The 115,343-nt window shown below is 46.3% G+C and carries 100 protein-coding genes, 1 tRNA gene and 3 pseudogenes (1 of these 104 only partly in view); 15 read left to right on the forward strand and 89 right to left on the reverse strand.

The window, feature by feature from the left end:
- The 26 genes from ACFQZR_RS22200 to lpdA all read right to left on the reverse strand — a co-directional run.
- Positions 1 to 588 (reverse strand): carbohydrate ABC transporter permease (locus tag ACFQZR_RS22200; RefSeq protein ID WP_379349979.1); only part of this gene is annotated, 588 nt, incomplete at its 3' end.
- 4 nt (positions 589 to 592) lie between these two features.
- A complete protein-coding gene (locus ACFQZR_RS22205) occupies positions 593 to 1,534 on the reverse strand; it encodes an ABC transporter permease (RefSeq protein ID WP_379349981.1) in 942 nt (313 codons plus the stop codon).
- A 9-nt stretch (positions 1,535 to 1,543) separates the two neighbouring features.
- Entirely contained in the window at positions 1,544 to 1,684 is a 141-nt protein-coding gene (locus tag ACFQZR_RS22210; protein WP_018755945.1) for a hypothetical protein, read from the reverse strand.
- Between the two features lie 400 nt (positions 1,685 to 2,084).
- Entirely contained in the window at positions 2,085 to 3,803 is a 1,719-nt protein-coding gene (locus ACFQZR_RS22215; RefSeq protein WP_379349984.1) for a sensor histidine kinase, read from the reverse strand.
- Between the two features lie 26 nt (positions 3,804 to 3,829).
- Positions 3,830 to 5,404 (reverse strand): response regulator, encoded by a 1,575-nt coding sequence (locus tag ACFQZR_RS22220; RefSeq protein WP_379349986.1) that lies wholly within the window; start codon positions 5,402 to 5,404, stop codon positions 3,830 to 3,832.
- Positions 5,405 to 5,540: 136 nt separating this feature from the next.
- A complete protein-coding gene (locus ACFQZR_RS22225; protein WP_379349988.1) occupies positions 5,541 to 7,874 on the reverse strand; it encodes a family 43 glycosylhydrolase in 2,334 nt (777 codons plus the stop codon).
- A gap of 115 nt (positions 7,875 to 7,989) precedes the next feature.
- Positions 7,990 to 9,618, reverse strand: a complete 1,629-nt coding sequence (locus ACFQZR_RS22230; protein ID WP_379349990.1) for an extracellular solute-binding protein — start codon at positions 9,616 to 9,618, stop codon at positions 7,990 to 7,992.
- 65 nt (positions 9,619 to 9,683) lie between these two features.
- A complete protein-coding gene (locus ACFQZR_RS22235; protein ID WP_379349992.1) occupies positions 9,684 to 10,577 on the reverse strand; it encodes a carbohydrate ABC transporter permease in 894 nt (297 codons plus the stop codon).
- A gap of 25 nt (positions 10,578 to 10,602) precedes the next feature.
- Entirely contained in the window at positions 10,603 to 11,478 is an 876-nt protein-coding gene (locus ACFQZR_RS22240) for an ABC transporter permease (protein ID WP_379350953.1), read from the reverse strand.
- A gap of 87 nt (positions 11,479 to 11,565) precedes the next feature.
- Positions 11,566 to 14,016, reverse strand: a complete 2,451-nt coding sequence (locus ACFQZR_RS22245) for a glycoside hydrolase family 2 protein (RefSeq protein WP_379349994.1) — start codon at positions 14,014 to 14,016, stop codon at positions 11,566 to 11,568.
- A 160-nt stretch (positions 14,017 to 14,176) separates the two neighbouring features.
- A complete protein-coding gene (locus ACFQZR_RS22250; RefSeq protein WP_379349996.1) occupies positions 14,177 to 15,166 on the reverse strand; it encodes a serine hydrolase domain-containing protein in 990 nt (329 codons plus the stop codon).
- 19 nt (positions 15,167 to 15,185) lie between these two features.
- Positions 15,186 to 16,181: a ComEC/Rec2 family competence protein gene (locus tag ACFQZR_RS22255; RefSeq protein WP_379349999.1), complete on the reverse strand. Its 996-nt coding sequence runs from the start codon at positions 16,179 to 16,181 to the stop codon at positions 15,186 to 15,188.
- Between the two features lie 20 nt (positions 16,182 to 16,201).
- On the reverse strand, positions 16,202 to 17,035 hold the full coding sequence (locus ACFQZR_RS22260; RefSeq protein ID WP_018755956.1) for a carbohydrate ABC transporter permease: 834 nt from the start codon (positions 17,033 to 17,035) through the stop codon (positions 16,202 to 16,204).
- An 11-nt stretch (positions 17,036 to 17,046) separates the two neighbouring features.
- Positions 17,047 to 17,961 carry a carbohydrate ABC transporter permease gene (locus ACFQZR_RS22265; protein WP_379350002.1) on the reverse strand — a complete coding sequence of 305 codons (915 nt, stop codon included), beginning with the start codon at positions 17,959 to 17,961 and terminating at the stop codon, positions 17,047 to 17,049.
- Between the two features lie 129 nt (positions 17,962 to 18,090).
- On the reverse strand, positions 18,091 to 19,407 hold the full coding sequence (locus ACFQZR_RS22270; protein ID WP_379350955.1) for an ABC transporter substrate-binding protein: 1,317 nt from the start codon (positions 19,405 to 19,407) through the stop codon (positions 18,091 to 18,093).
- Positions 19,408 to 19,842: 435 nt separating this feature from the next.
- The gene (locus tag ACFQZR_RS22275; RefSeq protein ID WP_379350004.1) at positions 19,843 to 20,592 is read right to left on the reverse strand and encodes a glycerophosphodiester phosphodiesterase; all 750 of its coding nucleotides are present in this window, start codon (positions 20,590 to 20,592) and stop codon (positions 19,843 to 19,845) included.
- Positions 20,593 to 20,735: 143 nt separating this feature from the next.
- On the reverse strand, positions 20,736 to 21,290 hold the full coding sequence (locus ACFQZR_RS22280; RefSeq protein ID WP_379350006.1) for a glycerol-3-phosphate responsive antiterminator: 555 nt from the start codon (positions 21,288 to 21,290) through the stop codon (positions 20,736 to 20,738).
- An 83-nt stretch (positions 21,291 to 21,373) separates the two neighbouring features.
- Positions 21,374 to 24,274 (reverse strand): excinuclease ABC subunit UvrA, encoded by a 2,901-nt coding sequence (gene uvrA, locus ACFQZR_RS22285; protein WP_379350008.1) that lies wholly within the window; start codon positions 24,272 to 24,274, stop codon positions 21,374 to 21,376.
- A complete protein-coding gene (locus ACFQZR_RS22290; protein ID WP_379350010.1) occupies positions 24,271 to 25,236 on the reverse strand; it encodes a hypothetical protein in 966 nt (321 codons plus the stop codon). The genes uvrA and ACFQZR_RS22290 overlap by 4 nt, the downstream gene beginning before the upstream one ends.
- Before the next feature lie 119 nt (positions 25,237 to 25,355).
- Complete coding sequence (locus ACFQZR_RS22295; protein WP_379350012.1) at positions 25,356 to 25,835, reverse strand: GyrI-like domain-containing protein; 480 nt, start codon at positions 25,833 to 25,835, stop codon at positions 25,356 to 25,358.
- Positions 25,836 to 25,914: 79 nt separating this feature from the next.
- Positions 25,915 to 26,916, reverse strand: a complete 1,002-nt coding sequence (locus ACFQZR_RS22300) for a hypothetical protein (protein WP_379350014.1) — start codon at positions 26,914 to 26,916, stop codon at positions 25,915 to 25,917.
- 47 nt (positions 26,917 to 26,963) lie between these two features.
- A complete protein-coding gene (locus ACFQZR_RS22305; protein ID WP_379350016.1) occupies positions 26,964 to 27,305 on the reverse strand; it encodes an RNA polymerase sigma factor in 342 nt (113 codons plus the stop codon).
- On the reverse strand, positions 27,256 to 27,735 hold the full coding sequence (locus ACFQZR_RS22310) for an RNA polymerase sigma factor (RefSeq protein ID WP_379350018.1): 480 nt from the start codon (positions 27,733 to 27,735) through the stop codon (positions 27,256 to 27,258). Before ACFQZR_RS22310 ends, ACFQZR_RS22305 begins: the two co-directional genes overlap by 50 nt.
- 186 nt (positions 27,736 to 27,921) lie before the next feature.
- Positions 27,922 to 29,094 carry an ABC transporter permease gene (locus ACFQZR_RS22315; RefSeq protein WP_379350020.1) on the reverse strand — a complete coding sequence of 391 codons (1,173 nt, stop codon included), beginning with the start codon at positions 29,092 to 29,094 and terminating at the stop codon, positions 27,922 to 27,924.
- On the reverse strand, positions 29,078 to 29,710 hold the full coding sequence (locus tag ACFQZR_RS22320) for a biotin/lipoyl-containing protein (protein WP_379350022.1): 633 nt from the start codon (positions 29,708 to 29,710) through the stop codon (positions 29,078 to 29,080). The genes ACFQZR_RS22315 and ACFQZR_RS22320 overlap by 17 nt, the downstream gene beginning before the upstream one ends.
- The gene (gene lpdA, locus ACFQZR_RS22325) at positions 29,707 to 31,122 is read right to left on the reverse strand and encodes a dihydrolipoyl dehydrogenase (RefSeq protein WP_379350024.1); all 1,416 of its coding nucleotides are present in this window, start codon (positions 31,120 to 31,122) and stop codon (positions 29,707 to 29,709) included. The genes ACFQZR_RS22320 and lpdA overlap by 4 nt, the downstream gene beginning before the upstream one ends.
- Before the next feature lie 155 nt (positions 31,123 to 31,277).
- Between lpdA and ACFQZR_RS22330 the strand changes: the two genes are divergently transcribed.
- Positions 31,278 to 31,844, forward strand: coding sequence for a TetR/AcrR family transcriptional regulator (locus ACFQZR_RS22330; protein ID WP_379350957.1), 567 nt, complete (start codon positions 31,278 to 31,280; stop codon positions 31,842 to 31,844).
- Between the two features lie 220 nt (positions 31,845 to 32,064).
- Here ACFQZR_RS22330 and ACFQZR_RS22335 read toward each other — a convergent pair whose 3' ends face one another.
- Positions 32,065 to 32,274 carry a hypothetical protein gene (locus tag ACFQZR_RS22335; protein WP_379350026.1) on the reverse strand — a complete coding sequence of 70 codons (210 nt, stop codon included), beginning with the start codon at positions 32,272 to 32,274 and terminating at the stop codon, positions 32,065 to 32,067.
- A gap of 111 nt (positions 32,275 to 32,385) precedes the next feature.
- Between ACFQZR_RS22335 and ACFQZR_RS22340 the strand changes: the two genes are divergently transcribed.
- From ACFQZR_RS22340 to ACFQZR_RS22355, 4 genes and pseudogenes are all read left to right on the forward strand, one after another.
- On the forward strand, positions 32,386 to 32,979 hold the full coding sequence (locus ACFQZR_RS22340) for a TetR/AcrR family transcriptional regulator (RefSeq protein ID WP_018755970.1): 594 nt from the start codon (positions 32,386 to 32,388) through the stop codon (positions 32,977 to 32,979).
- Between the two features lie 39 nt (positions 32,980 to 33,018).
- Positions 33,019 to 36,018, forward strand: coding sequence for a YhgE/Pip family protein (locus ACFQZR_RS22345; RefSeq protein ID WP_379350029.1), 3,000 nt, complete (start codon positions 33,019 to 33,021; stop codon positions 36,016 to 36,018).
- 342 nt (positions 36,019 to 36,360) lie between these two features.
- A pseudogene (locus ACFQZR_RS22350) lies at positions 36,361 to 36,468 on the forward strand (transposase); the annotation flags it as partial.
- 13 nt (positions 36,469 to 36,481) lie between these two features.
- Positions 36,482 to 37,291, forward strand: a pseudogene (locus tag ACFQZR_RS22355) (LysR substrate-binding domain-containing protein); the annotation flags it as partial.
- An 89-nt stretch (positions 37,292 to 37,380) separates the two neighbouring features.
- Here the strand turns inward: ACFQZR_RS22355 and ACFQZR_RS22360 are convergent.
- The 23 genes from ACFQZR_RS22360 to ACFQZR_RS22470 all read right to left on the reverse strand — a co-directional run bounded on the left by ACFQZR_RS22360 (position 37,381) and on the right by ACFQZR_RS22470 (position 60,563).
- On the reverse strand, positions 37,381 to 38,217 hold the full coding sequence (locus ACFQZR_RS22360; RefSeq protein ID WP_379350031.1) for a YitT family protein: 837 nt from the start codon (positions 38,215 to 38,217) through the stop codon (positions 37,381 to 37,383).
- A 158-nt stretch (positions 38,218 to 38,375) separates the two neighbouring features.
- Positions 38,376 to 38,621, reverse strand: coding sequence for a hypothetical protein (locus tag ACFQZR_RS22365; RefSeq protein WP_379350033.1), 246 nt, complete (start codon positions 38,619 to 38,621; stop codon positions 38,376 to 38,378).
- Between the two features lie 147 nt (positions 38,622 to 38,768).
- Positions 38,769 to 39,398 (reverse strand): hypothetical protein, encoded by a 630-nt coding sequence (locus ACFQZR_RS22370; RefSeq protein ID WP_379350035.1) that lies wholly within the window; start codon positions 39,396 to 39,398, stop codon positions 38,769 to 38,771.
- A gap of 80 nt (positions 39,399 to 39,478) precedes the next feature.
- The gene (locus ACFQZR_RS22375; RefSeq protein WP_379350037.1) at positions 39,479 to 41,047 is read right to left on the reverse strand and encodes an extracellular solute-binding protein; all 1,569 of its coding nucleotides are present in this window, start codon (positions 41,045 to 41,047) and stop codon (positions 39,479 to 39,481) included.
- A gap of 30 nt (positions 41,048 to 41,077) precedes the next feature.
- Entirely contained in the window at positions 41,078 to 41,944 is an 867-nt protein-coding gene (locus tag ACFQZR_RS22380) for a carbohydrate ABC transporter permease (RefSeq protein WP_379350039.1), read from the reverse strand.
- 12 nt (positions 41,945 to 41,956) lie between these two features.
- Positions 41,957 to 42,892, reverse strand: coding sequence for an ABC transporter permease (locus ACFQZR_RS22385; RefSeq protein ID WP_379350041.1), 936 nt, complete (start codon positions 42,890 to 42,892; stop codon positions 41,957 to 41,959).
- Positions 42,893 to 43,063: 171 nt separating this feature from the next.
- A complete protein-coding gene (locus ACFQZR_RS22390; protein ID WP_379350043.1) occupies positions 43,064 to 45,424 on the reverse strand; it encodes an AraC family transcriptional regulator in 2,361 nt (786 codons plus the stop codon).
- Positions 45,425 to 45,451: 27 nt separating this feature from the next.
- Positions 45,452 to 46,363: an NAD(P)-dependent alcohol dehydrogenase gene (locus tag ACFQZR_RS22395; RefSeq protein WP_379350045.1), complete on the reverse strand. Its 912-nt coding sequence runs from the start codon at positions 46,361 to 46,363 to the stop codon at positions 45,452 to 45,454.
- 76 nt (positions 46,364 to 46,439) lie between these two features.
- On the reverse strand, positions 46,440 to 49,115 hold the full coding sequence (locus tag ACFQZR_RS22400) for a winged helix-turn-helix domain-containing protein (RefSeq protein WP_379350047.1): 2,676 nt from the start codon (positions 49,113 to 49,115) through the stop codon (positions 46,440 to 46,442).
- A 154-nt stretch (positions 49,116 to 49,269) separates the two neighbouring features.
- The gene (locus ACFQZR_RS22405) at positions 49,270 to 49,692 is read right to left on the reverse strand and encodes a VOC family protein (protein WP_026263818.1); all 423 of its coding nucleotides are present in this window, start codon (positions 49,690 to 49,692) and stop codon (positions 49,270 to 49,272) included.
- A gap of 93 nt (positions 49,693 to 49,785) precedes the next feature.
- Positions 49,786 to 50,619, reverse strand: coding sequence for a DUF6597 domain-containing transcriptional factor (locus ACFQZR_RS22410; RefSeq protein ID WP_379350049.1), 834 nt, complete (start codon positions 50,617 to 50,619; stop codon positions 49,786 to 49,788).
- 110 nt (positions 50,620 to 50,729) lie between these two features.
- On the reverse strand, positions 50,730 to 51,545 hold the full coding sequence (locus ACFQZR_RS22415; RefSeq protein ID WP_379350051.1) for an ABC transporter permease: 816 nt from the start codon (positions 51,543 to 51,545) through the stop codon (positions 50,730 to 50,732).
- On the reverse strand, positions 51,542 to 52,564 hold the full coding sequence (locus ACFQZR_RS22420) for an ATP-binding cassette domain-containing protein (RefSeq protein WP_379350053.1): 1,023 nt from the start codon (positions 52,562 to 52,564) through the stop codon (positions 51,542 to 51,544). Before ACFQZR_RS22420 ends, ACFQZR_RS22415 begins: the two co-directional genes overlap by 4 nt.
- A gap of 150 nt (positions 52,565 to 52,714) precedes the next feature.
- Positions 52,715 to 53,326, reverse strand: a complete 612-nt coding sequence (locus ACFQZR_RS22425; protein ID WP_379350055.1) for a VanZ family protein — start codon at positions 53,324 to 53,326, stop codon at positions 52,715 to 52,717.
- Between the two features lie 245 nt (positions 53,327 to 53,571).
- The gene (locus tag ACFQZR_RS22430) at positions 53,572 to 54,822 is read right to left on the reverse strand and encodes an MFS transporter (protein ID WP_379350057.1); all 1,251 of its coding nucleotides are present in this window, start codon (positions 54,820 to 54,822) and stop codon (positions 53,572 to 53,574) included.
- Between the two features lie 124 nt (positions 54,823 to 54,946).
- Complete coding sequence (locus ACFQZR_RS22435; protein ID WP_379350059.1) at positions 54,947 to 55,483, reverse strand: PadR family transcriptional regulator; 537 nt, start codon at positions 55,481 to 55,483, stop codon at positions 54,947 to 54,949.
- A 149-nt stretch (positions 55,484 to 55,632) separates the two neighbouring features.
- Complete coding sequence (locus ACFQZR_RS22440) at positions 55,633 to 56,334, reverse strand: formylglycine-generating enzyme family protein (RefSeq protein WP_379350061.1); 702 nt, start codon at positions 56,332 to 56,334, stop codon at positions 55,633 to 55,635.
- 27 nt (positions 56,335 to 56,361) lie between these two features.
- Complete coding sequence (locus ACFQZR_RS22445; RefSeq protein ID WP_379350960.1) at positions 56,362 to 57,015, reverse strand: TetR/AcrR family transcriptional regulator; 654 nt, start codon at positions 57,013 to 57,015, stop codon at positions 56,362 to 56,364.
- 192 nt (positions 57,016 to 57,207) lie between these two features.
- On the reverse strand, positions 57,208 to 57,909 hold the full coding sequence (locus ACFQZR_RS22450) for a DUF4386 domain-containing protein (RefSeq protein ID WP_379350063.1): 702 nt from the start codon (positions 57,907 to 57,909) through the stop codon (positions 57,208 to 57,210).
- Positions 57,906 to 58,823, reverse strand: coding sequence for an NAD(P)-dependent alcohol dehydrogenase (locus tag ACFQZR_RS22455; protein WP_379350065.1), 918 nt, complete (start codon positions 58,821 to 58,823; stop codon positions 57,906 to 57,908). Before ACFQZR_RS22455 ends, ACFQZR_RS22450 begins: the two co-directional genes overlap by 4 nt.
- A 22-nt stretch (positions 58,824 to 58,845) precedes the next feature.
- Positions 58,846 to 59,070: a helix-turn-helix transcriptional regulator gene (locus ACFQZR_RS22460; protein ID WP_018756004.1), complete on the reverse strand. Its 225-nt coding sequence runs from the start codon at positions 59,068 to 59,070 to the stop codon at positions 58,846 to 58,848.
- A 1-nt stretch (position 59,071) separates the two neighbouring features.
- Positions 59,072 to 59,518, reverse strand: coding sequence for a hypothetical protein (locus tag ACFQZR_RS22465; RefSeq protein ID WP_379350068.1), 447 nt, complete (start codon positions 59,516 to 59,518; stop codon positions 59,072 to 59,074).
- 400 nt (positions 59,519 to 59,918) lie between these two features.
- Positions 59,919 to 60,563, reverse strand: a complete 645-nt coding sequence (locus ACFQZR_RS22470; RefSeq protein WP_379350070.1) for a hypothetical protein — start codon at positions 60,561 to 60,563, stop codon at positions 59,919 to 59,921.
- A gap of 319 nt (positions 60,564 to 60,882) precedes the next feature.
- Between ACFQZR_RS22470 and ACFQZR_RS22475 the strand changes: the two genes are divergently transcribed.
- On the forward strand, positions 60,883 to 61,305 hold the full coding sequence (locus ACFQZR_RS22475; protein WP_379350072.1) for a hypothetical protein: 423 nt from the start codon (positions 60,883 to 60,885) through the stop codon (positions 61,303 to 61,305).
- Between the two features lie 110 nt (positions 61,306 to 61,415).
- Positions 61,416 to 61,694 (forward strand): hypothetical protein, encoded by a 279-nt coding sequence (locus ACFQZR_RS22480; protein WP_379350074.1) that lies wholly within the window; start codon positions 61,416 to 61,418, stop codon positions 61,692 to 61,694.
- Between the two features lie 167 nt (positions 61,695 to 61,861).
- Here the strand turns inward: ACFQZR_RS22480 and ACFQZR_RS22485 are convergent, their stop codons facing one another.
- From ACFQZR_RS22485 to ACFQZR_RS22510, 6 genes and pseudogenes are all read right to left on the reverse strand, one after another.
- The gene (locus ACFQZR_RS22485) at positions 61,862 to 62,014 is read right to left on the reverse strand and encodes a hypothetical protein (RefSeq protein WP_379350076.1); all 153 of its coding nucleotides are present in this window, start codon (positions 62,012 to 62,014) and stop codon (positions 61,862 to 61,864) included.
- Positions 62,007 to 62,615 (reverse strand): chorismate pyruvate-lyase family protein, encoded by a 609-nt coding sequence (locus ACFQZR_RS22490; RefSeq protein ID WP_379350078.1) that lies wholly within the window; start codon positions 62,613 to 62,615, stop codon positions 62,007 to 62,009. Before ACFQZR_RS22490 ends, ACFQZR_RS22485 begins: the two co-directional genes overlap by 8 nt.
- A 41-nt stretch (positions 62,616 to 62,656) precedes the next feature.
- The gene (locus tag ACFQZR_RS22495; protein WP_379350080.1) at positions 62,657 to 63,727 is read right to left on the reverse strand and encodes a bifunctional 3-deoxy-7-phosphoheptulonate synthase/chorismate mutase; all 1,071 of its coding nucleotides are present in this window, start codon (positions 63,725 to 63,727) and stop codon (positions 62,657 to 62,659) included.
- 108 nt (positions 63,728 to 63,835) lie between these two features.
- Complete coding sequence (locus tag ACFQZR_RS22500) at positions 63,836 to 65,065, reverse strand: phenylacetate--CoA ligase family protein (RefSeq protein WP_379350082.1); 1,230 nt, start codon at positions 65,063 to 65,065, stop codon at positions 63,836 to 63,838.
- 36 nt (positions 65,066 to 65,101) lie between these two features.
- Complete coding sequence (locus ACFQZR_RS22505) at positions 65,102 to 66,445, reverse strand: phenylacetate--CoA ligase family protein (RefSeq protein WP_379350084.1); 1,344 nt, start codon at positions 66,443 to 66,445, stop codon at positions 65,102 to 65,104.
- A 10-nt stretch (positions 66,446 to 66,455) separates the two neighbouring features.
- Positions 66,456 to 66,675, reverse strand: a pseudogene (locus ACFQZR_RS22510) (adenylyl-sulfate kinase); the annotation flags it as partial.
- 257 nt (positions 66,676 to 66,932) lie between these two features.
- On the opposite strand from ACFQZR_RS22510, the gene ACFQZR_RS22515 reads away from it, so the two are divergent.
- The 4 genes from ACFQZR_RS22515 (at position 66,933) to ACFQZR_RS22530 (ending at position 69,489) form a co-directional block, all read left to right on the forward strand.
- Positions 66,933 to 67,460 (forward strand): tetratricopeptide repeat protein, encoded by a 528-nt coding sequence (locus ACFQZR_RS22515; protein ID WP_379350086.1) that lies wholly within the window; start codon positions 66,933 to 66,935, stop codon positions 67,458 to 67,460.
- Positions 67,461 to 67,480: 20 nt separating this feature from the next.
- A complete protein-coding gene (locus ACFQZR_RS22520) occupies positions 67,481 to 68,143 on the forward strand; it encodes a hypothetical protein (RefSeq protein WP_379350088.1) in 663 nt (220 codons plus the stop codon).
- Positions 68,144 to 68,248: 105 nt separating this feature from the next.
- Positions 68,249 to 68,500 (forward strand): hypothetical protein, encoded by a 252-nt coding sequence (locus ACFQZR_RS22525; RefSeq protein ID WP_379350090.1) that lies wholly within the window; start codon positions 68,249 to 68,251, stop codon positions 68,498 to 68,500.
- 206 nt (positions 68,501 to 68,706) lie between these two features.
- A complete protein-coding gene (locus ACFQZR_RS22530) occupies positions 68,707 to 69,489 on the forward strand; it encodes an alpha/beta fold hydrolase (protein ID WP_379350092.1) in 783 nt (260 codons plus the stop codon).
- A 104-nt stretch (positions 69,490 to 69,593) separates the two neighbouring features.
- On the opposite strand, the gene mtnK is transcribed toward ACFQZR_RS22530, so the two are convergent.
- The 11 genes from mtnK to ACFQZR_RS22585 all read right to left on the reverse strand — a co-directional run bounded on the left by mtnK (position 69,594) and on the right by ACFQZR_RS22585 (position 80,375).
- Entirely contained in the window at positions 69,594 to 70,799 is a 1,206-nt protein-coding gene (mtnK, locus tag ACFQZR_RS22535) for an S-methyl-5-thioribose kinase (RefSeq protein WP_379350094.1), read from the reverse strand.
- Positions 70,800 to 71,249: 450 nt separating this feature from the next.
- The gene (locus ACFQZR_RS22540; protein WP_379350096.1) at positions 71,250 to 71,696 is read right to left on the reverse strand and encodes a hypothetical protein; all 447 of its coding nucleotides are present in this window, start codon (positions 71,694 to 71,696) and stop codon (positions 71,250 to 71,252) included.
- The gene (locus ACFQZR_RS22545) at positions 71,680 to 72,153 is read right to left on the reverse strand and encodes a MerR family transcriptional regulator (RefSeq protein WP_379350098.1); all 474 of its coding nucleotides are present in this window, start codon (positions 72,151 to 72,153) and stop codon (positions 71,680 to 71,682) included. Before ACFQZR_RS22545 ends, ACFQZR_RS22540 begins: the two co-directional genes overlap by 17 nt.
- Positions 72,154 to 72,249: 96 nt before the next feature.
- The gene (locus tag ACFQZR_RS22550) at positions 72,250 to 73,740 is read right to left on the reverse strand and encodes a serine hydrolase domain-containing protein (RefSeq protein ID WP_379350100.1); all 1,491 of its coding nucleotides are present in this window, start codon (positions 73,738 to 73,740) and stop codon (positions 72,250 to 72,252) included.
- A 273-nt stretch (positions 73,741 to 74,013) separates the two neighbouring features.
- Entirely contained in the window at positions 74,014 to 75,000 is a 987-nt protein-coding gene (locus ACFQZR_RS22555; protein WP_379350102.1) for a glycoside hydrolase family 130 protein, read from the reverse strand.
- 30 nt (positions 75,001 to 75,030) lie between these two features.
- Positions 75,031 to 75,798, reverse strand: a complete 768-nt coding sequence (locus tag ACFQZR_RS22560) for an SDR family oxidoreductase (protein WP_379350104.1) — start codon at positions 75,796 to 75,798, stop codon at positions 75,031 to 75,033.
- 31 nt (positions 75,799 to 75,829) lie between these two features.
- Positions 75,830 to 76,810, reverse strand: coding sequence for a DUF4432 family protein (locus ACFQZR_RS22565; protein WP_379350106.1), 981 nt, complete (start codon positions 76,808 to 76,810; stop codon positions 75,830 to 75,832).
- A 13-nt stretch (positions 76,811 to 76,823) separates the two neighbouring features.
- Positions 76,824 to 77,486 (reverse strand): RraA family protein, encoded by a 663-nt coding sequence (locus tag ACFQZR_RS22570; protein WP_379350108.1) that lies wholly within the window; start codon positions 77,484 to 77,486, stop codon positions 76,824 to 76,826.
- A 20-nt stretch (positions 77,487 to 77,506) separates the two neighbouring features.
- The gene (locus tag ACFQZR_RS22575; protein WP_379350110.1) at positions 77,507 to 78,586 is read right to left on the reverse strand and encodes a mannonate dehydratase; all 1,080 of its coding nucleotides are present in this window, start codon (positions 78,584 to 78,586) and stop codon (positions 77,507 to 77,509) included.
- Positions 78,587 to 78,725: 139 nt separating this feature from the next.
- A complete protein-coding gene (locus tag ACFQZR_RS22580; protein WP_379350112.1) occupies positions 78,726 to 79,400 on the reverse strand; it encodes a GntR family transcriptional regulator in 675 nt (224 codons plus the stop codon).
- 99 nt (positions 79,401 to 79,499) lie between these two features.
- Entirely contained in the window at positions 79,500 to 80,375 is an 876-nt protein-coding gene (locus ACFQZR_RS22585; RefSeq protein WP_379350114.1) for a helix-turn-helix domain-containing protein, read from the reverse strand.
- A gap of 118 nt (positions 80,376 to 80,493) precedes the next feature.
- Between ACFQZR_RS22585 and ACFQZR_RS22590 the strand changes: the two genes are divergently transcribed.
- Both ACFQZR_RS22590 and ACFQZR_RS22595 read left to right on the forward strand, forming a co-directional pair.
- Positions 80,494 to 82,611, forward strand: coding sequence for a DUF5054 domain-containing protein (locus tag ACFQZR_RS22590; protein WP_379350116.1), 2,118 nt, complete (start codon positions 80,494 to 80,496; stop codon positions 82,609 to 82,611).
- A gap of 53 nt (positions 82,612 to 82,664) precedes the next feature.
- The gene (locus tag ACFQZR_RS22595; protein ID WP_379350118.1) at positions 82,665 to 85,115 is read left to right on the forward strand and encodes a glycoside hydrolase family 38 N-terminal domain-containing protein; all 2,451 of its coding nucleotides are present in this window, start codon (positions 82,665 to 82,667) and stop codon (positions 85,113 to 85,115) included.
- A 144-nt stretch (positions 85,116 to 85,259) separates the two neighbouring features.
- Here ACFQZR_RS22595 and cysI read toward each other — a convergent pair whose 3' ends face one another.
- The 7 genes from cysI to kynU all read right to left on the reverse strand — a co-directional run bounded on the left by cysI (position 85,260) and on the right by kynU (position 96,458).
- Entirely contained in the window at positions 85,260 to 86,993 is a 1,734-nt protein-coding gene (gene cysI / locus ACFQZR_RS22600; protein WP_379350120.1) for an assimilatory sulfite reductase (NADPH) hemoprotein subunit, read from the reverse strand.
- A gap of 75 nt (positions 86,994 to 87,068) precedes the next feature.
- Positions 87,069 to 88,925 carry an assimilatory sulfite reductase (NADPH) flavoprotein subunit gene (locus ACFQZR_RS22605; protein ID WP_379350123.1) on the reverse strand — a complete coding sequence of 619 codons (1,857 nt, stop codon included), beginning with the start codon at positions 88,923 to 88,925 and terminating at the stop codon, positions 87,069 to 87,071.
- Positions 88,926 to 89,188: 263 nt separating this feature from the next.
- Positions 89,189 to 91,513: an ABC transporter permease gene (locus ACFQZR_RS22610; protein ID WP_379350125.1), complete on the reverse strand. Its 2,325-nt coding sequence runs from the start codon at positions 91,511 to 91,513 to the stop codon at positions 89,189 to 89,191.
- Between the two features lie 2 nt (positions 91,514 to 91,515).
- Positions 91,516 to 92,220, reverse strand: coding sequence for an ABC transporter ATP-binding protein (locus tag ACFQZR_RS22615; RefSeq protein WP_379350127.1), 705 nt, complete (start codon positions 92,218 to 92,220; stop codon positions 91,516 to 91,518).
- 338 nt (positions 92,221 to 92,558) lie between these two features.
- Positions 92,559 to 93,704 carry an alanine dehydrogenase gene (ald, locus tag ACFQZR_RS22620; RefSeq protein ID WP_379350130.1) on the reverse strand — a complete coding sequence of 382 codons (1,146 nt, stop codon included), beginning with the start codon at positions 93,702 to 93,704 and terminating at the stop codon, positions 92,559 to 92,561.
- 60 nt (positions 93,705 to 93,764) lie between these two features.
- Positions 93,765 to 95,123 carry an amino acid permease gene (locus ACFQZR_RS22625; protein WP_379350132.1) on the reverse strand — a complete coding sequence of 453 codons (1,359 nt, stop codon included), beginning with the start codon at positions 95,121 to 95,123 and terminating at the stop codon, positions 93,765 to 93,767.
- Positions 95,124 to 95,171: 48 nt separating this feature from the next.
- On the reverse strand, positions 95,172 to 96,458 hold the full coding sequence (gene kynU, locus ACFQZR_RS22630; RefSeq protein WP_379350962.1) for a kynureninase: 1,287 nt from the start codon (positions 96,456 to 96,458) through the stop codon (positions 95,172 to 95,174).
- A 205-nt stretch (positions 96,459 to 96,663) separates the two neighbouring features.
- Between kynU and ACFQZR_RS22635 the strand changes: the two genes are divergently transcribed.
- Positions 96,664 to 97,275, forward strand: a complete 612-nt coding sequence (locus tag ACFQZR_RS22635; RefSeq protein WP_379350134.1) for a TetR/AcrR family transcriptional regulator — start codon at positions 96,664 to 96,666, stop codon at positions 97,273 to 97,275.
- 1,225 nt (positions 97,276 to 98,500) lie between these two features.
- Here the strand turns inward: ACFQZR_RS22635 and ACFQZR_RS22640 are convergent.
- Both ACFQZR_RS22640 and nrdR read right to left on the reverse strand, forming a co-directional pair.
- Positions 98,501 to 98,576 (reverse strand) — tRNA-Ala (locus tag ACFQZR_RS22640).
- A 290-nt stretch (positions 98,577 to 98,866) separates the two neighbouring features.
- Positions 98,867 to 99,334: a transcriptional regulator NrdR gene (nrdR, locus tag ACFQZR_RS22645; RefSeq protein ID WP_018756034.1), complete on the reverse strand. Its 468-nt coding sequence runs from the start codon at positions 99,332 to 99,334 to the stop codon at positions 98,867 to 98,869.
- Between the two features lie 114 nt (positions 99,335 to 99,448).
- Between nrdR and ACFQZR_RS22650 the strand changes: the two genes are divergently transcribed.
- A complete protein-coding gene (locus tag ACFQZR_RS22650) occupies positions 99,449 to 99,667 on the forward strand; it encodes an alpha/beta-type small acid-soluble spore protein (RefSeq protein ID WP_018756035.1) in 219 nt (72 codons plus the stop codon).
- An 85-nt stretch (positions 99,668 to 99,752) separates the two neighbouring features.
- Here ACFQZR_RS22650 and ACFQZR_RS22655 read toward each other — a convergent pair whose 3' ends face one another.
- The 13 genes from ACFQZR_RS22655 to ACFQZR_RS22715 all read right to left on the reverse strand — a co-directional run.
- Positions 99,753 to 100,322 carry a lytic transglycosylase domain-containing protein gene (locus ACFQZR_RS22655; protein ID WP_379350137.1) on the reverse strand — a complete coding sequence of 190 codons (570 nt, stop codon included), beginning with the start codon at positions 100,320 to 100,322 and terminating at the stop codon, positions 99,753 to 99,755.
- Entirely contained in the window at positions 100,319 to 100,921 is a 603-nt protein-coding gene (coaE, locus tag ACFQZR_RS22660; RefSeq protein ID WP_379350964.1) for a dephospho-CoA kinase, read from the reverse strand. The genes ACFQZR_RS22655 and coaE overlap by 4 nt, the downstream gene beginning before the upstream one ends.
- Positions 100,922 to 100,962: 41 nt before the next feature.
- The gene (gene ytaF / locus ACFQZR_RS22665) at positions 100,963 to 101,658 is read right to left on the reverse strand and encodes a sporulation membrane protein YtaF (RefSeq protein WP_379350139.1); all 696 of its coding nucleotides are present in this window, start codon (positions 101,656 to 101,658) and stop codon (positions 100,963 to 100,965) included.
- A 111-nt stretch (positions 101,659 to 101,769) separates the two neighbouring features.
- Complete coding sequence (gene mutM, locus ACFQZR_RS22670; protein WP_379350141.1) at positions 101,770 to 102,600, reverse strand: DNA-formamidopyrimidine glycosylase; 831 nt, start codon at positions 102,598 to 102,600, stop codon at positions 101,770 to 101,772.
- A 54-nt stretch (positions 102,601 to 102,654) separates the two neighbouring features.
- Positions 102,655 to 105,318: a DNA polymerase I gene (gene polA, locus ACFQZR_RS22675; RefSeq protein WP_379350143.1), complete on the reverse strand. Its 2,664-nt coding sequence runs from the start codon at positions 105,316 to 105,318 to the stop codon at positions 102,655 to 102,657.
- 608 nt (positions 105,319 to 105,926) lie between these two features.
- Positions 105,927 to 106,808 (reverse strand): phosphate ABC transporter permease PstA, encoded by an 882-nt coding sequence (gene pstA / locus ACFQZR_RS22680; RefSeq protein WP_379350145.1) that lies wholly within the window; start codon positions 106,806 to 106,808, stop codon positions 105,927 to 105,929.
- On the reverse strand, positions 106,805 to 107,755 hold the full coding sequence (gene pstC / locus ACFQZR_RS22685) for a phosphate ABC transporter permease subunit PstC (RefSeq protein WP_379350147.1): 951 nt from the start codon (positions 107,753 to 107,755) through the stop codon (positions 106,805 to 106,807). Before pstC ends, pstA begins: the two co-directional genes overlap by 4 nt.
- A 72-nt stretch (positions 107,756 to 107,827) precedes the next feature.
- Positions 107,828 to 108,688: a phosphate ABC transporter substrate-binding protein gene (locus ACFQZR_RS22690; RefSeq protein ID WP_379350149.1), complete on the reverse strand. Its 861-nt coding sequence runs from the start codon at positions 108,686 to 108,688 to the stop codon at positions 107,828 to 107,830.
- 33 nt (positions 108,689 to 108,721) lie between these two features.
- On the reverse strand, positions 108,722 to 110,155 hold the full coding sequence (locus tag ACFQZR_RS22695) for a TolB family protein (RefSeq protein ID WP_379350151.1): 1,434 nt from the start codon (positions 110,153 to 110,155) through the stop codon (positions 108,722 to 108,724).
- A 316-nt stretch (positions 110,156 to 110,471) separates the two neighbouring features.
- On the reverse strand, positions 110,472 to 111,893 hold the full coding sequence (locus ACFQZR_RS22700) for an alpha-L-fucosidase (protein WP_379350153.1): 1,422 nt from the start codon (positions 111,891 to 111,893) through the stop codon (positions 110,472 to 110,474).
- 175 nt (positions 111,894 to 112,068) lie between these two features.
- Positions 112,069 to 113,574, reverse strand: coding sequence for a xylulokinase (locus ACFQZR_RS22705; RefSeq protein WP_379350155.1), 1,506 nt, complete (start codon positions 113,572 to 113,574; stop codon positions 112,069 to 112,071).
- 1 nt (position 113,575) lies between these two features.
- Entirely contained in the window at positions 113,576 to 114,400 is an 825-nt protein-coding gene (locus ACFQZR_RS22710) for a tryptophan synthase subunit alpha (RefSeq protein ID WP_379350158.1), read from the reverse strand.
- Positions 114,397 to 115,343 carry the 3' portion of an ABC transporter permease gene (locus ACFQZR_RS22715; protein WP_379350160.1) on the reverse strand. The gene runs 28 nt beyond the window's last position, so the window shows 947 of its 975 coding nt (coding positions 29–975); the start codon falls outside the window, past its right edge — the gene reads right to left on this strand; its stop codon occupies positions 114,397 to 114,399. Before ACFQZR_RS22715 ends, ACFQZR_RS22710 begins: the two co-directional genes overlap by 4 nt.

Genomic DNA, 115,343 nt, shown 5'->3' on the forward strand with positions numbered 1-115,343 from the left:
AAGTGGCAAAATGATCTTTACTAATATTTGTGGATCCGTGGCCCCATCAATGTAAGCAGATTCACTTAGGCTTTCCGGTATATTCCTAAAGAAGGATCTCATGAGAATAATGTTCCATGCGGACAACGCCCCCGGAAGAACCATAACCCAAATGGTGTCTAATATACCCAGAGACTTATAAGCCAGATAGGTTGGAATCATACCGCCACCAAAAAACATGGTTATAAGGTACACCTTGGAGAGAAATGAACGCATTTGAAACTTATCTTTGGAAAGTGGATATGCTGTTATAGCTGTGAAAAACAAGGTGAAAAACGTTCCAAGCGCAGTATACACAATCGTGTTTTTATATGCCGTGAAAAAAATAGGATGGTTGATCATGGTCTTGAATGCACCTAGATCAAAACCTTTTGGAAAAAAAGTAACTTTCCCCGCAATGACTTCTGCAGGATCGCTAATAGACACAGACACAACGTAAACAAAGGGATAGAGCATAGCTAGTACAACAAAAGCCAAAATGATGTACACTACGGAAAGAAAGACACGATCTCCCAGTGGTTCTTTGATTTTGTGAGGATTCTTTTTCATGACATCACCATAAACTTTCCTTTAGAAGTTTTCTGGAAAAATAGTTTGCTCCAAATACAAAAACAATGGAAACCAAACTGTTAAACAACCCAATCGCACTTGAAAATCCATAATCTTGGTCGATTATCCCTTTACGGTAAACATAAGTAGAAATAACATCGGCAACATCATATGTGGCAGGGCTATACATTAACAGAATTTTATCGAATCCAACGCTGACAATACCGCCAATGGATAAAATTAACAAAGTAATGATGGTTGGGCGGAGGCTGGGCAGGGTGATGTGAAAAATCTGTTTAAACTTAGAACAGCCATCCATCTTAGCCGCTTCATACATTTCTGAGTCAATCCCTGTAATAGCCGCCAAGTAGAGTATGCTGGAATAACCAATCTCCTGCCAAATACCTGAGCCAACATACAAGCTTCTAAAGTAACTGGATTCGTTAAAAAATTGGATCGGCTCAACACCGAAATTGGCTAACAATTCATTTACAATACCAGTACCACTAAACATGGATTTCATAATGCCCACGATGACAACAATCGAAATAAAATAAGGTAAATACGTAGCGGTTTGAATAAATCTCTTAATTTTTGGATGTATCACTTCGTTAATCAACAAAGCCAGAATAATAGGTGCGGGAAAAGACCAAAGCAAGTTAAAAAGACCTAGAACAAACGTGTTTTTTATAATTCTAAAAAAGTTTGGATCATTAAAAAACCGAACAAAGTTGTCAAATCCAATCCATTCAGAGCCTTTAATTCCTAAAAACAAACTGTAATTTTGAAAAGCAGTTACGATACCGACCATAGGATAATAAGCAAACAAGGCAATCATGATTAACCCTGGAAGCGACATCAGTAAGAGAAAGCGGTTACATTTCCAATCGTAATTTAACTTAGAAATAAATGACTTTTTAGATATTTTTTCGATAGTCGTCGACAAGAGTTCACCTCATCCCCTATTTTTGAATCGTTCGAACTGCTTGAGTCCCACCCATTCGCTGCACTCGATACCCTTGGTTGGAAGAACACCTTTCGCGTATGAAGGTCGGCAGCCGTACCAGGTCCTATCCCCGTTTTTAGTCAATTGCATGCCAAGACACCCCCCTTTCTTAGATGTAAGCGGATTCACGTCATGTCGTGAATATCAATGAATCCATGTCATGATTAACACTTAAATCTTACTCTCCCGCCAATGTGAAGTTAATGACATTAATTTAGATTTCTTGATTTATTTTACGAATTATTCCGTAACAATAAAATATGTCATTGCGCTTATCAGCCTCCTAATTAATCACATTTTATGGGTTTTTGATATAGAAAAATACTGCACTCAGCAACGATTTCTGCACTCTATCAACTAAGTTCATCGCAATGAGTGAAAAAAAAGAAAAAATAAAAGGTCAGCCAGAATTGGCTAACCTTTTAGCGCGATGTCCCCCTGAACTTGGGCTTCAATATGCAGTTGATAGAATGCAAAAATGGAGGGCTGATTAGATCAACTCTCCATCCTTGTCGCTGGTTAGAACAGGCAGCTCCCGGTATAAAGGGATAACAACGCGAACCGTCGTCCCTACACCCAATTCGCTCTCAATCGTGATACCGAACGATTCTCCGAATTGCAGCTTGATCCGTTCATTCACATTTCGGATTCCATAACCAATATTCTGACCTTCAAATCCAAATATTTTCCTCACCGTCTCCTCGCTCATCCCGACGCCGTTATCGATGACTTTCATGACGATGGTTCCTTCTTCCTGATAGGCGATGATTCGGATATGAAGGGGCTCTTCGGACATGGCATGCTCCAAGGCATTTTCAACGAACGGCTGTAAAATCAGCTTCACTGTATCGTATTCCAAGACAGAGAATTGAATGTCATAGCTGACATCCAGCCTGTCGACATGCTTTATCTTTTGAATGCCAATGTATGAACGGACCTGCTGAATTTCCTCGCGAATCGGGATGATCGATCTCCCTTGATTCAGGGTTAGACGATAGAACATGGCCAGCTCTGTGACCATTTGGTGGAGCTTCTCCGTTTCGCCTAAACGCGCAAGTCTGCTAATCGAAGATAATGTATTGTACAAAAAGTGCGGTTTAATTTGAGCCTGAAGTGCATCCAGCTCGGCTTCTTTCTTCTGCAAGTTGCTGATATAGACCTCCTGAATGAGGTCTTCTATATTCTCAGCCATTTCATTAAATGCTATGGCAATTTGCGCAAACTCATCCGAGCCAGAAGATTGGACCCGCTTCGCAAAGTTCCCTTCCTGAAAGGCTCGGAGTGAGCGAACAATCCTGGAGATTTGCTTCGAAAACGTATTCGATATTATCGCGCTGATCACCACGAGTACCAAAAAACTTGCTAAACAGACGAGTAGTGTAACATTCTTTACTTTCTGCGCAGCATGTTCCAATCCCTGAAGCGGAACAAGCGCCATAATACGCCATTTTGTTCCGTCGATGGGCTCATGAATTTGCATATAAGCTTCCGCCTCAGCTTGCCAATGCTGCGGGAGCGGATTGCTCCTATTCTCGTATACAGTTTCGTTCTGCTCGTTGATCACGGCGAAATACCCTGGGATGCCATCTCTGCTGTCGCTATAATTCAGGTTCCCGAATAAATCATCCATTTTGACGGTAATCCGCATCGTACCAATCGGCTTAATGGTCTGGAAATCCATCATCTTTCTAAGCCAAGAAACATTCCCAAACTTCGAATCCGAACCAACCTGCATCCATATGGAGTCTACAGGCATGTCATCAAAACTTCTCACCCAATCCAACTGCTCGATGCGATGATAATGAATCAGATTGTACCGTTTGCCATTCAAGAGCGGGTCTTCGCCGGTCTCTGTATCATAAATTTCCGGTAAGCTTTCATTATGCAATAACAAATCAATCACGACGTTATTCGGAGACAAGTTCAATGCCGATTCCAGCTTTGGGATGATCTTTTCCGTAACGGTCTGATAACTTTCCAAGGGCTCATAGCGTTTATTTAATGCCCGCTGCAGCGACTGGTCCAGATAAAGCTGATTATCGACCTGCTCTACCGTTTTCATTCTTCTCTCAACATTATCGTTAGCCTGCTTTAACGTGCTTTTCACATTTTGAACCGTCTGTTCTTTTACATATTGTACAGAGGTATTATAAGCGTAATAACCGATCGTAATAACTGGCACGATAACCAGGAGCATATAAGATGCCATTAATTTATATCTGAAAGTAAACCGTTTCATGGTTGACCACGGCCTTGTTTACGATAATCGACCGGCGGAAGACCGAAACTTTGCTTGAAATTTCTACTGAACATCGTCAGATTCTGGTAACCTACCAGGTGCGCCACTTCAAATATTTTCAATTTCGGGTCCTGAAGTAATTCCCGCGCTTTCTCCATCCGTTTCTTCGTGACAAAATCACTAAAATGTTCATCGGTTACCTCTTTGAACAAATAACCCAAATAGTTGGGTGAAAATCCGAATAGCTTGGCTACATTCCTGAGCTGCAGTGATTCTACCAGATTCGCTTCAACATATCTTTCAATTTCATCAATCAGCTGCCGGTTCGGATTTTTCTTCTTGTTATGCAAATGCTCAGAAACCTCATACAATTGCTTACGTAGCCACGACTTGATGTCGTCAATCGTCTCAAAATCGTACAGTATGTTCAAATTTTTCATTTCGATGCTTAATAGGTCATATAGACTGACGTTCAGTGATTGCAGGAAAAAATCCGTTTTGGAAACGACATACAACGCAAAATTATAAACTGATAACTTGTCCTTAAGGCGTTGCACCAATTCGAAAAGCTGTTCCAAGCTGTCATGAATGCGTACAAGGTCATAGTTCGCGGTGGCCTCAAACATCTTGTCCATGATCTGCTCCAGGTTAAGCGATGTTTGAACGATCTCGCCCGCCGTTTGCTCCTGCGTGATGACCCGACATTTGCCGATGAACATTTTCGTTGCAAGCGCCTCTCGGGCTTGTAGGTAGGACTCAGGGGCGTCTTGAAGGGAGGCGACCTCTGAGCCCAGTCCAACCGTAATGGTCAAATTGGAATGGTTACAGACATGTTCAACCAAAGACTGCATCGCTTCCGCAGCATTGAGCCTTGCAGCGTTAATGACGATGACAACTTTGTCATCACCTGTTTTACAATAAATCCCCAGCTGCCGGTCTTGAAGATAATCACTGATCAACCGAAATCCATGATCGATGGCGAATCTTCGCTGATCATCTGAAAACGCCTTCAATTTCCAGGCCATGTCATCCATTTCGATAATACCAACGCAGCATGGTCCGCTATGCCAATAGATTCCGCTTCTCTCATAAAGTCTGTACAGGGTGCTATAATCGATCGTCCGCCGAAGCCACTGATGCATCATTTCATTCTGCAACAGCGGAATCGATGAGTCCAGCTGCTCTTTCTTCTTCATTTGTTCCCGTTCGTACTTCAATTGCTCTCTGACAAGCTGCAGCGTGTTCAGCAGCTCTTGATCATCCACAGGTTTTAGAATGTAAGAACTGGCATTCATCGCAATCGCTCTTTTGGCATATTGGAAATCCTGATGTCCACTAATAAAAATGATTTTCAAATGGGGAAGCAAGCTTCTGGCCTGCTCGGCCAGCTCCAATCCAGACATAATCGGCATCTGGATATCGGTGATCAGAATATCAACTTGCTGTTCACGCAACAGGTTCAAGGCTGCCCCTCCCCCGTGTACAGCACCAACGATCGCCATGTCAAGCTGCTCCCAAGGGGTAAAACGCTGCAATACTTCCAAATCTAACTGTTCATCATCTACTAGCAATACGTTATATATGGCAATCAGTCCTTATAAAAATGAGAGTATACTATGATAGTATACTCTCCCATTCAACAAATCTGTAGGTATTTGTTTCTATTTGTTACTATTTGTTACTATTTGTCTTTTTAATCAGATCAGATTATCCTTCCACTTCTTCTGAACATGTTTCAGCTTTAACTTCATTACTCCATTCGCTATAACCAGCAACGTTTTTAGCCCTTACCTGTACCGTATGACTGGAGTGCGGTGAGAGACCCGTTTGTGAGAAATCACTAGTAACATTGCTAATAACACTGCCATCAAACATCATGTCGTATTGTAGCGCTCCCGGTGATTCATCCCATTTTATATTTAGAATGGATTCATTTTCACACACAACGGTCAAATGCTCTGGAATGGGAGGGATTTGAGGAAATTCTCCGGAACCAAACATAAACCAGTTCAGTTTGCACAGATCGTGACTCGCACCATGGAACACAAGATATACCTTTTGAATTCCAGTAACTTTTGTAGTAAGGTTACTCTTCACATTGACATACTGGTTGATATCACCTGTATTGGGAATAGGAAATGTACTTATTAAATGACCATCAATGCTGTCAAGTCTTACCTCTATCGTACCTCCAGTGAATGAACTTGCTACTCGTGCATTAAACCATGCTGCATCACCAGCACCGAAATCAACCTGATCATATTGCAACCAATCTCCGTCTTTCAGATTAGATATACTTAGATCATATTCACGGTTTGCATCATCACTTGTCCATTCTGTTTTGGCGTTGATTTGCAGTTCCTTATCGGATACAAACTTTTGATCATCATAGCGCTCCGCATCGATCTTTCTATTGATGCCAAAGAGGTTCCCCTGATTTTCTGTCGTTGTTAATTCAAAGGAATCTACATCTATATATCCGCCAAGCTTGATGGTTGCATAATTGAAAATACCGAACCTCATTCCGACATAGGTTCCATATTGCATATCGTATCTTCCACCAAGTCTTGTAAAGTGGATGCCGTCTATACTATAGGAAAACTCCATTCGATATTCATTTCTTGGCGTCTCAGCTCTAAACCATACTTCTTGAATACTTTTGGGTAAGGTCACGACTGCATGCTCAATCGAATTATCGTTAATCACGATCGACTGATGACCTTCATCATATTTCATTCCGATAAAAGTAAATTCTTTTTGCATCAAACATAGACCCGCTACATCACCATTCGCCATATGACTCACATCGAGCTTCACGGTCCCTACACAATCCGGCCCAACGACGCGTTGCGTGAGCGTATTTCTGGCATAGGATAAATTATCAGTCACGCTTGATGTATGTAGCCGCATAAATCCAGGTCTTTCTTCCAGGCTCCATTTCTTGTTATCCGGATTGTGATTCCATTGCCACTGCAGCCCTAACGTATTCGCACTAAAATCATCCGACGTTGGGAGTGCCTTAGGTTCAACATAACCTATATTCGGGATATTCGGCTTTCTATGCGTAACGACAGCTTTTTCCCCATCAACCTGCCCCATATACGGCCAGCTGTTCTTCCATTCGACAGGCTGCAGCGTAGGGACCCTGCCTAGCTTCGATCGGTCCTGGAAGATGATTGCCCACCATTCGGACGTGCCGTCTTTCTGAGGAACATCAACAATTCCCCCTTGATGAATGCCATTACCCCAGAAATTCATAAAGCTTGTCATAATATCTTCAACTTCATAAGGTCCATTTGCTAAATCCTTTGTTCGAATGGCAATTTCTTTTTTGGAGCCATGCTTCCAAATCGGCGTCGTTAGAATATAGTAAAAACCATTAATTTTATATACATGTGCGCCCTCATTATACCCATTGTAACGATGACCGGGAACTGGATAAGCATAAATCATCTTCCCGTTTCTTTTGGCATCAGGTTCTCTCTTAGATATGATAGATAATTGGCCTGTTACTTCATCTATGATCTCTAACTCACTCAGATAGAGTACTCCTTGTCCATGCACGACATAGATTTTCCCATCATCGTCAAACATCAATCCTGGATCATAAAGTTCGTCTTCCAGTTTATACAGTGTCCATGGACCTTTTGCGCTATCTGCAATACTTACATATGCAGCATCTCTATTGATATTAAACATAAGATAGAATTTACCGTTATGATATCTTAAACTCGTTGCCCATGGACCTTCATCATAGACATCACCATCGATAAGGTCGTATTCGTCGCCTTCCATTCGCTCAACAGCATAACTTTCATATTCCCAATTCACTAAGTCTTTAGAACTCATAATTGGACATCCCGGGAATAAATGCATACTGGTTGATGACATATAATAGGTGTCGCCAACTCTTATAATATCATTATCCGGATAGTCACCCCACATGATCGGATTTGTATAAGTACCATTCCCATTGTCAGCAAGCCATCCATTGGTAGGAATCATTGTAGGAGTTGCATGATCTGTAACTTCTCTTCTCATCGTTCGTAGTACCTCCATTTTTTTAGAATCACGATATTACGCAATAGGCAAAAATATATCAAAAAATATAAGAGTATACACCACTAGAATACTGTTATATTTGACAAACCTGTATTTATTTACCGTTTATTTTTTTCAGGTTATCCTGCCATTTCTTCTGTACGTAATCGAGTACTTTAGGGAAACCAAGCTTCTGCATTTCTTCATTCGTCTTGGTCAAGATCGACTCTACTTCCGCGTCATTCTTGGCATAAATCATGGTGGAGAACGCTTGATCAAACATATCCTTCACCGACTGTAGAATAATGCCTTCTTCAGAATCCCCTTGCGGGTCCGTATTCGCAAAGGCTGTAATATCCATAGACGTCTTCCAAGCGAAGTTCACCTGCTGCTGCGTTTGGAAATCCTGCTGCTCTTTAGGAAGAAGACTTTCTCTGGCTACTTTGGCTAGATCGACCCAAGTTGCATTTCCGGCCATCATGTTGTCGGAAATGTGCAGCTTGTCCAATTCTGCTTTGTCCATCGTTTTGTATTTGTCATTAGGGATTGGAATTCCGTTCTCGTCCCTCGTATCCCACAGGAATCCCGGAGGTCCAAACCAGAGAACTGACTGGCCCTCGTTGCTTGTCGCCCAATCCAGATAAGCGAAAATTCGTTCAGGATCTTTCGCATTCTTCGTAATGACGATTTTGCCGCCGCCTTCTCTACCTGTATAGTTAGGATAAATTTTGTTCTTGTCCAAACCTTCTTTGTGGATTGGCCAAATAAATTCATATCCACCATCCGGATCTTGTGCGCGGAGCGTAGAGTTCGGAACACGCGCTCTGCCCGATAAGTTCGTACTAATGGAAACAGCAACTTTCCCTTGGCTAAGCTTCTCTATCATTTGATCAGCCTTTTGAGTGAACACGTCCTGGGTCATCAGCTTGTCGCGATACAATCGGCTAGCGAACAGCATAAACTCTTTGAAAGCAGGGTCTTCCGTAATTGGCTTCAACGTGTTGCCTTCCGGATAGAACATTCTGCTCGCAAAATACGGCGTGCCGTTCTCTTTAAACGCGGAATACATCATCTTGATATCGTATGGAGCGCCGACTTCAAGCGGGATTACATTCGGATATTTTTCTTTCACTGCACGCAGATAGCTCTCTAGTTCAGTTAAAGTCTCCAGCTTTGGCGAGCCCATTTCTTTATAAATTTTCCGGTTGATGCCCCAACCGCCGTTCCCGTTCATATGATCGCCACCAACATACCATTCCGGAAAGACATACAGCTTGCCGTCTTCCGAACGGTTAATGTTGATAATCTGGTCGCCAGCAGCCTTCTTCAGGTTCGGATATTTGTCGAGATACGGATCAAGCTCCACCAATTGGCCTTCACTGATCAACCGATCCAGCTCGGGTCCGGGACTAAGCGAAATCACTTCAGGCAGCTCGCCGCTAGCATACATGGCGTTGAATCGTTGTTTGGCGTTGCCGTTCGTTGGAAGATAATTTATGGACACCTTCTTGTTTTCCCGAATCCACTTGGTCGTAACCGTCTCTCCCCAAGGAGCGGGCTGCCATCCGTCATCAAAATTGTACATCGAAAACTCTAGCGGTTGGTCTTGGCTTGCAGTTTCTCCGGCATTACCATTCTCTGTTGCAGCTTTGCTCTCGTCTTTGTCGCTTCCGCATCCAGATAACAGTGTACTGACTGATAGAATCGTAACCAATAAACAGGTCAGCCATTTTTTCTTGTTCATTGTTTCGATTACCCCTCTCGAACAATCTTCTTATATATTATCACCTATCGGCGTATAACATCTCCCTATTCTTTCAATGATCCGACAAGTACCCCTTTGACAAAATACTTCTGCACGAATGGATACACCATAACAATTGGAATGGTTGCTACCATCGTAGTCGCCATAACGATAGATTTATGCGTGACGCTCTGCGCGTTCTGCAGAAATTCCTGTTTGGTCGCACTGATCACCGTTGAGGATTCAAATGATAAAATCGATTGTATGGTTTGGTTCAGAATAACTTGTAATGGCAACAATTTCTGATTCGAGATATAAATTGAAGCATCAAACCATGAGTTCCAGTGACCGACCGCCGTGAACAGCGATAGCGTTGCGATGACCGGTCCTGATACCGGCAGAACAATTCGGAAAAACGTATTGATGTGATTGCATCCGTCGATTCTGGCCGATTCCTCCAGTCCGTCAGGGAGCCCTAGGAAAAAGGTGCGGAAAATGATCATATTCCAAACGCTGATGAGACCAGGTATAACCATTACCCAGAAGGTGTTCATCAATTGCAAATCCTTGATTAATAGATAACTCGGGATGAGACCTCCGCTGAAATACATCGTAATGACGCACAGGATCATATAGAACTTTTTGCCGATCAATCCACGCCTGGACATGGCGTAAGCAAACATGGCGGTAAACAGAATCGATAGGACGGTTCCCATAACGGTTCTTGCAACCGTGATCCAGAAAGCGTTAACTAATCGGGCGTCCTTGAAAACATATTTATAGTTCTCGAGTGTAAATTCTCTCGGCCAAATGGTAACGCCCCCAGCCGCCGTATCATTTCCTGCATTAAAGGAAATGACCAAAGAATTCCAGAACGGATACAAAGTGACAATGGCAAGCAACAACAAGATTGCGTATACCACAATATCGATTATATTATCTTCGAGTGAGCGTTTCACAAGCTTCCTCCTTTCTTGAAGCTCGTTACCATAAGCTTGAGTTCCCCAGTTTTCTAGTGATCCAGTTCGCGATTACAAGCAATCCGACGCTGATCACGCCCTTGAACAAACCAGCCGCCGTCGCATAGGAGAAGCGATAATTCTCGATTCCAACACGATAGACATACGTATCGATCGTCTCCGCCACAGGCCGCAATACGACGTTCTGCCCCTGATTGGTAAGCAGCAATATTTCTTCGAAGCCTGCATTTAAGATTTGTCCTACCTGCAAAATGAGGAATATGATAATCACGGGTGCGATGGACGGAATTGTAATGGATACTAACTGCCGCATCCGGCCAGCGCCGTCAATCGAAGCCGCCTCGTACATGTGGGGGGCAACTCCCGTAATTGCTGCCAAATAAACGATCGCACCGAAGCCGATATCTTTCCAGATTCCCGACGAGATCAGAATACTCCAGAAGTACTCGGGAATCGATAGCCAATGGACAGGCTCATCGATGATGTTAAGCTTCTGCAGCAGGATGTTCACACTGCCGTTATCAACCGACAATAAGGAGATGACGAATCCCGACACGATAACCCACGAAATAAAATGGGGCAAATAACTGACCGTCTGAACGAACCGCTTAAAGAACGCGTTTTTCACCTCATTCAGCATCAATGCCAGAAAGATCGGCGCAGGAAACGCTATGAACAGCTTCAGAAGACTGATCACAATCGTGTTCCGCATGATCTGCCAAAATTCTGGAGCGTTAAAAAACATCCTAAAATGTTTGAATCCTACCCAATCGCTTCCAAAAAAACCTTTCGCCGGACTATAGTCCTGAAACGCGGTAAGGACACCCCACATGGGGATATAAGAAAATATAATGATCATGATGATCGCAGGGATGGCCATAATTTGCAGGTCCCACTGCTGTATTAAACGTCTATTCAAACGACTCACCACCTGCTATTCTGTGAAGTACTGTTGAATCCAAATGTTCTATTTAATTGTGAATATGGTGACGGCTGAGGATAATCCTTTCGCATGGGCAGTCAAGATCACTTCGCCAGGTATCGGATGCGATTGCAGCAGTACTGTCGCGATGCCCGCTTCGGCCTGAACCGGATTCTCGCCAATAATGACAGCTGATCCTTCCACTTCAAAAGTCACTTCATGATTGGCAGAGGTTACGATTGTTCCGTTCGCATCCTGAATCTCCGCATAGACGAAGACAAAATCGGATCCGTCTGCCACAAGTTCCTTGCCGCTTGTGTCGATTCGAATGGAGATCGTTACAGGATCAAGCGGTGTACGCACGGTGAATTCGGCCTGATCCATGCCTTCGATTCGTCCAACTGCTGTCAGTTCTCCGGGTTCATAGGTCACGCCTTCAAACGTAAACGGCGCCCTAGCTAGATTGCGGCAATTCCCTCCATCATGTCTGTTTACCATCACAATGCCGGTGTCGTCTTTAGACTCCACACTGCCTTCTTTCCACTTATGCTGTTCCTCGTCGGTCAGCCAATAATCGACTTCATAGCCCGTTACACGTTCACCGTATTCCGTGTCGGGTCCTTGGTCAGGCTTCCGTACACCCACCGATTTTCCGTTAACAAACAGTTCGACCTCATCACAGTTGGAATACACGACAATCTTGGCCGGTGAGACACGTTCCGTCCATTCATTCGCAATGAACACCATCGGTCCGCTATCGATTTGATCGTGAATAACGTCCGGTCTTCTCTGACTCTGATAGAAATAATACACGTATTTAGGCAAACGGAAGGTATCTAACGCTCCGCATTCCGCCACCCGCGGATAGCAGCCTCGGTTATGATCAATACCCACCCAAGAAGCGTCTCCCAGCGACCAGCGGTTGCCACGGTTCCGATTCAGCGACCATTGATAATTCCACGCTTGCAGCAGCAGCTTCTGCTCTCCAGCGCCGCGCGGCACACGACTCGTACTCTCATGACCGCCAAATTCATAATCCCCGTACTCCCTATCAAATCCTCCCTTGTCAGGCAGGACATCCTCCAATGGACGGGATAAGTTGCTGTCTTCCCACATGGTATAAGGTACGTCGTAATTGACGTAGGCAGGGTCTAACCTACCGATTGTATCTCCCGATGTGTTCATTTGATCTCCCGGATATTCTTCATGAGCAATCAGATGGCATTCGCGGAAAAATTCGTCTGTCGCGCCTTGCCGTCTGTTATAGGTCTCATTCAGACTGACCTCCCACATGATCATGCATGGATGATTCCGATCGCGGCGAATCATATCCCGGATATTCTGCTTGACGATCTCCTGGAATTCTCCAACCTCGCAGTACTGCCAGCCAGGAACCGGTTCAACCGTCATCAGTCCGAGTTCATCACAAGCATCCAGGAAAGCAGGAGCCTGCGGATAATGTCCGAGCCGAACGAAATTGAATCCACCTTCCTTCAACTTCAACGCATCGCGGTATTGAGCGTTGTTCGAAGCCGCATTGCCGATATATGGATATTGCTGATGGCGGTTCGTCCCGCGGATGACCAATCTTTCCCCGTTGATCATAAAGCCATTCGACTTGCTGAACGAAATCGTGCGGATTCCGATTGGGGTGCGAAGTTCATCTGCCGTTCGACCGTCACCATCGATAATTTCTGTTAACAACGTGTACATATGAGGATGATCCGGTTGCCAAAGCTGAGGGTTCGTAAGCGTAATCATTTGTGCGAATATGTGATCCCCGTTAGCAGTAACGCTTACGATTAAGCTTTCTGTCGTCCCAACGATTCTGCCTTGCTTGTCCAAGATCGATGTCACGACTTTGACATCCTTGCCATTTTCGTGCTCATTCAGCACGTGAGTCTGTATTTCAACGGTAGCAGCTGCTTTCGAGACGTTCGAATATTTGACAAAGACCCCGCCTCCCGCCGGTTTCCCCGCATATACCGCATCAGTAACGTGGAGTTTGTCCATGATATGGAGCTTCACGTTGCGATACAGTCCGCCGAAGTACGAAAAGTCCAGACTCTCGAGCGGCTTGCCGGGTGGTATTGCACCGTTGTTGCGGTTATCGAGCCGGATGGCAATCACATTCTCCGCCCCGAATTCAACATCCTCGGTGATGTCGATCATAAACGGCAAGTAACCGCCTTTATGAACCAGCTTGAAAGTTCCGTTAATCCATACATGAGCTTCATGCATGGCCGCCTCGAATTCAATGTAAAGCTTCTTTCCTTTGTATGCTTCGTCTGCAAGAAATCGCTTACGATACCAGCAAAGACCTTGATAGTGCAGATCCACGTGAAGGGATTCAATTTTAGGTGTGTGCGGCAAACAAACGCTTTCCCATCCTTCGGTGGGAAATTGCTTCTGCTCAGCCCCCGATTTATCTTCAAGGATAAACATCCAGTCCCTGTTAAAATTTTGTGTGATTCTACTGAGATTCGAACATTGCATTGTGACTAGCCCCCTCCATTATGAATCATATTTTATAGCTTCTCGATATGTATAACTACTTTCCTCATCAACGATTTCTGTATTCTATCAACGAAGTCGAACAAAACAAAAAAACACGTGCTTCAATGAAATGAACTTTCATTTTAGCTCGTGCCTATTTTTACCCACTGAACACCAAGGCGCTCAATTGGTCCATTATGTCCTCTTCTTGCACAAAGTCATGATTTGCGAGCAATACGAGCAGGATTCGCTCTTCAGGATAACGTCTGATCTTGCACCAATACCCGGGAAGCCAACCTTTATGCTCATCGTATTTCGGATAGATGTTCCAGCCGTACCCATAATGACGCTGGCCGCTCACATGCGCGTGCGGGGTGAACATCAGCTGGAGGGATTCAGAAGAGACTAACTTTTCCGTGTACAAGCCTTGGTCCCACTTCAGCAGGTCACAGGCCGTAGAATAGAGATCCCCGGACGCCATGACGGTCCCGAGATCATAATACATCGCCGGAACGATGTCCCCGTGAGCCGTACTATAGCCGTCTGATCGATGCTTCACGAATTTCGTGTGCGAATCGCAGCCGGTATCGTTCATCCCTAGCGGCTCGAAAATATGCTGGCGCAGGTACCGCTCATACGACATACCGGAGATGGACTCAATGATATAGGCAAGCATCGTATACCCGCAATTCCCGTATTTCCACCCCTCCCCTGGGGCGAAAAAGGGCGCCAAATCCTTGTACAATCCAATAAAACCTGGTTTATCGTAAGACAACTTTTCCAAATGTCCCGTAAATTGAGGTGCGTCTTCAATATCACGAATACCGGACGTATGCGTTAGCAGGTGATGCAATGTGATACGTTCGTCCAACTCAGGGTATTCCGGCAAATACGTTCCTAATCTGTCCTGAAGCGATAGGGAGCCTTGCTCCGCTAACTGCAGTATCGCCAAGGCCGTGAACGCTTTGGTTAGCGAGGCGATCCGGTATTTGGATCCGATCCGGTTCGGAACCTCGTGCTCCCGGTTCGCGAGTCCGAAAGCTTCCTTGTAAAGGATATCTCCTTCTTTCGCTGCGAGTACCGTACCACTGAAATGATTTTCTTCCGCGAATCGATGCATCAGATCCGAGAACTTTTGCTGCAAATGCATGTTGTCCCCTCCCCTACTGTCATTTAACACTCCAATCTTTTTCCGTGATGACATTCATTTCTTTGCCGTCAGACGTAATCAAGATATTGCCATGCAGTCCCGTAACATATACCTTCGCATCATTATTCTCGTAACGCTTTACGATATCCGACGACTGAAGAATATTGCTGCTGATAATGGCGATTTGCGGAGATACCGCTTTAACAAAAGAAGGTGATGATGACGTCTTATTCCCATGATGCGGCACGTGCATCATATCCGCCTTCAAAGCCTGTGCCTTGCTATCGACCAATTGATATTCACGCTCCTTGTAAATATCACCTGTGAACAAGAATGTTTTTTCCTTGTAGGTTAATTTCAAGACCATCGCTTGATTGTTGACCTCAGCAAAACTGAACCGTTTAACTGCACCCGGCAGCGCGCCTTTCGGCGGATTCAGCACTTCAACCGAGACATCCTTGCCGAGATGGAACGTTGCGCCATCCTCCAAATATTCGATTTTGACCTTTTTCTCCTGCAGCGCTTGGACGGCATTGCGGTATGCGTTCGAATCATACGGCAAATTCTCCATCACCATGGTGGAGATCTCCTTGGACTGCAGCACCGCTGCGAACCCGCCGATATGATCGGCATGCGGATGCGTATTTACAGCCACGTCAATTTTCTCAATGTTAAGCTTATCCAAATACTTCACGACTTGCGAACCAACCTGAGGGATCCCCGCGTCGATCAGCATGGTTTTACCGTCCGGCGTCTCAATCAGAATGCTGTCTCCGGTGTCTTCCGCCGATTGCAAATCAAAGTAACGAATCGTCAGTTGATCTTTGTATTTGGCAGCATCGAATATGTCATTCGTTCTCGAAGCCTCCTGTTTAACTTGAACAACAGGCTCGACCTGCACTGGATTAGTAGAATCGGTATGGTTTGTTGAACATCCCGACAGAAGCAATAAAGCAGCCATACCCAGGACAGCAGCATTTTTCACCAGTCGCAGCCATTTATCTAAGCTGAACATCCATTTCACTCCTCTCGGCATTACTTAAAGGTAGAATGGGACATCGCAGAAACGATATATTTCTGCGCAAAAACGAACAGAATTACGATCGGAGCAATGACGATGACACTGCCTGCCATCAACAAATGCCAGTTCAGCATTTCCGAACCGCCAACCGAATTCTTGAGCATGGCGATCCCTACCGTCAGCACGCGCATATCATTCGTATTCGTCATGATGAGCGGCCAGAAATACGAGTTCCAGCTGCCAATGAACTTCAGAATAATGACCGTCACCACCGTCGGCATCGCCATCGGCACGAGGATGCGGTAGATGATATGTAACCGATTCGAACCATCCACCCTTGCCGCCTCCAGTACATCGTTGTTGAGTGACTTAAATGTTTGGCGTAGGAGGAAAATACTATAGGCCGAAACACCGTTCGGAATGATCAATGCTAGAAACGTATTTAACCATCCCAGCTTCGCCATCATCACATACACAGGCACGAACGTGACCTGATCCGGCACGATCAACGCTGCAATGACGAAGAAAAACCATTTATCCCTGCCCCAGAAGTTTCCTTTGGCGAAAGCATATGCTGCCAGCAAACTAATATTCAATTGCAGAAAAACAATACCGACCGTTTGAATCAGCGTATTAAGCGCATATCTCCCGAACGGTGCCGCGCGAAACGCATCTCGATAATTTTCCCAGGCCAGCCGCTCCGGCCAAAAGGTCGGGATCGCCGCCTTCAGTTCATCCGGGGATTTCAAGGAAGTAATCAGCAGCCAGTACATCGGAAAAAACATCAGCAGTGTTATCAGGATCGCCACCGTATATCTCGTCGTTATGAGTAGTCCTTTAGTCGACATCTGTTGATCTCCTATCCTTCATAATGTACCTTCCGCTTGGACAGCGAAAATTGAACGAACGTAAAGAAAATAATGATAAAGAAGAAAATAATAACAAGTGCGGACGCCTTGCCCGCTTTGAATTGCACGAACGCCATTTCGTAGATCCACATGACCATCACCTTCGTTGATCCTAACGGACCGCCACCCGTCATCACACTCACAGACTGGAAGACCTGCATCGAAGAAATAAAGGAGGTGATGATGAGAAATAGGGTTGTTGGCGAGAGAAGCGGAATTGTAATGTGAATAAGCTGTCTCCATTTACTAGCCCCATCGATGCTGGAAGCCTCGTAATATTCCGTCGGTATGCTGCGTAAGCCGGCAATAAAAATAATCATCACAAACCCGACGCCCTTCCACACCGACACACTCACGACAGACCATAACGCCGTGGACGGATCATTCAGCCAAAAGACCTTGTCGATGCCGAACACCTCGAGCGCCTTATTCAGCACACCGTATTCCGGATTCAGAATCCAGACGAACACCATCGATGCGATGACCATCGAAATGTAATAGGGCATAAATATAAGTAATCGCATGGCACCGAATGCCTTGGATCGATGGTTGAACAGCAAGGCTAACCCCAAGCCGATCAACAATGATAGTGCCACATCCAAAACCGTGTACGTAAACGTAATCTTGAGCACGCGATAAAATTGATCGTCTTTTAACAACCGCTCGTAGTTCAGTAAACCAACGAATTTTTTAATCGGCTTGATTAAGTCCCAATTGGTCAGACTGATATAAAATGATGATATGAGCGGGAAATATGTAAAAATCGCCAACAGCAGCAATGCCGGCAAAGCTAGAGAAAAATCCTTCCATTTCTCGAGCGTACTAAAGCTTAGCAATCTTTTCTTCGGCGTGAGTTGTCCACTCATTCTCATCCCTCCATCCCATGAAGTGTAGTTCGTTCAAACATCAGTCATATAAGCACAGGAGAGGAGAGACCGATGTCTCTCCTCCTGCCGAATGAACCGTCGATAAAAGCGATAACGCAGCAGGTAGGACTACTTTGTTGCGTATTCCGCCAATACATCATTCATCTGTTTGGCCGCTTCCTTGAAGGACGCTTCGACATCCGCGTTCTCAAGAACGACCTTGCCTAATGCTTGCACATAGAACTCGCTGACTTCGTCATATGCCGGGTGCTGATCACGAGGCATCACGTTGTCGAAGTTATCGAACACAGCTTTATATTGCGGATATTTTGAGAAGTACTGTTTGCCTTCCTCGGATTCGATCGCCGACTTGCGAGTTGGCAGGTAACCGGTAAACTCCGCCCACTTGATATTGTTCTCGGGTGCCGTCATAAACTGTACGAATTTCCATGCCGCTTCTTTTTCTTTCTCCGATGCCATATCCATCACGGCAATGCCGGCCCCACCAATTTGCGAGATACGCTTCTTATCACCTGGCAAGAAGGACACGCCAATTTCGAATTTCGCTTTTTCCATATACCATTTGATCAACGCAGATGTGTGCTCCACCATACCGATTTTACCGTCGAAGAACATCTGCCGCATTGTATCGGAAGCGCCTTTGCCGTAGCCGATATGCATGTAACCTTTGTCTTTCCACTCTTTGAACTTATTCATGAACTTCATGCTGTCCGGCTGATCGATGGCAGACATGTTATCCTGAGTCAATACCGATCCACCGCCATTCATAATCCACGGGTCATAATACCACGAGGACCAGCCCGGTACGGAAAATGCAAAGCGCGTTGTCTTATTGCCTTCTTTCTTTGTCAGCTTCTGCGCGAACGCCTCAATTTCGTCCCATGATTGCGGAGGGGTAACACCTTCTTTGTCAAACATCGTTTTGTTGTATACGAATACCGACGTACTGACGATAAGCGGCAAGCCGTATTGCTTGTCTTGATAGTTGTAAGCCTTCAACATCCCTGTGGAAAAGTCAGCCGTATCCATCTTATCGCGAGCGATGTAAGGCGATAAATCCGCCAACATGCCGCTTTCGGAGAAGTTCGGAACTTTCGCCACTTCAACGTTCGTCACGGCTGGAACTTGCTTAGCAGCAACGGCAGCCATCAGCTTCTGCTGCAGCTCGTCATAGTCGCCTTGGAATACCGGTTCAACCGTAATGTACGGGTATTTTTTATTAAACTCCTTGATCATGTAGTCGAGTCCCGCCGTTTGATCTTCATCATGACTATGCCAATATTGAATCTTAATCGGTGTCTTATCCTCTTGGGCCGGTGCCGGCGGAACCGTCGTTGCTTCATCCTTCGCCTGGCCCTTGGAACAACCAACGGCTGATGTGACAGTCATCATCAACAGAGTTACGAGCAACAACCACTGCTTCATTTTCACGGGTAAATCTCCTCTCAAAAATGGGGTTTATGTATGAGTAACGTCGAATTGACGTTCATCATTGGTATAGGGATACAAGGAAAACAGCAAAAAGAGACAACGAACAAAAGCCCTGAGCAATAATCTTTCCAACACCGAAGCGCAAAGAAGAAGATTATCGGCCCGTAGGGTTTTCTCATTGTCTCTGCCCTTATATCCCGATTGAATCATGTGGATTCACTATTCAATTCCATATTTCTACTATAACAACCATTTGTTAACTCTATCACAACCATTTGTAAATTCTACATTAATTCGTTGTAGAGGTTCTCCTAAAGTTAGGTTAGAACAGATCAAACATAGATGTAAATATGTTCCAATTATGAATATAATATTACTATAATATAGAAGATGTCAATTATTAATTACAAAATCCCCCATCGATAGGGTTTATGAAGATAAGAGCTGCTTCAACACACCCGGATAATCCGTTATGATGCCGGATACGCCTTTATCGATCGCCTGCTGCATCGCATCCTTGGTGTTGATCGTCCACGGATATACCTGCAGGCCGTGGCTTGTGGCACGGAGAATATCTTCTTGGTCAATCAGCTTGCCATACGGGTGAAGGGCGTAGACCGGTACCCCTATGAGATTAGCTAATTCATGATGATCCACGGCGTTCATTGTATAGAGCAATCCGATTTTCACTTCAGGTTCGATGTGCTTCAATCGACGAAGCGACTTATGGTCAAAGGAAGAAACGACAACTTGAGCCAGCCGATTGCTGTCCCGCAGCAATTGCAGCAGCCGCTCTTCGATTTGCCCCTCGTACGTTTCTTTGATTTCTACATTGATCATGATGTCTTGTGGTACGAGGTCAAATACCTCTTTAAGGAGAGGAATCCGTTCTCCTGCATACTTTTCATGAAACCATCGTCCAGCATCGAACTGTTTCAACTCGGTAACGGTCATTTCGCGTATAGCGCCGGAGCCGTCGGTTGTACGGTCGATTGTACGGTCGTGGCAGACGATCAGTTCGCCATCTTTGGACAGGTGAATATCAAGCTCGATCGCATCGCAGCCTTGCCGAAGGGCAAGCTCAAATGCCGCCATCGAGTTCTCAGGCGCTTCGCCTGCAGATCCCCGATGTGCGATAATCAAGGGGGTACGGGTATTCATGGAACTTGGTGATTTCATTAGCTATCATCCTCCTGGTTAAAATTCTATGTGATAAAAAACCCCCTTCGGGAAAAGGCATGCTTAAATAAAGCAATGCCTCTCCAAAGGGGGTTCTCTTCATCTCTGTCCGCTTTGAGAGTAACATGATATGAAATATGTAATTACCACAAGTCACTTCTACCGCACGATACGGCGAGTGCGCCCGCCTCCAGCGCATCCATGATTTCTTGCTGGGTTCCAATCAGACCGCCTGCGATGATCGGTAATGGCGTAAGATCCGTCATCCGCCGAATTACTTTAGGCAATAACCCAGGCATAACCTCCACGGCATCCGGCTGGCATTGCTCGACTGCCTTAATACCTTTGGTTACCGCATTATGATCGATCAGAAAGGTTCGTAGAATGGCCATCAGTTTCATTTCCTTAGCGAACCGGATCAAGTGGATCCGCGTCGAGATAATGCCAGTAGGCTTAATGTGCTGCGCCACGTAAGCGACGCCGCTGCGGTCCGCCGCAATACCCTCGATAAATTCCATGTGCAGAAAAACATGTTTGCCCGCATCTTTAATCCGGTCGACCATCGGTTTAACATTCATAATCGAACCGACCATCAAAAAAATGATGTTAACCTGGCTGTTTAAGGCAAGCTCCAGATCTGACTCATTCTGAATTGCAGCAATCGTTTGATGTTCTACCAAATCAACAATAGGATACATGCTGCCACCTCTGTTCTTCCATTCGTTTATCTATTGTAGCACGATACAATGCATATTTGACCTGATTTACAATTTTTATATATTTAGCACACATTGCCTTGTCTCTCCATCTTCAGCACTTCACGTAAATATTTGCCTGTCAACGACCCTTCCGTCCTTGCGACTTTTTCCGGCGTACCGAACGCAACGACCGTACCACCCTTGCTGCCGCCTTCCGGCCCCATATCGATCATATAATCAGCCACCTTAATAAGGTCCAGATGATGTTCAATGACAATGACTGAGTGGCCTGCATCTACGAGCTGCTCCAGACAATCAATCAGCTTCTGGATATCACTCAAATGCAGTCCGGTCGTCGGCTCATCAAGAATGTATAGGTTATGCGATCCCCTCTTAACCTTGCTCAGTTCCGTGGCTAGCTTAATCCGCTGTGCTTCACCACCGGATAATGTGGTCGATGATTGGCCGATACGCAAATAGCCTAGGCCAAGCTGATTCAGAATGTTGAGTTTGTGCGCAATGTAAGATTGATCGGCGAAAAACTCAACGGCTTCCTTGATGCTCATCTCCAATACCTGTGCGATATTCATCTCCCGGATACGGACTTCCAAAACGTCTTCATTGAATCTCGCTCCTTGACATACGGGGCAGACGGATTCAATATCCGGCATGAATTGGAGCTGCATCGTCACGCTTCCCTCGCCTTGGCAATTTTCACACCGCCCGCCATTTTTCTGATTGAAGCTGAAATCGTTCTTGGTCAGAGGCTTGCCCGACGCGGTTGCCGCAGAAGCGTAAAGCTCGCGGATTTTATCGAAAAATCCTACGTACGTCGCTGGATTGGAGCGCGAGCTTCTTCCGATCGGAGACTGGTCAATGTTAATGATTCCCGTCAAATGCTCGTGCCCGAGCAGTTCGTCATGTTCGCCAGGCATAATGCGCGCATCATGGAAATTTGCATACAGCTGCTTGCAGATGACTTCGTTGATGAGCGTGCTCTTGCCTGAGCCAGATACACCGGTGATGCATACCAAGACACCCAGCGGAATATCGAGATTCATGTTACGTAAGTTGTTCGCTCTCGCTCCTCGCAGTGACAGCATCGGACCGGCCGGCTGCCGGCGCTTGGTAGGAACTTCGATTTTTCGGGTACCTGCCAAGAACGAACCTGTAATGGAATCAGCGTTCAAGCGGAGCTGCTCTGCAGTTCCTTCCGCAATAATGCGTCCCCCCTGCGAACCCGGCTCCGGTCCGATCTCGATAATATAATCGGCGCTGTTGATCGTATCCATATCATGTTCGACCACAATAATCGTATTACCGATATCTCGCAGCTTCTTCAAAGTATCGATAATGCGAACACTGTCTCTCGCATGTAGCCCGATGCTTGGCTCGTCAAGCACATACAACATCCCCATAAGTCCCGAGCTGATTTGGGTGGAAAGACGGATTCGCTGCGCTTCGCCGCCCGAGATTGTATCCGAACGACGACCTAAACTTAAATAATCTAACCCGATATCCAGCAACAGCTTTAACCTTGATTGAATCTCGGCAATGATCTGTTGACCGACATTCGCACGTTCGGGCGCAAATACAATCGTATTCATAAAATCATACAGTTCGATGAGCGAACATGTAGAGAGATGATGCAGGTCAGCACCGCCGACTTTTACAAAAAAACGCTGCGGCCTCAGCTTCTTACCATCACAATCGGGGCATGTATTCTCGACCATGACTCGCTTGTAGAATTCATCCTCGCCGGATGATTGCGTATTACGCTTCAAATAGAGTTTATACCACCAGTTAATGACATGCACAAATCCTCCGAACCCCATCATTTTGCCAACGTGGCGTAACTGTGATTTGGAAGCTTCTTCGCTCGGAAGAAACGGGAATTTCTCGCCTTTTGTACCGTACATCAAGATATGTTTCACCGATTCGGGCAAATCTTTGTACGGTGTATCAAGACTGAATCCGTAATGAACTGCCAAGCTGCGCACGATCGTCCAATGATAGGTGCTGGTGCTTGAGCCTAACAGCTTCGGATCGAAGGCACCCTTATTTATGCTTTTATCCGCATTTTTTATCAGGAATTTGGCCTCGGCACGCATGAACGTCCCAATTCCGCCGCAAGTCCGACATGCGCTGTTAGGATCATTGAATGAGAAATAATTCGATTGCAGCTCGCCCATCGTAAGATGATGCTCAGGACAAGCAAACCCCCGATAAAATCGATCGATACCCACATGCTGTCCTTCCGGTTGGCTCTCAATTTCAAAGCGGATAAAGCCTTCTCCCACCAGTTTCAAGCTGTTCTCGATGGTCTTGGCTAGCACTTTGAACGTATCCGGCTGCACAATGACTTTGTCGACGACAACCTCAATCCGGTAATCCGCTTCCTCATCAAGCTCTATGGCATCGCCAAGGTTATGGCTTCTTCCGTCAATGCGTAGGGTCCGAAATCCTTTCGCGCGGATTTCATCAAACACGGTCTCATAATTCTCGCCATATATCTTATATACCGGTGCAAGCACCTCAAGTACCGTCCCCGGTGGAAGCAGCCGGAGATGATCGATCATTTGCCCTGCCGATCGGATCGGTACGATGCGCTCACAGAACGGACAACATGCTTCCCCAACTGATGAAAATAGAAGCCGCATAAAATCATAGATATCGGTCATCGTACCCACCGTTGATCTCGGGTTTACAATTCCTTTTTTCTGTTCAATCGCAATGACCGGCGATAGACCAAAAACAAAATCGACGTCCGGCTTTTTTAGTTGATTCATTCGGCTTTTAGCAAATGTCGAGAGCGATTCGAGAAACCTGCGCTGTCCTTCTCCATAGATCACCTCGAATGCAAGAGACGATTTACCCGAGCCACTGACACCGGTAATTACCGTCAATTTATCCCGTGGAATATCGACGTCAATATTTTTCAGATTGTTTTGCCTTGCTCCCCGTACTTCAATGAACTGTCTCACCAGGCTTCACCCATCTCCCATTCAAGCTCGTCATTTTCATACAAATACGCAGGCTCCAATAACATGATTCGGCTTTTGGGCGTCGCCTTCGTCTCTGAATCCATCTTGGCAAGCATTCCTAGCTCTGCCAGCCAATCGCACGCTGTAACCACACCCCCAGCATCTAATTCAATGACCATTCTAAATTTCATGATGATATCCGTCGCCGTACGAATGTCCGCCTCTTCTTTCAAATAGGCTAAAATCGGTTGGAACAGCTGATTTGCTCTCTCATTCAAGTAATGATTGATGAAGTCGATACCATCCCGCACTTTTGTCTCCGATACTTGACCGCACACCATCTCTGTATAGATGGCATGAAAAAAATCGGGGTTATAGGTCAAGGCCTGCTGAACCGATTCCCGCATGGGAATGTCTCCGTGAAGTAGCACTTCGATTTGCGAAAGAATGTCGACCATCTTGATTATCCAGAATGCGCTATACCCAACGTCATTTTTCACATACAACCACTTCTCCGCTTTGGCAAGCAAACTAAGCGTATGGCATCCAAGCCGCAGCAATTGAAGTCGCCTGTCGCGTTCGCCAACATAACGAATCTGTTCAAAGTATTCCGAAATTGAATCATCTTTCGTAAATAACAACGTACTGTTGGCAAGCATCGACTGATGAAACGAACCGCTTATCGAACGTTCTACCCAGCGTTTGAATTCATTACGAGTTTGAATGCTTGTATTGATAGGTACCTCATTCTCCACAAAACATACATAGCTCGCCGCCAGCTTCTGATCGTATACTATCAGCTTGAGATCAATGTCCGATTTCTCCCATACCTGATCATAAGACAGACTTCCGAAGAGAACAGCTGCGATTACCTGGTCATCCTTATGAATCTTATCGATGAACCGACGCAGCGCCTCCCGAAATTGAGCTGTCATCTCATCCTTATCTTTCAACGGCTTCATGGGTCCCCTCCCAGTATAAAGCTCTGATTTGCTAGATTAATAATTGCGTGATTGTTTCCATCGTCTAGATAAGTCATCTCCGCCCCTAGAAGGTGATGCCGCTTTGAGAAACCCGCAAATCATTCTTTCTTCTTTACTGGACAATATATTATTAATTCGTTCGCTTCATCGTCATGGCTTACGATCGTTCTTTCATCGTACCTTTCAAAATAGTGCTCCACCTCATCATATGTATATCCATTTTCCTTCAACCAATTTGAAGTATAATCATATGCTGTTTCAGTCTTACTGATCGGTCCTTTATAATAGGTCTTTGAATATGTCCGAGGCAATATATGAATGTGCATCATACCATGAGGTACATTTGCTATAGGACTAACTTCATAACAGCAATAAAAATCTACCCTGCCTTTATTTCCTTTATAATTAGGGGGACTGACGCCAAAAGTTACACTTGGATTAACAATGTTCTTTATTTCGTCTTGCCTATTTATTAACTCTTTAAATGAATAATTAATACTCTGACCTAAATTCGAAAAGTATTCTGAAGCCCTAATTCCTACATACGACGTAATTTTAGGGATATCTACAATTTCCACCTTCACTGAAATCACCTCTATTAAATAGTATTTTCTTCGCGGTTTCGCCCAACTCCCATTTCTCCGCAATACAACGACGTCAATTAACCCACTGTTCTGACCAATATGCTTTCATAAAATCAAGAAGCGTCTCAAGCACCTCAATCCCCTTCTCTTCAGCTTCTTTCGCAATACGCAGCAGCTCAGTCGCACGATCGGCCGCCGTTGGATCGTCTGGCTGCCCACCTTGCGGGAAGGGGAACATCTCTCGCATCTCGACCAAAGCTTCCGCCGTGTGCTCATAATGCGCTGTCGCTTGGGAGGCCAAACGGCGAACCGTTCGTTCCACAACGTTCTCGCCATCCCAACGGTTCGCCAGCTCGCGTAGAAATTGTACGGCAAACTCACGTGCGTCACTGACAACGGCAATATTATAAGCGTTACCGAACGGGTCGGCACCGCGCCGCTCCATACACGCGATCCACGCATCGTAACCCGCCAGACCAATCGCATATTGGCCTTGGAAAATATGCTGCCACTCTCTGCCTCTCGTATGGTCGACGATCATATCCAGCGCCATGCGAAGAATTTCGTATTTGGAATGCGGAAGGCTCTCGCTGATCGTCGTCACCCATAGCATGTTCCGCTTCTCCACAAAATCGGTATAGGTGATCGTGCCTTCCTTGGAGACATCCTTCGCATGAAATAGTTGTCTCTCATCATCATATCCGTATATCAATCCAAACTCGGGCATGAATAAATCAAATGTAATCGCTGGGTATCCCTTATCGATGGACTGCTGAATAAGCGCTAGTACCTTCTCTACCTTCTCCGGTGTGTAAGGCTTCATCGTATCGGACAAATTGCTGATAAATCCCAAATTGCATAGGTTTCGTCTAACTAAGAAGCCGCCAGGGAACATGGTTGGTCCTGCGACATCAATATGATCCGGATCAATATTGATTCGGAAGGCATGCCCTGTAATGCCCATAACATCCACCAACGAGTAGTGATGTTTGTCTGTATAAGCGATCGCGCCGTGAATCGCCATCGCGGCGGTCGTCCATGTTCTCGTCAAATCCTTGTTCTGCATCTCGCTCATTGCGAACCTCCAAAATATCGATAGATTTGAGGAAGGCTGGGGACGTCTTATATATGAGGCGCACGTAAAATATGAACTCGCTTCTGTCCTGTCTCGGCGCGTTGCTGCACATAATTGCGAATGCTGACGCGTATCCGTTCCTTTTGGACCTTGACGCGGGATCGAGAGAGCAGGTTGTAGACATTGGCCGTCGTCATGCCGAATAAAGTAGCAATTTCGCTGGGAGACAGCTCGCTAAAAAAATGCGCTTCGAAGATCTGCCGCTCCCGCATGCTCAGGCCATTCATCAGCATTCGAAGATTCTCCATCAACTCATGGCGAAGCAGCCCCTTCATCGGATCACTGCTTCGCTTGGCCTCCTCCGCTGCGGAACGGGATAGCCGGAACAAAATCTGGTCGATATCTCCCCAGTCTCGCCTGGTTGTCGCTGCCGAAGTCAACCGCTGCGCCGGCCCCGGCCGATCCAATCGTTGTAAAAGGCTGCTCTTTGCCGAACGGCCCACCGCGCCTAAGCTTCATATATGCCTGGTTGCGAATGATGCGCTGCAGCCAGGGCAGAAACCGGTTCGAGTCCACCAATGTGCCTAAGTGCAGAAATGCCCGGATTAATGCATCCTGCACAATATCCTCAGCTAGATGCGAATCCCGCGTGATCTTGTTCGCCCATCCGTAGGCTTGTGCACGATGTGCTCGGACGAGCTCACTAAATGCGTCTTGATCCCCTCTACGCGCGCGTTCGACCAGTGCTTGATCCGCCACTTTTTGATGCTCCTGCAGCAACGCTGGCAGTCGGTCTTCTGCGATCAGTTCATGGCCCACATCATCCCCTCCTTCCCCCTCTACATCACTTGATGCCAATCACTGCGAAAATCTATCATCTGTATCCTTAAATTTCTAATATTTTTGATCATACCATTATTTTCCTTTCGAATATAGAATACTTTATACGATTTGCTACAACAAAAAAACGCAACCTTAAAGTGAGTTGCGTTGCATTGCTGCTACTTAAATAACAGCGGATAAAACGTCCGATTCCACATGCTTTTCCCGTGATAAATTTGCTTGACGTGCCTCCCGATACACGAGCAATCCGATGAACAAAGACACAACGCCAATAATGATGAGCAGTGCCCCGATCTCAAGGCCATAGGTGGTTAACCCTCCATTACGAAGTGCCATGCCGCGTAGGAGTCGGTTCAGCCAGTTCATGGGCAGCGGCCATGCCGTAATTTGAAAAAATAACGGAAACGCAAGCGGCGTCAACTGAATTCCCGTGGCAAGAAACGACGGGCACAATACAAAGCTCGTTCGCAGACTCACCTTAGATGAATCTTGAGCAGAGTAACCTATCAACATTCCCATGAGCGACAAGGCAAATGTATAGATGAACAATGGGATCACAAAAAGGTAGGGCTCCGCTTCAAACCGCATATTTCCTACTTGCTTGAGCAATCCATAGCATAGAAGCAGTGAGATCGCGCTCAGAACAGCGTAAGGTATGCTGCGAGCCCATAACTGTGCAGGAGATGACCCATGTGCAAACAGCCTCCCCTCCTGTCTTAGACGCGGGGCAATCGATCCCGCCGCGGTCGTGGTTATCATTAACACGACGATGTTAACAAATCCTAGCACCATGAAGCCGACATAGCTCGTGGTCGGATTAAACAGCATCCGTTGTTGAAGTGATAACGGAGATATAAGCCCTCTCGATGTGTCAGCATCCATTCCGCTCTGAGCCAACCGGGTCATGGAAAGGGTCATATTTTCCGTGGTGATGATCTCCTGCACGGCCGTTCTAATCCCGGTTAATCCTGAAGGCATCGTGTTATCCATGAGAATGCCAATGTTCGAGGATAACCCCTGCAGCCGACGCATCTCCAATTGGCTTGGAAGCATGATAACCGCTACAGCTTGCTCGTTGGCCAGCAAGTCCTCGGGAGCCATACGGCTTGCGAACACATTCGTGACTTGCATATATTGGGACGCATTCAGTTTCGTAATCAGTTCCCGTGAATACGCACTATGGTCCTCGTCAATTACGACCACTGGCGATTTGTTGATTTGGTTATGTGAGAACATCAGCCCAAAAAACAAGGCCGCGACGAGAGGGCCGATAAAGATACCCTTCAGAAATTTGCTGCCCTTTACGTATTTCCACTCGTCAATCAGCGAGTTCATCAAGGTCCACCTCCGCCGTCATACCCGGAAGCAGATCAGCACTCGCATCTACAGATATTCGAACAAGGAACATGCTTAAATCGGCTTGCCCTTTCTCCCGCGTCATACGTAGGCTGGCAAATTGCGGAGCGGCTGCGACCGAAGCGACAACGCCATTGACTTGGTCAGGGCGATCCAGATACGGAAAATGAACCTTAACGCTTTGATGGACCGCAAACTTCTGAATCTCACCTTCCTGGATATAGAGGTCCGTGTAATAGGCCGACTTTTGCACAATCGCAACGGGCATCCCTTGCGCGATCTGATCCCCTTGCTTCACAACGATTTTGCTCATCTGTCCCGTATCCGGTGCGAGTACATCCTCTTCGGTTCCGTCAGTCGATTTCACCTTACATAGAACCTCTCCCTTTTGAACAGCATCGCCAATTCCTTTCTTGACCTGAACGATCGTCCCGGGGTTTTTGTCATATATGATTGTCTTCTGCTCTGCCTCAAGGACACCTTGTTTTCGGCTCTCAGCTTGGCTGACTGCATCCTTCCCTTTCGCAATCAAGAGAGAACCTCCTGCAATAAGAATCACAGCGATGCCAATATATACACCCATCTTGAACTTCATTGTGCTAACTCTCCTACTCTCCGATTGTTTCGTAGCATCATAATTTTCCGAACGGCGTTATCTGCAGCCTCCATGATCACTTCTCCCAATGTGGGATGGGGATGGATCGTCATCGCCAAATCCTCCACGGTCGCTCCCATTTCGATCGCTAAGGCAAGCTCCGATATGAGAGATGATGCCTCGACGCCTACAATCTGCGCACCGACGACGATGCCTGACGTCTGATCTGCGATGATTTTGACAAAACCTTCCCCTGATTGCATCGCCAATGCTCTGCCGTTAATTCCGAATGCGGATTTGCCAATGACAAAGGGAATAGCTTGTTCCTTGGCTTCTGTTTCCCCTAGACCAACGCTAGCCAATTCTGGCTCCGAGAAAACGACAAGCGGGATAGCTTTGTAATCCACGACCGAAGGCTCGCCAGCAATCGATTCGGCTGCAACCTTCGCTTCATACGAAGCTTTATGGGCTAGCGCAGGACCCGCCGTAATATCTCCTATTGCAAAAATATTCGGAATCACTGTTCTGCATTGACCATCTGTCTCGATCAGTCCTCTGCTCGTTAACGGCAAGCCGATTCGCGTGAGACCTAATCTCCCATCGGTGTTCGGTTTTCTTCCGACGGTCACTAATGCATATTCCGCACTAATATTTTGCTGCTCTTGATTTTTCAAATAGTGAAGGGTTAGCGTGTCTTCCCCCTGCTCCGCCGCAACCGCCGTTGCTCCTGTGATGATGGTGATTCTATCTGACTTCAACTGCCGGATAACCGGTGCCGTAAGCTCCGTCTCGAACCCTGGCAGCACTTGTTCTCCTCCCTCAAGAATGGTCACCTGGGTGCCAAATTTGGCATACATTTGTCCCAACTCAACACCGATATATCCACCGCCGATAATAATCAGGCTCGATGGAATCTGTGACAGCGACAGCGCTTCTGTCGAGGATAGAATACGTCCGCCGAACGGCAGGGCTTGCAGTTCAATCGGACGAGAACCCGTTGCCAGGATGGCATGCTTGAACGAAATCCTTTGTTCTATTCCTTGTTGCTCTATACTTGCTGTGTGTTCATCCACCAAGCTTGCTTCACCTTCCAGTATCGTTACCCCTGCATTCATTAGTAGATACTTGACCCCGCCAGACTGCTTATTCACGATCATTTGTTTAAAAGATTGAGCCTCCTCAAAGGATGCTGAAGGAACCGCCTTATTCCACTGATGCAGCAATTGATGCCGATGCGACTCTGCAATCAATGCTTTGGATGGAATACAACCCACATGGGTGCAAACACCACCTATTTGATCACGTTCCACAATGGCCGTCTTCATGCCAAGCTGAGCGGATCGCAGCGCCGCCACATAACCTCCCGGCCCTGATCCAATAACCAATGTGTCTACCGATATAAGCTGACTCATACTCCGTACCTCCTAAACCGACTTTAAAATATGATGATCGTAATATATTATAATCATCATATTTTAAAACCGTCAACAGTCTCGGTTAATTGACACGCTTTAATATGATAAATATAATATTTTAAAGTGCATGACGTATGAATGGAGTGATTGCTGTGCCTTATCCTGAAGGCCATAAGATCAAAGTGCGAGGCAAAATCATTGAAAGTGCAGCTCAAGCCTTCCGTACGCATGGGATACGCGACATTAGTGTTCCAGCTATTATGAAAGGCGCTGGCCTTACGCATGGCGGGTTCTATTCCCATTTTGAGAATAAAGAGCAACTGGTCGCTGAAGCCTGCCGATATGCAATCAGCGACACGATTGCCCTGCTGCAAGAAGCCGCCAATGAACGGACGAATGGGCCCAAGATCCATGCGGTCATTCAGTACTATTTGAGCCAACAGCACCGTGATCGAACGGAGATTGGATGCATTATCCCTGCCCTTTCCAGTGAAATCTCTCGATCTTCGGAAGAAGTTCGGCACACCTTCACCCAAGAGGTAGAACGCATGATTGATTTTCTCTCCTGTGTAGCGGAAGTCGATAAATCTACAGCCAGTGCTCTGCTCAGCTCGATGGTCGGAACGCTGTTACTCGCTCGGTCGGTTAGTGATGCCATGCTGAGTGACAGCCTCCTCACCGCGGGTAGACAGCATGCTAAAGAGCTCGTTAAGACTTGAAGTATCCTTGAATATCGATCCAATACCCAAATGTGGCTTTATTAATTCTATTGTGGTAAGAAAAAACTCCAACAAGTTGTTGGAGTTTGATCGAGTCGATTCTATGCTACAATTTCTCTGAGACTTTCACTGTGTCACCAGTGAAAGTCGAGAATGGTTTTATACCAGCTTCTATGAGCCAGAGCAGCTTCCATTGCGCCAGCGAAGTCGTCTGCCTGGCTCACCATAGTATACGTATCCGGAGACGCCTCAATGTTGCCTGACAATCCTGCACCTTCATAACCTTCAACACTTCTCTGAAATCCCGGTCCGAGCTGCGGCTGCTGCCATAGATCGTGATCCCCTTCTCCAGCACATCCCGAATATTAATAGGAACACGTTCCTCACTAACTCCCATCGCGATCAAGTGACCGCCTGTCGTTTCTTGCAAATTTATTTTACTAGAAGTATAATAGCAAGTCTGAGTGACCGAAATTCACAATTAGTTCTGTAGTTCTAGAACCTGTTCGTAATCGCCTCTTTGCAGAAAGGAGGAATCCGTATGATCGTAGATCGAAGAACGAGGATTATAGAGGCAGCAACACAGTCATTTTCATTATATGGTTATAAGGGCAGCACAATGGATCAGATTGCGAGACTTGCTCATGTGGGCAAGGGGACGATTTATCGTTTTTTCCCAACGAAAGAAGAGCTGCTGGAAGCCATTATGGATAGATTCATTCAAGACATACTGGAGGTTGCACAGTCATCCGTTCAGGCAGGGAGAACCTTCACAGAGAACTTGCACCGTACTCTGCACAATGTGTTGGAATTCCGATCCAAGCATGAGATGATGGTTATTCTCTCACACGAGATGCGGGAGATGGGGACCGAGATTGTGATGTCTGAGATGAGCAAGGTGGAAGATGCGCTTCAGCACTTTGTGAAAGAGCAGGTAGAACTAGCTATTGATTCAGGCGAGCTGCAGAGTTGTGATGCCGAGCTGACTGCTTTCCTATTTATTAAGACCTACGCAGCGCTTGTAGTGGAATGGCCGAAGCGTGCGAAGGCTATCCATCAGGATCAAATTCCTCATTTGCTTGAATTCTATTTGCTGAATGGGGCAGCTCAGAAGGGGATTGCTAGAATTGGATAACGCATTTCATATTATAAGTAGAACGGTGGTGGCAGTGGGATGAAGAACATCTTACACATTTATAAAACGGATCTTCGCAACATTATTACAAATCCTGCTGCAATTATTGTTATTTTAGCAGTAGTGATCCTGCCCTCCCTATATGCATGGTTCAACATTCTTCCATCATGGGATCCGTACTCCAATACGAAGGATGTATCGGTTGCGGTTGCGAACTTGGATAAAGGTACCAAGGTAGAAGGCAAGGATCTTGATGTTGGGGCAAAGGTTATCGAACAGTTAAAGGAAAATAAGAAGTTAGGTTGGAGATTTGTTACGAAGGATGAGGCAATCAAAGGGGTTAATCATGGCGATTATTATGCAGCCATTATTATCCCAGAGGATTTCTCTGAGAAGATCTCTTCCGTCATCTCTGATCATCCGGAGAAGGCACAGCTTGATTATTATATCAATGAAAAGATTAACGCGATCTCACCGAAGGTCGCTGGGGCAGGAGCCTCGACGCTGGTGTCGAACATTAGCAGCAACTTCGTAGAAACGGCGAACAAAGCGATATTCGATATTTTCAATGATGTCGGCCTTCAGCTTGAAACGAATGAGCCGGACATTAAGAAGCTAAGAGATAACATCTTCAAATTGGATGAGAAGCTGCCGGAGATCGAGAAGCTGATGAAGACAGGCCAAGTCGATATTATCAAGGCGAAGGACTTCATTAGCAAGGCAGAGTCTGCCATCCGTGTCATCAAGCGCTACGAGAACCGACCGGATTCGGTAATTACAGATGCAGAGAATTTGCTCGATAAAGGCAGTGATTCTTTCCATAAGGAAGTACCAGTTGTCAAAGACAATCTGCGGAATCTTCAGGGTGCCGTAACAGATACATCGAAGGTCGTAGAGAATATCATGAACTCTGACTTCGATCTTGGCAAGGTAGAGACAGAGCTGGCCAAGAAGAGCGTCGAAGTGGAGTCAGGGATGAATTCCTTACAGCGTCTCATTACGACAGTGGAAGATGTAGATCGGAATTTGAAGAATAATGGTCTGTTCGATAATGTGCTCACGTCCTTGAATGATGCGAAACGGGGCGCGGAGGATCTGAAGACGCGTCTGGATGAAGCACAAAAAACAGTTGAGTCTGCAAAATCGATTGCGGATGATAAGCTGAGGGATATTCGCAATAAGGCAATCGAAGTCAACTCGATTCTGGATAAAGCCAGAACAAGCTTGAATTCACAGATTGCACCGACAGTATCAAAGGCGTTCGATGATGCAGAACGATTAGGCAAGACGTACCGAGAGCATCTCGGTCAGCTGCAAGAAAAGGTTGATCGCGTCAACAAGCTTATTCAGGGTAGTGAGACAGATGCGTCACTAACCGAAAAGCTGAATGCAGCTGTCGAGGATATGACGAATCAGTTGAAGCTCACATTAGGCTCCTTAGAGAAGTATAAGGATCAGCTGAATAAGCTGGCCCAAGTGACAGGTATAGACACTGATCTGTTGATTGCTCAATTGAAGGGCATGGAGACGAAGCTCACACTGCTGCAGGAGCGATTGGCTGGCGGCAAACAGATTGGCGCAGAAGCGGCAGCAAAGGCAAGTGAAGTCGTTGCTCAGCTCATTAGCGATTATGATAATGGAATTAAACCAAGATTCCATACGATCCGCGGGGATATGCAGGCATTGAATCGTGATGCTTTGAAGATGATCGATAAGATGCAGGCAAGCACTAACAATGTCATCGTAATGACAGATAAGATCATGAACCGGAATACGGCGAACAAGGTAATTGATCAAATCAATAATGCACAGAAGCACATCAGTAACGGTCAGAATCTAGCGGATAAGCTTATCACCTCCACTGAGAAAATGAAGCAAACGGTAGATGATGGTGCGATTACAGACATTGTCGATAGTATGTATAAGGTAAAAGGGAAACTGGCCGATTTGTCGGATATGCTGAAGCGTGCAAGTGAAGCGGCCGGCAAGGCGAATCAACCGACGAAGGATGCGCTGCAAAAGATATATGATTCCACGAAGGATACGAGCGCGTCAATCGATAGAGTAATCGGGAAGATCGATTCGGATGTTGTCCCTGCCTTCGACAAGGGTGTCATAGATTCCCGCAAAGGCTTGGACTTCATCAAGAATGTGAAAAAAGAAGTATTCTCGATGATTCCAGAAGTCGAGGCTTCACTGGATGATGTGAAGAGCAAGATTCACACTGGGGACGAGGGACTGGATGAATTCAGTGATAAGTTCCCAGAAATCAAAAAGAAAGTGAAAGACATTGCATCCAAAATCCGCGAATTGGAAGCGAAAGGTGATCTGGATCAAGTCATTGATTTGCTTCGTAAGGATGCGGCTAAGGAAAGCCAGTTCTTCGCGGAGCCGGTATTGCTTAATCAGCATGAACTGTTCCCTGTACCGAACTACGGTTCAGCGATGTCACCATTCTTCACGACATTGGCATTGTGGGTCGGCGGCTTGCTGCTCATCTCCATGCTGATTGTAGACATCGAGAACAAGCATGACTATAAGAGCTACCAAGTGTACTTCGGACGTTGGCTGACCTTTGTGACGATCGGTATAAGTCAGAGTATGATCGTGACACTGGGTGACATGTTCCTGCTCAAAACATATGTCGTTCACAAGTTCTGGTTCTTCGCGTTCGGGATTTTCATCAGTATCATATTCGTCAGCATCGTCTATACGTTGGTATCGGTATTCGGTAATGTAGGTAAGGCGTTATCCATTGTATTGCTTGTGTTCCAATTGGCGGCCTCTGGTGGTACATTCCCGATTCAAATGACGCCGAAGTTCTTCCAGCAGCTGAACCCGTTCCTGCCGTTCACACATGCGATAGGCATTATGCGTGAGGCAGTGGGGGGAATATTATGGGATGTTGTGACGAAGCATGTACTTATCCTGTTGATCTATATCGGAATTGCCTTTGTACTTGGTATAGGCTTGAAGAAGACAATTAATAAGAACAGCGATAAGTTCTTGAAGAAAGCGAAGCAAAGTAAGCTGTTGTAGGTTTGTAGATTTGCAGGCGAATAGACTTGTAGAGGAACAGCAAGAGGTTTTATTAAGATAATAATAGCGTATTATGCAATCATCATATGGGTTATATAAAAAATCGCTGCCTGGATTATCAGGCAGCGATTCAGACTGTCGACAAAGTACCGTCGATAGTCTTTTTTATGCCTCTTCGGTTTAGCAAATCACCGCGTTAATATGATACAATAAAAACCAATGTCGCCTACCGCTGGTTCATTGGCTACAAGGAATGTATTGGGAAGCCAACCGCCATAGCAGTTGACGCAGGCTACAAAACACCATACATATAAGCATATTGGATGAGAAGATTCGCCCTGTCATGCCTTGAGATGGACGACTTTGAGAGGAATTGGCAAAGTGTCTATGCAGGCGATGCTAGTTTTTGCTGCAATGAACCTCAAAAAAATGGCGACCTGGCTTTGGAAGGCAGGTCGCGTCTCTTCGGATCAGTCAACCCTCGATTACAGCCCAAGTAAAAAAACTGGAACGAGAGCTATCCATCTCCCTGCTGAAGCCGCAAGGACGAGGTATTGCACTGACGGATGCCGGAGAGCACATGGTGCTGCTCGCCAAGAGACTGTTTGCCGTCGAAGAGCAAATCGAGCAGTTTACGCAAGACTACTTGCATGGCACCACCGGCCATATTCGGTTAGCGGCGACGTATTTGCCTGCCCATTTCCTCATTCCAACTTGGATTGCAAAATTCAAGCAAAACTACGAACATGTCGAAATGACCATCACGACGACCAATTCAACAGATGCGTTGAAGCAGCTGCTGAATGTTGAGGTGGATATTGCCATTTATGGCGGGCTTCCGGAAGCTTATCCCGATACCATTCAGACCGAGGAGTTATTTCAAGATGAATTATGGTTCGTTGTAGCGCCTCATCATCGCTACGCCAACCAGCATGTGTCGCTTGAGGACATGATGAAGGAACCGTTCGTCATGCGAGAAGAAGGAAGTTCGACGCGCGAGAGATTACTGGCGCTCTGCCGCACTTATAACACCCCAGCCCCGCAGATCCCCCTGCAATTCAATGGATTACACGAAGCGATTACCGCCGTCATTGCCGGATACGGCGCGAACTTCGTGTCGTCGATCGTCGTCCGTGAATATGTCGAGCGAGGCGAGCTGTGCCGTGTGTATGTAGAGGGTATCCATTTGCAGAATACGATTGCCATTTGCACGCGTAAGAATGAGCCGCTATCTGCTGCAGCAACAAACCTGATTCAGAGAATTCGTCAGAATCCCATCCAGCATCGTAAACGCAAAAAAACGCTGCTGAGCGAAACCACAAAAAAACCCACCAGCCGCAGCTCATGGGGTTATAACATGAATTATTTCGATATATCTAAGAATCCTTCGCCAAACACATCACGAACGTCATGAATGGTAATAAATGCGTCTTTATCCGTCGCTCTAACGATTTTCTTGAGTGTAGAAACTTCCTGCTTGCTGATGACGATATAGAGGATTTCTTTCGGTGTTTTCGTATAATAACCATGTCCAGATAATACCGTAACGCCTCGATCCATCACGACATTCACTTGCTCAGCAATCTTATCCTGCTCATTGGAAATGATGGTGACTGCTTTCTTTGGATTAAGCCCTTCGATAATAAACTCCATCACCTTCGTCCCTACGAAGAGCAGCACGATCGTAAACATAAGCTTCTCGGCGCCAATAATGAAATAAGAAGAAAAAGCCACAATCAAATCGAAGAATAATAACGCGTAGCTAACGCTCCAGTCCAAATACTTATTCGCAATTCTTGCGAGGATCACCGTCCCTGCCGTGGTTCCTCCAACACGAACGATTAAGCCGATCCCAACGCCTGCAAAGACCCCGCCGAAAATCGCATTGATCATCAGTTCATTCGAAGCAATACTCCAGCTCTCTGTTAAATGAAGGAATAAGGAATTAAAGAGGACAGCGATAATGGTATAATAAGTGGTCGTCTTGTCCAGAAACTTATAACCCACCACCAGCAATATAGCATTAAATATTAGATTAACGAGTCCAGGCGACCACTGGAAAAGATAGTAGAGGATGATCGTAATCCCTGTGACGCCCCCTTCACCGAGCTCATTAGGAATGACGAACAGATTCACCGCTAATGCAAAAATAAAAGCACCGAGCATAATAAAAAGAATGTCTGCTAACCTTTTTTTCACCGATTTCACCTCATATGATGTCTAAAAATAACAATGCCTGTCCACAATCCGAATATTATAGCTTAAAACAACAATTTTAGCCAACAACAATCCTGTCATACAAAAAGAGCCACATCCATGGATGTGACCCTATAATCGATTATCCAAAATTCATACAATTAATGAATATTCGTTAATTGTATCCCTGCAACAACATCTCTAAATCCTGGCTCGTTAAAATGAATGACCTTAATCGTACCTGTTTGTTCTAATTCATACAGCTTGATCTTAATATCGTACTTCCGTCCCAAATCGTGGTGCGATAAAGATTCATAAATTTCTGGAAAACAAATAAGTGCCCCATGATTCCGGTCTTGCTGACAAGGCAGCGTGTGTAACACTTCTAGAATTTGATCATGATTCATTTGGAATTCCCCTCTCTGAGTAGAATGCCTTAGACACCTTCATTCTAACAGCTAGTGGTAACGCTTACAGTGATTTAACTCATACCCTATGAAATACTCTGTTTTTGTGTTCAAGCAATAAAAAAAACGGCATTTCTGCCGTTTTAATTAAACCTCTAATCCATGGTCTTCTTGAATTTTGTATAACCCTTCGAGAATCAAATCCGCAGGATCCCGATTCAATAGCAGCTGCATCATCAAGAAATGGATCGGGAATGCACAGGTGTTGTTCCCCTCAATGATCGATGGAAATCCAGCTTCGAACACCGGACCATGCTCTTCATTCCAATCTAGCCCCGCATGAACATGCTCAGGGAACTCTTCTTGAACTGCTGCAAGACATTGCGGAATGAGCACTTGATCAATGAGCGCCTTCGCTTCGTCTTCATTCTCTGGAGATTTAGGCAGCAATTTCCCACCCTTGGTCTTCATCAGCTCCACGAAGAAGGAAGCCATCCATTGTTCCGGCTTATCGCTCGATTGGAATTTCTCGATGAGCTCACGAAGGAAAAATCCGCATACATACCCGTCGTTCGATTCGTCCTTGACTTGATAAATAAAGATAGGGCCGTAAACTTCGTGGTTCAACACCTGTCCTTGGACATCATTGTAGTATCTTCGTAAAGCAACAAGGCCATTATGATGAACAGCATTGACCAATTCCGTAAATTTCTCTGCCGAAGCAGTTTCTTCATTGCTGTTGTTCGTTGTTTCATTGTTTTTGGTTTCATTTGTCATCTTATTCACCCATTATCCATCATATCATTCGATAACTTCGAGCGTCTAGTCCTACACCCGATTTCATGAACCAACAGCGCCTACTTCTTGGCCAAAAAAGCATCGATTTGCTTTTGCAATTCCACTTGTACACGCTTCAGTGAAGGTCCGGCCTCCGCCTCGAACTTCTTAAGCGTCTCCTCGGGATCAAGGACGCCATTGACCAATGCAGGGTAATACTTCGCCTCTACCGTATTGTATTGGCTAAGGTCGTTCTGTACCGCGGAAGGATCGAATTCAAATCCAGTCAAAATATCCTTTGTAAAGCTGTCGGCATCGCGGAGCACGGCATCGAAGTGCTCATGTGTCTTGTCTCCATTCGCATCCGAGCGTTCGTCGACTGGATTCCATACCCACACATAGCCAAACTGCCAATACCCCTTCGTATCGAGCAATTTATATTCCTTGTCACCAACCGACTCCCAATGCTTCCCTTGAATCCCGTAGGACAGCAGATCATAGTTCTCCTTCTCATTGGCCCAATTCATGAACATCACCGCACGTTCCTTGTTTTTGCTGACTTTCGGCACCGCAAGGAAATTCCACTGCTTGAAGTTTGAAATATTAGCCCCTTTGGTCGGATCGAAGAACGTAACGGTTTCCAGATCACCGCCTGGCACATTGCTCTTGAACTGTTGATCAAAGGAAATTCCTGTACCAAACGATCCTTTTGTATCGATTGCCACTTTGCCGCTTAAGAAAGGCTGGAAGAAGTCCTTCGCCGCCAAGATATCCTTATATACAAGCCCGTCCTTGTACAGCTGTCTAGCATCCTTCATCCACGTCAAAACCGGCTCTCGATCCTCGAATAAGTTGTAAACCTTGCCGTCGTTGTTTTTGTAGTACAGCATCAGACTGCTTCCCAGCGCATGCGTAAAACGAACATGGGTATCATAATCGTTCAAGCTGCGCAGACCTACAATGGAATACGTCTGCTGTCCTGTAGTCCCCGCTGCCATAAACGACGCAATGCCAGGCTCCTTTTCCTTCACCTTGTAAGCAAAATCAACTAAATCCTTATAGGTCTTTATCGGCGGTAAGCCCAGCTTCTCGCGAAGGTCTTTGCGTACGATATAGCCGTTGCCTTCCATATACGAGAGCCCGAGCGGTACCGCCATAATTTTGCCACCGTACTTGTTCGCATCCCACATTTGCTGCGGACGTTTCTCCAGCACATTCTTGCCGTATTGGGCAAGCAAGTCGTCCAATGGCTCATAGAAGCCGTCGGCAATCATTTGATTGATGTGAAGCCACGGCGCATCGAAGATAAGATCGATATTCTCTCCAGAAGCAAGCGTCACTTGTGTCTTCTGACTCAAGTCAGCCCATGGTACGAACACGATGTCCAATTTGACATTGATCGTGTCCTTCATTCTTTTTTCCGCCTCTGCAATGACCAGATCCATATCTGGCGGACGGTCCCCCGGAATCATAATTTTCAGTGTAACCGGTTCCAATTTATTGTCTGCTGTCTGATCTCCCTTTGGCGTTTCTGATTCTGATGTTGTTGTTGGCGCTGCCTTCTCATCCGATGCTTTCGAGCAGCCTACCGCTATAGATAGGATCAACAACAATACAAGCGAAAATGAAATCCAACGTTTCATTCGCATTTTTCGTTCCTCCTCATATTTGATCTAACATTATCCTTTAACTGATCCTAGCGTCATGCCCTTAATAAAATACTTCTGCACGAAAGGATACACGAATACAATCGGCCCAATCGTAATACACACAATGGCAAGCTGCATGCCATAGGTCGGAATCATGATGTTGTAGTCCGTTTGGCTTCCACCGACGTAGGACATGGCATTCAAGTTGGACATCAGCTGCCTGATCATCATTTGCAAGGGGTGCAGCTTGTAATTATCGATAAATAACAGCGATAGGTACCAATCATTCCAATATTGCAGCGCATAGAACAGGGCAACCGTAGCAATAACCGGCAACGATATCGGCCATATGACACGGAAGAAGATATGAATGTCATTCGCCCCATCCACGGTAGCTGCTTCGTTCAATTCATAGGGCAAGGAGCGATAATAGGATACAAGGATGAACGCATAGAAAGGATTCAGCAAGTACGGGAGGATAAGCGCCCATAAGGAGTCCTTCAACCCGAGCCAGTTCGCAATGAGCATATAGAATCCAACAAGCCCTGCACCGAACAGCATCGTAAAAAAAGTCAAGAATGAAAGAACATGTCGATACTTCACTTTCGGATGGCTGAGAACATAGGCGAAGGACGCCGTAAGAAGAACACCAAGCACCGTTCCTGTCGTCGTAACGAACAACGTGACGCCATAGCTTCGGAATACTTGATTTCCTGACAAGAGCATGGCGTAGGCATCCAAGCTGAATGACGTCGGAAACAACTGATATCCCGAGGTTTGAATAACTGTTTCATTAGCAAAGGAGTTAATCAGTACAATCCAAAACGGGATGAAGCAGATTAATGCAAAAACGGTCAGTAGCACGTACACAAAACCAAGGAAAAAACGTTCTCTCATTCCAATCACACCTTAGAACAATCTAGAATCTGGATCTACCTTGCGTGCAAGCCAATTGAAGAAAATAACGGCTATAAGCCCCATAAAGGACTGATAGAGAATGATAGCGGAGGACATGCTGAAGTTGCCCATCTGCCGAAGCGCGCGATACGCATACGTATCAATCACATCCGTCGTCGGAAACAATACCCCAACATCCCCGATAATCGCGTAAATCATCCCGAAGTCTCCATAGAATATCCGACCGATGCCAAGGAGCGTCATAATAATGATGATTGGCCGTAACAGCGGAAGCGTAATGTAGATGATTTGCTGAAAGCGGCTGGCTCCTTCCATTTTGGCACTTTCATAATACTCCGAAGAAATACCCGTTATTGAGGCAAGAAAGATGATCGAATTGTAGCCAGCGACTTTCCATACGTATACGAACGTCAGAATAAATGGCCATACACTCGGTGTCAGATACCAATCCACCCCTTCTGATCCAAGGGCAGTTAATGCCTGATTCATCATGCCTTCTGTTGAGCTGAACATCGTCTGCACCATCATGCTGACGACCAGCCAAGAAATGAAATACGGCAAGAATACGAACGACTGTGCCGTTTTCTTGAACCACTTGCCCGTGACTTCATTGAGCAGCACCGCGAGCACGACAGCGGTTCCTAGACCGAACACCAGAAACAGCCCATTCAAGAACACGGTGTTCCACGTCACACGCAGCCAATCCTTGCTACCGAAGAAAAACTCGAAATTTCTAAACCCTACCCACTCGCTTCCGAACAGCCCATCAGAAAGCCGATAGTTCTGAAACGCCAGCAAATGCCCAATCATAGGCGTATAAGCAAATATGAGTAGGAATAGAATGCCTGGCAGTGCCAGCAAATACAAATACCGATTCTTCACGATTTCGTAGATAAAACCGTTTCTTCCTGTTTTAATGCTCCTCAATGACTGCCCCCCTCTATGTCCATGTGATGATCGTCTGTCGGAGTTATCGTAACAGTCGCCAAGTAGTCACGGATAGTTCTCAATGTCCGAATGAAGTTCTCTTGCGGCGGCTGCATAGGTCACCATTAGCCCAGTCAGGTTCTATATCCGTCCGTGAACCCTGCCTGCAATTCAACCGCTTGCTTCGTTGGCGTCTGGCTGTTGATATCGATACTGCGCTGGCGTCATGCCGGTTGCCTTTTTAAAAGCCGTAAAGAAATGGCTCTTCGTCAGGAAACCCGCCTGCTGTGAAATCTCAGCAACGCTCATATCCGAATGTTGAAGCAATTCCTTCACCTTCTCAATCCGCATATTCAGAATGTAATTGGATAATGAGACACCATACTGATCAAGAAACAATTGGCGTACATACTTGGCAGATAGTGCAATGTGATCGGCGATATCATCCACAGACAACCTTGGATCGTAAATGTGACACTGAATATATTCAATCACTTCCTCGACGTTCTTCCCTTTGCGATTCAAGCTTTTCTGGTCGCCGAGCAGGGTGATTATTCGTACAATCTCCTCTTTCATCCATCGATGGATATCTTCGAGCCTCGTGAATTTCTTGAGCGTATTTTCAATACCTTCAATATTGTGCAGCGAAGTCCGTTTGCTAAACGCTTTGATGAAGGAGAAGAACAGCAATCGAAGTTGGAATTGACACTCGGCGAATTTCATCGTCTGCAGCCTTGCAAACAATTGCTCCAGCAGGTTAAGAGCGTCCTCCTCCTTGCCGCTGCGTATGGACTGAATGAGGAGATCCAGCAAGGTATCATCCGGATGAATCTGTAAATCTGCGTATCGTTCATGTTCTTGCTCGGTGTATATTTTGTCATCGCCGCTCACGAATTTGAACAGCGTCCATTCGCATAAATCATCATAAATCGAACGCAAATCATCACGAACATGTCTTGAACTACTGCAAGCGATGACGATGTTAAGTTGAACATACTGCATGACCTGACGGCGCATCTCTTGCAGTTCCTCCATCACGTCATCTACCTGATCGGCAACACCAATAAGGATCAACAAATGATCGCTTCCGAAATCCACGACCTCGATGGAACGATCCTTGCAGCTAAGCATCTCTTCCGCAATATTGCCAATCGCGTATTTCAGCAGTCTCCGGGAGGCGAAATCGTATCGCTCTGAAATCTCGTAGTAAGCATCAATTTTGACAACGACCAGCCTGATCCATTCATAATCGAGGATCTTGGATTCACGAGCCAGAGCCTCTCTTGCCTGGTCGCCCAATCTACCCTGCAATACCCATTGCCGCAAATATTCCGTCTTAATCAGTGTGTAGTGATCGCGTAATAGCATAACGCTTTGTTGAATTGCATCATAGTCGCTCTTGGCACGGATCCGCAGCTTGCCATGGATTTGATTCGCCAGCTTCCTAAGCGGCTTAAAGAAGATATGCGAATTCCAGAACGCGGCTAGCAGCAGCAGGATAAGCAGCAGAATAGAAGACAGCAGAATCGCCTGTTGGAAAGCCGTCGCCTGCTTACGGAATTGCTCCATGCCAGACAGAGAATACAGAGTCCAATCCTGGGAATCTAAATCGGCATAATTCACGTAAGCTTGTTCCCCATCAATCTTCAACTCGAAGGAGCCATGACTGGCCGATGTCCTCGAATTCATAACATTCTTCATCATTTCTTCATCCATCTTCCCTAAAATCACCTGTCCCGACCGATCCATCAGTGTCACTTGATTATCCTTGCCGCTTCCTCTTGAGATGAGGTACTGCTGCATGGCGCCTTTATTTAATCGAACAACCAAATATCCATATTGCTCTTTCTTGACATAAGAAGGCGGAAGCAGCAATGTCAGATACGATTGACTTCCTACTGCATGGTGCGCATACCGCAATAAGGACGGATCCTTCTGCTTCACTCGTTCCAACATGGTCTGATCCGTAAATTCTTCAAATGGAAGAAGACCCACATCGAAATCGATCACTTTCTCCCTGCGCATGTTAAATAAGTAAGCGCCTTCAAAAAAGGATTCCTTGGATAAATATTTGGACAACGTCTGCAGTGCTGCTGCATCCAACAAGGGATCATCCTGCTCTGAATACATCCAGTTCTGAATCGTCTGATCCTCATACATATTCAAGCTGTACCATTTCAGCTTAGCCAGGATGAATTCCGTACGATCCAATGTTTCTTCAATTCGATCTCGGTTGATCGATCCAATCTGAGAGGAGGCATAATCTTCGAATCGTTGGATCAGAAAGAATGAAAATGGGATGATAATGAGGATGATAAAGATACCGCTCCACACAAAAATGCGCAAATACGTGGATTTGAACATAAGCCGATCGCTCCCCCAACCTTTACAAGGATCATGGTACTGAGCAATATTATAGCCCAGCCCCATTGTCTTGCCCAGTTCTCGTTCGCCTGTCAAGTTCTCAATTGGTACCTGCAAAAAAAATAAAAGACCGCTCCCCGATCGAGTGTCGGGAAACGGCCGCTTCATCGTACTATTTCACTTCCATCATTCATCCTATCTCACCGTGATGACGACATTTCCCTTTTTGTGCCCTTTGTCCACATAACGATGAGCTTCGGGAATCTGCTCCAGGGCGTAGCGTCGATCGATGACCGATTTGATCTTCCCTTCCTCTACAAGTGTTTTAAGGTAGATTAAATCTTCCGTAAGCACCTTCGCGATGCCCTGCCCATCCACGGTAATGAATACCCCGTTCGGCTTTAACGCCTTCTTACAGTTTGCTTTGGAGCTCTTCCCAACGGCATCGAAGATCACATCGTAACGCTCTTCTCTCTGCGCAAAATCCTCTTTCCTATAATCGATAACATGATCAGCTCCCAGAGACTTCACCAATTCGAAATTTGCCGAGCTGCATACCGCAGTCACCTTAGTCCCCATAACCTTCGCGATCTGTACTGCGGAAGTCCCTACTGCTCCAGAAGCCCCATAGATCAGCACTTTTTGACCTGGCTTTATTTTTGCTTTTCTAAAAAAATGCAATGCGGTCGTTCCCCCAAAAGAAAGGGCTGCGGCTTCCTCATAGGTCGCATTCGTTGGCTTTAAGGTTACGTTACCCGCTTCGGTAAAACAAATATACTCCGCATACGCACCAAATCTCATCCCACTTATCGCATAGACCTGATCACCTATTTTGAATCGCTTAACATGTTTGCCTATGGCTTCAATCTCCCCGGCGAACTCTACCCCTAGAATCTTATTTCTAGGTTTGGTGATCCCTAAGATTAGTCGCATGGGGATCCAGAATAGAATCGGGCTTTTGAAGCTTCGTACACGAGTGTCGCCTGACGTTACGGTTGTTGCATGAATTTTCACCCGGATTTCATGATCCTTGGGCGTAGGCTTCTCGACCTCTCTAAGCTCCAGAACCTCTGGTGATCCATATTTGGTACATACTATCGCTTTCATGAGTTTCCTCCAAACCTCAATTTGCAATTAGTATATCGAGCATAAGGTATTGTCATATAGCTACTAAAGTATGGTTTTACAACAAATCCAGCTCGCGCGCACGTGCTACCGCTTCGGTACGCCGCTTGACCTGCAGTTTGTCAAAAATAATCCGGTTATGCCCTTTGACTGTCGTAAGTGCGATGAACAGCCGCTCGCTGATCTCGCGATTCGAGAGCCCTTGGGCGATAAGGCGCAATACTTCGAGTTCCCTTGCACTCAGCGGCTCTACAAGATGTTGGGGCGGTATCGTTCGATGTCGTTCGATCGCAACCTCAACCTTCGATTCCACCAGTCCAAAAGCTGCCAGCAGCTTACTAATATAGTGCGGCATCGTTCCTCGTTCAGCCACTTCGCACAACAACTGATGCATCAGCATTCCTTCGTCGACAAAAGTACGTATGAATCCGCCGGGCTCGGCCATCACGAGTGCATCCTCAAGGAGTTGTACGGCCTCCCCCTTGTCTCCATTTGCGTCCAGAGCGACCACCTGCAGAACCATCAGTTTAAGCCGTTCATCTCGAAGTCCCTTGGCCTCCGCCTGCTCACGCAATAACTGTAGTATCCTTAGCGCTGCACGGGGTTTCCCCTCTGCAAGTTGCACACGGGCCTGACTTGCGTGCATTGCCAACGGCTGCGGATGTTGAACGGCTGCGGTAAAATTCCCTCGTTCCAGCTGAGCGCGTACATAGAGATTGGCGATCTGCGGAAGGAGATTCACGAACTGCCGCTCTCGAGCTATCTGTTGTGCTTTCGCTGCTGTCGCAACTGCGCTGCTCACTTTCCCTCGCGCGAGCTCCACGCTCGCTAGGAACACTTCGCCTGCAATAGCGTGGTCCGTCTGTTCGAACTGCTGTGCCAGTCGAACACTCTGCTGGCCGTGCCGCATCGCAGCCTCAAGATCGTTCCACTCGTAGCAGATCCGAGCAACGCCCAGATGCGCTTCGCAAGCGACCGGCAGCGGCGGTTCCCCTGCCAACTTCAGAACGTGCTCGTATGTCTCAACCGCGACGTCGAGCTGGTTCTCTGACTCCTGAATCATACCAAGGCCAAGCGTTGCCATCAGAGTGATCATAACATGCCCAATCATTTGGCTATTCGCTAACGCTTCGGCATAGGCGTTGCTCGCTGCACTACGATCCCCCTGAAGCTGATAGGCATAACCCAGCGCCCAGGTCGTCGCTGTACGGACTGGCAGATTAGCCGGGTGCAGATATTTAAGAGCTCGGAGCGACTGTGCCATAATCATGTCGGCCTCGTGCTTGCTGACAGCTAACGTGGCACGGATTGAGGCGATATGCCCGATCAGATCTAGGGTCTTCTCATCCTGTACATTCCCTTGCAGTGCTTGCTCCGCAGCTTGCAGCTTCTGTTCAACGCCTAATGTCTGACCTACTAAGAGTAAGGAAGAAGCATACATGACCCATAGGGACGGCATGGCATCTAATGTCTCACGCGGCAAACCGCTAAGCCAATGCAAGACAGGCGCTACCGCCCCACGGAAAATCAGGGGCATGCCATTTCCTTCTAGCAATCGAGTGGCCAGCGACGTATCTCCAGCTGCCGTTGCATGGTGAAATGCTTCCATCGCATACCCATGCTCTTCATACCACCTGCTAGCACGTCTATGATATGCTGCCACGCCTCGATCATGATCCTCTTCTTCCAAGGCACTGCTCTGCGCCACCAACCGTCTCCGCAACAAATCTGCAAAGAGATGGTGGTAACGATACCACTTCCGTTCGTTGTCCAGCGGCACAATAAATAGATTGGCCCGCTCGAGATATGCTAAGGCTTCTTGTCCTGATTCTGCGATGATCTGTTGTTCCTGAACACCTCTATCCAGCACGGCATCACACAGGGTCCCGCACATTCGGTCAAGAATCGAAGTATGCAGCAAGAAATGCTGAATCCTTTCGGGCTGCTTCTGCAGCACTTCTTCAATCAAGTAGTCGAGTACGAAAGGATGGCCGCCACTGAAGGAATGGATGATACTGTCGGGATTTCCCTGCCCTTGCATGGACAATGCAGCTAATTGCAAGCCGGCAGCCCAGCCTTCTGTCCGGGAGAGGAGGAGGGCAACATGGTCCGATGAAAGCTGTAACTTCATCACCTGGCTTAGGAATTCAGCAGCTTCGGAAGACGTGAAACGCAAATCAGACGCACGCACTTCTATTAACTGGTTCCTGACACGCAGCCGTGGCAAAGGTAAATGGGGATCCTCACGCGTGGTAAGGACCAAATGCATCTGTGGTGGCGTATGTTCCAGTAAGATGGCGACTGCATCTTTAACTTGATCTGATGTGATTAAGTGATAATCATCAAGAACGAGAACGAAAGAATCTGATATTACCATCATTTCATTGATCAAAGCCGTTATCATCGCTTCGGGTGACGGCAGCTGAGGCGATTGCAGCCAGCCTACGCCTTCTCCTAGATTCGGCGCTACCTCTCGCAAGGCAGCAATAAGATAATTCAGAAACCGCGCAAGGTCATTATCCCCCTCATCAAGCGAGAGCCATGCCGTTGGTTGTGGATATGCAGCCAGCCATTCGCTGACTAGCGTTGTTTTACCATAGCCGGCGGCAGCAGAGATCAGCGTCAGCTTGCGCTCAGCGCCTTCGTTCAATCGCTCAATCAGCCTTGGCCGAGTGACAAGACTAGCTCGGAGCGGAGGGATATAGAGTTTGGTTGAAATGATAGGGATCGACATCCGAGCCTCCGTTCTACGCCCTCTAATCCAGCGATGTGATCTATTTTATGATTATGTTCGACGATATCACGGTATATCCTTTTCGAATGGGATGAAGCATCGTATAGAAAAAAGCCACCCAAAGGTGGCTTTCGTCGTCATTAGCGCAGGGAATCTATTCCTCGAACTCCCATGCCGGATTCCAAACAATTTCCCATAGGTGACCATCTGGATCTTGGAAATGGCCTGAGTATCCTCCCCAGAAGGCAACATGTGCAGGGTCCGTGATGACCGCACCTGCCCTCCCGGCAAGTTCCATGATTCGATCCACTTCTTCTTTACTGCCAACATTATGACCGATTGTCAATTCGGTCGAGCTAGGCGTTGATAAGGGAACCTTCGTCTCGTGCGCGAGATCTCTGCGATCCCAGATCGCTAGCTTCAACCCCGCCTGCAAGTCGAAAAATGCGACCGCTCCATGTTCGAACTCCCTCCCGATAATCCCTTCTGTCGGGAACCCCAATCCGTCCCGATAGAAAGTCAATGATCTTTCCAAATCATCTACGCCTAAGGTGAGTACGGTAATGCGTGGTTTCATCATTTCATTTAACCTCCATCGAACGATTTCATGTCATGCTCGCTTTCATTATCGCCTATCCCATTCTTTATGAATTGTAAAAAACGGACATCATTATTGGAACACTTGATTCGGTACCAACCCGTAATAACGTTTGAAATGGTGAATAAAATGCGATTGATCATAGTATCCGTATTGGACGGCCATATCTGTAAAACGGGTTGTTGTATCTCTTTTATATATCCCCTGCAGGAGACTTTGAAATTGAATGATGCTTAGCAGCTCTTTCGGGCTGACCCCCAGTTCTTTCTGAAAGATTCTCCGTACATTTCTTTCACTGTAATTCAGTTGATCCGCAAGATCGCGAACGGACAGCATACCTTGGCTCGCCACCATGTACTGCATGCTTGCGAGTAGTCGTTGATCACAGTAATTCTCGCAGCGATGCAACTGTTGTAACAATCGATGCTCAACCACTTCAACCATGTCCAATACATCATGCACAGATTGAACTTCCTCTACGATCCATTTCGCTTCGCTTCCCCACAGGTCTTCGAGCGGCACACGATTTCCGTTCATCTCTGACACGGGATATTTAATAAATCGGCGGACTTGATCTGCGAAGAAACGAATGCCGAATAAGGAGTAATTTCGCGTAAAGCTCATGGTCTCATATGAAGTCATGAGTCCCGTTACAAAGGCGCCTTGGGAAAAGGATGTGGACCTTAGATCAAAAATAATATCAACGCATCCATCCGGTATGATACGATGAAGCTTGCCATGATCCAACAATTTGAACTCCACGGTCCAATAACAAGCGACATAAGGCGTAAGCCCTTTGCTAGGCGAGAACTCCTGATAGCGGTAGGAAGAATCTTGTAACTCATTCTGTAATAAAGGGGGTTGCAGCGGAAAATAGCCCCGCATCATCATCATCCTTCGTTGCATGACATTGCATGAATAAACCTAGTATACCGTTACCGGCCCTATGAGAACAATTATTGGAGCAGCAGCATTAAACACGAAAAAAAACAGCCTAGCGGCTGCTTTTACTGCATTTATGTCCGGCGCATATAGGCACGTACCGTGATCGGCGCGAAGATCGCTACAATGACAGCAGCTCCGATGAGAGAGATCACGAGATCCCAACCCACGGTACCCGCGTTAGTAAGGTCCCGGACTGCCGAGACAAGATGCGAAATCGGATTGATATTCACAAACCACTGGAGCCAGCCAGGCATGGTATTAACCGGAACAAACGCATTGGATAGAAAAGTAAGCGGGAACAGCACAATCATCGATATCCCTTGCACGCTGGAGGCCGTACGGGCAATAACGCCGAAGAACGCGAAAATCCAGCTAATCGCCCAGGAGCAGAAAATCACAAGAAGCGCGGCGATGGCGACGTTGCCAAGGCCTCCAGCCGGATGATAACCCATAAGATATCCCATTGTAAAAGTGAGCACTGTCGCAATCGTATAGCGGATTGTATCTGCCAAGAGGGCTCCAGCTAGCGGTGCAATTCGTGCAATAGGCAGTGACTTAAATCGATCGAACACGCCTTTATCCATGTCCTCACGCAGCTGTACACCTGTCACGATCGAGGTCGTGATCACCGTCTGCACGAGAATGCCGGGAATGATGACGGGCAAATAGCTCACGACGTCACCGGAGATGGCTCCGCCAAAGATATAGGTAAACATCAGCGTAAAGATAATGGGTTGCAGCGTAACATCGAACAATTGCTCCGGCGTGCGTTTAAGCTTAAGCAGACCTCGATAGGCCATCGTTAACGAGTGGCGTACAGACTGACCAAAACTCGTGTAGTTTTTTAGTTGCCGATCTACACCTGGCTTAATTGACGAGCTACTCATGCTCTTGCCACCTCCACTTTGTTCGATTCCTTAGGTGCCTGCGGTACCTCTTCCTTCGCACCATGACCCGTAATCGTTAGAAATACCTCGTCAAGGGTCGGCTTCTGCACACTCATCTCGGCCAAGTGAATCCCTTCCGAACGGAGTGCGATAAGCAGATCTGTAACCAGATCGGCGTTCGCCATAGGTGCCGTAATCTTGCCCGCTTCGGACGACACATTAGACTGGACCTTCAGCACCTGTTCAACGATCCGACGGGCGTCATCGATATCCTGAGGATTCTGGACTCTCAAATGTAATGACGAGGTACCTACGGACGCTTTCAGTTCATCCGCTGTACCCTCGGCGACGACTCGGCCATAATCGATAACCGCGATCCGATCTGCCAGTTGGTCCGCCTCTTCAAGGTACTGCGTTGTGAGCAAGACGGTAGAACCCGTATTCACCAACCGACGAATCGTATCCCACATCTGTGAACGCGTACGTGGGTCAAGCCCCGTAGTCGGTTCATCCAAGAAAATGAGCGGTGGCTGTGCAATGAGGCTCGCCGCCAGATCTAACCTCCTACGCATACCGCCTGAGAAATTTTTGAGCGGCCGTCTCGCAGCCTCCGTCAATCCGAACTCCTCCAGTAGCTCCGCTGCTTTACGCTTGGCCTCTGCGCGCCCGAGCCCGAGCAATCGAGAGAAAATGATCAGGTTCTCAGTCGCGCTAAGCGACTCGTCAACGGAGGCGTATTGCCCTGTGACGCCGATCAATTGACGGACGATCTGCGATTCCTTCTGCACATCGTGTCCGAAGATGCTTGCCGATCCCGCATCCGGTCGAAGCAGCGTCGCCAGCATGCGAATGGTCGTCGTTTTCCCTGCTCCATTCGGCCCAAGTACGCCGTAAATCGATCCGGCACGTACATTCATGTTGACACCATCTACCGCGCGATTATCGCCGAACGTTTTGACGAGTCCACGTGCTTCAACGGCCCAATCGCCGTTATTTGGCTCTATTTTTCTATAATCCATCGTAATTCCTCCCATACAACTGATGATGTAGTGATGTTAACACCTCTTTTTAAACAGAATATAAACGGAGATTAGAGCTAAAAAGCAAAATACCGCCAAAGCTTGATCACCCCTAGCGGTTTCACATCCGTATCTATTGAATTATGCTTCCTATCCCTTAATCGCACCATCGGCCATGCCCTTAATCCACAGTACAGATCCATCGTTTACCGCAAGTTTATTGAGGGCTACGACTTCGCCAGTCTCGTTTTCTAAATAATAATTCACACTACCAACCATGACAACGAAACTCATCGAAAGCACGATCGCGATGAGGATGATTCGACAGATGCCTTTCAGTTGATCTCGATCGCGTCTCACCAAACGCTGTGCCCAAAATCCGACCGCAGCCCCCATGGAGTTAATCAGGATATCGTCGATATCGAAGGCTCCTAACTGTGTAAGCATTTGAATAATTTCAAGAATCGTAATAGACAGCACGAATAAAGTAATGAACCGAATAAAATGACAACGGTACAGAAGTGGGATGACAGCCCCAAAAGGGATAAATGCTACAAAGTTCCCCAATTCAAAAAACCAACCATCAAAGCTTCTCCCCATTGGAAAGTGCAGCGGAATTCCTTTAGGGACTAGATCATACCGCAAGCCAGGAATATGATCAAAAGCAATTCTGTTAAAACCTATATACAAGAAATAGAGCGTCAACAGGGTATATAAGACTAACAGGACAATGGTGATTTTACGTAACTTTCCTTGATACATGATTACATCCTTTCTTCCTGTAGAGCGCGGCACAAATGTCTTTGAACCCATTTTAGAGACGAAAGCTTAAGGGTTTGATAAGCATCTCTAAAATTTTTATTAAGATCATGCCGAATCTCACTGGCCGAACACAAAAAAACAGGAAGTACAGACATGGCGTCTCTACTTCCTGTTTTTTGTAGAAGAATCGACTACTTTTTAAGTGGCTGGCTCCTCTACATTAAAACCTTATAAATATCGTGACATTATGACTCTTGCGCAGTAAGTGCATTATCCGGCGCTTTTTGGTTCATGATCGGCACCATGACCAGTGCGCCAATAAGAAATAATAATCCTGCTCCGCTATAGATCGCACTCAGCGAAAAGGCGTCCTTTAACGCGCCAGCGAAAGACATCGAAACGACCATCATGCCAACGAACATCGGATTCAGAACCCCATTCACCCTTCCTACAATGGAAGCATGGGACCATTTCAGAATCATCGTGCTGATCCCGATATGAATACAAGGGAAAACAAGCCCATTCAGAAATTGAACGGTCAGCGTGACCGGAACGCTCGTCGAATACCCGACAATGACTGTGCAAACCGCGCCTGCCAACATGCCAATTGCAAGAAGTAACTGCGGTGGAACCCGCTTCGCAAAAGAGGCAACGATCCCGCCACCGATCAGCATGGCCACGCCATTCACGATCAGCAGGTATTGCAGGAACTCCTTGCTCTTGCCCAGCCGCTCCGTAACGATGAATAGGTTGAGCGCTTGGGCTACACCAACAGCGAGTCCGGCGAGAATAAACGCGAGTCCGAGCATACGCAGCACTGGGCTCTGCCAAACATAGCGGAAGCCTTCAATGAAATCTTTACGGAACTGCCCTTTTGTAGCGGCCGTTTGAGATTCCATATTATCCTCAGGCAGACGAATAAGGACGAGAGCAGAAAGCAAAAATACGACGCCCATGACAGCGATCGATATTTCAAGGCCAAATGTGCTGTAAACGAAGGTGCCGAGCATTGGGCCGAGTACCATAAAGATGGCCATTAGGGATTGGAATAGCGCCATCCCTTGCTGCAGCTGCTCTTCAGGCACATGATACTTAAACAATCGCATGCTTGAAGGCTGCGAGAACTGCGAAAGAATAGCTGAGATAAATGCGACAAGGTAGACGGAGTGCCACGAACCAAAATGTATGGTCAGAAGTACTGCGAATACCGATACCGCGGATAATAAATCGCACCAGATCATCGTTCGCTTTGGCCGCCAGCGGTCGGCAAATGTACCTCCGATGAACGAAAAAACAAAAATTGGTGCGAATTCTGCCACGCTTATGAGCGAAATGGCGTATGGATCATTGTTTGTTCTATCGGCAACGTACAGAAGGATAGCGAAGTTACGTACCCAAATGCCGATCTGCAGGAGCACGTTGGATAATAAAATCGTCTGTAGAAACCGATTGCTGAGAAGGCTTGGTGCTTTCGTGCTTTTTTCGTGCCTATTCAATCTTTTCAACCTCCATTTTGTTTAAAAAGATGGCCATTTTGAGAAATGGTATGACTGACTGTAATTACGGAGTCCCAAAACTAATTGTTTCCTGTAGCTTCTTCGGGGCTCTGGCCTCGATCCATTATCTTTCATAGAGTTCCTGGCGAATTTCTTGCACCCAATTCAGTTCGTTCTGATAGAAGGATATCAGGTTCACGGAAATCTTATCCCACAAAAACGCTTCACGCTCGTTTCTATGGGGTGAAAGAACTCCACGCTTGATTTTTTCCTGCTGGTACACAAGCTGCATGTTGATCCTGCTCTCATATTGGAGCAATAGTTCATTTAATTCCTCATCGCTTAGCTGATCTGCCCACGCTAATTGAACGAGAAAAGTATTCTTGAACTCCGGAAATTCCGGTTCTGAAAGAACCCATTCCCTCAATCTGGCAAGTCCTGCATCCGTAATATGATATATCTTCTTGGATGGAGAACTCTCCTGATGTTGAATTTCGTTGGTCACATAACCTTCGTCCAAGAGCTGTACGAGAGATTTATAGATTTGATTATTGTTACCGGACCAATACATCGTTGAAGATTCTTCAATAATCTTTTTTAATTCATATCCTGTAGCAGGTCTCCAGCTAAGAAGACCAAGGATTGCAAATTGAATAGACATTATCTCACCTCAATATGTTACTTGTAACATAGGTTAATAATATCTTATGTTATTTGTAATGTAAATATGTAACACCAAAAAGATGACTCTGACGAACCAGAAGTCATCTTATAACGGTTTAATCACGGCGTTTTTCAATGATATTCACCTTACAGCGACCTAGCAAGACGAAAACCGAGATCATCAATTCGAAACGTCGGGTGACTGCGCCGGCGGCACGTCGCCCCACAGCCCCTCTCCTCTTCCGCCCAGCTGCCACCGCGGAAAATTCTATAGGAATCGTATACTTTCGCATCGTATATATCAAAGCACCACTCCCACACATTCCCTAACATATCATAGAGCCCCCACGCATTCGGCAGCTTTTTACCTACTTCATGGGCTTTTCCCTCAGCGTTTTGATGATACCAAGCAATTTCAGCAACCTCGCCGTACCGATATCCTCCCGTACCTGCTTTACACGCATACTGCCATTCCGCTTCTGTAGGAAGACGATAACCATCCGCCTCCCAATTGCAGACAACATGCGCTCCATCCTCACTTATCGAATAACATTCCTGTAGACCCGAGTGCTGAGAAAGCAAATTACAAAATGAAATTGCATCATGCCATGACACATCTACCACAGGAAGCTCAGTTTCGTCGTAAGATTCAACTGTTCTTTGCATGATCGAGAAATATAACCCCTTCGTAACAGGAACCGGAGCAAGTAAAAAAGAATTCACCTGAACCGTCCATGTCCTCTTTATTCGATCGTCCCTTAAATCAATTTCACCTGCAGGAATTTCCACCATTGGATAATCAACCTGGCTGCGCCGTTCGTGTGACACCCTATCTTCCTCCCGTTTCATCTAGCTCTCCTGGTTCGCTTATACTCGTCACCCATTGGTAAACTTTCTCACGTAATCCTCGCAAATGTAGCGATTATCTTCGCCATGATTGGGCGAAATGTTCGCGACTCTGAAGAAGCTTAGACCTACTACCATCGCTAGCAGCCCATATGCAGCGCTTTGGGAATCTTCTACTGACATCTGCTCCGTCCTATTCCCATAATCAAAAATCTTTGCTATCCCTTGGAGATCAGCCATATAGCTCTTGGATACGACTTCCTGCAACTTGCGATCCAATACGGCTTTGGAGAAAAACTGTAGAAAGAGCTTTGCTTGAGCTTCATGCGGGATAAACATCTTTTCAATCCCGTCCAGCTGCGAAACATTGATTCTCTTCTCCGTGTCATCACGATATGGCGGTAGTATATGTTGCAACGTAACGTCAATCATTTTCCCAGCAGTCATTGTATTTTCAATTTCTGACTCGATCTTTAGACCATAATAGGCCAAGAAAGACTTAAAGGCTTCAATCGTCAGGTTATCCTTATTTTTAAAATAATAACTGGCAACTCCCTTCGAACAGTCAGCATACTCAGCAACCTTATCCAGTGTCATGCCATCAATCCCGTGAATGCTAATGCAGGTTAACGTGGCGTTTATGACATCTGCTCGGCGCTTTGGTTCCATTCCTAATTTGGGCATCATTTCACCTGATCCATTTATTTATTCTGAATAGTCAGAATAAATAAAGTCTATACAATGATTGAGCATATTGTCAATTGGTCTGGCTCCACCAAACACAAAAAAACACGCCAATGAAGGCGTGTTTCCTATTTTGACCTTGTCGCTCAGGACTTCAACGAAACCCTGTAATCAGGGTTCTTGGCCCTCCATTCACGTTTTTATAGACGTGGAAGCGATTGCTGATACATTGAAGCCTTTCACGATGAGCCATACCGCTAGAATCATTTCATAAGAGGCTACTGGAATCGCCAACACGGCTCCCCATGTTGACAGTTGAAGAATGATACCGAACATTTCTAACACGGCTGCAAGAAGAATGAGTGTTGCTCCAGCAAGACCCATGACTGCGATAGGCCGGGGAACAAGTTTGGATTGATAGAGTAAATAACTGCACATCAGCGTATTTATGCCTAGCATGAAATTGGGGCCAAGCAAAAAGGTCCAGTCATGTACGGCTTTTAATAATGTGCCTGCAGTTTGAAAAGAGGTTGCATGCGGAGTTGCTGCTTCTACAAATTCCTGACTTAGGGTCAATAGAGACAAGACGCTGACGATACCAACAGTAATGATAACGGCTTCAAGAAGCCTGAAACAAACGTACCCAAGAGCTAAGCTTTCACTGTGCTTTTTGATGAATGGGAACAGCATAATCGAGGTACCGACAGCGGAACAGACCAGAACTAACTCACACAGCGCGCCTAGTATCACCTGATTTTTATGTTCAAAACCTGTAATGAGGTAATTGGGATCTTTTAGAATCGGATCGTATAAAAGAACACCAATGATCGACGAAACCGTCGCAAGTATAAATAGTACTCCTACAATTTTTGCTGCCTTCTTGCTATGATTCATTGGTTTCTCACCCTAATCACGACGTTCCCTTTCTTATGTCCGTTTTCGACATACGTATGAGCCTCAGCGATCTGTTCCAACGAATAACAGCGATCGATGACCGATTTTACCTTCCCTTCCTCAATTAAACGTGTGAGCGAATACATATCTTCCATCTTAAGCTTGATCGCGGATTTAACGGAAAGATACCTCCCCTTGTTCTTAAGGACGCTTTTACTACGTGAAGACGAAATTTTCCCTACCGCATCAAAAATAAGGTCATACGTCTGGCCGCTTTGAGTAAAATCCCCCTTTGTATAATCCAGGACTTTATCGGCTCCCAGCACTTTCACCATTTCCACGTTCGCTGTGCTGCATACTGCAGTGACCTCCGCCCCGAATGATTTGGCAAGCTGAACCGCAAAAGTGCCGACGCTTCCGGATGCCCCATAAATAAGCACTTTCTGTCCGCGCTCAATCCCTCCTTTTCTAAGAAAACACAGCGCTGTAAGTCCCCCGACAGGAACGGCGGCTGCTTCCTCGAAGGTCATATGGGCAGGTTTCATGGCCACAAACCCTTCATTGGCCTTCGCCCCTTCTTCTGGCAGGCAAATGTACTCAGCATAAGCGCCAAATCCAAGGCCGGTGTATGCGAAAACAGGGTCGCCCTTCTTAAAACGTGTCACGTCCTTGCCGACTGCTTCAACCTCTCCTGCTAGCTCAAACCCCAAAATGGTTGCCTTCTTCGGCCTGAAAAGTCCGTTGAAAAGTCTTGCCGCAACGGGATCGGCCTTTCTCATGCGCCAATCCGCTGCCGATACGGTCGTCATATGGATCTTGATTAATAGTTCATGATCCTTAGGCGTCGGCTTCTGGACCTCTTTCATTTCAAGCACATGCGGTGGTCCATATTGTTCGTAGACGATGGCTCTCATGTCGCTCCTCCTCATTAATTAATTATTGAACTGGATCTTCCTCGTAAGCGAAGACGTCCTCCAGAGGCATCTGGAACACGCGTGCGATGCGAAAAGCTAATTCTAACGAAGGCGAATATTTTCCCTTCTCAATCGCTACGATCGTCTGCCGTGTCACCCCTACTTGGTCAGCGAGCTGTTGCTGGGTCATTTCGTTATGGTTGAATCGCAAGCTGCGAATATGATTGCTAATGTGACTTTGGCCCATCTTATACTCCTTTCCGATAGTGATAAAGCCGCGTAACGCTGCTGGCAACATCGGAAATGAATCCTGAGAAAATCAAAATGACGAACATAACGGAAGGCGTCATTCGCAGGACTAATGAACCCATCGCGAGCAGAAATCCGAGAATGAAGACGAAATAAGACATTCTCATGGCCTTCAATTCGATCAACTTGTCGAGCTCGTCAGCGAAGGAAGGTTCCACTTCTTTCGTCGCAATCCGGTTAATGATGATGAATACGATCTCAATGATGACTTTGGCCACGATCGTTACCGGAATGAGGATTAAAATAACGGCACCCCAGAAACGGAAAAGCTCCGCCCCCGCCAGATTCGCATCCTTGTACCTGAGGTACACAGCCCCACAGTAGGATCCAAAAATCAAAATCGTGCTGATTAGCGATACAATATTTTTCTTCTCTTGATAGGACATGGAACATCTCCTCTGCTAATCTCTCTGTATATTAGTAAATTCTTCCATACACAATGTAACATTAAGGATACACCATGTCAAATATTTTTTACATCACTAATTCTCCAACTGCGCGTGGAACGCTTGGGATTGGTTCGATGGGGGCGAACCCCAGTATTTGCCCCCTATCATGGGTCCATCAAACAAAAAACACGCCCGAATCGGCGTGTTTTTTTTGTTTGTTATGGTGGAAGCGGCAACAGATTTCTTGTTGGATGGTCTTGCTTATGCTTTTCGAGTATGGACAGTCTTAGATCCGATGAATACCATTCCGCATCCATAGCCGTATGCCGTGCAGCTCAAGAGCCCCTGCTCTGGAGCATCCGCGTTTCCAAACGAGAGGCTCTCGTTGGCTCATGAATCACCTCCACCGATATCCGATCGAGTACTTTTTCACCTTTGGTTTTGGTTTTGGTTTTGGTTTTGGTTTTGGTTTTGGTTTTGGTTTTGGTTTTGGTTTTGGTTTTGACTTTAGCTTTAGCTTCACCTTTGGTTTTGGTTTTGGTTTTGGCTTTGGCTTTGGCTTTAGCTTTAGCTTTGGTTTTGGTTTTGGTTTTGGTTTTGGCTTTGGCTTTGGTTCTGGGTTTGGTTCTGGTTTTGGTTCTGGTTCTGGTTCTAGTTCTGGTTCTGGTTTTGGCTTCTTAAAGAAAGTCCGAATCGTTGAATCCAATAAACGTTCAAAGGGTATCTTTTCTAAGAGGCCAGGCAAGGCTTGATCTAACGATTTAAGCGACGACGTCTCTTTGGGCATGCGATCCTGCTCAGCATTTTCAGTGTTACGCATGCTCTCGAGTTCTTGCTGGACGAACTGACTCCACTCCAGGTCAGCTTCCGTAGCTGCCCCCGATATCTCCACCGATTTATTTTCTTCGCTAGTTGTATTGTCGTCCTCAACTGAAGGAAGATAATCATGATCTATGCTTACTTCGTTCAAATAGGAGTTCGGAAGCTCCAAGGAATCTGTTTGCCTGTGATCAGACTCAAGTTTACTTTGACGATCATCCATAGTTACTCCTCCCAGTATAATATCAACAACAACGCTCCGGTCCTGGACAATCCCACGAGCAGTACAACCTCTCTATCAGCCTTTTCCTATGTATGTTTATGTGCCGCTTTGCATCTGCGGAATAGACTGAAGCGGAATTCATCTGAACAATGCGCGAGTACCCATAAAATCGCATATATCTATATATATACTGAACTCAAAATGGTTGATTTTCACAGACTGGAACTTCACTTTCCGGACGGAGATTGATTTTTCGTGGTTCTTGACCGAAAGCATCGATGTAGGTAAGCGTAATAAGACAGAGGGAGTGAGAATGAGATTGAATACGAAAAACATGGGATTTGCAGACAAAACGCTATTTATTCTTGGACTAACATTATGCGGTGTAATTGCTTTTGTTCTTGTGGTGGGCGTAATTGTTGCATTGATTAAATTATATATGGACGACAAAATGCATTCTGTACGAATTGAGTCCGCCCCCATACTGGATGATGAGCCGGAAGCGGAGTTGATCACTGCCCCGTTTGAGCAAAGACTGGCTGAGACGATTCAACTTCATGAAGAAGCCGTGGCCGGGAATGCAGACGCCCTTTGGGAAGCGAAATCGTGTGATCGAATGATTGCGTCTGGATTATCCGGACCATCCGATAGCGGACGCGTATCGTGGAAGCGTATTGGTGCTGCTGGCAGGAACGTTGAGCGGCCCAATGAAACGGCGAAAGTGGACGAGGCGCGGACTTAAGCTTCTCCATGAAGCTGCCGCTTCTTCTCCCCAAGATCGTAGAATCCGCATGCTTCGTGACATGCATCCCGATAGACTAAACGCTTAGCGTTCATAAGGGGGTGGAGCAAATGCCAGATGGTAGACAGGATTTAAAGAGGTTTTTTGGTGAAATCAAGCAACAATTCTTCCGTTTCGCTGGCAGCTATTCAAAGGCTGTTAGTAGCGGAGCCAATGTGACTAGCAGTAAAATAATGGAAAATTTAAAAGAAACGGAACAAATATCCGATATTTCAATAGGGATATTGATATCGGCCGTTAACAGCGGTGTAGAATACGCCGGTGAACAAATGATAAAGTCTGGAATAGATTTAGTAGAACATATGAAAGAATACGCGAAAAAACAATAATGTGCCCGAAGAAAAGCTCCTTTCGGAGAATATTCAACAAAGGGGTATGGTAAACAAGGCTGACACTCGGAGACAACGTTCCCTTTTGAGTCAGCCTTTTCCACTACTTTTTCTTCCAGTTCGTACTCTTCTGCTTTCCCTTTCCGCGCTTGTTTGTCAAGCCGATACTATTCTTTTGCTTTTGCTTTTTCTTTTGCTTTTGCTTTTTCCGCTTTGAGAGCTTGTTCCTCGAGGAGATACAGTTCTTTTGCTTTTGTTTTTTCCGCTTTCTTTAATTGCTTTCTTGCTTGCCTCTGCTCTTTCGTTTCTTTGTCACCCATGATTTATCCCTCCAATAGACTCGTTCAAACGATGTCTGATGATATTCGGATTAAAATATTCAAGCATCTGAATTCCCGGCGCAGGTCCAAAATAAATCGAGTATTTTTTATAAGGAACTTTTTCGCGCAGCTCCGGAAAACGAAGCCGGATCGGCTTTTGAAACAGATCCACCGCTTCTTCCCCATTTTTCGCCCCGGAGTCAAGCACTTTTCTGAACGTTTGCAAACCCAATGTGTTGATTGATTTTCCAATCCCCTCCTTTCGGTGTGCTATCTTCTCAAACAAAGAAGGCGGCACATGCTTCGAGTAAACCAGCGCAAGGTTGTGAGATATCAGAAAGCGGCTCTTTTCGCTGATCAAGAGAGAATCTCTTACATACAACGGAGCACCGGAGGACTCGCTAAAAAGATCGGCATGATCTTCATCTATTTGTTCTTGCCGAATGACATGAACTTCTATTTTTTCGTTCAACAGAGTTTCCAGTATATCTGTTGTCCGTCCGTCCGTTACCAGTAAAATTTTAAATATCAACCCATGCAATAAATCAAACGTGCTTCCCGCATCATGCGAATCCATGTCAAATGAGTTTATATCTGTCATACACTCTCCTCCGTTAGCGAATGTCTGCTCGTGATGATTCGTCATTTTAGAGAAAAGCCCGAATCGCGGAGTCCTTTCCAGAACGTATTAAATTCGTCAATATTAATCTGCTGCTTCGCATCGGAAAGTGCAGCCTGCGGATTCGGATGCACTTCGATCATAACCCCATCGGCGCCCGCAGCAAGTGCTGCCTTCGTGCAGGACAGTAGAATATCCTTTCGGCCGGTGGCATGGCTGACATCCACGAGCACCGGAAGATGAGTCTCCTGTTTCAAAAGCGGAACTGCCGAAATATCGAGCGTGTTTCTCGTCCATTTTTCAAAAGTGCGTATTCCCCGCTCGATCAACATGACCCGGTCATTCCCGTTATACAAGATATATTCTGCCGCATGAATGAACTCCTCCAGTGTGGCGGAAAGGCCTCGCTTCAGAAGAACAGGATGGCCGGTTTGGCCGACGGCTTTCAGCAGATCGAAGTTCTGCATGTTGCGGGCGCCGATCTGAAAGATATCGACATAACGGGCTGCCGTATCGATTTGTGAAGGGCTCATGATTTCGCTGATGGTCACCATGCCGACTTCGTCGGCCACTTCCTTCATGATTTTCAAACCTTCCACACCGAGCCCTTGAAAGTCGTATGGAGAGGTTCTCGGCTTGAACGCGCCCCCGCGCAAGACGGTAACACCAGCATTCTTCAACGCGGCCGCAACCGTCAGGAGCTGGTCTCTTGATTCGATTGAGCAGGGACCCGCGATCATGACGTGCGAAGCGCCTCCAATTTCAACATGCTTGACCCGAATAATCGTATCCTTGCTCTTGTGTTGGCGACTCACGAGGAGCTTTCGTTCATGTTTGGTATTTTTTTTCATTTTTGAACGAAAAATCTCCGAAAATAAGTACATGACCGTGTCGTTATCGATGGGTCCCGGGTTATTACTGGTAAGCTCATTCACCATTTGCTGGAAACCAATCGGATCCGCTTCCGATATCCCTTGTTGTTCCTTTATCCGTAAAATTTCATCAGCCGTACGCTCCTGTTCATTCAGCAGATGAAGCAATTGACGGTTTATCCCATTCAGTTGAGATTGTAATTGTTGCAATTTTTCACTCATTTGGGTACTCCCTCCTTTTCGGCCAATGACGGGACTTTTTCCTGGCCGATTTACTCCTATATCCCCTTTTGCGCATCAGCCAATAACTCTCGCGCTCGTACATGGTTACTAACTGAATTTTTGAATATATACCGGCTTTATCGACGGGACGTTTTTCACAAGCTCGGCACGGTCAAGCAACCTGGAATCCGCGACGATCTCTATGGTGACAGGCACACGCAGCTTCCCGGATAAATGATAACGTACAGCCTCCTCCGACCACTTCCCGTAATCATGCGAATCAAGAAGAAAGTGCAGCCCGTTCTCTTGCTCAATTGCCTTCCAGGCATCCGGAGTAGGAGACAATGAATATATGGCTTCTTGGAGGTCTACCGCATCCAGGACGGTATCACCAATACGGACTCGATCCTTTCTCCTGCCGTAATGCTCCAGCTTGCCCCCCGTTCGGCCGCAAGCACACTCGGAATGTTCTACAGATATGATGTCATCATTAAAGTATCGCAGCAGAGGAGATCCTTGATGGGAAAGCGTTGTAATCGCCGCAAACCCTCTCTCTCCATGAGCAGTGGGGCCCGCTCCGTCTTCCTGCAGCACTTCGACGTAAAAATCCTGTTCAACAATATGCATCTCGCCGTATTCGCACATCGTAGCGATATTAGCGGTTTCTGTCGAACCATACATATTAAATACAGGCACACTCCACAGCTTCTCTATATGCTCCTTGCGCTTGTCGCTCATTAATTCTCCGGCAACACATATGGCCCGTAATGCCGGAAAATTGTTGCTCGGAGTCGAACCGATCAGACGCGCTGTTTCGGCAAGGAGCTCAAACTCTCGCGGGAGCCCGACGGCTACCGTGACACTTAGACGCTCCATGAGCTGCAATACTCTTGGGTATGGCGTAACTACGGTGCGTCCGCTTGCGGGAACAACCCCTGCTCCCGTCTGCCATGCCGCTTGCTGCATCAAGAACGCGGGCAGTGACATCGCGTATGGAAAGCGGATCAGCACAAGATCATCGGCTGTCAACCGAACCCCGCACTCCTTCAGTTGTCTCCCCCCGGTCCTCAAGTCCTCTTGGGTGAACCAGGAGGAGGACGGCTCTCCGGTAGTGCCGGTTGATTCGTGGTATTGCGCAACCTCTTTCATTTCGACGGCAAGGTGAGCAAAAGCGCCGGCATTCCTAAGATCTTCTTTTGTCGTGAGCGGCAGTGTTTGGATGTGCTCCAATCCAACGCCATTCAGGTTATTTTTCGATAATTTTTCCTTGTACAAAGGAGATTTTAGAATGCGTGCCAACAAATCCTTGAACTTTCGCTCCTGATCGTTGTCAGGCATAATGCAGCACCTCCTCTCCTGTTTAATTGGTTTTGACTAATTCAACACTCGGGTCGCTTTGCCGAAAGTACGGGGGATGTCGTGTCTGATTTCGACCTGGCAGTCAATCCCGATCCGATCAGCGAAATGCTTTCGGATTTTCTCCGCCAATTGCTCGTCGCTTAATTTCGTCCGAAATGGCTCGGCTTCGATCTTCAGAACTCCGTTATTCAGCTTGAAACAATACCACATGCCCACATCTTGAATTTCCATAAGGAAGTGTTCCAACAAGAACGGCGAATAATCCTCACCATTCAATTGCAGCATATTTTCCTTTCTGCCTCTCAGCTGCAGAACGTCCATTGTGATCCCGCAAACGCATCTAGCCTTTTGCAAATAACCGATATCCCCGCTTCGGTAACGCACCATCGGCATTCCTTCGCGCAGCAGCGTCGTTACGATGATCTCTCCGGTTTTGCCGTACGGAAGCGGCTTCTCCGAAACAGGATCAATAATTTCTACCTTTACATGTCCTTCCATGACGTGATACCCTTTGTGTTCGCTGCATTCAACACCAACACCCCCGCACTCTGTCGAGCCGTAGAAGAATGACACTTCGCAGCCCCACCATTTCTCCAGCCGGTCGCGGAAGGTAGAGGAGCACCCTTCACCAGTAAGCCAAATCTTCTTGAGTCGGATATCTTCACCTATTTTGATACCATACTTCTCGCTTTCTTCCACCAAAAGCGCTGCATAGGAAGGAGTGGTAGCGAGTACTGTGGCTTGGTATTCCTTCATCAGCTCCAATGACTTATCGACGGGAGCCATGTATCCGCCTTTGCCGAGCGATAGCACCGTCGTTCCGAACGCAAACTGGAACAAACGTTGAAAACCGAGACCGGGCAGTGCAAACTCATACGGCAGCGCAATCGCCGCAACATCCTCGTCCGACTCCTTGAATATTTCCAAATATTTGGGCAGCAAATCATATACATACTGATCAGCTAACGTGTAGGCGGTATAAATCGGCTTCCCCGAAGTTCCGCTTGTAAGGTGAACCTGACCGATCTCTTTCGGATCGACGCATAAGATCTTCATCTTATCACCGCGTATGACGTCTTTCTTGAGTAGCGGTACTGAAGCTAATTGCTCCAGGCTTACGATTTTCGGTTCCGTGAAGCCCGCTTCTTCCAGCTTCGAACGGTAATATTCATTGCTGTTCCAGACATGAGCAAGCGTAGCGTTAATGGCTTTCAACTGATAGTCTTCAATACTTTGCCGAGGCAACTTTTCAATGGTTCTTCCTTCATCGTCCCATTGCTTAAAAATATCCTTGAATTGTTCCAGATGGGATGAATGCTCATCAATGGAAACCGTCATCTTATGGGATTGTAATTTCATAAAATCCCTCCTAATATGTTAGAAAGTCCAGGACCTGGGCGTCTGACTCGCTATTCGATTCTATCGTGATCTCCGGTCGCACCGGAGGTTCGTATGGAGCGGAAATGCCGGTAAATGCAAGATTTCACCTACTCTCGCTTTTTTATATAGTCCTTTCGGATCCCGCCTTTCGCATTCACTAAGCGGGCATTTTTTACATAAACCTCTGTAAACTCTCCTTCATGAAAAATAGATCACGCTTTGTCACGACCCGCGACGGATACCCCGTTATTTTTCTTTCAGAAAAGTTTCTGCCCTACTCCGTAACTACTGTTATGGGATGCACGAATGTATATACTTGACTCGGCCAAACGTACATTTTAAATAAAATGAGTATTTCATCCAATCGCTATATAGGGATCGCACATATCATAACAAGTAATCCGGCGCAACTGGTGTACCAGACTCTCGTCATTCCGCCGGATTTATCATTGGGAGGGCGATAGGAATGGCAGATCAAAGCGTCCATATGAAACAATTCGAGGAAGCCAAAACACTCCATAATAATGGGGTCGATGGAGACAAAAAAGCGGTGAAAAAAGCAAACGAGATGCTCTTAAAGCTTCGTGAGGCCGATCCCGATAATGCGCTAATTGAAGCCTATTACGGTAGTACTCTCGTTCTATTAGGCCGGGATGCCGTTAAAATTCTGGAAAGAGCAGATAAGGCGGAAGAGGGATTAGACGCATTGAATCGGGCCGTTTCTTTAGACTCAAACCATAAAGAAATTCGGTTGTTACGGGGGAACATTTGTGTGAGGCTGCCGGAGTCCTTTTTCCATTGCTCGGAAACGGCGATCGAGGACTTCACCTTCCTGCTTGACCGCTATAAAGAGAATTTCAGCTACCTTACTCAAAAGCAAGTACGCGAAGTACTGCAAAACCTAAGTGCAGCTTATCAAATTGCAGGAAATCCTGACAAAGCAGATGCTGTCTTGCAGCATCTCGTTCGATTGGAACGGAAGAAAAATTCATAAGAAAAGAGAGGGAGAGACCATTGACATTCGATGAGAGATTCCACAAGATTATCTCGCTGTATAAGGAGGGCGCGAAAGGCAACGTAACCGCCGTACAGGAAGCGAATCAACTGTTAGAACTGCTGCGACTCGATTATCCGGACCAGCCTCTTGCGGAAGCTTACCATGGCAGCATCATGCTTTTAATCGCTCGGGATAAAACGAATCCGCTCGAAAGGTTCAAATGGGCGAAAAACGGCTTAAAGCTTCTCGACAGTGCGGTAGCAGCCGCTCCCCACGACAGCAGGATCCGATATCTTCGCGGCAGGTCCGTATACAGGTTGCCAGAGAAGTATTTCCAACGGACGCGGACGGTGATTGAAGATTATACCTTCCTGATCGATCAGCGGTTACTTCAAGAGGGCCCACTCAAGGCCTTTAACAACTCGAGACTAACCTATGAGCTCGGTGAGGCGTATCGCAGAATCGGTCGGAACGAGGATGCGGCCAGATGCTGGACAATGCTGGAGCAGGAAACGCAGGATCCGGAATTCAGGAAGCTCCTCAGGCTAAAGCTGCAATCCTTGGAAGGCAAACCTGCTATTGAACACATCGAAACCAACGACAGCATCAAATCGGTCTTGATAGGGAGAACCGCTCGCGCCGTCGGCAACGTACTCCTTAATTTGGTGGAAAAAAAGTAGGAAACAGAAGCTCTCCCCTCTCCCTAAGCGTCACAAATATACGACACTAGAGCAAAAGCATCCTTTTACCCGAGTAATCGCAGGATCGAAAAGGAGGTGAGGCACATGTCAGAACTCATGAAAGGGATCTTCAGGGGAGTAAGGAAAGAGATCGTAAATTTGGCCAATGCTGCTTTGAAAAGCGGCTCTACCCACATCGGCAAAGAGCTTGCGAATATGAAGCGCGACGATGATCAACCGTTAGGTTTCACTTTCGGAACGGTCACCAATTCCTTGAAAGACGGTGTTATAGCGACTGGCAAAGACTTAATGAACAAGGGCTTGGAGCGCGCGAAGGATATCTCCCCAAAGGATTAGCAATCGAATGTGTCCTAGGAAGCCACGAGGACACAACTATCTAAGGAATAGGAATAAAACAGGAGTTCTACACTGAAAGGCTCTAGTCGTCAATCGGCTGAGGGCCTTTCCTTTTTATCCTCACTCTATTCCCTTCCGTAGAATATATTGATCTTAGATATCGTTCATTCGCGGTCAGAGATTACGAAACTGGATGGTGGGAAATTTTGAAAAAATCATTCGTCAACGGCATAAACATTTGTTATGAATCGATTGGGGAAGGATTTCCCTTGATCGGACTCACAGGAAAAGACAGCAACATGGACTGGTGGCATCCGGCAATCAAGGCAGCGTTAAGCGAAAAAAACCGCTTCATCATACTCGATCAACGAGGTACAGGCCGGAGCGACGCTCCGACGGAAGCGTACGGCATCTCGGATATGGCAAAGGATGTCGTCGGGCTGATGGACGCGCTTGAAATCGACAAGGCACATATTTTAGGCCAATCAATGGGTGGAATGATTGCACAGGAGATTGCAATTGAATTCCCCAGTCGCGTGGCGAAATTAGTTTTATGTTCCACGACCTGCGGGGTCAAACGGGTACCACCTTCTTTGCGGATGCTAAAATGGCTGATGCGAAAAAATGCTGTTTTTTCCCCGCAAGACACAGTAAATATGCTTTACTCCAAAGCCTATATTCAAGAGAATCCGGCCATGATCGCTTCACTCGTGAAACGGATGCAGATCGCTCCTTCGAATCCTAGAAGCATGGAGATTCATAAATATGCCAGCAAGAGTTTCGATTCGTACCATCGACTCGGACGAATTTTGGCACCAACGCTTATTATTCACGGCGAGGATGATTGGGTCTTCAGTCCGAAGCATGCCAAGATTCTGAACCGATGTATTCCGGGTTCCAAGCTGATTCTTTTTCCCCATGCGGGACACGGTGTTTTTTCACAGGAGCATCACAAGGTGTTGGAGGAAATCCATTGTTTCATCGATTGATTGCAATTAACGAAACAAAAAGACGACTCTTATTCATTTTGAATGAGTAGTCGTCTTTTTCATTTCACCGAGCCGATCGCCGTTTCAGCGTACCATTCAGCTCCTTAGTTTACAGCTTGTAAAGCGATATCCAGCACTTCTTCTATTGAGCGGGCGGAGCGGTTCCGTTTGATCAGCGCTGCGCCGATCTCCAGCGCGATCCGCTGTGCCCGTTCGCGGGCAGCAACATCCTCAATGTGGTCGATGTCCGCGACGTGGATAAAACCATGGACGCGGCACACCATTACCGCCCCGGCAAAGCCGATTGTGTCCTGCAGCAGTCTTGCCACATACAAATCCTGATATCCTCGGGTCTTCGCCATCCGGTCTGCGGCATGCCCGTTCCAAAGCTCGCGGAACTGAAGCTCGAATTGTGTCCATAAGTCGCGCAAGGTATCCAGCAGGTAGCGGCGGTAATCGATGCGCTCCTGCGCATCCGGGCCCAAGCCCTCTTGGCCAGAATAGTTCAGCAGCAGATTGGCGATAACCGTCCCGATATCAAAGCCCATCGGACCGTAGAAAGCAAATTCGGGATCAATGACCTTCGCCGAATCCGGCTTGATGAAGATATTATCTGTATGGAAATCGCCATGCAACAAGGCCTCCGCTTTTGTCAGAAATTTCTCCCGCAGCAGCGCGACCTCGAGATGCAGCTCCGTATCCGCCCAAATGCGCTCAACAGCATCTCTGATATGAGGCTCGAAGATATTCATCCGAGACTTCTTATAAGGAGCGTCAAAGATGAGATCCTCGGTGATATTGCAAAGCTCCGGATTGATGAACGCTTTCACCCGCAGTTTCTTCTCCTGTAGGTCCATGGCCAGGTCCGAGGTGAAGAACAACATCCGCGCCAAGAAAGATCCGATATGCCCGGCGAACAACGGATAACGGCCCCGCTTTATTAGTCCGCGGCGCAAGGTGATGTGATCGCTCAAATCCTCCATGACCACCAACGCCAAATCCGGCTCGTACGCGTATACCTTTGGCGTCAGATCAGGACAAAGCTCCCCTTGAATGCGCAAAGCTTCGATTTCAATGCGTACTCTGTCCAACGCCAAGGGAACCGACTCGCCGACCACCTTGACGTAAGGCAACGCCTGCTTCAGAATTAATCCCTGCCCTGATGCCGGGTCCGATATTTGAAACACAAGGTTAAGATTACCGTCGCCGATCTCCCGTGACTTCAGCTGCGCGCCAACCGGGAATACGCCCTCGATGCCACGTGCATACTCGACCACTTCCCCTTGGTTTAAGGTGTGATAATCTCCCAATTCCGCATCCCTCCGAATATTGATTCTTATCTAGCCAAGTACATATCGGCGAGCACGGGCTGGAGCTGTTCCGTGACGGCAAGGGCGTATTGACGCACTGCAATGCCGACGGTTTGGCGACAGCCCGCTAAGAAAAACAGCGTAAACTCGTTAATATATTTATAATATATGCATAGTGATTCTTGATTTCCTAAACACTTGCGTAGAAAACATTTTCGATGGAGTCTTGTTTAAGCATTTCATCGTTCAACGTTGCCTTATCCTCTCAGTGATGATCGCTATCTGCCAGAACGTACAAAAGATCGCCAACCACCTAGCCAACCAAACTAGATGAGGCGATTTTTTGTATTTTCTGGGTTTTTCTTTGAAGGGGCCCGCGCGGACTGAACCCGGGGTTCGAACCCCTGACCTCTTCGCTGCCAGCGAAGCGCTCTCCCAGCTTAGTCAGTTTCACTGCCCGATACTGGACTGTTGAGGCTGACCTCTGTATTGCTTTTTCTCTATTCTTGTGCCCAGAATGATAAGGGCGACATAGATTACGATGGCAATAGAATCAATAAACGAATTCATAAGCCCAGAAATGTCAACCACTGCCGTTACACCAAGAATGACCATCAGCCGGACGATCAGGATCGCCGCGATCATCCATGCGGCAAACCGTATCTTCGATCGCTCACTTTGGAATGACATGAAAAAGAATGCGATGCCGAAGACCAGATTTTCCGCTGTGATAATGTGCCAAACATACGTGAAAACCGTCTGGGTATCCACGGAAATCGGACTAATATCGAGCGTCGGCAGCACAGCGGATTGCCCGTTCCATGCGTGAGTGAAGGCAAAAAGCACCGCAAGAACTCCTGCAATCAAATAATAATAATTCCTAACCTTGATGGTCATCACAACCTCCCTTGAAATTTTCTGGTTCGTTCCTTCGGATATCCTTGTAAATTTCGCGGACGATCTTTGCCAACCGTTGATCGCTTTCGACATTAAAGTTCCTTAACGTTTCGGCTGCTATGTTGAGCAGCTGGCTGACCTTTTCCAGATGGGCAATCTTCTTGCGCGTTTCTGCGTTTTTGGCATCTAGAAACGCAGAAACCTCTTCGTAGTGAACGGGGTCGATATTTTCCATCTTACGGATACTAAGCGTCCCTCTGATTTCGTCAAGAGAAAAGTCCGCATACTGCATGATCTGAATATTCATCAAGTCTATGAGATCGTCCTTCGAATACCTGCGGTACCGATTGTCTTTCCGGGACGGCGAGACGATCCCAATCCGGTCATAATACCGAAGCGTATCCTTCGATATCCCAAGTATCCGTGAAGCCTCTTGGATAGAGTAAAGTTTTTCCATGAATTCAGAATATCATTGGAGTTGACTCCAATGTCAAGTCGTTTTTATTTTTTTCTCGATGCGTATTGAAGCGAGGAATGAAAGATTGAATATGATTCATACAGATACGGGTTGTTTGGTTTTCAAGTAACTACGAATAAATAATATTGTTTTTATCCCCCCGATAAGAAGCAATATTATAGGATAAATAATCAAAAAATGACCTAATCCTGTTGAAAATCCTATAAGAACGGACCAAGACGCTGAGATAAGTCGAGGAATAAATATAAGTGCCCCAACAGGCAACAGTACATTAAAGATGAATAGAACTGGTATAAACCTGAGCATAAACTTAGACTTCAACGAGAATCTTTTTTCCCATTTCAAGAGGTTCATGACAGAAAAGATGAGTAAGGCAAGCAGGATCACTAAGACTATACCGACTGTTAAATAGAACGATGTAAAGCTAGGTAAATTCTGAACTGAAGCGTCTTCTCCCTTTAGAATTTTGTAAACGCCTTGGAAAACGTCGTCATAACTCACAAAAGGATCTGCAGCGTTAAACAACGTCACGATACCGTATTCTCCATCAAACATCATATCTGAACTGAAATTCTCTGTTCCTCCATTGTGCCAGACGATCCCATTGTCAACGGCAATCCATCCCATTCCATAAGAAACTCCCTTATCAAGGGATACAGCAGGCTGATGCATGAGATCTGTTAATTTATCCGAAAGTATAGAAACATTGCCAAACTGACCCTGATTCATTTGTGCTATCAAATAATTAGACATGTCTTTTGCTGATGAAATCAGGCCGCCTGATGCAATTCGCGCCTCGGGATTATGCTGCTTGGTGGGCATCATCGCCCCAAACATGGATTGATACCCCTGTGTTAAATCGTTTGCTTCTCCCTCCTTTAAAGACGTGAAACTATGCTTCATATCTAAAGGCTTGAAGATATGCTCCTCGATATAGTCTCCGAAGCTTTTACCAGAAACAACTTCTACAATCCTTCCCAATACATCGTAGTTAAGATTGGAATACTGGAATAGGGTACCGATTGGCTCAGCCAAGGCAATGTCACCCATTTCCTCAATGTGCTGTTTCAATGATATATCATCTTTTTCCAAAGCTCTGCGGCCATCATATGTGGAAAAACCGCTATTTTGCACAAGCAAGTTACGAACTGAGATTCGGGCGGAATCTTTTTCACTGCTAATCTTGAACTGGGGCAAATACTTTCGTACCGGTGCATCCAAATCGATCTTCCCTTCATCAACCAACTGCATGATCGCAAGCGCGGTAAAAGATTTGGAAGTAGAGCCGATCAGAAACGGGGTATCCGGAGTAACAAGGCGATCATTCGGGCCTGCATTTCCGTACCCTTGCAAATAAATAATCTCCTTATTTTTGATAATTCCTATGGCAGCACCGGGAATATGAAGTCGTTTCATGGCCTCCTTCATATATCCATCAATCTTTTCATGATCCAGACCCGAGGCCGCATGAGCAGGCTGTCCGCTAAGTTGAAGAATCAGTATAATCGTTGCAACCAGGCAGAATATCGCTCTAAAATAATATCTACAATTTGATCTTATTCTCATCTGACGATTCTCCTCATTCCAAAATAGTATTACCTTTAATCTGCTAAGTAGAAAGATAAGGGGATTATTCTATACTTTTTAATGATTCAACTTAAATTACCATATTATTCAAATTGATTATACGAAGGCAAGAGAAGGGAAACACCCATCTATAGTCTCCACTTCAGCTAGACCAAAGTCGGGTTCAAACACAAAAAAAACACGCCAGTATTTGGCGTGTTTACCTGACTTCATGAATAGTCAGGGTTTTTTCGTTATGTCAGAGGCTACAGCCTATAGCGGATACTTGTCCATATAATCCAGCAACTCGTCCACGGTTGTGAAAGCGACTCCTGTTACGGTGTCCGCGCAACCGTAGTAAATAGCAATTCGGCCTGTCTCTGCATCTGTCAAGGCTGCGCATGGGAAGGTTACATTCGGTACATCTCCTACGCACTCATACAATGTCTCAGGTCCTAAGATATAGTTGCGCGAGCGGGCCAATACCTTCCAAGGCTCATTGATATCCAGCAGCGCTACACCCATCCGATACACAAAGCCATTACATGTGTTAATTACACCATGATAGATCAACAGCCAGCCGCGATCCGTTTCAATCGGCACAGGTCCCGGACCAATCTTCTTCGATTGCCATGCTGAAGCATCGGAATTAATCGTTCCCATCACATAGCGATGCTTACCCCAATACGTCAGATCTGGACTCTCGCTAAAGAAAATATCTCCGAAAGGTGTATGACCCGTATCGCTTGGACGGCTCACCATCGCGTATTTACCATTGATTTTACGCGGGAACAGCACACCATTCCGGTTATACGGCAAGAACGTATTTTCCAACTGGTGGAAGGTTTTGAAATCATACGTATAGGCGAGTCCGATAGTTGGACCATGATATCCATTACACCAAGTGATATAGTATTTGTCTTCAATCTTGCAAACGCGCGGATCGTAACGATACTCACGCTTCGTAATATATTCGTCACCTTCAAATTGAATGGCATGATCTTGAATCTCCCAATCAATCCCGTTCTTACTAAAGCCTACGAAGATATCCATACTGACGGATCTGGAATCGCAACGGAAAACACCTGCGTACCCATCTTCGAAAGGAACAACTGCTGAATTAAAAATACTGTTTGAGTTCAACTGTCCGTCTCGCTGAATAATCGGATTCTGAGTATACCGCCATACTGGCGCCTTACAACCATTCGGCTTATCCTGCCACGGCATATTTGCTAACGCTTCACCAATAATTTTACTCATCCTATAATCCCCTTCCTTATCGCTTCAATATTAATACAATACCATACCACCATCTGCAAAGATTGTAACTCCGGTCACATAGCTGGCCTCTTCCGATAATAACCATGCCACCGGTGCAGCAACTTGTTCAGATGTCCCCACTTGTCTAGACGGAATTTTATTGATAATCTCTTGCGTAATCGCCGGATCGCTGAATAACTTTCCATTCATTGGCGTATCAATTGCACCAGGCGCAACCGTGTTAATTCGAATCCCTTTGTCCGCATATTCACGTGCTAAGGTTTCTGTCATCAGCTTCAGTCCACCCTTAGAGGAAGCATAATGAACATAGTGGGGTTTCGGAATTTGTTGATGAACACTCGAGACATTCACAATGCTGCCTTTGATATTGTGCTTCAGCAAGTAGTTGATTGTTGCTTGACATCCTAGAAAGGTTCCGCGCAAATTAATATCTATCACACGATCCCACTCCTCAACCGGCAAGCTCTCGGATGGATATTCGGATTGAACACCTGCATTATTCACGATGCCGTGCAAGGTTCCAAAGTGGGCAATAGCCGTATCAACCAGCTTCTTCGCGGTGTCTACCTTCCCGATATCGCCTTGACAAGCAATCGCTTGCCCACCCGCTGCTTCAATAAGTGCAACAGCATCATCTGCTAACCCTTGACTACGATCACTTACAAAATTCACTACCACTTTACATTTCTCTTTCCCTAGTCGAAGTGCTATCCCTCTCCCAATGCCTTGTGCTGCCCCGGTTACAATAAACACTTTCCCCTGTAAATCATCGAACACGAGATCACCTCCTGACCAACTTCGTGCATCTTCAATTCTTGAATCTCGTCCATGATAATTTCAACTCAAATGTCCTTGTCTGCTGTGCCTTCATTACAATCGCCTCGCCGCGTTGAATGGATTCATGTAAGCCCCCCTCATGCGAAGCAGAGCACGGCTCAACCCCCATAACATAGCATTCGCCATAGAATGGATAGTCTTGAAGTCCATTGAACTCTTGCCATAACCAGAGATTCGGCATGATTTCAGTATCCCATTCCACAGTAACACGTAAATCCAGCTCTTCATTATGGATGGCATACCATCCAGCTGATAAATCCTTTAATATTGCAAAATCCGTTGCCTTTCCTGCAGGCACGATGCTTAAATCGCTGGACGCATCCGCAATCGGCCATGAGTACGTCCCTTTCTTCAGCCGGGATCGTACCGGATCACGCTCAGCCGAATCGATTGTCCCCGCAGGTACTTCAAGGGTTACGCCCGGTCCGATCAGCGGTGCACCAAAAGCGATGTGCTGTCCCCATTCGACCCATAAATCTTGTTGACCATGATTTGTTATTCGTTCTTGTATTCCTATCGATTGATCTGCTTCATCGATCACGACGACGCGTTCAAGGGCATATGGCGTTTTATACAGTCGTGTTGAGAACCTAATTTCTACTAACGATTCAGATACATGTTCAACCTGATATTGCCATGGCACTTGACAAGCCTCGCCGTGAAAATTGTGCATCACACCATAACAGAAGCTGTCATCACCCGCATTGGGAAACAGGATTTGCCATCCCCCAGGGTAATTTTGCAGCCAACGCTCTTTCGATGTATGACAATAGTCTGCTCGATGGCCCAGCTTTCCAATGCCCCAAGGGCTTTCCCACAGGATGTTATTGTCATGAATATAAATTTTATAAATATCTCCACCTTTTTCAGGAAGTAACTCCACTTTCAATCCATTTCCAATGACTTGCACAACTTCCATCTGACCTGGATTTGTAATTGTTTTAACATCCATAGCTCATTTCTTCCTATAGAATGCCGAATTTCTCGAACGCTTCGGATACCTTCATCCCTTTCAAGATCTCATCCCGAACCATATTTTCGCCATTTACCTTTTCGAATGCTTTGGCAATGACCTCTTCCTCGACTTCTTTCGGTACAACCACAACACCATCGATGTCCCCAAAAATTAAATCGCCAGGTTGAATCAACACATCACCGATATTAATCGTTACATTATAATCTATTACTTCATTACGTGCATACGAATCCATTGGACGCGACCCCTTTACAAAGACCGGGAATCCCATCTCTTTAATCTTCTTCACATCGCGGCATAATCCATCAATGACAGCACCTCTGCCGCCAGCAACCTTCGTAGCTGCCGACATTAACTCGCCGAAAAATGCCGAACGCTCGGAACCCCCTACATCACCGACGAATATTTCGCCAGGCTGAATGCTGTCCAATACTTCGATTTGCTTCTTATACGCTTGTACGGGCTCTCGGGACACATCTGCAACTTGGACCGTTTTGGCGTAACCGCACACAACCATGTCAGGGTCCAATGGACGGATATGTGCTGGAAGCGATTGGTTTCGCAGTCCAATACTATCTAGAATGTCAGAAATAACTGCCGCATATAACTTTTCTTGTAATTGATCCAAATATTGATTTTTCATGCTCTTCATCCCTTTTCGATATGATTTTATCAATTCTCTTTTTCAATTTGTTGTATTGTTGCACGCATGTAACCTAACGCATACGCCATCCCTGCATGCCAAGGTGCATCACAAGTCATCAATGGGGTATGATCCGGTATAAGTACACCGCTGAATTGATGTTTCTTCAATAATCGCAGCGCTTTAACCATATCGATGTCGCCTTCGTCTACGAAGACCTCGGTATAATTCGGAACCTTTCCCTTCACGTTACGGAAATGAACATAAGATATTTTATCCTGTGCAGCATACTGCTCAATGGCTTCATACACATCGCCAGAAATCATTTCTTGAATCGAACCCATACAAAACTCTATTGCGTTACTGCTGCTAGGCACGAGATCAATCATTTTCTGATATTTGTCAGGTTCATTGACTAATCGTGCATGCTGGCGAATTTCCGGCATCGGTGGATCATCCGGATGCAGTGCTAACTTCACACCGGCTTCCTCTGCAACCGGTAAGACACGCTCTAGAAAATAGGCTAGACGCTCCCAAATTTCTTCATGCGATGTAGGAGGCAGATACCCTTGATCCAGCAGACTCGCATCATAGGTCATATTCCACACCTGACCCAGCGGAAGCGGCTTATTAATATCCTCCATCTTCGGATTGAACGTCGATGTCAACGCCCCACCACGTGCAGAAGGCTTCTGAAAATGTCCCCAGACACCCGCAATACTAAAGTTATATCCAATGACTGGGATACCTGCCTTGCCCACATTCCGAATGATTTGCTTGAGATCCTCAATTTGTTGATCTCGTTTGGGTCCGGCAAGCAGAACATCATACCAATCCGATGGATTAAAGTTCTCAATGGCTGCGAATTCAAGTCCCTCACGATTCAATTCTTCTCTCAACTTGACAAGATTCTCGTATTCCCAGATCGGATCATTGACTCGGGCGACGCCATAATTATGCTCCCCATCCGTAGAAGGCAGCCCCTGATCATCCACTTCCCCGTAATAATTCACCAAATGCACCACAACAGCCTCACAACCAGCCTGCTTCGCGAATTGGTAGTATTCTTTCTTTAACATGTGACGATATAAGCCAATCCCCAGTTTCATAGCAACAGCTCCTTTTTACTTTTAATATATATTTCATGATTGAATACTGAAATCTGAAATATCAGATGATCCAATAAAAAACATACTTACTAGACCTGGGATAACCCCTGCGCATAAGTATGTCGTGGCCACCGGCTTGCTATATGGCGCCACCATTCTCTTCAATTAAATACATCATATACCGCTTACTCTTCTCCAAATGTGCCACTAATAAATCCGAAGCTTGCTGGAGACGATCATGCTTCATTTCTTCGATAAGCTGATCATGCTCTTCCATACCTTCTTTGGAGCGATCAAAGTTCTGAAAATGAAAGATGCGTGAAACATACAGGAAGCTATTCAAGAGTTCATATTGATTCATGATTAACGGATTGTGACTCATCGTCACAATGGCCTTATGGAACAGAACATCGGCCTCAAGAAATTGTTGATAATCGAAGTGTTGGCTCTCCAAATTCTCCTTGGCGCGCTGAACATGTTCTGTTAATTGAACGACAAGCTGCTCACAATCTTCCTTCGTTACGTGTTCGATACACCATTTCTCAATCATAATCCTCGCATCCATCACATCGGCAATGCGCTTACTCGTCAATTGAGCCACATAGGTACCTGATCGTGACACCACTTCAACAAGCCCATCATTCGCCAATCGATGAATGGCCAGCTTAACAGGCGTCTTGCTAACCCCCATCTTGTCACTTAAGTCACCCAGATCAAGACGTGCACCGCCTTTATACTCACGCGTTAATATTTGGTTTTTCAGAATATGATAGACCTGTTCATTCAAGTCCTGTCGTTCAATTTTTAAATTCATATGACCGCTCCGTTTGCGTTTGCGAAATTGAAATCTGAAATATCAGTTTCGACACGATTATATGACGAATGCATTCGAATTTCAACACCCAATTCATCACTACGCATTCTGCTTTCTCCATGCCATCGGCGTCAGACCGATCATTTTTTTGAATACCGTAGCAAAATGCTGACTCGTCTTAAAGCCAAGCTCCATAGCGACATCCGTTATGGACATCTTCGATTCCTTCAACAGCTGACATGCATAGTCCATGCGAACTCGCTCCATATACGCCGTAGGCGATTGCCCATTCGTCTCTCGAAACACACGATAGAAATGCGACTCACTTAACCCCATCTCCCCCGCAAGCTGTCCAATCGCGTATCGAGCAGATGGATTCTGCAGAAGTCTTTCCTTCAGCTGCTGCGTGTAGGTATGCATGTTTTGAGATTGCACAACAAGCTGCGGATGATGCAGTATATGCAGCAAAATTTCCATGATGTAATGACGAAGCTGAAATTCCAGTAGCTCCGTGTTCTGCTGCTGAAGAAGCTGCTTCAATCGTTTGAAATAGACGACAACATCTTTGCTGACCAATTGAATGCGAGGACAGCTCTGTATCCATTTGATGAAGGTCTGATGCTCCTTCTCTTGGAGACCGAACCATTCCTTCTCGCGAGCTGGATCGCGAATAATGATCCACCAAATGGTGGATGGCCCAATATAATCAAAGCTGGCACGGTGCCGCTCGCCCGGACTTGTATGAATGACATGCTGCGCATTCGTATGATGGTTTTCGCTCCCGACCTCCCAATCGACAGCCCCTTGATCGACATAGACGAATTCATATGCATCTTCATGCACATGATCCGTTAAGGGCGTCGCCTTGCTGAAATGGTCATACCCTAAGAGCACTAAATCCTTCACGCGAGCCGCAGGGCCATGCTCTCCCTCTAAGATATATACCCACCGTTCATTTTTAGTATGATCTTTCACAATGAATACACGACCTCTCCTAGCATTATGTTTCAGATCCTATTAGATACAAATAGAAAAGTCAAATGAGATAAATTGCTATACACTGAGAGCGTATTACTAGGAAGGAGCGATAAGCTTGAAACAAAACGCAACACACATCCACGTTGTATTCAAAACACACTTGGATATTGGCTACACAGATCTCGCGAAAAATGTTACGGACCGATATATGAAGCTGTTCTTCCCGAGTGCGATTCAAACAGCGAAATATTTTGACGAGCACCCAGAGAAAGGTTCCTTTATCTGGACAACGGGCTCCTGGCTGATCCATCATCTATTAAAGCATGGTACGGATGAGGTAAGACAACAAGTCGAAGAAGCGATTGCAAAAGATTATTTAAGATGGCATGGTCTTCCTTTCACCACGTATACCGAGTTATATGATCGCGAATTGCTTGATTATGGCATTCAAATGGCGACGCGACTTGATGAGCGATTTGGCAAGCGTACGATCGCAGCCAAAATGACAGATGTTCCTGGTCATACACGTTCGTTAATCACGCATATGGCGAAGGCTGGACTGAAGTATTTGCATTTAGGCGTAAATCCTTCTAGCCATGTTCCTCACGTCCCTGAAATGTTCTTATGGCGGAATACGGACGGCTCTGAAATTGTTGTCCACTACAGTAAAGATTACGGAACAACCTTTGAAATTGAAGGATTGAACGATGTTCTCTACTTCGCACATACCCATGATAACCATGGGCCTTCCACGGTCCAACAGATTGAAGAAGAGTTCGTCCGGCTGCGTGAAGCTTATCCGCATGCAGAGATAAAGGCTTCCACATTAGACCAGTATGCAGAAAAGGTATGGGCCATCCGTGATGCCTTGCCTGTGGTGGAAGAAGAAATCGGCGATAGCTGGATTCATGGTTCTTCCACGGACCCCTATAAATTAGCATGCTACCGTGAATTGCTACGCTTGAAGAGTAAATGGCTGCAAGAAGGGTCTCTTACAGACAGTGACGAAGAATATCACAATTTCTGCGACGAGTTAATTATGATCCCTGAACATACCTGGGGAGTAGATATCAAACGATATCTTGCGGATTATATCCACTATGATAAGGATGATTTCCAAGAAGCACGCAAGCGCGACAAGGTCGATATCAGCTTAAATCCGCTGGAATATCGGTTCTACGAAATGAATTCACGTGCTGAAGTGATTGAAATGTTCGGTGACGAAGCTGAAGATAAGCTGAACGCACGTTCCTATTCTCTCATGGAGCAATCTTGGCTGGAGCAGCGTGAATATCTCGATCAAGCGATCCAAGCACTTCACCCAGAACGGCAAGCAGAAGCAAGAGCTGCGTTGCTCGCATTGAAACCGTCTCGCTGCGCTCTAACGGATGCTACCGCCTTATCAAGTGACCAGCCTTATGTATTAGGAGACTTTGAGGTTGTGTTCGAGGATACCGGTGCGATTGTCGGATTGAAAGATACTCGTGGTCGCGCGTGGGCTGGCCCTAGCAATCTAATCGGTTTATTCTCATACGAAACTTACTCGCAAGCCGATTATGACCGTTGGTATCGTGAATATCACGTCAGATGGAGACATACGCATGTGTGGGCAACCGGAGATTTTGGGAAGCCAGGAATGGACTTAACCAAAGCGTGGATTGCACATGAAGTTATGACACCGAAGCTCCAGTCCTTGCAGGCTGTCTATGGTGATGATAAGGATGTTGTGCTTGCAAGCCTGCGTATGCCAAGGGCGGCATCCGAGTGCATGGGTGCTCCACGGGAAATAACGCTTGAATATATCTTTAAGAAAAATACGTATACAGTGGAATGCAAGCTGCAGTGGTTTGACAAAGATGCCTACCGCCTTCCTGAAGCCGCTTGGATGAGTTTTAATCCGATCGTGAACAATCCGAATCAATGGAAGCTAGACAAAATCGGACAACTCATCTCTCCTTTGGACGTCGTTCAAGGCGGAAATCGCAATATGCATGCGGTACAGCAAGGGATGTATTATGCAGCCGCAGATGGAAAAGTGCATATAGATACCTTGGATGCAGCTCTTGTATGTCCTGGGGAACCACGCTTGGTCCAATTTGATCATACTTTTGCTCCGCTCACTGGAGGGATGCATGTGAATTTGCATAACAATGTGTGGGGAACAAACTTCCAAGCGTGGTACGAAGAAGATGCTTTATTCCGCTTCAAGCTGCATTTTCAATCCCATCTGTAATCTTTCGCAGTTCAATATTGATTTGATGATCCTATAATCCCGAGAGGAGCTTGATGATGAGTCAGAACAAACCTTGGAAAATTTATGTCATTCAACATTCCCATACTGATGTTGGCTATACCGAGCGTCAAGAAAAAATCCGCCAATATCATGTCAATTATATTCGGCAGGCTCTGCAAATTGTGCGCGATATCGAGAGCGGCGCTAGACCTGACTGGAAGGGCTATAAGTGGGTATGTGAAACGTATTGGCCCGTTGAATCGTTCCTATTAAAAGCCACAGCCGAAGAAAAAGAAGAATTCGCTCAAGCGGTGAAGAAAGGACATATCGGTCTCTCTGGTACCTATCTCAATTTCGGTGAGCAATTGAATCAAGATATGCTCTCCGTGATGATTAAACGGATTACCGATTATGGACAATCTATCGAATCTCCTGTGCGTTCTGCGATGACGGCAGACATTACAGGCTTTGGCTGGGGATACAGTCAAGTGTTGGCGGATGCAGGCATCGAGAATTTAATCACATGCATTCATACCCACCACTCCATGTTCCCGCTTTGGAAGAAGCAGGTTCCATTCTGGTGGGAAACACCTAAAGGCGATCGCATTCTCTCTTGGAGCGGCGAGCATTACATGTTCGGCAATGATCTCGGATTAACTCCAGGCATTGGCGGATCTTATACGATTCGCGATGATCATGATGTCCGAAACGGCGTAACCTTCGAAGTAGCTGAAGCACGATTTGATCGTTATTTGGAGCAATTGGTTGCTGATGGGTACACATTCCCTTTTGTACCGGTGATGGTGTCTGGACTTCCTACCGACAACGGCTCACCAAATGCAGCGTTGATGGATTTTGTGAATCCTTGGAATGAGAAGCATGGCGACCGCATCTTCATTCAACCGGCGACATTGGACGATTTCTTTGCAGATTTAAGAGCTTATGCAGAGGAGCATCCCGCAGAAATTGAGACCTTCCGTGGGGACTGGCCAGATTGGTGGACAGATGGCTCGGCGACGACACCGATGCATGTACAGATTTTCCGTGAAGCACAACGTGTGTATACGAAGGTGAAGCAATTAGATCCCGCATGTGCGATTGTCTCCAAAGAACGTCTCGAAGCGATTGAATATGAGCTTGCTCTATTCGCCGAGCATACATGGGGTTATCATTCCTCTGTCACAGAACCTTGGAATCCGTTCGTTCAGGAGCTTGGCTGTAGGAAAGAAGCCTACGCCGCCAATGCCAGCTCCCTCGCCCATACGGCTTTATACGACATCCTTGAAGCACGTGGTGATGCATTGCTAGGTCCGGATCGTCCAATGACGTTTGAGTTATATAATCCAAATGATTTTGCACAAACCGATTATGCTCAGCTCATTATGGAAGGCTGGCATATGTCGGAGCTGAAGAACGGCTTTGAAGTCATGGATGAAGCGACGGGCACCGAATACGAGGCGCAACTCGTGACAGGGCACCGTGGTGTCATCATTACCATTCCGGTAATGCTTCAGCCCAAGCAGCAGGTACGCTTGACGATCAAATCCCTCTCTGACCGCAAACCTGTAACAGCATATCGGACAGATTATGTGGGATCGGATCGGATGATGGATATCGTTCCGCCTGTCGCGCCAAAGCTCCACATAACGCCGAAATTTATTGAATCGCCTTTCGTAAGGCTTGAATGGGAGATGGGTGCTGGCCTTACGAAATGGATCGACAAGTCCACGAATCAGGACCTGCTGCGTGCAGACCGCAATCACCATGCATTTACGCCTGTCTACAATGTAACACGGGCACCGAATGAATTTGGCATGTATGATGTACGCCGCAAGATGGGACGCAATCGCAGAGGGCCTGACGCCATTACTTCTGTAGGAACACTTATTAATGTTGATATTGTTGAAAAGGGAGCGTTGTACGGTAAAGTTCGTCTGACCTACAGCGTAGATGGCTGCAGTCATTATTCCTTACTCGTAACTGTGTACAGTGATCGTCCTCGTGTCGATGTTGCCGTACGCATGCATAAGGAAAGTGTATGGGACCCCGAAAATCTATATATTTCTCTTCCTTTCGGAAGTGCTCCTGCGTCACAACAGCAAGAACTCTGGGTTGAAAAAACAGGTGCAGCTTTGCGTCCGCGAATCGATCAACTCCCAGGTTCCCTTGCCGATTTCTATTGTGTTGATGAGGGTACGGCATATGTCAGTGAAGCACAAGGTGTTGCGATTGCCATGCCGGATACACCGCTGATTCAAATCGGTTCGTTAGACTATGAAGATCGTCTTCTGAGCGGACATCCGGGGCTTGCGAATGATCCAGCTCACCTCTACGCATGGCCAATGAATAATTATTGGGAGACAAACTTTAAGGCGACATTGGGTGGGTTCTATGAATTCCGTTACTATGTTGCATGGGGTGAGGATCTCAATACGCCGGAAGCTGCTTTGGCGGCATGTACGAGCATGAATGCAGGCATACTGGCTTGGAGAACAAGCAAATAAGCATATGAACAGCCGGGTATTTCCGCTGGAAGACCAAGTGAAATAGGCTCACTGACATCCGTCGATGTTATGTCCTTCACCTACGACAAAATACAAATAGCGGTGCAGATTAGAACTGCACCGCTTCCTCCTCCATCCACATCCTTAATCGTGGAAGTTCATCCCATTCGTTACCGCCGCGACATACCCCGTGCGGATGACAAAATCTCCGAAATGTTCGCCATGATTCCGGTCAATCGCATAGTGCTGAATAATCGGTTTTAACGTATCTATAATGTCATCTTCACCAATGTTCTCGCGATACAGCTTGCTCAACCGATCACCGGAGAACCCCGCGCCTAAGTACATATTGTACTTGCCAGGTGATTTACCAATGAATGCAATCTCACCTAGCGCTGGACGCGCGCACCCGTTCGGGCAGCCTGTCATGCGGATATTGATTTCTTCATCCAGAATACCGGCTTCCTCAAGAATCGGCTCCAGCTTATCGATGAGTGTCGGAAGGTATCGTTCCGCCTCGGCCATCGCAAGTCCGCAGGTCGGCAGTGCTACGCAAGACAATGCACTCCGACGCAGCGCCGAGTACTTCGAACCTTGGGCAACACCGTACTCCTGCAGCAAGGCTTCGACCGCCTTCTTCTTCTTGGTGTCTACGCTCGCAATCATTAAGTTCTGATTCGCCGTCAGACGGAAATCCCCGGTGTGTATCTTCGCAATTTCACGCAGAGCTGTTCTCAGCTTATAGCCTTCACCATCTGCGATACGACCACTTTGAACGTAAAGAGTCAAATTCCATTTGCCATCCTTGCCCTTAATCCAACCGTAACGATCCCCCGTATGCTCGAATGTAAACGGACGCTCAGATTCAAGCTTCCACCCTAACCGGTCATGCAATTCATCCACGAACCAGTCTAAGCCATGTCGATCGATCGTATATTTGAACCGGGCATTCTTCCGAACGGAGCGGTTGCCGTAATCACGCTGGATCGTAACCGTCTTCTCCGCCACGTCCAGAATACGGTCTGGCGTTACGAAGCCGATGTTCCGAGCAAGCTGAGGATACGTGCTTGTATCGCCATGCGTCATCCCCATTCCGCCGCCGACGACGACATTAAAGCCGACAAGCTTGTCGTTCTCCACGATCGCAATCAATCCAAGATCCTGCGAATAGACATCAATATCGTTGGACGGTGGTACTGCAATACCAATCTTAAATTTTCGAGGCAAATATACTTTGCCATAAATCGGCTCTACTTCAACAGCTGCATCTTCTTGCTCCAGACTGTCGACTACCTTTTCTCCGTCCAGCCATATTTCATGGTATGCAGGTGTCTTCGGAGCCAAGTGTGTCGTCAACTGTTGCGCCCAGTATAACACCTCGCCGTGAATGTCAGATTGGTATGGGTTCGGGTTGCACATAACGTTCCGACTTACATCGCCACAAGCTGCCAATGTCGTCAGCAAAGCTTCATTGATATCTTGAATGGTCTGCTTCAAATTCCACTTCAATACGCCATGCAACTGGAATGCTTGCCGCGTCGTTAGACGAATACTTCCAGTCCCATACTTATCCGCTAATTCATCCATCACAAGCCATTGCGCAGGCGTCGACACCCCGCCTGGCGTAACAACACGAAGCATAAACTGATAGTAGGGTTCTAATTTCTGCTTTTCCCGTTCATTACGATAATCTCGATCGTCCTGCATATAGCTGCCATGGAATTTCAGTAGCCGATTATCCAGCTCGGGCAATCCACCCGTTATTCGATTCGCCAGCGATTCCGTCAAAGATCCTCGTAAATAGTTGCTCTCTAATTTTAATTGTTCCACGTCACTCGGCGGTCCACCTATAGGCTCCACCTTTTGCTTATTTACCATGGCTATCAGCTCCTCTGCTTGCATGATGCGGTCATGTTATTACACCGATTGAACCTTGTGCCGAAGCACAAGCGCTTAGTATACATCACGTTGGTAACGCCCCTGTTCTTGCAGCTCGGATAGATACGCAGCTGCCACCTCAGGCGATTTGCCGCCATATTGCCCAATAATTTCAATCAATGCGGATTGAACATCATGTGCCATATACTTCTCATCTCCGCAGACATACACATGTGCACCGTCCTGCAGCCAGTTGTATACCTCTTCACCATGTTCCAGCATGCGCTGCTGTACATATACCTTCTCTTCCGTGTCACGGGAGAATGCTACATCCAGCTTCGATAATACGCCCGCCTTCAACATGCGCTGCCAATCCGTCTGATACAGAAAGTCTGTGACAAAATGTCTGTCGCCGTAGAACAGCCATGATTTCCCTGTCGCACCCAGCTCTTCGCGATCTTCTAGAAACGCACGAAATGGGGCAACGCCCGTACCAGGTCCGATCATAATGACTGGCGAATCTGGATTCACAGGAGGTTTGAAATTCGGATTCTGTTGAATAAAAATCGGAAGTTTATCGCCCGGCACCAATCGTTCAGCGATATATCCTGAAGTTACGCCTTTGCGCTCGCGTTCATGGGCTTCGTATTCCACCTTGCGAACGGTCAAATGTACTTCATCAGGGTGTGCGTTCAGGCTGCTCGCAATCGAATATAGGCGCGGCGGCAGCTTACGAAGCAGCGTCGACAGATCTCCCGGGACAATGGTCCACGGCTGGAAATCACGAAGTAGATCAAGCAAGTCGCGTGCTTTGACATACGATCTCAACGCTTCTTTATTGTCGGGATTCACCAACTCTGCCAGTTTGTCGTTGCCGGAGAAGGCAACGGCTTTCTCCAATAAAGGCTTCGTTAACACGGTAATTTCATAGTAGTGCAAAAGTGCATCACGTACAGAAGAGGTCTCTCCATTCTTACCGGTTACAACGACCTCCTCCGGATTCCACTTCAGAAACGAGATTAGTTCATCTACGAGTGTTGGATCATTCTGCGGATATACGCCAACGGCATCGCCAGGTGAATACGTCAAACCTGAATCTTCTAACGAGATCTCCACATGACGCGTCTCACGATCAGATCCTCTTCCGTTCAAGTCTAGATTCTCCAGTACTTCTGCCATATACGGGTTATTTCGCGAATAGATTGGTTCAACAACACTTGATTCAGCTGCAGCGCTCGTTGTATCTGCCGCATTCAAGGATGCAGGTGTCGCAGCTGAACTCACCGCGCGGTTTACAGATGCGATCCAACCTGCAGCTGACTCTTCAAAGTCCACATCGCAATCCACACGATCTGTGATTCGCTCTCCACCTAGCTCCGCAAGTCTTGAATCGAAATCTTGACCTGTCTTGCAGAAAAACTCATACGATGTATCACCCAAGGCAAGTACCGAGAATTTCACGCCATCAAGCTTCGGAGCACGCTTACTATGCAGATACTCATGGAATGTCAGTGCATTATCCGGTGGATCACCCTCACCATGCGTACTGACAAGCACAAATAGATAATCAACCTTCTTTAACTGATTTGTCTTATACTGATTCATGGCCGACAGGGTCACTGTGATACCTTGCGTTTTCAAACTCTCTGCCAACCGACTTGCTAATCTCTGCGCATTCCCAGTCTGTGATCCGAATAAGATCGTCGCTTCACGTGGGACTTGCGTCACGACAGATACGGGTGCTGCTGGAGGTATCGCCAATACGTCGTTTACCGTCAATGGTGCTGTCAGCGTATTCGCACTCACCATACGATAAGCCGATAAATAACCGGCTAGCCAGCTCATTTGGACATCCGTTAAAGTTGGGAGCAGCTTATTGATTAGCTCTGTTTGCTCACTTGTAAATGGACTATTCGTAACTTGAAGTTGCAACACGAACCACCTCGCAGAAATATATAAAATCCGATAAAAACACTAGGTATTATTAATATTTATACTAAAACAGATTTGCGAAAGGTTCAACCTAAATATCGACAATTATTTATTAGATATTTTTAAACTTTTCATATTTTTACTTATAAAGCTGTAATGCTGTGAACCAGACTAGATTTACCCATGAAAAAAATGCACCCCGTGTAAATTCATTGGTTTACCCGAGGGGGGAATGCCATGAATTAGGGTGCATTTCAATGCCGTTATTCTATCCTTTTTAATGATTCAATCATATTGATTTGGGTTACTTTTCTTCGAAGTAATAAATTCGAGAGGATGGTAAGTACGTATGCAAGAATAACAGATACCAGCAATATAAAAATACTTAATTGATCCGGGATTTGCTGATGGGAACTCGACAATGCCTTGACGACCATTCCATACATATAGCCACTGATCGGTAAGGCTACAATGACTGCAAATGTGGCTAGAATGATGTTTTCAAAGAAGATAAGTCTGTTTATCTTGTTTTTCTGATAGCCTAATACCTTAAGTGTTGCTAGCTCGCGGTTCCTTTCATAAATATTGATGGAAGATATCGTATAGATGGCGCCAAAGGAGAGTATGACGGCACAAATGATAAACATGATAAAGATGAAACTGTTTTGCTTCAAAATATATTGAGCCGATTCCTTCAAGTTATGCTTATCTGCAATCGTATCCACATGTTGATCTTGCTCAAAGAAATCACGAATGCTTGTAAGTTCTGTGGCGCTACTGGCCTCCACTAACAGCGAGGTTGTGTTGAATGGGATGCCAAATTGCTCTAGATACGCTGGCGTGCAATAAAACGACGGATTCGAATACTGGGTGGATATGGATATAACCTTCATGTCGACTGTTTGATTCGCAAGCGCCGGCTCGGTGAACTTGAGTTGAATCGTATCGCCTGCTGCAATCTGATAGGTGTCGGCATACGATTTGGGTACCAGCACCCCACTGTCTTCCAAAGCAAGCCGATTGTCATTTTCGTCAAAGAAATGAATGAGATTGTTTTCTTTCTTCGTAACAACTAACGTTGCGTTTTGGTTATCATCACCTTTGATGAATTCCACAGGAAAGGTGGATAAATCATAACTACTTTTCATACCGGAGGGTAGTTGTATCGTATCTGGAGTTATTCCACTCGTGTAATCGACTCTTAAATCATAAGTATTCACCTCTTCCATCTGGTCAGCTACTTTTTGCAAAGCCATTTGCGTACCAAATGCCGTAATCAATAACACCGTGCTGACCACGACACCGATGGAGCTAGCTAGCGCTTTGGATTTACTCAGAAATATATTTCTCAAAATGAGCTTGTAGCTGTAGGAAAGATGACGCCATATCCCCGGAATTCTCTCGATGAGCAGCTTCTTCATCTTCTTCGGCGGTTTGGGACGCATCGCCTGAGCTGCACGTTCTTGTAGGATCGCTCTGCCGCTCAAGTAGCAGGATAGCATTCCAAACGCACTCGAGAAAAGAATTGGGGGGATGATGGAAGTGAAGGATAGGGAGAAGACAATGTCAGGCAGCGAATAGGCTTTGGCATTCGATGCTTTGATTAATGGGATAAATACGCTAGCCGCAAGGACACAACCTAATAAGGAGCCAATGATCCCTACCAGCACGGGGTAACCCATGTAATGCAGCATGATGTTTCTGTTGCTGACACCGAGCGCCTTCATGATGCCTACTTGATTTCTCTGCGAATCAATGATCCGCGACATGGTGAGGAATAGAATAATCGCCTCGATCACAAAGAGAACCAACGGGATAACCCTACTCATCAATTGGTTATTATGGATCGTTTGTTGAAGTTGCGCATAGCTGAATGTCCGTTCTTTACTGATTTGGCTTACATAGGAGAGCGCTTTGGATTGTGCTTCAATGGTCTGGCCTATCTGTGCAATATCGTAACCTTCCTCGGCATCAATCAAAATTTCATTATAGTCTAAGACGCCTGCAAATTGGGGTATCGCCGCTTCTGTCATATACGCTACGCCGAAGGTTTTATGGTCTTGGATTTCGTTCTTTTTGGCATATTCCACATTCTCGCCCAAGCCGCTTATGGTGAACGTCACATTTTTCTCATGCGCACGGATCTGAATTTGATCGCCGACTCGGTACTGATGCTCCTTGGCATAATGGGAATCCAGCAAGATCTCGTCCTTTTGGGACGGAATGCGGCCTTCAATCAGCGTAGGTGTATTGATTTCATTGTGAACAGGGATCGAATGGATCTTTAAGGAAGCTTTCATATTGTCAAAAGCTTGCGTCGCATCCAGCGTGTACCGTTCTTCGATTTTGTGTATCCCTGGAATTAGGCTTAACTCCGCCACGTCCTGCTTGGAAATTTGGCTGTAATAGACATTTAAGTCGCTTAAATTATGCTCTTGAAAGTACCCCTTCGTATATGCGCTAAGATTATCGCTTAACGTGACCAGCCCTGCGTAGAAAAAAGCGCCTACGGCGATCACCAACACAAAGGCGATAAATTGCCCGATCGAATGTTTGATATCCCTTAGTAATTTTATAAATAACTTCATCCTTACCACTCGATCCCTTCAACATTCTGTTTGTCGTGATTCACTGTAACGCTCTCGATCATTCCGCTCTTCACCTTAATAATTTTATCCGCCATCGGAGCAATCGCGGAGTTATGTGTGACCAAAACAACGCATTTCTTCGTCTCCTTGTTCAGATCTTGAAGTAGCTTTAGGACGGACTTCCCTGTCACATAATCCAAAGCCCCGGTTGGTTCATCACATAGTAAGAGCAAAGGATTTTTTGCAACAGCTCTTGCGATCGCCACTCTTTGTTGTTCTCCTCCAGAGAGCTGGGAAGGGAAGTTTTTGATACGATCCATTAATCCAACTTTATGTAGAATTTCTTTGGCATCTAGATGGTTCTTACATACTTCCGTGGCAAATTCAACATTTTCTAGCGCGTTTAAATTGGGAATCAAGTTATAGAATTGAAATACAAAGCCAACTTTCTCGCCGCGATACACTGTTAATTTTTTTTCATTGAACCTTGTGATTTCTTGATCACCAACAAACACATGGCCTGTAGTCGCCGTATCCATACCGCCAAGGATATTCAAAATTGTACTTTTGCCGGCACCACTAGCACCCAAAACAACGACGAATTCTCCCTCTGATATGGAAAAATCAACACCAGCAAGAGCCTTGATCGTTACTTCTCCGATTTTGTATTCTTTCGTTACGTTTTTGAATTCGATTAACGTTTTCATTTTCACGTCTCCTTCGTTTCCGGGGAGATGGAAATAGTCAAACTGCCAACCGGAATTCGACCAGCTGCAGCGGAAACTTGATTTACCCCCCTAATGCTCCAGATCTGAATTAAATTACCATATATTATTCAAATTGATTATACGAAGGCAAGAGAAGGGAAACACCCATCTTTAGTCTCCACTTCAGCTAGACCAAAGTCGGGTTCAAACATCGCTGTGCCTCCCGAATTAAGATTATACATCGCCAAAAAAGCCACCATAGGGTGGCTTTTTTGGCGATGTATGATTTTCCTACGAACGATTATGATTTGGCAAGAAATTCTTCATGGAATATTAAGTTAATTGAAGGTCCCCTCAAGTAAACCCTTTTTTTCTAAAGCATCTTCTAACTTTACATAATCGTAACCAAGATCTTTGGCAACTGCTTCAAAAGTAATTTCACCATTTGCTACGTTTACTCCAAGTTTTAATGCTTCGTTCTCAGCGATTGCTCTATATACACCTTTGCTTGCTATCTGCAATGCATATGGAAGAGTTACGTTCGTTAAAGCAATGGTAGAGGTCCGCGGAACCGCACCAGGCATGTTAGCTACAGCGTAATGAACGACGCCATGCTTAACATAGGTCGGATTGTCATGTGTTGTAATTTGATCGATCGTTTCAACGATTCCACCTTGGTCGATGGCAACATCAACGACAACTGAACCAGGCTTCATTGCTTTCACCATTTCTTCCGTTACCAGTTTTGGAGCTTTTGCACCAGGAATCAATACGGCACCAACTAAAAGATCAGCTTCAGCTACTGCTTGTGCGATATTGAATGTGTTGGACATTAGTGTTGTAATTTGATTTCCGAAAATATCATCCAATTGACGTAAACGGTCAGCGCTTAAGTCGATAATCGTTACATCAGCGCCTATTCCAATCGCCATTTTTGCTGCGTTCGTACCTACAATACCGCCGCCAATAATGGTCACTTTCCCACGGTTCACACCAGGAACACCTGCAAGGAGAATTCCTTTGCCTCCGTTTGATTTTTGTAGAAATTGGGCACCAATCTGTGTAGCCATCCGGCCAGCAACCTCACTCATCGGCGTTAGCAATGGTAAGGTGCGATTCACCAAAACGGTTTCATAGGCAATGGCAAGAACTCCTCTTTCTTTAAGTGCCTGGGCTAAAGCCGGTTCAGCGGCCAAATGCAAATAAGTGAATAAGATCAAGCCTTTACGAAAATAGCTATACTCACTTGGAAGTGGCTCTTTCACTTTCATAATCATATCTGATTTTCCCCATAAATTTTCCACATTTTCAACAATTTCCGCACCGGTATCAGCGTAATCCTCATTCGTAAAACCACTGCCTACACCAGCGTTTTTCTCTACTAACACTTTATGCCCGGCATTTACGAATGAAACGACACCAGCTGGTGTTAAAGCGACACGATTTTCGTTATTTTTAATTTCCTTAGGAATACCAATTATCATGAGAAGATCTCTCCTTCGCTATTAAGTTCTCATTTTTCCAGTCTGCTTTTTGAATAAATCTCATTTTGAATGCTTTTTTTTCATTATTAAATAAGCGATGGATAAAAACAGCAGCCAAGGGATACCGAATTGGAGCATAATTTTGAAATCAGTAAACCATGCTGTGATCATTAAACTTAGTAGGAGAAGTCCCCCCAATATCGTCAAATAAGGAAAGCCAATCATTCTTACCGGTAATTTTCGTCCGCCCATTTTATCCCATTTCTTACGGAAAGATAAATGAGAGATGAAAATAATCAACCAAGTAAAAAGTGAACCGAACATAGAAATCCCCATCATAAATGCATAAGATGATCCCGGCAGCAGCGCACTTACAACCGCAGCAAGAATAATTCCCATTGTGGAAACTGTTAGTGCAGTCGTTGGAACACCTTTCTTATTAAGCTTGCCAAGTACGGCTGGCGCAAGCTTTTCTTTTGATAAAGAATACATCGTTCGTGAGGAAGCATACAACTGTCCGTTCATGGAAGATAAAGCGGCTGTTAACACGATAAAGTTCATTATTCCAGAGGCGCCAGGTATGTTTAAGATTTCCATTACTTTTACAAATGGACTTTCTTCAATTCCTGCAGATTGCCAAGGAACAATCATCAACATGATCGCCAAAGTAAACACATAGAAAATAGACAATCGGAAAACAGTTGCTTTCAATGCTTTCGGTACCGCCACATCCGGCTCTTTTGCTTCACCTGCAGTAACCGCAACCAATTCTGTGCCTAAAAAGCTAAAAAGAGATATAAAGACGGCAATCCACATCCCTTTAAAACCGAATGGCAGGAAACCTCCATGATCTACCAGGTTATTCGCACCCACATTTTCATAACCTGAAGTTCCAAAAAGAACGTACGCTCCTAGAAGAATAAACACAACAATCGCACTAACCTTGATCATGGAAAACCAATATTCGAATGTCGCAAATGCATTCACGCTGGTAGCGTTTACATAAATAAGAACTGCTGTAAATACGATGATCCAAATGACACCAGGGACTCCTGGAAACCAGTATTTCATATAGACTGCGATTGCACTTATTTCAACCCCAATGGCAAAAACCTGGGCAATCCAATAAGAGTACCGGACAAGAAAGCCTACCATGGGATGAAGATATTTATCGGCAATCGTTCCAAAAGCTCCTGAAGTTGGATGGGCAACCGTCATTTCTGCCAAACATCCCATTAATAATAAAACGATAAAAGCACCTATTGTATAGCTGAGCAATACACCAGGTCCGGCAGTACGAATGGCTAGTCCACTTCCAAGGAATAATCCCGTCCCAATTGCCATCCCCATTGCGATCATCGAGAGCTGACCTGTAGTTAACTCCCGTTTTAAATCCTCACCGCTATGTTTATTCTCCATCTTTTTCATCCCCTTCAGGGCTTTGTCCGACCATATAAGCGTTTTACATTATGCAACTACTTCACGTTCATTTTTAAATTTCTCATACTGTTTTTCTGCCATGATCTTTTTAAGAATTTGAACCACTTCCCAAACTTCCTCGAAGGAAGAATAAAGGGCAACAGGTGCAAGACGAATGATGTTAGGTGCTCGAAAATCCGGAATGATCCCGTTTTCCTTCAGTGATTTACAAATTCGCGCTGCTTCAATATGCTCAAGGCTCACATGCCCGCCGCGTCGCGCATCCTCTCTTGGCGTTCCGATGACAAATCCCAAATCCGCTAATTCACTATCAATTAGATCCATTAAATATTGATTGATTTTAAGCGACTTTTGGCGAATATTTTCAATACCTGCTTCTGTAAAAATTTCCAAAGACCCAATCAAAGGGGCAACACTAAGCACATGAGGAGTTCCTATTTGGAAGGCTCCTGCGGAAAGAGCGGGAGTTAATGTATGCTCCATGTCGAATTGTTTCTCTTTAGCAGAACTAAACCATCCGGCGAGTCCAGGCATCCTTCCAAAATGCTTACGATTCACAAATAAGCCTCCAACACCACCAGGTCCGCCGTTCAAATGTTTATAATTACACCAAAAGGAAAAATCTACATCCCATTCGTTGAAGGAATGTGGAATTGAACCTACAGAGTGGCAAGCGTCAAAGCCAATTACAATACCTCTACGGTGTGCTTCATCGGTTAATCGTTTGATATCCAAAATTTGACCACTACGATAAAGTACGGTGGGCAAGAGGATTAAAGCGACTGTTTCCTCCATTGCTTCGATAATGTCATCTTCTTCTAAAAAGCGGCCATCTCGGCTTTTGACGCGAATAAGATGTGTATCTGGATCATATCCATGAATCCGTAACTGGCTTTGAAGAGCATAAATATCGGATGGAAATGTTAGTTCATCTGCTAAAATCTTTGTACGTTTTCCTTCTGGCGTATAAAAGGTAGATACAAGCTGATGCAGATTTACTGTCGTAGAACCGGTCACAATGACTTCTTCAGCTGAACCTCCTACTAACGGAGCAAGTTTCTCTCCTAGTTCCTCCGCCATAAAGAACCATGGATGTTTCCCTTGCGTCCAGCCATCGATACCATGTTCCTTCCAATCCTCTAATGATTCCAGGAGTGTCCTTTCCGCTCTTTTCGAAAGAAGCCCGAGCGAGTTCCCATCCATATAAATGGATCCTGGTTTTAAATAAAACTCTTCTCGAAAATGCGCAAGAGAATCTTCCTCATCCAATTCTTGCGCATACCGTAAAGTTACATCAAAGTTTTTCAAAAGCATCATGATTCTCCCCTTTACAGATAATAATAAAGCGCTTTCTCAAATGAATATGACATAATGTCAATAACATTATCTATTTAAATATGACATGGTGTCAATAATAATTTTCATCCAGTTTTTAACACACGAACCCCCCTGATGATATCCCTTTTCTTTTCATAATAATTCATATATTCTAGAGATAATGAGTAGTGGAGGAAAAGGAATGAATAATCATAACGAGGATAAAAGACATTTACGATCGCTGAATACACGAAAAAAATTATTAGAAGCCGCAAGGGAAGTCTTTCTTCAAGAAGGTTTTCAAAAAGCAACGATCTCGCAAATGATTAACAAAGCGAGTATCGGATACGGAACGGCATATGTACATTTTGGAGGAAAAGAAGATCTATTAATCGTATTGATGGAGGGTGTCATGGAGCGATTTTTTGAAATTGCTGAGATCTCCTTCCTGCCAAAATCGAAACAAGAAGCTGAGGAAATCGTTCGTAAACAAGCGAATGATTTTTTGAAAATGGCTGAAGCCGAACGGGATATGATGCAAGTCTTCGAACAGGCAATTGGGGTCTCTTCTTTAGTTTCAGATAAATGGAAAGCCATACGGGAAAAATTTATTCAGCGTATTTCAAAAGACGTTGCCTACGCACAACAAAACGGGTTAGCTAGATCAGGAGTTAATCATGAGATTGTGGCACGAGGTTGGTTTTTTACGAACGAAATGTACTTATGGGAAATTGTCAGGGACGAACACCATAGTTCTGTCGAGGAGATCGCTAGAACGATCACTTCTGTCTACGTCACAGGTCTTTATTTATAGTGTTGGATCTGACCATGAGTTCATCAGAACTGAGCTTTTACCTACGTGGAGGTATGAAAGTACTACCATCTACGATCATAGCTTGAGGATTCAACGCAGCCGAGTTGGCTGCGTTGTTTAAGTTTGGTGGGCCTAGGGGGATATCCGCTCGATCAACTCTCGCTATCCCTTTCTATGGGAAGTCCCATTCCTGATTAATTTTGCTATCGGAGATTACTCAACGATGACAAACTTAGTGGTAGACTGTGACGCCGTGCTCCTACATTAGAAGTATTTCTTCGATGCCTAATCTCCATTACGTCCGTGCGGGCTGAACCCGGGGTTCTCACCCCAATTGGGACTTTCCACCAAATAAAAAACGCAACCCTCATCAGGTTGCGTTGTGTTTATAATATGGTGGAGCCTAGGGGGATACCGCTCGTCTAACTCGCTATCCTTTTCAATGGGATGTCCCATTCCTGATTTAACTTGCTCCCGATGATTACTCGACGATGACGACCTTAGCGGTAGACTGAGACGCCGTTTTCTTACCCCACAAAGTGACGATCTGCATTGTAGCTTATTCCGATTACTTTGCGTTCTTTCGTGCGAAGTTTATTCACTTCTTTTCATCCGCGCGGGCAGAACCCGGAGGTCCACCCCCTAAGTAATCCACCAAAATAAAAAAGCAACCTTACGGCTGCATTTATTATTTTTGGTGGAGTCTAGGGGGATATCCGCTCGTCTAACTCGCTATCCCTTTCATGGGATGTCCATTCCTGATTAACTTGCTGTTGATTAATGCTCGACGATGACAACCTTAGCTGTAGACTGAGACGCCGTGCTCCTACATTAGAAGTTTTATCTACGAAGCATGCTCTTTTCTTTTCGTCCGCGCGGACTGAACCCTGGGGTTCTCACCCCCTAAGCAATCCACCAATTAAAAAACGCAACCCTCATCAGGTTGCGTTGTGTTAATAATTTGGTGGAGCCTAGCGGGATATCCGCTCGTCTAACTCGCTATCCCTTTCAATGGGATGTCTCATTCCTCATTTAACTTGCTGCCGTAGATTACTCGACGATGACAACCTTAGCGGTAGACTGCGACGCCGTGCTCCTGCATTAGAAGTATTTCTTCGAAGCTACTCATTCATTACGTCCGCGCGGACTGAACCCCAGGGTTCGCCCCCTAAGCAATCCACCACAACAAAAAAACCACGTCCGAAGACGCGGTTAATATTCATTGTGGTGGAGCCTAGGGGGATCGAACCCCTGACCTCATCGCTGCCAGCGATGCGCTCTCCCAGCTGAGCTAAGGCCCCATTTGCAGGACAAGCATAGCATAATTCGAAAAAAGTTGTCAATACAAAAGTTGGATAAACTCGGCGGACTATAGATCCGTTAAACGTCGAATACTAACCCATCATAACGAATAAGCGGACACAGAAGCCTTTATATGACCTATGTGAAGCCCCTCAAGGCTCCAAACCAATACATAAGCGTGCTACAGTCCGTTAGATCCGAAATCCAAGCAATTTGGGCGCATATAACGTCCTTTGTGTCCATTACACCTGCATTACTCATACCCACAGCCATGCGCGCCAAGTCCTACTTATTCATCAATCGTATGCTTCGATAACAACCCCGTTAGCTCTTTCATGAACATATTAATGTCCTTGAATTGACGATACACGGAAGCAAAACGCACATACGCGACTTCGTCCACCGGATAGAGTTGCTCCATCAGAAGCTCACCGATTGCACGGCTCTCTACCTCAGGATTTGCTGTGTTCCGCAATGCCTTCTCGACTTCAGAGACGATCATCTCCAGACGCTCCATCGGTACAGGTCTCTTCTCACATGCGCGAATGAGGCCGCGCAATACTTTGTCGCGACTGAATTCTTCGCGGTTACCTTCTTTTTTGATGACAATGAGTGGCGTCTCCTCGATCATTTCAAAAGTTGTAAACCGTCGACTGCAGCTCTCACATTCTCGACGACGTCTGATGGATCTATTCTCGTTAGCAGGCCGTGAATCCAGCACCTTTGTCCCCGAATAATCGCAATGCGGACATTTCATAAATAAATTTCCTCCGTCTCAAATCAATTACTTTAAATTTCCATTCGTCACCTGAATAACAATCATCGTTAAGCACATAATACAATTACCAACCGCAAGGAGGTGAATACAGAGATGAGCGGAAACCGTTCTAGCAACACACTTGTCGTTCCTCAAGCAACTGCTGCTCTTGATCAAATGAAATATGAAGTTGCTCAAGAGTTAGGCATCGCTATTCCACAAGATGGTTACTATGGCAACATGGTAACACGTGACACAGGTTCTATTGGTGGTTACATCACCAAACGCCTTGTAACGATCGCCGAGCAACAACTTGCCGGTCAACACAGATAATTAAACTTTTGGAGAGAAGCGTTGGTCAGGCTGTTCATACAGCTTGTCCCACGCTTTTCTTGTTTATCCCATGAAAAACAAGCCATTACAGTTCATTCTGATAAAGATCCTTATATTTATTATAATAATAAACGACACGCTGTACATAGTTTTTCGTCTCCCCGTAAGGGATCTTCTTGACGGTCTCGAATTTGCCGTCCCATGTCTCGTTCTGAAGCCACTTCGCAACCACACTCGGTCCTGCGTTGTAAGCGGCTAGCGCGACGTATGTATTATTGTTGAATTTCGTTAATAATGACTTGATATACCACGAACCGATCTGAATATTCGGTTCGGCTTCATGTTTCACCTCATCCATCGTCACGGAATCGAACTTCCCCTTCTCAATGACCCAGCTCGCCGTATTCGGCATCACCTGCATGAGCCCGAGTGCTCCCTTCCGCGATTCACTACTTAACTTATAATTACTTTCCACCCGAATAATTGCAGCGATCAGTAGAGGATCCACATCGAAGGTCTTCGCGTGCTTCACAATGGCTTCTTTATAGTGAATGGGATAAATCCATCTCCCCATCCAACTTGAATTGAAGAACAATACGGATACCAAAGCAATGAAAAGAACGAGCAATACCCTTTTTTTTCGTAATACCTTCATTCGATCCCCTTTCTGCGCAAGAATTGATCGATTTGTTCCATCGTCTGCTCAAGTCCAAAGCGGTTATCGATGACAATGTCGGCTTTTTCTTTTTTACGTTCAATATCTAGTTGCGCGTTCAGCCTTCTGACAGCTTGTTCTTCCGTAATCTCATCCCGCTTCATCAGACGTTCGATCTGTAGCTCCCGCGGGACATAGACGACCATTATCTCATCGAAAAACCCTTCATATGCTGCACCTGCCTCGTACAACAGGGGAATATCTGCCACGATCAGTTTCTCCGGATGTTCCTTCTCATACGCTGTCATCCGCTCATGAATGCTCGTCCGAATCGCAGGATGCGTAATGCTCTCCAGCACTTGACGTTCTGCCGGATTCGAGAATATGATCTCGCCGAGCCGTTTGCGATGAAGCGTTCCATCTTCTTGTAAAATATCTTGTCCAAAATGTGCTGCTACTTGCGCCAAAATGGGAGACCCTGGATCCATAATCTCTCGCGCAATTTGGTCTGCATCTATAAGTAAGGCACCCCGAGCAACAAGGAGCGACGAGACTGTACTCTTGCCCGTCGCAATGCCACCAGTTAACCCAATATTCATATTTGTCACCTCAGAATATAATACCTCAATGAAATCAACAACTAGAAAAACCTTAGGATTCCCATAATGATAAGCACGACACCTGGAATAAAGGACAGTTTGCGCAGCCATTGCAGTCCCGCGAACATCAGTCCTACCCGCGTCCCTAAATAGAGGAAGCTGCCGCTGGCAAGCGTGATCGAAATACAAGTCCATAATGGCGAGAAGCCCAACAATGCAGCACCTAATCCGGCGCCAAAAGCATCCAGCGACAACGCAATACCTAGCAATGCCGCTTCCGATGCCGATATCACACCCGAACGGTCGACATCCGCCGCCGATGGGGACTTCAAAATTTGAATGACAAGACCAAATGCCCGAATCTCAAACGTGAATACCGTCTTCTTCGTTGCCGATGCATCTTGCTTAACCGCGCTATCTTCTGTAGGTCGATTTAACTCAGTCCCCGCATCCACATCGCGATCCTTGGAGCCAATGAGTTGAATCAGCGCCCAGCCTCCGATGCCCATCAGAATTAGGGCACCAATCCATTTACTAATCTCAGGCGATACATAATTGGCAATCCATACCCCAATCAACATGGAGGTATAAATAATAATGCCTGAACAAGCGGAGATAATGATAATCGATAAGATTGGAATCCGTATTTTTCGCAAGCCATACGTAACCCCAACACCAAACCCATCCAGGCTAAGTGCGCATGCGAGCAATACTAAAGACAACAAATGCACTAGCATTCCATACCCTCCCGCCTGCAGCTCTATAAGTCACCATCGTGTTGGTGCAACTGTGCCGCAATGTCTTCCACATCATATGGGCGGGGGGAGGAATAAGTGCCTACTATTTTATTAGGAATCCGGTTGGCAGTGCGGACAATAATGTGTACCACGACCGCCAACGACTGTCTTCACAATGGCTGTACCACACGTTACACACGGCTCGTCTTTCCTGCCATAAATCTTCAAATATTGTTGGAACATGCCCATCTCACCTTGTCCATTCACATACGATTTGATCGACGACCCTCCTGCTTCCACGGCTTCTTGCAGGGTTGCGATCACGGCATGATAGATGGCTTCAAGCTGTTCATCCGAGAGCGTATTCGCTTTCACTTCCGGATGGATACCTGCTCGGAATAGGGCCTCATCGACATAAATATTCCCAATCCCGACGACATATGCCTGATTGAGCAAGGTTGGCTTAATAAGCGTAGCACGTTTACCAATGACAGCACGGAACTTCTCGAATGTAAATTGCTCATCTAGCGGTTCTAACCCGAGCTTGTTCAGCGGTGCCATCACGAACTCTTGACCCGGCTCGAAAAGATGCATCGTGCCGAACTGTCTTACATCCTTATAACGAAGCTCCGTCTGATCGGTAAAGTGAAAAATAACGTGCGTATGCTTCTCCACCGGCTCGTCCGAACGATACATCCCGTACCGTCCTTCCATCCGCAAATGCGATACGAGCACTAGCCCGTCCAATACGAGGCGCAGAAACTTCCCCCTGCGCTCGACCTTCTGGAATGTATGACCTTCCAGAAGATATGCGAACTGCAGCACATCATCTGGACGTTGTATGATTCGAGGGAGCGATACAGTGACTCGTTCGATCGTCTTCCCTACAATTAATTGATTTAATGTTCTTGTTACGGTCTCGACTTCCGGCAATTCCGGCATATGACTTCACCTCATCCTTCATTATACCGAATTCAAAGGATCTTTTCTCTTGGATTATTTTGCTTCATACCAGTTCGCACCAAAGCTCACGTCGGCTTGAAGCGGAACATCTAGTTTAAGGGCTCCCGCCATCACATCTGGTACGAGCTTCTTCATCATCTCCAGCTCCTCAGCCGGTACTTCGAACACCAATTCATCGTGTACCTGAAGCAGCATGCGGCTCTTGAGCTTCTCATCTTCAAGGCGCTTTGCCATCTGCACCATGGCAAGCTTGATAATATCTGCTGCCGTCCCTTGGATCGGCGTGTTCATTGCAGTCCGTTCCGCAAAAGAACGAAGGTTGAAGTTCGACGCCGTAATCTCAGGCAAATACCGTCTGCGTTCAAGCAACGTCGTCACATAACCGTCCTGACGCGCTTGCTTCACAATATCGTCCATATATTTGCGAACCCCTTGGAATACGGCAAAATACTGCTCAATGAACTGCGCCGCATCTCGACGTGTAATGTTCAAGTTCTGCGACAAACCATAATCACTAATCCCGTATACGATACCGAAGTTGACCGCTTTCGCTTGGCGACGCATATTCGCATCAACCGCTTCAGCCGGTACCCCGAATACATCCATGGCGGTCTTCGTATGAATGTCCATATTATGAACGAACGCTTCAATTAACTTCTCATCTTGCGATATATGCGCCAAGACCCGCAGCTCGATCTGCGAATAGTCCGCTGCGAGAATCGACCAGCCCGGTTCAGACGGCACGAATACTTTCCGGATTTTGCGTCCTTCTGCAAGACGAATCGGAATATTCTGCAAGTTCGGAAACTGACTACTAAGACGCCCTGTTGCCGCGATCGTCTGACGATAGTACGTATGCACTTTCCCAGTCTCTGGGCGTACCTCCTTGAGAAGACCTTCAACATACGTCGATTGCAGCTTCGCAATTTGTCGGTAGTGGAGAATCTGCTTCACGATATCATGATAAGGTTCCAGCTTCTCCAGCACTTCCGCATCCGTCGAATAGCCTGTCTTGGTCTTCTTCATGACCGGCAATCCTAATTTATCGAACAGAATCTCTCCAAGCTGCTTCGGTGAATTAATATTGAACTCCATCCCTGCAAGGCGATAAATATCCGCAGCCAGATGATTAATTATCACTTCAAACTCACGCCCGAGATCTCGTAGATCTTCCACGTTAACGGCAATCCCCTGTTTCTCCATATCCGCGAGAACTTTGGACAAAGGAAGCTCCAAATCGTAATACAACATATGCATCTCGTTCTGCTCCAGAGCTGCTTGCTGCTTCACCATAATCTGTTGAACAGCCATTGCCTTGCGGCCTAAATGCTCGCTAAGCGTTGCTAGGTCCGGCACTTTGAACTTGGCGCCTTTTCCGAACACATCCTCATCACGTCTCAGCGATGGTAATTCATATTTGGACGCCAAATAATCAATCGTCTGGTTCGAATCCGTCGGATCCAGAATGTAGGCTGCGAGCTGTACATCGAAAGCGGCACCTTCAAAAGCGATCCCTTGCCAATGCAGCGCAAGATCCGTCTTATGCAGATCATACCCACGCTTCGGAATGGATCCGTCTGCAATCCAAGCACGAAGAGGAGCCGATTCATCTGATTTTAACTGTGCGTAAGGTACATAATAGCTTGTATCCGACGTCCGGAAAACGACACCGATCACATCCGATTGATGCGGGTTCTCTCCGATTGACTCGGTATGGAATACTTCTACATTCGTTAAGTCCGCGACGAGGGCAGGCAGCGTGTCCGAATCAACGACGACCAAGTTCAGTGGTGCAACCACTTCAGGCTCCATACCCTCAATCGCTTCTCCAGATTCGTCTAATGCAGCAATCCGCTCAATTAACGATTTGAACTCCATTTTGCGGAAGAAAGGAATAGCTTGTACAGCCGGAATACCTTTGAACTGAAGGTCATCCCAAGTCTGCGTCAGAGGTACCTCGCGGAATATCGTAGCGAGCTCTTTACTCATTCGCGCAGAATCGGCATGCGTCTCGATGTTCTCCTTGATCTTCCCTTTTAATTCTCCAGTACTCGCGATCACATTCTCAACGGTTCCAAATTGATGAAGCAGCTTGAGCGCGGTCTTCTCACCGACCCCAGGTACGCCAGGAATATTGTCCGATGCGTCTCCCATAAGACCTTTCAAATCAATAATCTGATTCGGAGTCAAGCCGTATGTTTCCTGAATTTGCGCAGGGTCATACGCTTCGATCTCGGTAACCCCTTTACGCGTTATGGCAATGGTGACATGATCGGAAGCCAGCTGCAGCATATCTTTATCCCCGGAAATGACCATCACTTGCTTCTGCTGCTCGTCCGCTATACGCGTAAGTGTCCCAATAATATCGTCTGCCTCATAGCCGTTCAGTTCGAAATGAGTAATTCCGCACGCTGTCAGTAGTTCGCGCAGCAGCGGAAATTGCTCGGACAACTCCGAAGGCGTCTTCGCACGACCACCCTTATAATTCTCGTAACCGGCATGACGGAACGTCACTTTCCCGGCATCGAACGCCACCATCAGGTGGGTTGGTTTCTCTTCTTCAATTAACCGCAGCAGCATTGTCGTGAAGCCATATACCGCATTTGTATGTAATCCGCTGGAATTGGTTAATGGCGGCATCGCATAGAAGGCGCGATTCGCGATACTGTTTCCATCAATCACAATCAGTTTGTCCATTGTACACCCCTAATTTAAGCGTCATGTGTATTAGTACGTTGAAAATAGTGTTGTTCGTACACCGCCCGCTCCGCGTCTGAATCGTTCTTCCGATCGCTCTTGTCCTCAGATTTCTTGGATTGGATTGAACCGTAAATGGTAGAATTCCGATGACAAAGGCGAACGCTATCGCTTCTCCAGTACGATTTCAGCCGCTCCGCTGACATGCGACGGATTATGTGAACATGCTGCCCGGTGGAGTGTAGTGGTTAACTGCTTTTTTGCAGTTATTCCGCACTCCGCGAACCAGATCCGGCTAATTAACTGCTTTTTTGCAGTTAATTCACGCTCCGCACACCAGAACCAGCCAATTAACTGCTTTTTTGCAGTTATTTCACGCTCCGCACGCCAGTACCAGCCAAATAACTGCTTTTCAGCAGTTAATTCACACCCAGTACGCTAAAAACAGCCTTTTTCAACGTCAAAAGACACATACGCCTATTCTTCCCTCCATTTTACCATATAGAAGGGGGAGTTAAAAATGCAAAGAAAGCTTTCCTGCAAGGTAGCCATGACCGGCCTGCAGAAAAGCTTACGTATCGTTGTATGTTGTGTATCATCACGCATATCTAGCGTTTTAACTTGCGATTGTTGAACCAGAGTGGAATGCGGAATACCATATTGATCAACAAGACAACGAAGACTAGAACCGCGGCGGATTTGTCCGCAATTTGCCGTGCATCCTCGACGATGGCTTCCGATTGCACGTACCAGAGATGAACCGCAAGGGTCTCACCCGGCGCGAACAGACTGAAATCCCACATTTCGCCCGATGTGCTAAGCCCCGCTGTTAGAATAATAACCGCAGATTCCCCGAATGCACGTCCTGCGACGAGACATACACCGGTCACAATCGCATTCATTGCGACAGGCAGTACGACTGTACGAATACACTGGAATCGAGTAGACCCTAACGCATACGATGCGTTCCGCAGATCATTCGGCACCGCACGAATCGCCTCTTCCGTAACACGCGTCAACATCGGCAAGTTCAAGAACGCCAAACTGATCGAGCCGCCGAGAATCGTAAGTCCTATGCCAAAGTATTCTGCGAAAATTGCGAGTCCGAGCATCCCAAACACGATCGAAGGAACGGAAGACAAGGCCTCAACGCAAATACGCAAACCTTCCGTAAATTTGTTCGCTGGTGCATATTCCGCCATGTAAATGCCTGCACCAACCCCAATCGGTATGGAGAAGATCAAGGAAAGGATGAGAACATAGAACGAGTTGAACAGCATAGGCCCAATCCCGCCGCCCGCTTCAATCTCGTCTGGCAAATCAACCAAGAACTTCGGTGTAATCTCAGGTAACCCTTTATGCATAATCGTATAGAGCAGCCAGAAAATAAGCAGCAATATCAGCAAGCCAATACCCCAAAACAACCCGGTTGCCATGCGATCCATGAAGCGTGCACGCATATTGCGTTTTGTCGCTGTGAACCCACTCATGCCTGTGCACCGCCTTTACCCCGTAAGAATCGAATAATTAGAATCAGAATCATGGATATCGCTAATAGCAGGAACGCCATCATATGTAACGCATAGTTCCAAGTCGACTCGAACTCCACATTCGAGATCTGCATCACGATGTTACTCGTCAGTACGGAAGTAGGTGTGAAAAGGGTCTTCGCAAGCTGCGCGGTATTCCCGATCACCATCACGACGGCCATCGTCTCCCCAATCGCACGCGTCATGCCCAGGATCACCGCCGTCATAATGCCTCGACTCGCCGCAGGCACAATCACTTTGAGAATCACTTGTAATCGTGTCGAACCTAGCGCGTAAGCCGCTTCACGATACTTCTTCGGCACCGCTGTGATCGCATCATCACTGATCCGGCTAATCGTTGGTAAGATCATAAGCGAAAGGACAAGCGCAGCCGCGAAGATCCCGTCTGCAAGCCCTTCACCTGTCCACTCACGCAAGAGCGGAATCAGGACAGTTAGACCTAGATATCCATATACAATCGAAGGAATACCGACTAGAAGATCCAGTACAGGTCGAATGAAGCTGCGGAACCAAGCTGGAGCAATCTCCGCATTGAAGATCGCAATCGCGATCGAGATCGGCACGGAGATCAGCAGCGTCAATCCCGTCAACGTAATCGTGTTCACGATGAATGCTGCAGCACCATAATGCTCTTCTTCCGGTGCCCAGTTGAACGAGAGGAAGAACTCCTTGAAGGATACCGTCTCAAAGGTTAAGAAGCCAGTTTTGGCAATAAAGACGATGACCAGCGCTAAGACGAAGCATAGTGCAAGGATACTGAATAAAAAGTAGCTCTGGAACAGCCGATTCGTAAATCTTACGCGAGCTGCACGATTGAACTTCGACTTCGACGTAACATCGCCAAGGATCGACGACTGTGGTGCCTGTTCAGAAATAGGCGTATGCATAAGGTTCCTCCCATAAAGCAACCAGCCCAATTTCGCTCAGGCTGGCCGCTAGGTTGTTCATGAATAATCGGTTTATTTCATTGCGGAAAGTGGAATGAATTTCATTTTCTTCGCTGTTGTTGTTTGGAACTTTTTGTTCTGAATGTACTCGATAAATGCTTTCACTTCGCCTGTTGGTTGGCCTTTTGTCATGTAGTAGCCATATGACCAAATTTTATATTTACCGTTGATAACATTTTCAGCTGTCGCTTCAACGCCGTTGAACTTCACAGCTTTAATATCGCTGTTCACATATACCAAGTCGATGTAACCGATCGAGTTCGGTGTTGTTGCGACTGCTGTTTTCATATCGCCGCTGGATCCTACTTCTTTATAGTTCTTGCTCTTCTTCACGATATCGCCGCCGCCAAGCGCTTTAGCTTGATAGTTAACGCGTGTACCGGAACCGAAGGCACGAGTGATCACAACGATATCTTCATCCGAACCGCCAACATCTTTCCAGTTCGTAATTTTACCGGAGTAAATGCCTTTCAATTGCTCTGTCGTAAGGTTATCTACACCTACGTTCTTGTTTACGACTGTTGCGAAAGGAATGACAGCGACTTTGTTCGCCACTTGACCATCAAAAGCTTTGAATCCTGGAACGTCCGTGCTTGCATCCCAGTCACATGCGCCGATGTCCGCGATGCCTTTTTTAACCGCTTGAGGTCCTGTTACGGAACCTTTACCGGATGCTGCGAAGGATACTTTCGGGTGAAGCTTTTGGAATTCTTTTGCCGCTTGAAGTGTTAATGGAAGAAGGGCTGTGGAGCCGTTAATCGTGATTTTCCCCTTCAATGTATCGCCAGCCGCTGCTGCGGAACCTGCGAATGCTGATGTGATGACGAACATTGTTGCTAATGTAAGCACAGTGAATTTTTTGAAAACGTTCATGTGTATATTCTCCTCTCGAGATTCAGGTTTAGTTTATTTCGTTAACGTCGTTGCTTGACCGTTCTGTACGATAAGAACTTTACCGTCAGCGATCAATGCGATCGTGGAACCATCTGCCGATACTGAAATTTCCGATACTTCCGCTTTAATCTTGAATAATTCTTTACGCTCGCCTTGCGCAGATACTTGAGCGATCGTCACACCAGATGCATCTTCCGTAGCAACAACAAGCGTATCTTGCGTTGTTACGGCACTCCAAAGTACATTTTTATCTGCGATAAGATCTGATAGATTCTTTCCGTCTGCGGAAATCGCCTTCAAGACATCATTCTCGACTTTGCCTTCTGGATCTGCGCTGATGTATACGACACGACCATCATTCAAGACATTAGCGAACAATTTGTTATCGAGCGCTTTTGTCAGTTGAATCGGCTTCGCATCTTTCTTCGTCAGGTCGAGCACGAACAACTGGGAGCCTGCTTTGGAATAGTCAATTTTGAGTGACTCTTCCGTGCTCTCTTTGTCGCTATCCGCAACACCTGTTACGTTCACTGTATACACCATTTTTGTTCCGTCTGCCGATACACGCGGCTCTGCTTTGTTCTCTACTTTATCCGATAGAATCGATTTCACCGAAGAGCCGCTTAGCTCGATGACACCGATTTTCTCTTGCTTATCACCTTGTGCGAAGTATACTTTTTTGCTGTCTGCCGTCCATACCAAATCCATTTTGACAGAGTTATCGCTGCTCCACACATGAGATGTTCCTGTATGTAAGTTCACGAGAATCAATTGTGCTGATGCGTCAGCATACACACCGTATTGACCATCTGGCGATACGACCATCGATGCAGCTTCATCTACCGTTGATAGAATCTCGTTCTTGTTGTTCGCAGCACGCAATTGATAGATTTCAGTTGCATCTGCATCATCTTTGTTCACGATCACAGCTGCGTTATTGATCAAACGCGGTGCGGAGAAAATACCTTCAAGGACTTTCACGCTCTTCACTTCTGTACCGTCGATTTCGCCACCTAGCGCATCTACGATCGCAGGCAATTCAACATACAAGACGCCTTGAACCGTTTGCGGTGCTGTAACGAATTTCGCTTCTTTGCCATTTGCCTTGAATTCTGCGCTGCTTGCAAAAATTTCAGCCGTGTGGAACTCGTTAAGCAACGTAGCGCTGCTGCCACTGCTGATATAACTTGCACCGAGTGAATTCGCAAGATCCGATGCGGCATAGAGCACTTGACTGCCAGATTTGATCGATTTCACAACAGACTTGATGCCATCCACCGATAACGTTGCGTTCACGACCGGGTTCGCAAGTACGTTACGTGCTTCGACACTTGCAGTTCCTTGCGTAGGTTTCTTCTCTACTGGTGCTGCGCTTGCAGCAGTTGTTGTTACAACAGCAGTGACTAAAGCAGATGCAATGACCTTACCCAACATGTTCTTTTTCATGGATTTCTTTTCACCCATTCTTTTCGGATTATGTAGCGGATTTGAACTTCTAATGTTATTTTCACATGGGATTGTTAAAAGACTTCGCATGAATTGTTCGCCAGATATTAATATTCGGTGAAGGAATTGTAAATAAAATTGTAAATTTTATGAAAAATACGATGGATTTCTTGTAAATAGTAGTTCTTTATACCTTATAAACGTAAAGTGATTAAGAAATAATCCCCATAGCAAAGAAGCATGCAACCGTAACAATGATTCTAACGGTCACACACTTCCTGCATTTCTTCTAACATTTATGATTAAATAGTAATGGTTATAGACTCGAATAGATCCCGATGTTGGAAATTGTCGGACACCATCTCGATTCAGTAATCGATAGCCGGATATAGCGGAATCTCACGGAATCGAATCGGCAAATTCGCTTATAACCAATCACTGTCCCACGAAATAACGACTTCCATTCTTCTCCGTCACGGTACTCTAAGACGAATCTTTCAATGCGCTGCCCTGATCGAATGTGTTCCTGTAGCACAACATGGTCAAACGTCGCTTCATGTTTCAAGTCAACTTCAATAATTGCTTGCTCCGTGCCTTCTTGCGGACACCAGTATGTATCGTTATTCCCATCAACCATGTTGCTTGCAGGTTGTCCCTCCATCGATTCCGAGGATTGCACAGATGCATGAGCTGCTAGATTGTCTTTGAATGTATCACGGATCAATTCACCGAGTTCCCTCAGGCGTGCTACATCATTTTCGTGAAACAGTCCACGGCGATCAGGCGGAATATTCAAGAGAAACATAGCGTTACCACCAACAGACCCATAGTAGATACGCCGTAGTTCATCTAGTGATTTAACCTTATCATCTTCTGAAGCATGATAGAACCATCCGGGACGAATCGATGTATTCACTTCCGCGGGGTACCATACCAGCTCGCTCTCCTGTTGTATGACCTCTCTACTGCCCAAATCCTTGTCTTCCGAACTGTATCTTCGCGCGAACTCCGCGTCATCCACTTGCTGCGATTTCTCTTGGATTCGCTCATTATCCCGAAGGGATGCAGGCACAACGCTCCACTCCGATTCTCGACAGTGACCCGCTTCATTGCCGCACCAACGAATATCCGGACCGCATACGGAGATTGCCGCATTCGGCTGCAGCTCCCGGATCAATGCATAGTAGCTTTCCCAATCATAGACTTGACGTTTCCCGTTCGGACCTTCGCCGCAAGCACCGTCGAACCAGACGCAGAATAGGTCCCCGTAATTTGTGAGCAGCTCTCGCAATTGATTTCTAAAATACGCATTATACAAGGGCGAATCGCCATAGGATTGTTCATGCCGATCCCATGGTGATAGATAGATTCCGAATTGGATGCCGCCCTTGCGACAGGCTTCGGATACTTCTTGTACAATGTCCCCTTTCCCGTCCTTCCATGGGCTATGTTGGACGGAATGGTCCGTATACACACTAGGCCATAAGCAAAAACCATCATGATGTTTGCATGTAAGGATCAAGCCTCTCATTCCCGCCGCTTTACACGCTTCCACCCATTGATCCGCATCGAATTCTGTAGGATTAAAAATCGAAGGATCTTCGTTCCCCATCCCCCATTCTTTATCGGTATACGTATTGACCGTAAAATGAACGAATGCGTAAAACTCCATTTCCTGTACAGTCAATTGGCGATCCGACGGCCTAACTTGTGCAGCATTTCTAATCATGCTGTTCATGACGATTCCTCCCTCATTGGACAAAACGAACCTCTTCTATACGGATCTATCCGTCACTTTTCAAGTCCATTGTAGAATACGATGACGAGGTTAATTAGCATTATAATAGTCAACTTTTGAACAAAAATAACCGAACCCCCAGGTCATAGGGAATTCGGTTATATCTTATAGGCTCTTAATTTTCTATAAATAAGTTCTTCACAGAAGGATAAATGTTCTTATAGCGCTCGAACTTACGTTGATAATGCGCATGAAGCGCATCATCTGGCGTATACACCTCTGCCGCCGCTCTAGATAAATATTGATCCGCGAACTCGGTATAGCTACTCACCCAACCCAGCGCAATGAATCCGCCTGAAGCTGCCCCTAGAGCCGGGAGGTATTGCGAATCTTGAGGAACTCGAACTTGGACGCCGAAAATATCCGCGATCATCTGACACCAGACAGGGCTCTTCGTTCCACCGCCAATGAGAACAAGCGGCTTCTGAAGCGCGTTACCGTCGCCGAGCTGCTGCTGCACTTGCTTCATCGCGAAGGCTACCCCTTCCAGCACCGCACATCCCATCATCGCCTTCGTCGTTGCCTGCTTCAGACCTATAAAACAACCTGTAGCCTGCTGATCTTGAATCGGCGAACGTTCCCCGTTCAGATAGGGCAGGAACAAGACGTGATTCTCGAATCGATTGACCGCCCGAACGGCTTCCTCAAACGCTTGATAAGCTGAGTTCGATCCATCCGTACCTTCGCTAAACGTTGTTACCGCCCACTGATGTGCATTACCCGCATTAAGCAGTGGTGCAACAGCGATCAACACACCATCCGCCGCATGGGCCAAGTGGAATACCCGACTCTCTGCGGGCAGCTTCTGATTGGACGTCATCCCAATCCATCCTGTCGTCCCAATGTAGCCATACATTTCACCGGGAGCCGTTACGCCGGCACCTATGGTCGTTGCTCCAGCATCGCCAATACCGCATAGCACCTTCGTCCCTACCCGGAATCCGGTCATCCGCGCAGCTTCTGGATGCACCTCGCCCGCGATCGCTTCCGGTGCCAAAATTGGCGGTAGCTTCTTCGCATCAAGTGCATAACGCGATAACCAAGCCGTTTCCCATTCCCGTATATGAAGGTTCATCATCCCGGTTGTCGCAGCAGTCGTCGCGTCCGTGACCGCCTGACCCGTAAGATGATAAATGACATAATCTTTGGAGCTGATCAGGTACCAAGCTGTCTTCACATCAAGCTCCGCTTCCCGCTCCTGCATCCATAACAGCTTCGCCAGTGGCGACGTGCCATCCAAAGCATTCCCGGTCACCTGGAATATCCCCTCATGACCGAGCTCCTGATTCATTCGTGCTGCTTGTTCTGCAGCACGTCCATCAGAATAGAGGATGGCAGGCCGGACAGGGAGGCCATCGGCTCGGATGGGAATGATATCTTGCATTTGTCCGCTAAATGTAATGAGTTCGATGTCATGGGCACGAATTCCACTGCTCCACCATACATCAGCAATCGTACACACGGCTTCCAACCATTGCTCTGGATGTTGTTCGATCCATCCTCCTTGAAGGAGTGTATGCATCGGAACATCCTGCTCTTGATGTAATCCCCCATGCTTGTCCACCAACACACCTTTGGTATTCGTCGTCCCGATATCAAAAGCAGCAATGTAGCCCATCATCTCACTCCTTCATATCTGCAAGCGTTGTGTTCTCTTTCATCTCCGAAATCAGACGGTACAAATAATCCTGCTCCCCCGTCTCGCAGCGTGCTACAAGAACCGACCCTACGACAGCGCCTTCGAAGCCGCTAGCCACGACGGACTTCACCCGGTCCCCCGATCGCAGACCGAACCCAGCAACGATCATCGCTGTCTTCGTGAACGTTCTAGCCTTCGCATACAGATCGGACAGATTCGTGCTGGAGTTCGCCAGCGGATTCCCTGTTGTTCCCGTGTAGAGCTGGGCATAGAGAATGTTGAGCGCGCTGCAGACCCGGTTCATCTCTTCATCCGGTAGCGCATCGTTAACGAATCCAACGACATCAACGCCATGCACCGCGAGGGCGGACTGCAGCGCGATTTGATCCTCGATGCTCGCATCCGGGATCACCAAACCATCGATCAGACCTGCTTCTGCGAGCTGCAGCGCAAGGCCCTCTTCGACGAGTTCCTTCTTGTAGCCCATCGCCCAGATCGGCTCATCCATCTGCTGGCGAAGACGCGTCATATAAGGCGTGAGCCAGTCATTGCCCGCTTCGTCCTCGGCATGTGCTTGAACCCGTTCATGTCCACGCTTAATGACAGCGCCGTCCATGTACGGATTCGCGCTTGGGATGCCAATCTCGAAGATGTCGATCCCTGCCGTCGCAGAATCCTTCACGATCTCAAGGGATTTCTCCACATCCGGATCTCCGGAGACGAAGTAGCCAATCAACAGCGCTTCTTGCAATTCTTCAATCCGTTGCCAAGCTTGTAAGTTTCTCTTGCTGTTAAAATGATTGCTCATCGCGAACCACGTCCGAACTTCTGCATAATAACGGCTGCAATGACGATCAACCCTGTGATGACGTCCTGCATAAATGTCGGAACCTGCATAATCGTAAGTCCATTCGCCAGAATCCCGATAATCGCGGCGCCCACGAAGGTTCCCCAAATGTTCGGTACGCCTTCCTTGAACGATGTCATGCCAAGATATGCCGCTGCATAAGCCTGTAGGAACAATCCGTTCCCTGCAGTCGGATGCGCGGAGCCAAGACGTGAAGCCATAAGTACGCCCGTTAATGCCGCAAGTGCCGCACCTAAGGCGAACGCTGCGTTTTTATTCCATTTCACGCGAAGGCCTGCAATCCGGGAAGCCGATTCATTGCCGCCAATCGCATAGAGCCGTCTGCCGAAAGCCGTCTGCGTCATCACATACCAGAACAGAATCGTAATCAGCAGCATGACGATGGAGAGAAGCGGTATACCGAGCAGCGATTTCTGACCGACCAATCGGAAGCTGTCTGGAATATTCTCGAAGATCGTCGCACCGCCTGTTAGCCAAAAGGTGAATCCGCCCAGAATGGTACTCATCGCAAGTGTCGTAATGAATGATAATACGCGGAACTGCGTTACGATCCATCCGTTGATGAAGCCGACAACCAGCGCCACAAGAACCGGTGCTAGAAAAGCGATCCAGATCGGTCCGCCGCTGGCTGCAATTTTCGCCGCAATGACCCCGCCAAGACTTGCAATCGCTCCGATCGATAGGTCAAATTCACTAACAGACATGACGATTGTCGCACCAATCCCAATGATAACGAGGAATGAAATTTGACGACTAATGTTGATGGCATTATCCAGTGTCGCGAATGAGTCCGGATTCAGTACGCTGAAAATAATCGTGATGATTACACCGGCGATCACCGTGCCATAGGATCTAAATATTTTGCCCCACTCGATTGAAGAAG

This window comes from Paenibacillus sp. GCM10027629 (genome assembly GCF_042676425.1).
GTDB lineage: Bacteria > Bacillota > Bacilli > Paenibacillales > Paenibacillaceae > Paenibacillus_K > Paenibacillus_K terrigena.

Bases quoted from the DNA above. Each gene is read 5' to 3' on its own strand.
- ACFQZR_RS22210 (WP_018755945.1), bottom strand. From the start codon at position 1,684: ATGCAATTGACTAAAAACGGGGATAGGACCTGGTACGGCTGCCGACCT.
- ACFQZR_RS22215 (WP_379349984.1), bottom strand. From the start codon at position 3,803: ATGGCATCTTATATGCTCCTGGTTATCGTGCCAGTTATTACGATCGGT.
- ACFQZR_RS22225 (WP_379349988.1), bottom strand. From the start codon at position 7,874: ATGAGAAGAGAAGTTACAGATCATGCAACTCCTACAATGATTCCTACC.
- ACFQZR_RS22230 (WP_379349990.1), bottom strand. From the start codon at position 9,618: ATGAACAAGAAAAAATGGCTGACCTGTTTATTGGTTACGATTCTATCA.
- ACFQZR_RS22240 (WP_379350953.1), bottom strand. From the start codon at position 11,478: ATGGCCATCCCTGCGATCATCATGATCATTATATTTTCTTATATCCCC.
- ACFQZR_RS22245 (WP_379349994.1), bottom strand. From the start codon at position 14,016: ATGCAATGTTCGAATCTCAGTAGAATCACACAAAATTTTAACAGGGAC.
- ACFQZR_RS22250 (WP_379349996.1), bottom strand. From the start codon at position 15,166: ATGCATTTGCAGCAAAAGTTCTCGGATCTGATGCATCGATTCGCGGAA.
- ACFQZR_RS22255 (WP_379349999.1), bottom strand. From the start codon at position 16,181: ATGTTCAGCTTAGATAAATGGCTGCGACTGGTGAAAAATGCTGCTGTC.
- ACFQZR_RS22260 (WP_018755956.1), bottom strand. From the start codon at position 17,035: ATGTCGACTAAAGGACTACTCATAACGACGAGATATACGGTGGCGATC.
- ACFQZR_RS22265 (WP_379350002.1), bottom strand. From the start codon at position 17,961: ATGAGTGGACAACTCACGCCGAAGAAAAGATTGCTAAGCTTTAGTACG.
- ACFQZR_RS22270 (WP_379350955.1), bottom strand. From the start codon at position 19,407: ATGAAGCAGTGGTTGTTGCTCGTAACTCTGTTGATGATGACTGTCACA.
- ACFQZR_RS22275 (WP_379350004.1), bottom strand. From the start codon at position 20,592: ATGAAATCACCAAGTTCCATGAATACCCGTACCCCCTTGATTATCGCA.
- ACFQZR_RS22280 (WP_379350006.1), bottom strand. From the start codon at position 21,290: ATGTATCCTATTGTTGATTTGGTAGAACATCAAACGATTGCTGCAATT.
- ACFQZR_RS22290 (WP_379350010.1), bottom strand. From the start codon at position 25,236: ATGAAGCCGTTGAAAGATAAGGATGAGATGACAGCTCAATTTCGGGAG.
- ACFQZR_RS22300 (WP_379350014.1), bottom strand. From the start codon at position 26,916: ATGAGCGAGATGCAGAACAAGGATTTGACGAGAACATGGACGACCGCC.
- ACFQZR_RS22315 (WP_379350020.1), bottom strand. From the start codon at position 29,094: ATGAACTCGCTGATTGACGAGTGGAAATACGTAAAGGGCAGCAAATTT.
- ACFQZR_RS22320 (WP_379350022.1), bottom strand. From the start codon at position 29,710: ATGAAGTTCAAGATGGGTGTATATATTGGCATCGCTGTGATTCTTATT.
- lpdA (WP_379350024.1), bottom strand. From the start codon at position 31,122: ATGAGTCAGCTTATATCGGTAGACACATTGGTTATTGGATCAGGGCCG.
- ACFQZR_RS22340 (WP_018755970.1), top strand. From the start codon at position 32,386: ATGATCGTAGATCGAAGAACGAGGATTATAGAGGCAGCAACACAGTCA.
- ACFQZR_RS22345 (WP_379350029.1), top strand. From the start codon at position 33,019: ATGAAGAACATCTTACACATTTATAAAACGGATCTTCGCAACATTATT.
- ACFQZR_RS22365 (WP_379350033.1), bottom strand. From the start codon at position 38,621: ATGAATCATGATCAAATTCTAGAAGTGTTACACACGCTGCCTTGTCAG.
- ACFQZR_RS22370 (WP_379350035.1), bottom strand. From the start codon at position 39,398: ATGACAAATGAAACCAAAAACAATGAAACAACGAACAACAGCAATGAA.
- ACFQZR_RS22375 (WP_379350037.1), bottom strand. From the start codon at position 41,047: ATGCGAATGAAACGTTGGATTTCATTTTCGCTTGTATTGTTGTTGATC.
- ACFQZR_RS22380 (WP_379350039.1), bottom strand. From the start codon at position 41,944: ATGAGAGAACGTTTTTTCCTTGGTTTTGTGTACGTGCTACTGACCGTT.
- ACFQZR_RS22390 (WP_379350043.1), bottom strand. From the start codon at position 45,424: ATGAAGCGGCCGTTTCCCGACACTCGATCGGGGAGCGGTCTTTTATTT.
- ACFQZR_RS22395 (WP_379350045.1), bottom strand. From the start codon at position 46,363: ATGAAAGCGATAGTATGTACCAAATATGGATCACCAGAGGTTCTGGAG.
- ACFQZR_RS22400 (WP_379350047.1), bottom strand. From the start codon at position 49,115: ATGTCGATCCCTATCATTTCAACCAAACTCTATATCCCTCCGCTCCGA.
- ACFQZR_RS22405 (WP_026263818.1), bottom strand. From the start codon at position 49,692: ATGAAACCACGCATTACCGTACTCACCTTAGGCGTAGATGATTTGGAA.
- ACFQZR_RS22410 (WP_379350049.1), bottom strand. From the start codon at position 50,619: ATGCAACGAAGGATGATGATGATGCGGGGCTATTTTCCGCTGCAACCC.
- ACFQZR_RS22415 (WP_379350051.1), bottom strand. From the start codon at position 51,545: ATGAGTAGCTCGTCAATTAAGCCAGGTGTAGATCGGCAACTAAAAAAC.
- ACFQZR_RS22420 (WP_379350053.1), bottom strand. From the start codon at position 52,564: ATGGATTATAGAAAAATAGAGCCAAATAACGGCGATTGGGCCGTTGAA.
- ACFQZR_RS22425 (WP_379350055.1), bottom strand. From the start codon at position 53,326: ATGTATCAAGGAAAGTTACGTAAAATCACCATTGTCCTGTTAGTCTTA.
- ACFQZR_RS22435 (WP_379350059.1), bottom strand. From the start codon at position 55,483: ATGTCTATTCAATTTGCAATCCTTGGTCTTCTTAGCTGGAGACCTGCT.
- ACFQZR_RS22440 (WP_379350061.1), bottom strand. From the start codon at position 56,334: ATGAAACGGGAGGAAGATAGGGTGTCACACGAACGGCGCAGCCAGGTT.
- ACFQZR_RS22445 (WP_379350960.1), bottom strand. From the start codon at position 57,015: ATGCCCAAATTAGGAATGGAACCAAAGCGCCGAGCAGATGTCATAAAC.
- ACFQZR_RS22450 (WP_379350063.1), bottom strand. From the start codon at position 57,909: ATGAATCATAGCAAGAAGGCAGCAAAAATTGTAGGAGTACTATTTATA.
- ACFQZR_RS22455 (WP_379350065.1), bottom strand. From the start codon at position 58,823: ATGAGAGCCATCGTCTACGAACAATATGGACCACCGCATGTGCTTGAA.
- ACFQZR_RS22460 (WP_018756004.1), bottom strand. From the start codon at position 59,070: ATGGGCCAAAGTCACATTAGCAATCATATTCGCAGCTTGCGATTCAAC.
- ACFQZR_RS22465 (WP_379350068.1), bottom strand. From the start codon at position 59,518: ATGTCCTATCAAGAGAAGAAAAATATTGTATCGCTAATCAGCACGATT.
- ACFQZR_RS22470 (WP_379350070.1), bottom strand. From the start codon at position 60,563: ATGGATGATCGTCAAAGTAAACTTGAGTCTGATCACAGGCAAACAGAT.
- ACFQZR_RS22480 (WP_379350074.1), top strand. From the start codon at position 61,416: ATGCCAGATGGTAGACAGGATTTAAAGAGGTTTTTTGGTGAAATCAAG.
- ACFQZR_RS22485 (WP_379350076.1), bottom strand. From the start codon at position 62,014: ATGGGTGACAAAGAAACGAAAGAGCAGAGGCAAGCAAGAAAGCAATTA.
- ACFQZR_RS22490 (WP_379350078.1), bottom strand. From the start codon at position 62,615: ATGACAGATATAAACTCATTTGACATGGATTCGCATGATGCGGGAAGC.
- ACFQZR_RS22495 (WP_379350080.1), bottom strand. From the start codon at position 63,727: ATGAGTGAAAAATTGCAACAATTACAATCTCAACTGAATGGGATAAAC.
- ACFQZR_RS22500 (WP_379350082.1), bottom strand. From the start codon at position 65,065: ATGCCTGACAACGATCAGGAGCGAAAGTTCAAGGATTTGTTGGCACGC.
- ACFQZR_RS22505 (WP_379350084.1), bottom strand. From the start codon at position 66,445: ATGAAATTACAATCCCATAAGATGACGGTTTCCATTGATGAGCATTCA.
- ACFQZR_RS22515 (WP_379350086.1), top strand. From the start codon at position 66,933: ATGGCAGATCAAAGCGTCCATATGAAACAATTCGAGGAAGCCAAAACA.
- ACFQZR_RS22525 (WP_379350090.1), top strand. From the start codon at position 68,249: ATGTCAGAACTCATGAAAGGGATCTTCAGGGGAGTAAGGAAAGAGATC.
- ACFQZR_RS22540 (WP_379350096.1), bottom strand. From the start codon at position 71,696: ATGACCATCAAGGTTAGGAATTATTATTATTTGATTGCAGGAGTTCTT.
- ACFQZR_RS22545 (WP_379350098.1), bottom strand. From the start codon at position 72,153: ATGGAAAAACTTTACTCTATCCAAGAGGCTTCACGGATACTTGGGATA.
- ACFQZR_RS22550 (WP_379350100.1), bottom strand. From the start codon at position 73,740: ATGAGAATAAGATCAAATTGTAGATATTATTTTAGAGCGATATTCTGC.
- ACFQZR_RS22555 (WP_379350102.1), bottom strand. From the start codon at position 75,000: ATGAGTAAAATTATTGGTGAAGCGTTAGCAAATATGCCGTGGCAGGAT.
- ACFQZR_RS22565 (WP_379350106.1), bottom strand. From the start codon at position 76,810: ATGGATGTTAAAACAATTACAAATCCAGGTCAGATGGAAGTTGTGCAA.
- ACFQZR_RS22570 (WP_379350108.1), bottom strand. From the start codon at position 77,486: ATGAAGAGCATGAAAAATCAATATTTGGATCAATTACAAGAAAAGTTA.
- ACFQZR_RS22575 (WP_379350110.1), bottom strand. From the start codon at position 78,586: ATGAAACTGGGGATTGGCTTATATCGTCACATGTTAAAGAAAGAATAC.
- ACFQZR_RS22580 (WP_379350112.1), bottom strand. From the start codon at position 79,400: ATGAATTTAAAAATTGAACGACAGGACTTGAATGAACAGGTCTATCAT.
- ACFQZR_RS22595 (WP_379350118.1), top strand. From the start codon at position 82,665: ATGATGAGTCAGAACAAACCTTGGAAAATTTATGTCATTCAACATTCC.
- cysI (WP_379350120.1), bottom strand. From the start codon at position 86,993: ATGGTAAATAAGCAAAAGGTGGAGCCTATAGGTGGACCGCCGAGTGAC.
- ACFQZR_RS22610 (WP_379350125.1), bottom strand. From the start codon at position 91,513: ATGAAGTTATTTATAAAATTACTAAGGGATATCAAACATTCGATCGGG.
- ACFQZR_RS22615 (WP_379350127.1), bottom strand. From the start codon at position 92,220: ATGAAAACGTTAATCGAATTCAAAAACGTAACGAAAGAATACAAAATC.
- ald (WP_379350130.1), bottom strand. From the start codon at position 93,704: ATGATAATTGGTATTCCTAAGGAAATTAAAAATAACGAAAATCGTGTC.
- ACFQZR_RS22625 (WP_379350132.1), bottom strand. From the start codon at position 95,123: ATGGAGAATAAACATAGCGGTGAGGATTTAAAACGGGAGTTAACTACA.
- kynU (WP_379350962.1), bottom strand. From the start codon at position 96,458: ATGCTTTTGAAAAACTTTGATGTAACTTTACGGTATGCGCAAGAATTG.
- ACFQZR_RS22635 (WP_379350134.1), top strand. From the start codon at position 96,664: ATGAATAATCATAACGAGGATAAAAGACATTTACGATCGCTGAATACA.
- nrdR (WP_018756034.1), bottom strand. From the start codon at position 99,334: ATGAAATGTCCGCATTGCGATTATTCGGGGACAAAGGTGCTGGATTCA.
- ACFQZR_RS22650 (WP_018756035.1), top strand. From the start codon at position 99,449: ATGAGCGGAAACCGTTCTAGCAACACACTTGTCGTTCCTCAAGCAACT.
- ACFQZR_RS22655 (WP_379350137.1), bottom strand. From the start codon at position 100,322: ATGAAGGTATTACGAAAAAAAAGGGTATTGCTCGTTCTTTTCATTGCT.
- coaE (WP_379350964.1), bottom strand. From the start codon at position 100,921: ATGAATATTGGGTTAACTGGTGGCATTGCGACGGGCAAGAGTACAGTC.
- ytaF (WP_379350139.1), bottom strand. From the start codon at position 101,658: ATGCTAGTGCATTTGTTGTCTTTAGTATTGCTCGCATGCGCACTTAGC.
- mutM (WP_379350141.1), bottom strand. From the start codon at position 102,600: ATGCCGGAATTGCCGGAAGTCGAGACCGTAACAAGAACATTAAATCAA.
- polA (WP_379350143.1), bottom strand. From the start codon at position 105,318: ATGGACAAACTGATTGTGATTGATGGAAACAGTATCGCGAATCGCGCC.
- pstA (WP_379350145.1), bottom strand. From the start codon at position 106,808: ATGAGTGGGTTCACAGCGACAAAACGCAATATGCGTGCACGCTTCATG.
- pstC (WP_379350147.1), bottom strand. From the start codon at position 107,755: ATGCATACGCCTATTTCTGAACAGGCACCACAGTCGTCGATCCTTGGC.
- ACFQZR_RS22690 (WP_379350149.1), bottom strand. From the start codon at position 108,688: ATGAACGTTTTCAAAAAATTCACTGTGCTTACATTAGCAACAATGTTC.
- ACFQZR_RS22695 (WP_379350151.1), bottom strand. From the start codon at position 110,155: ATGAAAAAGAACATGTTGGGTAAGGTCATTGCATCTGCTTTAGTCACT.
- ACFQZR_RS22700 (WP_379350153.1), bottom strand. From the start codon at position 111,893: ATGAACAGCATGATTAGAAATGCTGCACAAGTTAGGCCGTCGGATCGC.
- ACFQZR_RS22705 (WP_379350155.1), bottom strand. From the start codon at position 113,574: ATGATGGGCTACATTGCTGCTTTTGATATCGGGACGACGAATACCAAA.
- ACFQZR_RS22710 (WP_379350158.1), bottom strand. From the start codon at position 114,400: ATGAGCAATCATTTTAACAGCAAGAGAAACTTACAAGCTTGGCAACGG.